Below are 115343 nucleotides of genomic sequence, written 5' to 3' on the forward strand. Positions count from 1 at the left end.
GCGTCTCATGGGTCAGAGCCTTTCGGTTGTCGTTTCGGCAATGTCGCTGCCGAGGTTTTCATTCAGAAGCGCCCGCGCCTCGACCAGACGCAAAAGCGCGGCTGTATCATCCGCTTCGCTCTCAGCCGCTTCGGCAAGTCTGTCGTCAGAGAGGGGGTCAGTAGGGCGTCCATCCACGAGGACTTCGTAGTGCAGGTTCGGGCCCGTCGCCGTGCCAGTCGCGCCGACGCGACCGATCACATCTCCCGCCGCAACGCGTTGGCCTTGTGCCAGGCCCTCGGGCACAGCGCTGAGATGCGCATAGCGTGTCATTGTGTCTGAGCCGTGGGCGATTTCGACCACGCGACCATAGCCGCCCCGCCAGCCGATGAAGCTGATCCGTCCCGGTGCTGTCGCTTGAACCGGCGTTCCGCTTGCCGTCGCGAAATCGACACCTGTGTGCATCCGGACATTGCCGTAGACCGGGTGCGTACGGCGGCCAAATACCGAGCTTAATCGCGCCCCTTCGACAGGCTGTGCAAAAACGCGGAGAACCGTGCCATTGACGTAAATCGTTGCCCGATCGCTACCGCTTACCGGCCAGACAACTTCATAAAGTGCGCCGCCGATCTCCAGCGATGCAAAGGTAAGTTCCGGCTGACCAATTCTGTCTTCGCCAACACGGGCCTCGCGCCACAGTAGCCGAAGCGTTTCTCCGCCGGTCACCTCACGACGGAAGTCGACGATTCCACCCAGCATCTGTGCCAAATCGACAGCGAAGCGGGCAGGCATCTCGGCTTCTTCCAGCGCGGCAAAAAGCGAGCTGTCGATCACCGCTTCGCCCGCCGATGTTATGAAGTCGGGAGCCGGGGTCACGACCTGCGTGGCCAACTCTTCGCCAAAGATCGCCTCGATCCGCACACCGTCCTCGACGGAGAGCGCGACGCTGCGCGGGCTGCCGTCCATCGTCGAGACAACGGTGACCGAATGCCCAGGCCTAAGTCGCCTCAGATCATATTCCGCGCCGAGGGCCAGAGCGACCTCGGCACGGTCAGTCGCTGAGAGACCTGCTTCTTCAAGAACGGTGTCGAGCGTCTCGCCGGTTGCGATATCGCGTGACCAGTTGGAGAGCGGAGGTTCTATCGTCGGTAAGAGAGTATCGGCGCTCGCAACCTCCAGACGTGGCATGGACTGGAGTGGTATTGCGGGCTCCACACGTGTTTGTGCGACCTGCGGTGTTTCCGTTTCAATAGAAGTGGGAAGCGGGAGTTGAGGTGGCGACCAAGTGGTTGCAGCTGCCAGACCGGGAGGGATCGGATCCTTCGACCAGATGCCCGATATTGCCAACCCGCCCACCGACAGCACCGATACGAATGCGAAACCTGCCGCGATTGTTCTAATTCTCATGTTGCCCCCCAGTTTCTCTATTGAGCGCACGCCGGATTTTCGGCACTGCGAATTCCCTCGGCTCGTGATAGTCGATCATGGTGCTGAACCGGCCTTTCGCGTCGAAAAGGAAAACGCTGGCAGTGTGGTTCATGGTGTAGTCGCCACCTTCGGTCGGCACCCGCCCATAGCGTGCGCGGAAGCCCTGTGCTGCGCGCGCAATTTCCTCTTCCGGGCCAGTCCACCCGCGGATCGACGGATGGAAATAGCCGACATACTCGGCCATTGCCTCGACAGTATCCCGCTCTGGATCGACGGTGATGAACACCACGTTCATTCCCTCCGCCTCTTCGCCCAGGTCATCAAGCCAGCCGGAAATATCCGACAGAGTCGTCGGACAAACGTCCGGGCAATAGGTGAAGCCGAAGAAGACCATTGACGGGCTGCCGATAAGGTTTTCGGGTCCAACCTCGTTACCTTCGTGATCTGTCAGGCGGAATTCCATTTCAGATAGGGCAACCGGGCGCAACCCCGCTTGTTCGGGCGCGCCGGGGCCATCGACCTGCCACCACCCAACAACAAGTGTCAGGATGATCGCCGCGATGCCAGCGAAGGCATACTTGAGGATCGACCGTCGGGTCATTAGCTCTCGGGACCGCGCGCTGCAATACCTAGAATTGGAACCTCGACCACGATCTCACCACCGTCCGAGAAGTCGAGCGTCAAGGAAAAGCTTTCGCCCTTGGCCATCGGTCGCTGCAAGCGCATCAGCATGGCGTGAAGGCCACCCGGTTCCAGAGACACAGATTCACCCGGCGCAATCTCGATCTCGCCTGCAGGTGCCATTGAGCTAACACCATCGGCATTTGTGGATGTCTGGTGAATATCAGGCATCATCGCCAAATCCGTGCGGAGGCCAGTAAGTATCACAGCCTCGTCGCCTGTATTGCGGATTGTCATATACGCGACACCCGGACGGTTTACGCCGATTGACGCGCGCGCCCAGGCATCTTCGACGACAACGTCTTCCGAACCAGCTTCTACCGGGGTCGCTGTGCTTGATGCGAACATGCTTGCGGCCATCAGGCCATAGAGTACTGTCTTCACTTTGCGGTTCCCTTTTTGACCACTAGCTGCCAACTGCAGCTACTTCGGCGTCAACCTGTTGTCTCAATTCGTCCATTCCAAACGGATCTAGCGGCTTGCCATTGATGTAGAACGTTGGGGTCTGGCGAACGCCCATTGTTTCTACGTCCGCTTTGTCCTGATTGACGATTGCCACGATATCGGGTGATTTCATCTGCTCTATCGCAAGTTCGAGATCGAGCCCGGCTCCGGCCGCGATCTTTCCCAGCTTTTGTTGATCAAACGCCCCATGCGCCGCCCACGCGTCTTGATAAGCCATTAGAGCATTTAGCACCTGTTCGAACTTGCCCTGCATCCGGGCCGCTTCTAGCAACTTGACGGCTATATCCGAAATCGGTCCGTGAAACGGGGTGTATCGTATGACAACACGCACGGCTTCGGGATTTTTGTCCAAAATATCTTTTACGACGGGGTGAAATGCGCGACAGGCCTCGCAGGCTGGATCGAGGAACTCAACGATGGTCACGGGGGCTTCAGCGGGCCCCAAAACAGGCGAATATGGTCGCATCAAAGCGTCCGCCAACTCTGGCGCGACAACCGCACGTTCAGATGACGGTTTTGGTTGGTTTACATACCACGCGGCCCCACCAAAACCGGCAGCACCCATTGCGAGAACGGAAATAATCAACCCGCGTCGGTTCATGATTTTTTCTCCTTGAGAGATAGGACTGAAAGCGCACCAATAAGCGCAAATGTAACAACGGCCATCAGCGGAATGGGGATGCCTAACACCAACTGGTTGTCGTCAGTGCAAGAGGGCCCCGTCGCAGTACAAGGTTGGACGCGTTCAGGTATGATCCCGACATATAACCCCATATGCCAAGCAGCCACTGCTGCGCCACCAAGTGCGAGTACGACACCGTACCGACCAACACGCGGATCTTGCCACCATAGTCCCAGCCCAAGAATTATCGCCAGTGGAAACATGAAGGCGCGCTGGAACCAGCAAAGAACACAAGGTGTCTGCCCCAGCACTTCGCCAATGAACAGAACAGCAAGCGAGGCGATGAGGGCGATCACCCAAGCCAGCCCGAGGGCAGTTTCTCCGTATAATCGGTTCATTTGGGTCAGAGCCTCTCTCTTAGATCGGTAAGTATCTCTTCGGCAGAGGTGCCATAAGCCCAAGAGTCGGTGAAGCGCGCCTTTGGATCGAAGAGGAATAGATGCGATGTGTGGCCCATTGTGTAGCCATTTGGTGCTGAGGCCTCCTCGATCCGCTCATAGAAGATCGGAAAGGTCTCGGACGTCTCAGCAATCTGCTCCGGCGTGCCGGTCAGCCCAATGATGCCTGCATTGAACAAGGGCACATACTCGGCCAGCGCAGCGGGTGTGTCGCGTTCAGGATCAATCGAGATGAAGATAGGCTGTATTTTCTCTGCATCTGTTCCTAGGTCTTCCATGACGGCGGCAACTTCGGCGAGCGTCGTTGGGCATACATCTGGGCAGTTGGCAAAGCCAAAAAAGACAAGCATCCACCGCCCGGCAAAGTACTCATCCGTCTGCACCAATCCACGATGATCGGTCAGTTCGAAATCGGCGTAAAACGCAGGGTTAGAGGCATTAGCGTCGGTATCGGTCGAAGGTTCGAAATACTGGAATGCCGCAAAGGCAAGAAGCGCTGTGCCTGCCAGACCCCACAATAGTCTCTGAATAACTGAAAGACGCACGTTATTTCGCCCGTTTGATTCTCGGTTTTGAGCCGGTTTACATCCTCTAGCTACTGTAGGTTCAAGTGGTTTTCTAAAGAGCGCGCCAGAGATCGCCAAAACGTGATTTCCGCGGTTGCGCCATGAGTGAGATAAATCTACATTCACTAGAGGATTAACGGGGTTTCGACATGCTCACAATTGGGACTCTTGCGAAGAGGACCGGCACCAAGGTTCAGACGATCCGCTACTATGAGCAGATTGGATTGATGCCGGAACCTGGTCGGACTGAAGGCGGGCAACGTCGCTATGGTGACGCTGAACTTGATCGCCTCGCATTCATCCGGCACAGCAGACAGTTGGGATTTCCGCTCGACGCGATCCGGGAGTTGCTTGATTTGTCCGACGCGCCGGACCGGCCCTGTCACGAAGCCGATGAGATCGCACGCCGACAATTGAAGCTCGTTGAGCAGAGAATGGAGCGCTTGAAAGCGTTGCGCGCGGAATTGAAACGCATGGTCAAGGAATGTAGTGGCGGCAACGCATCGCAATGCCGCGTCCTTGAAGTGCTAAGAGACCATTCGGAGTGTCTGACCGAGCACGATCAAATTGGGGTGTGAGTGAGCACAGAAAACTATTCGAAGTTTTTGCTTGAACCTACAGCGACTGTAGCAATTATCTCTGTACTCGAAAGATTCGAGGAGCCCCATCGTGGCACATAATGACCCTTTATTGACCGCAACCCCGATCCTGGATTTTGGGGCGGCGCCCATAGCGGAGCTCATCGCTGCAAGGGGTTGGCGTGATCTGTCCGACACCGACAAGATTGGCGCGATCTATGACTATATCCGCAACGAGATCGCCTTCGGCTACAACCGCGCCGACGACATTCCAGCGTCCGAGGTGCTGTCTGATGGCTATGGTCAGTGCAATACGAAGGGCACGCTCCTTATGGCGCTCCTTCGGGGTGTGGGCATAAAGTGCAGAATCCACGGGTTCACGATCCACAAGGGCCTTCAGCGCGGTGTTGTGCCGGAGCTGGTCTACCCGATTGCGCCGGAAGAGATCCTGCATTCGTGGATCGAGGTCGCACTGGACGGCAAGTGGATCAATCTCGAAGGCTTCATTCTCGACAGCGCGTTCCTGAAGGTTCTGCAATCGTCGTTTACCGACCGCGAGAGTCTGTGCGGTTACGGTGCTGGGACGGATTGCCTCAACGCGCCGCCTGTCGAGTGGACAGGGCAGGACACATATATCCAGGATACCGGGATCGTGCAGGATTTCGGAACGTTCGACACGCCCGACGCTTTCTATGCAGAGCATGAGCAGAAATTCGGGCGTTTGCGCGGATGGCTCTATCGGAACATCATCCGGCACTGGATGAATGCGCGTGTGCGGGCCTTCCGCGCAGGCCGTCTGAAACCCGACGCCTCAATTGCGCACCAGCATGAGGGAGAGACCCGTGCCGCATGATCACCATGGTCACAGCCATGCCCATCTGGACCCGTCCAGCGGGGATCGCCGGGTAGCAATTGCGATTTGGGCGAACGGTCTTCTGACGGTTGCGCAGATCGTCGGCGGCATCTTCGCAGGGTCTCTCGCCCTGATCGCGGATGCGCTGCATAACTTCTCGGACATGGCCGGATCGAGACCGTGGCGGCCTTGATCAACTACACGACGCTGATCGTGATCGGGCTCTATCTGATCTATGAAGGCGGCATGCGCCTTATCGAGCCTCCTGAGGTGAAAGGGTGGACAGTCGTCATCATCGCGGGACTGGCACTGGTGGTTGATGCCCTGACGGCGGGGTTGACCTATTCCATGCAGAAGGGCAGCCAGAACATCCGCGCCTTGTTCCTCCACAACCTCTCCGACGCTTTGGCTTCAGTCGCTGTGATTGTCGGTGGCACGCTGATCATCCTCTATGACATGCGTTGGGTTGATCCTGCGATCACGATTGGTATCGCGCTCTATATTCTGTACCTGGCCTTCGCTGAGATTGGTGGCCCGATCCGGACGCTGATGCTTGGCAGCCCGCCGGACATTGATGGAGGTGACGTGGTGGCCGTTTTGCGCCAAACAGAGGGCGTTAGCGACGTCCACCATGTGCACTTGTGGCAGATGGAAGAGAATGCTCCAGCGCTCGATGCGCATGTCGTCGTCGAAGATGTTGCATGGGGCCAGTTGGAGCAGATCAAGGCAGAGCTAAAGACGCAAATTGGCGCTGAGTTTGGGATTGATCATTCCACGCTGGAATTTGAGCGTAATGAAGCTTGTGACGTCGAGGCGCCGCTGTTTGGACATGACAAGCACCAGATCGAATAGCTTAGGTGATATGCATGATTGATATCTTTGGGGCGGCACCTAGGACGACGTGGAAGCAGACCTTGTTGCTGCTGCAGCGAAAGGGCACTTTGTCCGCGTTGGCGACCTTCGCGGCAGCTTTGTTGAACGGCAGTTTTCTGTACGTGAGGACGGGTATCATTTCCTCATGTCGTCCAGGAATTCCAGAACGCGCGCATAGTCTCCACTGACCACGCGCGCTTGTTCGAAGACCTCTCGCCTCTGCTGATCTAGGCAACGGAAGTACCGCTCGACATCAGTAAAATAGGTCTCCGCATCGCGCCTCAACAGGTCAGCATATGCCCGCACGTCGTCGGAATTGGTCGGCATCCACGGCGGCGCAGGCGGCAAACAACTGCCCGCGATCGCGGCAGATCCCCAGCTCAGAACGACCATAGCTACGCATGTTTGTTTCAAAAGCCCCATATTATCTTGGCTCAGCCACTCCGTTGCAGTAAATTTGTTTCAACGCATGAATGGCGCAACAACTCAAACTGCACCTATTGATTGCAAGATTATAATATTGTATCGGTTCGGTAGTCCATGAGGGACTGCCGGGCCAATGCACAATTCTGCAAGGCTCGATCCTATGAATTTGATGCAAGACGCCCCTAATGTTGTCAGTGAAGACGGGCTGCGCACACTACTTGCCGAGGGTCATTCGGCGGATGTTGTGTGCCGGGTTACGCCCAAACGTACAGGTGCTCAGTGGTCCGGAGTTTGGACCGTGCATTGCGTCTCGCCAGATGGCGAGACGCGTCGCCTGCTCGTCACCGCGCGTAACAACATGGCGGCCCGAGAGTTTAAGACAATCAACGGCTTATCCAGCTTCCTCGCCGGGCTTGGTGTTTCGATCGTCTCGATCCCCATGTTCGAAGGCAAGATCGCCTCTCACAAGTTGGACGACGCGGGCTAAGCCACTTGCCGTCTTCGCAGCATTCCTAGCTGCCCCGGCCTATTCCGAAGGCTTCGTGCTTTCCATGCGAGCCGATGGCCAGCTGGAGACCAAATCCCCCCAATCAGGTTTTGCGCAAAGCTATGTCGACGGGATTGGTGAAAACCCGCCAGAGCTGATCGTTTTTGCAGCGCCTGAGCCTGAAGCTCCGCCTCCTGCACCCGCCCGCGCCGTTCCCCGCCCCGAAGTCCTGTCAGCCATTGAAAGCACGGCGCATCGTTATGGCGGGCACCCCGCGCTGCGCCGTGCTGGCCTCTCCGTTTCCGAATGGCAGGCGCTGTTCCAAGCCAATATCGAGATCGAAAGCGCCTATCGCCCAAATGCGCGCAGTTCCGCAGGCGCGATTGGCCTTGGACAGCTGATGCCCGCGACGGCCGCGCAGCTCGGCGTGGATCCGCATGACTGGCAGGCCAACCTCGACGGGTCCGCCCGCTACCTTCTGATGATGCTGGCGCAGTTCGGCGCGCCCGAACTCGCGCTCGCTGCCTATAACGCGGGACCAGACGCGGTCACGCGCTATGGCGGCATCCCTCCCTACCAAGAAACCCAAAATCACGTGCGCCGGGTCATGGCCGTGCGTGACCGACTGACTGGAGCCTCCTGATGCACACACAACTCCGCACGATCCTGTCGCTGGCTCTGGCCAGCTTGATGATTGCCAATCCCGCCCTTGCGCAAAGCATCGACCTCTCGCCAGTCCAGAACCTGCTGCAGGGCATCGTCGACACGATCACCGGCCCCTTGGGCATTGTCATCGGCACCCTGGCCCTGATTGGCGTGTTCCTCTCCTGGCTCTTTGGCATTCTGGATTTCCGCCAGGCTCTTTGGGTGCTGGTCGCTATCGCAGGCATCGCAGCTGCGCCGACCATCGTGACCGCCATCTGGGGCGCATAAATCCGGCATGGCAACGCAAACCCGCCTCTTCCTGGGCCTGATCCGGCCGCCAAAGCTCATCGGCTTACCAATCATGTATGCAATGGTTTGGCTCTTCGGGTTTGTGTTGCTGTTTCTTTGGGTCCAGAGCTGGCCGGTGATCATCATCGCCGCTCTGGCCTATCCCACACTTTGGAAAGCGGCCGATTGGGATCCTGCCTTTCTTGAGGTGATGGTCACCGCCCTCCAGGAAACGCCGCCCACCCCGAACCGCAAGATCCATTCGGGGGACAGCTATGCTCCATAACCCCTCGGATGATCTTGCGACGCTACCGGACTGGGCGCGCAAAGAGCGCCCTATGGCCAGCATGCTGCCCTATGTCAGCCTCGTGAATGACGTGACGATCCGCACGCGCGGCAATGCCCTGTTCCAGTGCATCCGCCTTGATGGCGTCAACAGCATGACCAGCGATGACGCGCACTTGGAGAAGATCCGCGCGCTTTTTGCAGCGATCATTGCGCAGATCGGGCCGGAGTACAGTTTCTACGTGCACAAGGTTTCAAAAGCGATCGAGACTGCTTTGCCACCGGTTCGCGAGGAAGGGTTTGCGCAAGCGCTGGACACCCGCTGGCAGGTGGCCATGGCGCAGGCGGGTCTGCGGGACAAGACACTCACGCTCACGGTGCTGAAACGCCCTCCCATGGGCGCGCGGCTGCGCCTGAAACGCTCAGACTCGATCGCCCAGCTCAAAGACCAGACCGCCAAGCAATTGCGCAAGCTCAGCGAGGTCGTCGGGTTCCTACTATCGTCATTTACAGAGATGAACCCGCGCCTGCTCGGCGCTGAAAGCGGCGAGCTGCTCGGATTCCTCGGGGCGCTCAACATCGGCCAAGAGCGACCTCTCTTCGCAAAATCCCGCTTTGGCGTCATTGCCGAAGATGTAGCCAACACCCGCGTAACGTTTCAGGGGCGAGGCTTTACGCTCGACGATGGGACGGCGGGCAAGCGGTTTGGCACCAGCTTTGCGATCAAGACCTATCCGGCCAAAACCAACTGCACCATGTTCGATGAGCTGAACCTGCCCGTCGACATGGTGGTCACACACTCCTTCACGCCGATCAACAGCAACATCATGGCCAGCCGGATCATGCGCCAACAGCGCCTAATGAAGGCCAGCGATGACGGCGCGATTTCACTCGCCGAAGAACTGGTAGACGCGCTGGACGATCTGGAATCCAAGCGCCTCAGTTTTGGCGACCATCACATGACGGTGACGGTTTTCGCCGAGACCGAGGAAAAGCTGGAAGCCATCGCTTCCGAGGTACGCAACATCGCGGCCAGTGAAGGCGTCAATCTTGTCAATGAGAGCTTTGCAGCTCGGACGCATTATTTCGCGCAGCATCCGGGCAATGGGCAGATGCGCAGCCGCAAGGCCGCCATCACCAACACGAATTTTGCTGATCTCGCAGCGCTGCATCGCGGTCAACTGGGCAAACCCGGACACAAAGTGCCTTGGGGCAAGCCGATCACTCTCTTCCCGACGCCGGAGCGTTCGGGCTTCCTGTTCAACTACCATGAGACAGGTCAGCCGGACAAAGAGCCGACCGGTGGGCACACCTTGATCCTCGGTCGTCCTGGCTCCGGCAAGTCGGTGTTGTCAGCCTTCCTCATGACCCAAGCCCGGCGCTGCGACGCACGCGTGTTTGTCTTCGACTATCGCGCTGGCATGGAAATGGCCGTACGCGCCAATGGCGGGCGCTACAGCGCCATCAAGGCAGGTGAAACCACTGGCCTCAACCCACTGCGCACAGAAATCGACGGGCGCGGGCAAGCCTGGCTCTCCGATTGGTTGGCCACCCTTTTGCATCGCTCCGACAAGCCCCTGAGCCCAGTTCAAATTAATCGCATCCAAGAAGTGGTGCGCCAGAACGCCGGAGCCAGCGATGCCACGCTGCGCAACTGGCAGGATTTGGCCTCCCTCTTTGTGGCCGGGGCGGATGAAGGGGATCTGTTCGAGCGGATCCAGGAATGGACCGCAGACGGCCGCTACGGTTGGATTTTCGGGCAAAGCTCTGAGGATACTTTTTCGCTCGATGGTGATGTCGTCGGGTTCGACCTTACCGGCATTCTCGACAGTGAAAGCGAGAAAGAACGCATGGCGGTCCTGTCCTATCTGTTTCGGCGGGTGGAGCGTGTAATCGAGGACCGCAAGCCGACGTTGATCATCATCGATGAGGCCTGGAAAGCACTCGACAACCCGTATTTTGCGGACCGGCTGAGCAACTGGCTGGTCACGGCGCGCAAACAGAACGCGGTTGTCGTGATGATGACCCAATACGCAAGCCAGCTTGAAAAAACCCGCACCGGCAAGACGATTGTCGAGGCCGTGCCGACGCAGCTCCTACTGCCCAACATCCGCGCCTCGGCCGGTGATTACACCATGTTGGGCCTCGCTGAAAAAGAGCTCAGCGTATTGCTCGGCACCGGCAGCAACTCCCGTCTGGCGCTGGTGCGCGATGATCAAGGCTCGGTGGTGATTGACGCTGATCTCAGCGCCCTTGGCCCTTACCTCACGATCCTTGGCGGCATGGAAAAAGGCGAAGCGCTGGTCGGCGCGGATTACCGCCAGAACCTCGATTTTTGGAGAACGATTGATGCGTAGACTTTGCGTGCTTACCCTCACCCTTTTGACTCTGACAGCCTGCGCGGAATACCGGCCGTCGGAAGCAAAATGCTTCAATTCGTTTGCCGAAGTCAGCCGCAGTAACTGCAATTTCGAGCTGCTCGGACCGATTGGTGGTCTCGGTGAGTAAGCACTGCCTGCATATCTTTGCAGGCTTGGTGTCGCTCGCCGCGCCATTTGCCTATGCCCAAGGCGTGCCGACCTTTGATGCGGGCATGTTCTTGCAGCGCGACCGCGTGCTGCAGCAGGGCGAACAAGATCTGGCTCTGCAGCGAGATCGGCTGACCAAAGAAGAAGAGCTCGAAGAGCTCGAACATGAACAACTTCAAGCGCTAGAAGACATTCTCGATGCCTCGACGCTTGCCAGCGGGAACTCAGGCGCACTGGTCGCAAGCCTGGAAGCTGGTTCATCGCCTGAGAGCGCTGCAGACACGCTCTATGGTTCGGTCGACCCAAACCCAAGCGCAGCCCAGATGTTCGGCGATGCCTCGGGATCGATTGAAGAGCTGATCATTCGCGCGGCTCAGGAAACGCACCACATGTCTGGCGTGCGCGCGGCGGGTCTCTCGCCCAAGCAATGGCGTTGCCTGTTGCAGGCGCTGATCTGGCAAGAAAGCCGCTTCACAATCGGCGCGCGCTCCCCCGTCGGCGCATTTGGCCTGACCCAGATCATGCCCGGCACGGCACAGGATCTCGGGATCTACCCGGCCTATTATGAAAACCCCTACATCCAGGTCACCGGCGGCGCGCGCTATCTGGCGCAGATGCTGGCCATGTTTGATGGCAACATCATTCACGGGCTGGCCGCCTACAATGCCGGTCCCGGCAATGTGCAGCGCTACGGCGGCGTGCCGCCGTTTGCCGAAACCCAGCATTACGTTCAGGTGATCCCTGAGCGCTACAATCTCTACCTTGCCCGCGTGGGCGGCGTCGATGCGCTTGGCACGATTGATCCTGTCTTGCTTGCCAACTCCACGATGAGCCTGACCTCGTTCAGCGCAGGGGTCTATGGCGATTATTCCATGGTGTCGGTGCAAGCGGCCGCGCAGCGCGTGCAGGATATTATCAGCCGCATTGGCGAGACAGATGACATTCACGCGGCCATGTCGCTCAACACCTACGCGCGGGCTGAACTTGCTCGCCTGATCGCGATCCGCACGCGCCTCAAGGCCGCCCATACCCGCCCGCTTAGCGCGGCAGAGCTGGCCATGGCGGCCGCGCAGGCCCGCGAACAAGACTTCATGCAATTCGATCTGGAGGCACTCCGATGACCCGCTTTCTATCCACCGTTGCCACTTGCGCGCTGTTGGTTGCTTCACCTGTGTCTGCCCAAGGTGTTCCGACTGTCGACACACGCAACATCGCCCAGGAAATTCGTCAGCTGCAGCAGATGCTGGAGGATTTCGGGATCCAGACCGACCAGCTCGACACGCTTCTCGAACAACTCGACCTAGTGCAGCAGCAACTCGACACGCTCAATGAGACCTACGCCGCCCTGACCGGCGCGACGGATATCATCGAGATGGCCATGGGCGGTGATCTCGACGGGCTTCTCGATCAGGAATTCGGCGATCTCCTTGGCACCATCCGGCAAATCCAAAGCGGCGATTTCAGCGGTCTGATCGGCAATGCAGCCCCACAGATGGAGGGCCGCATGACGCAAGCCTTGGAGGACGCAGGCTTTGACCAAGACAGCCTGTCCGACATGGCCAGCAGCGGCAATCCGGGCGCGGAACGTATCGCTAGCCAGGCGGGCACTGGGGCCGTTATGTCAGCAGCGGCCGAGAACAGCTATGAAGAGGCCGCGCAATCCCTTGAACGGGTCGAGCAGCTGGTCTCACTGATCCCCGATATGGAAACGCTCAAAGAAGCCGTGGATCACAACACCCGCGTCACAGCCGAACTGGCGATTGCCATGACGCGCATGTGGGAACTCGAAGCCATTCAGACCGTCGGCGCGGGCCAATCCGGCGTGGTGGATGCCGCCACGCTGGCCGAAGAACGCCGCTACATGGACTTCACCCTGCCAGACTTGCGCGCGGACTGACCCCATGAACAGCGAGGCAGAAATCATCGAAGAAGAGCTCGTCTACGGCGCAAGACGACGCGAGCTCATGTGGCAGAAACTGGGGCTGACAGGCATGGCATTTGGCATGGCAGGTTGCCTCGCCGCTGCCCTCGTTGCCCTGCTCGACGTGGACCCGCCGCCCATCATCGTGCCCTTTGATAGCGAAACCGGCATGGCCCTCCCCAATGCCGTGGTTGAAGCGGTCTCACTCACGGAACGCCCCGCTATCATCGAGGCACAGGTCTACCGCTATGTCATTGATCGAGAGACATACAATCAGCTCGACAATGACGTGCGGGTGCGGCGGGTCCTGGACCAGTCGGACGGTGCGGCCGCTGCAGGGCTGCGCGCGCTTTGGACCAGCGGCCATGAGGCCTATCCTCCGGACAGCTACGGCACAGATGCGCGGCTTGATGTTGAGGTTCTGTCGATCACTCATATCAGCGCTAACCGTGCCCAGGTGCGTCTGCGTAAGCGGCTAAATTCACCGCGTGGCAGTCAAAACGGGCTCTTCACCGCAACCCTGATGTTTGAGTTTCGGCCCGAGAATAGCCGGTCGATCGATGATGTCTGGCAGAACCCCTTCGGCTTCACTGTCACCGAATATGCGATCCGCTCGGATCGTTTGGAGTAACCAATGCGCCGCCTGTTCCTGACCCTCGCCTTCCTAATTTCACTCGCTAGCACTGCCTATGCAGAAACCCAGCCGCGCCAAGGCCCCTATGATGCCCGCGTCCGGCTCGCCACCTATCAGGATGGGCAGGTCTATCGCATCCGCACCAGCCTGACCCATGTGACCAGCATTGAATTCGGCCAAGGCGAGACCATCCGCTCGATCATTGCGGGCGACACTGAAGGCTTCCTTTTGGACGGCGTGCCAGGCGGTCAGGCTTTTGCGATCAAGCCCGTCACGCGCGGCGCACATACCAACATCACCGTCTATACCAACCGGCGCAGTTACTATTTCAATGTGACCGAAGCGAGTTCGCCGACTTTTTACGTCATTCGCTTCACCTATCCCGAGGCCGCACCACGGCAATCCCGTGTTGCTTCAACCGCGCCAGCAAACCACGCCTATGGCGTCAGCGCGCAATCCGAGATCACCCCACGCGAGATTTGGGACGACGGCACTTTCACCTATTTCCGCTTTGCCGCAAACGCGCCGTTGCCCGCAATCTTTCGCTGGTCTGCTGGCAATGAGCGCAGTGTGAATGCTCTGGCCCGACCTGATGGTGTGATCCGTGTGTCAGGTGTCAGCGATCGATGGGTTCTCAGGCTCGGCGAGGATGAAATCTGCGTCCAAGAGATGAGCGAGGCAAACCACAATGAGTGAAACAGCTGAGCTTAAGAAACGCCTCGAAGCGCTTGAAGGCAAACCACAAAACCGAAAATCGCGACCGTCCGTTGTCACTATTGCCCTAGGCATTGGGGCAATCGCCGCTCTAGGCAGCCTCTTGCTATTGTTCTCTGGCGGTTCTGAACCCGACAGCCTGGAAACCGCCTCCCCGGATGAATTCCAAGCAGCGGGACCGGGCTTTGGTGCGCTCGAGCCCACGCCTGCACCGATTGACACAACTCCGCCGCCGGAGCCGGAACCAGATAGCGAAACGGAAGAGCTACGCGCGCAAATGGACGCTATGCGCACCGAGCTCGAAGCCCTGCGCAACGCATCCGCACCTGAAGTCCCAGCCGTCAACACTGAAGCATTGGAGACCTTGGGTGCAGAGATCGATGCCCTGCGCAGTGAGGCCGCTGCTACGCAAGCCGCCTTGCGCGAAGAGTTGGAAGAGCGCGCACGGCAAATCCAGCGACTTCAAAATGATTTGGAGCTTGCGCGCCTGGAAACCCCGGGCACGCCCGCACCAACCGGCCCCACGGCCGAGGAACTGCGTATGCAAGAGCTCGAGCGGCGGCGGCAAGCCGAGCTTGAGGAACTGCAAGCGCGTATTGCCAGCCCAATTATCGCTTTTGGCGGCACTGGAAGCGGCAACAATGATACCGCCGCCGAGCAGCGTCGACTTGATGGCGATACAGACTTTGTTCGCAACGGCGCTGAACCCGCTGAGGTGACGCAGGCCCAGCTGATCGTGAACCCGTCAAACACGGTTGTTCAGGGCACGATGATCCAGGCCGTGCTCGAGACAGCGATCGACAGCTCGCTCGCCGGTCAGGTCCGCGCGATGGTGTCTGAAGATGTCCACGCCTATGACGGCTCGCGGATCCTGATCCCGCGCGGCGCGCGTCTGATCGGGCGGTATCAATCTGGTCTCGATATCGCGCAGCAACGCGTGACGATCGCCTGGGACCGGATCATTCTGCCCAGCAATCAGACCGTCGAAATCAGCGCCTTCGGAGGCGATGAACTGGGCCGCTCCGGAACGACCGGTTTCGTCGACAGCCGCTTTGGCACGCGGTTCGGTTCTGCCGCCCTGATATCGCTGATCGGAGCCTTGCCCGCCGTCGCCGCGCAAAACACCGAAGATGAGATTACTTCGGATGTCCTCGAGGGCATTGGCGAAGATCTGCGAGACAGCGCGCAAAGCGTGATTGGCGAATATCTTTCCGTCTCACCCGTGATCTATGTCGATCAAGGTGCCCGCGTCACCGTGATGGTCGACCGCGATCTGGAGATTTTCTGATCATGGCGGCCAGCTATCTGCAAAGCTCGATGGACAAGATCCCCGAAGCGCGTGATCCAAAGCTGATCGAGCTTTGCATCAACCCCGACGGCACGCTGTGGGCGGAGTTTCAGGGGGATCACTTTATGCGGTCCGTCAATCGACCGCTCTCGCCCAACGAAATCAAAGACCTGGGCAATCAGATTGCTTCGGCCGCAAACACCACGCTCAGCCGGACCAAGCCCATCGTGTCGGTCAGCATCACCTACCGTGACCGCCCAATCCGCGCGCAAGTCATTCAGCCCCCCGCTGTCGATGGCGGCTATGCGATTTCTTTGCGGTTCTTTGCGGACCTACCATTGGACCAGATCAAACTGTCTTATCTCTTCGGCAAAGAACGCAACAATGAAGGTGCGCGGCGCAAGCGCAACGCCGAGCTGCGCGATGTCGTGGCCACCGGCGACATCGATGCGGCGATCAAGTTCTGCGTCACGCACAAGCTCAACATGATCGTCTCTGGTGGCACCTCGACCGGCAAGACCGTCACGGCACGTAAAATCCTCTCCTTCGTGCCCGCCGACGAGCGTATCGTCACGATCGAAGAGGCCGCTGAACTGCGTCCGACGCAGCCCAATGTCGTCACGCTGATGTCTGATCGCGACGAAGCCACACGCAGCGCTGATGTCCTGCTGACCTCCACCCTGCGAATGCGGCCGGACCGGATTGTTTTAGGCGAAGTGCGCGGCAAAGAGGCCATGACCTTCCTTGAGGCCATAAACACGGGCCATGGTGGCTCACTCACCACGCTGCATGCTGAAACCCCTCAGCTGGCCGTGCAGCGCCTCGCCATCGCCGCCCTGAAAACTGACGTGCCCATGACCTACCAGGACATGAACGACTACATCACCCGCTCGATCGATGTGATCATCCAGGCCGGTCGCCATGAAGGCGCGCGCGGCATCACCGAATTCTACCTGCCGGTTGATCCGGCCCATTCAAAGGAAACAGCCCATGTTTGAATACAAGATTGAACAGATCAACACCGCCAAAACCAAGCCACCGAAGATCGAAGCGCAGCTGACCGCTCTTGGTCAGGATGGTTGGGAGTTAGTCTCCGTCGTGCCGGATTTCGACGGCGAACACATCCTGAAGGCCTTCCTGAAACGCGACATCTGGCGTGTCAAACCGACCGAAAAAGCATAGGAGCAGCCAATGGGCGTCGTCACCTGGATGGTTGAGACAACCGACAACTTTCTGGACGACGCGGCCCAAACCACTTTTGGCAACGTCGCGGGTCAGCTCGGCGGCATCATCGCTGTAGCCTCGACGCTTGCGGTGATCGGCGTCTTCCTCAACATGGTGTTTCAGTACAAATCCATGGATGGACGGACCGCCTTCTGGTTCGCCCTCAAGCTCATGCTCATCTCCCTGTTTGCGATGAACTGGGTCCAATTCAACGCCGTGGCTAGCGCCCTCATCAACGGCCTCGACCAGCTCGCGGGAGGCATGGTGGCAGGACTTGGCGGCGGCGGTGCAGGCGCATCCTACTTTGCAGAGGCCTTCGACGATCTCATCGAGGAATTTGGCGACTACCTGAACGCCGCCGGTGACAATATGCATTGGATGGCCGGAGCCCTGATCGGCGCGATCGGCGCATTCCTCCTAGGCGTCATCGGCGCGCTCTGCGGCCTTGTCCTGATCTTCGCCAAGATCATGCTGGCGTTCATGATCGGAATCGCCCCCATCATGATCGCGCTTTCCCTGTTCGACGTCAGCAAGGACTACTTCCACCGCTGGCTGTCCAGCACCGTATCCTACGCGCTATACCCCCTCGTGATCGCTGGCGTGTTTTCGACCGTCGTCGGCATGTCCCGCTCGCTGATGACCGAACTCGGAGATCCCTCCGGCGCAAGCAACATCGGGGCGCTGGTGCCCTTTTTCATGATGATGTTCCTAGCAGGCGGCATGATCATCGCCACACCGCTAATCGTCAGGTCAATCTCGGGCAACTTCATGATGGCAGGGTCACCGAGCATTCCTGGCCCTGGCGGCTTTGCAAAGGGCTTGATCGGCACAAAAGGCTCGCGGGCGCGGGCAAGGTTTGGGAACAGGTCGAATGCCGAGACTGCGGGGGCCGGAATACGGCAGGCAAGCACTGCGACTGTTTCTATTGTTCAGAAGATGGCAGAGAGGTCGAAACGGTTGGAGTAGGGGTTTCTGCCCAGAGCCCAAATCCAGTGGTCGGTTCCTCCCGCTGCCCAATGTACAACTATCTCGTCAACTTCGCGCTTAATTGAGGAGATGCAATCTCAGCCTGACGCTGGTCACGAGGCGCTCGCCGAAATTGAAGCGTTGATCGTCCTCAGAGTCTCTCAACCGTGGTAAATCTCCTCTCTCTGTCCACTGCTTTATGCCATCCCAACGAAACGAGACATCAGGCTTTAACAACCACAAGTCCCTTTAGTCGTCCTGAACGAACGTCGCTACATGAATAAGACGGCGAAGAAAAATGATGACGTACCCCACTAAAACTGTCGTAGCCAAAAACATGAAGCCGGACTTCCACAAAGTGACTGAGTAACAGCAAGTCTTCCAGGTTTTCGCAGGATTCTACCTTGCCGCGCAGTGATGGTGGAGGTTCGTCGGGGCGGAGGGATCAAGAAACGTCGAATCCGTCGACCCCAGCACCAATCCACGAAAAAAACAGAGTACGCGGCATTGTAGCCCAGGCGTGAAACCTTCTTGCTCCAAGTGGGCGCGGCTTTGGAGGTCTAGGGCCGCACGTTTTCTTGAAAATTTAAGCAAAATTTAACAAATTGACAAATACTGTGGGATTTGGGGGCTTCGAAAACGGTTGACATATTTTTAATTCGGCCACCATGCTTCCTATAAAAAGATGTTTCAAAATTCGGCTAAGGAATTTCAGGTATGCTGTTTCGATCCAAGCTCACCGCTCTCGCAGCCCTTTTGGCATTTGGTTTTCCGCCTCTCGCCGTTACGGCTCAGGAGGCCGGCGGGGCACCTGCGCCAGCTGTTTTTGTCGAAATGACGGAGAAAACGACACTCAATAGATCGGTTTCCTACACAGGTAAGCTCAAAGCATTTGCTCGAATCGACATAATCTCACGCGTTTCAGGTTTTCTCGAAGTTCAAGACTTTCAGCCCGGTCAAGCGGTCAAGAAAAACGATAGACTCTATAAAATCGAGCAGGACAATTACGAAGCTTCGGTACGGCAGGCAAAGGGTGCTTTAGCAGCAGCCGTGGCCGTGCGTCAGGGAGCCAATATTGATAAAGTTCGGACCGAAACACTGGTTCAAAAGGGCGATACCGCGCAAGCAATACTTGATTCTGCGGTTGCACAACTGGGTCAGGCTGACGGTGATGTCGATCAATTGAAAGGCGTGCTGGAACAAGCTGAAATTGAGCTTGGTTATACGCAAGTGAGCGCCCCATTTGATGGCATAATTGGCTTGTCGAGTGTTGATGTTGGCGCATTTGTTAGCCCCGAGACCGGCGTACTTGTGACGTTAACCCAGCTAGATCCAATCTACGTGGAAATGCAAATCTCATCCGCCCGATTAATGGAATACACCAGCGGTTCAACGCAAATTGGGAAAAATACCGACCACAAGATAGTGCTTTCACTCACGCTACCAGACGGCAGCGTCTATGATAAAACGGGTTATATTGACTATGTTGCTACGGCAGTCACTGATGGCACAGATACTGTGACCGTTCGGGGGGTGTTTGAAAACCCCGAACATCGCCTGTTTGACGGTGCGTTTGTCAAAGTCTCCCTACAAGAAATCCAAGCGATTCAAGCGCTAACGGTCCCCTTGCAGGCCATTCAACGTGACATGGTTGGAGCTTATGTTCTGGCCGTTTCACAGGATGGCACAGTGTCGCGTGTGGACGTCAAAACAGGTGCGCAGCACGCAGGCCGAATTACAATCACCTCAGGCCTTGAAGAAGGAGTCAGCATCATCACCGAAGGATTGAATAAAGTTCAAATAGGGATGAAAGTCGACGCGGCTCTGAAAGGAGAAGATGAAACATGATCTCTGCGGTATTTGTTCACCGTCCGAGGCTTGCGTCGGTCATTGCGATTGTGTTGACCCTTGCTGGCTTGATTTCAATGACGCGTCTCCCCATTGCTCAGCTTCCAGATATCGTGCCTCCGATGGTGACAGTGACGGCATATTATCCTGGTGCGAGCGCGGATGTCATCGAAAGCACCGTCGCTCAGGTGATCGAAAATCAGGTCAATGGCGTCGAGAATATGCTTTACATGAGTTCGACATCGAGCGGCGCCGGTACTTACCAGCTAAATGTGACTTTTGATCTTGGCACCGATACCGACATTAATACTGTAAACGTGCAAAATAGAGTTTCGCTGGCGGAACCCAACTTACCCGATGCGGTGACTCAGTCCGGCATCAGTGTGGCCAAGGCCTCGTCTTCGTTCCTATTGGCTGTTTCAGTTTACGCCAAAGAGGGCGCCGATCTGGATCCTCTGTTCCTCTCTAATTATACCACAATTAACGTGATCGACCCGATCAAGCGGATCAACGGCGTCGGAAACGCAAGCTTGTTTTCCCCTTATGATTACTCAATGCGGGTGTATATGGACGTTGATCGCATGACCCAATTGGGGGTAACTCCCGCGGATGTTCAGGAGGCGCTCCAACAGCAAAGCCTTCAGGCCGCGATTGGTTCGATCGGAGCGCAGCCCATGCCCGATGATCCGGTTTTGCAAGTCAACCTTCAAACACAAGGGCGTCTGGAAGACGCGTCTGAGTTCGAAAACGTTGTCATAAGAGCGGCAGACGACGGAAGTTTCCTTCGTATTAAAGATATCGCGCGGGTCGAGCTTGGCTCGAAGTCCTACGACGCGAGCTCTCGGTTCGATGGGCAGCAAGCGATTTTGTTTGGCGTTTATCAGGCTTCGGGTGCGAATGCGCTGGCCACGACATCCGAAGTGAAAGTGACTTTAGACGCGTTATCTTCAAAGTTCCCCGAAGGCCTAGAATACGACATCGTTTATGACGCGTCGATTTTTGTTCAAGAGAGTGTCGATGAGGTGGTCCGAACTCTGATCGAGGCATTCATCCTTGTTGTGATCGTTGTGTTCCTATTCCTCGGAAGTTTGCGGGCAACTTTCATCCCATTGATTGTCATACCGGTGTCCTTAATTGGCACAATGGCCTTTATGCTGATATTTGGTTTCTCCCTGAACACGGTGACCCTGCTTGCCTTGGTCCTTGCTATCGGGATTGTTGTGGATGATGCGATTGTTGTCGTCGAAAACGTCGAGAGGGTACTGGAGGAAAACCCAGATATGTCCCCGGAAGACGCGACCATTCAAGCGATGGAGGAAATCACAAGTGCCATTGTCGCGGTCACTTTGGTTCTGCTGTCGGTCTTTGTCCCTATCGCCTTCATGCCTGGCCTAACGGGCGAGCTTTATAGGCAATTCGCACTTGTTGTATCTGTTTCCATGGTGATCTCGGCGATCTCAGCGTTGACACTCAGCCCGGCCCTTTGTGCTGTATTTCTACGTCACAATCCCAACAAAAATAAGGGGATTATGGGCTGGATATCACGCATGATTGACAAGGTGCGGGATGGCTATGGCCATGTGGCGGGTCTATTTGCGCGCCGCGCTTTTCTTGGTGTCGTGGCCTTAGGCCTCGCGATGTTCGCAACCACTGAAATATTTAAAAAAACCCCTGTGGGCTTTTTACCCGCGGAAGATCAGGGCGCCTTTTTTATGGATGTGCGCCTGCCCGATGGGGCGTCCCTTAACCGAACTCAAGACGTAGTGGAGCGGGTCGAAAAAATCGTCCGAGGGATTGATGGTGTCGCTAAGGTCGCCTCCGTCACCGGTTATAGCATCCTTGACGGCATCGAGAGTTCCAACTCTGCCTTCTTCATTGTGTTGCTTGATGATTTCGCAGAACGAACCGATCCCAAAGAAAGCGTATTTTCAGTTGTCGCAGAGGTCATGCGCGAAGGCGCCGCAATCCGAGAGGCACAAGTCATTGCGTTCAATCTGCCCCCGATTCAGGGACTAGGGACAACCGCGGGCTTTGCCTACCAACTTTTGGACCTTCAGGGCGGCAGCATTCAAGATTTGGCCGCAACAGCACGTGCTTTGATCTTAGAAGCCAACGGTGATACGCGATTGAAGAACGTTTTCACGACATTCTCGCCCGATTCTCCCCAACTTTATCTTGATCTGGACCGTGACCGGCTTCAAGCACTTGGCGTCAAAGTCAGTGATCTATTTTCGGCCCTCGGGGGCACACTTGGAACAATATATGTCAACGATTTCAACTTGTATGGCCGCACATGGGAGGTCAGGCTTCAGGCCGATGCCAAGGATCGAAACGACATTTCGGATATCGAGCGGATCAATGTCCGCAATGCAAAGGGCGACATGGTTCCTGTGGGTGCCGTCGCGACAGTCGATTACCGCACCGGTCCAAATACGATCAATCGCTACAACAACTACCGCACAATTTTTGTGACTGGTTTCCCACAAGAAGGTGTCTCAAGCGGCACGGCCTTGACCGCAATGGAAGATATCTCGGTACAAACATTGCCAAACACCTATGGCTTTGAATGGACACAGACATCGTTGCAGGAAAAACTGGCCTCGGGACAAACGGCCATCATTTTGGGCTTGGCAATTGTTTTTGCTTATCTTTTCCTAGTTGGGCTTTATGAAAGCTGGATGATCCCCGTTCCGGTTTTATTGTCGGTTGTATTTGGCGTAGCGGGTGCCTTGGGAGCAATACTCGTGGCCAAATTAAACTTCGGACTTTATGCACAGATCGGCATAATCGTGTTGATTGCCCTAGCCGCCAAGAACGCCATTCTGATTGTAGAGTTTGCAGAAGATAGACGAAACAAAGGTATGGATGTTGTCGAAGCTGCCGTCGAAGGGGCCAAGACGCGCTTTAGAGCCGTCATGATGACATCATTGGCATTTGTGGCAGGAATGATGCCATTGGTGTTCGCTACAGGTGTTGCAGAGATTACACGGCGCAGCATAGGCACCCCGGTTGCGGGAGGTATGTTTATTGCCGCAACTATTGGTATCACCTTTATTCCAGCACTTTACGTTGTATCGCATCGTTTAAGAATGCTGCCGAGTAACTTGCTAACGCGTTGGGGAAAAAGGAAGTCTATCAAGTAATCTGCTCCTAATCCCGGCTTTGTTGATGGCGTCGTCTAATCGGGAACGGTTTTGCAGGCTTTGTTGCACAAATCGTGTGAAGGGCGTTCTTCCCCTTACCGCAGACGGATTTAGCCTGCGGGCTCAGTGATAGGTATGCCAAGAGCTGTGTGGCGATTCAGCACAGCGATGCGGATTTGGATTTCCGCGACCTGCCTTTCAAAGTCCCTTGCCATCAATGAATGGCCAAGTAGTTTCATACAATGCATCTTGGTTTCGACGCGGCTTCCGCGATGGTATCCGCTCCAACGTCGCCATACGGTGCGGCCCAGATATCGTTGCGCATTGACCGCATCGTTACGGGCAATCGCTCCGTCGCTCGTCGGCTTCCAGGGCTTTGCATTCTTGCGTGGCGGGATCACCGCATGGGCATCTCGTGCCGCAATCGCCTCGTGGCATTTACGGGTGTCATACGCCCCGTCTGCGGTGACACTGCCGATGCCTTGATCGGGAGGGATTTGGTTCAGGAGTTCGGGTAGCATGGGAGCATCACCGATGTTGCTGGTAGTGACTTCGACGGCCCCAACCTCGAGCGTTTCCTCGTCGATACCTATGTGTATTTTGCACCAGATACGGCGTTTGGAACCGCCATACTTGCGCGCATTCCACTCGCCTTCACCTTCTGCTTTGATGCCTGTGCTATCGATGAGCAGGTTCAATGGTCCTTTGGAACCGCGGTACGGCAAGCTCACGTTCAGTGTTCGCTGGCGACGGCATAGGGTGCTGAAGTCCGGCACTGCCCAGTCCAATCCGACCAATCGCAGCAGGCTCTGGACGAACCCAGTTGTCTGGCGAAGCGGCATGCCAAACAAGACCTTCAGCATCAGACAGGTTTGAATGGCGGCGTCACTGAACTGCTGTTGCCGACCGCGCTTACCACTTGGCGGTGGTGTCCAAACCATCTCCGGATCAAACCAGATCGATAAGGATCCGCGCTGCTTCAAACTGTCATTGTAAGAAGACCAATTCTTGGTCTTGTACTTCGTAGGGGCCCAACTGCTCATGGCCTTCAGCTATCACGCTGGATTCATACAGTGAATCCCATCAGTATATTTGTGCAACAAAGCCTCAAAAAATGATTGAGCGGGGATTAAAACTGCGCCAACATGCAAGAATGGGCATTCCGCTTGGAGAATGTCGGTGAAATGGTGGCCTTCATTCTGGTGATGCCAGCCTCAAACCAATGTGACTCAATTACGGTAATATCAAATAATGAATGCAACCAAAGGAATGAAGAATGGCATTGTACTCTAAAAACGACATCAAAGAAAATATGAACGATGACGTGTATGGTTCAGCAGACGTGTCCATAGTTCTGCCGAAATACAAGATACCCGAAGGCGAGCATAATGCTGAGATTGCCTTTTCTGTTATCCGTGATGAGTTGATGCTTGACGGGAATTCACGTCAGAACCTTGCAACGTTCTGTCAGACGTGGCTAGATGACGAAGTTCACAAGCTCATGGACCTTTGCATTGACAAGAATGCCATCGACAAGGACGAGTATCCGCAGATGGCGGAGATCGAGTCCCGCTGTATTCACATACTTGCAGACCTTTGGAATTCCCCAGATGCGGTAAACACCTTGGGCACCTCGACTACTGGGTCTTCGGATGCTGCGATGCTAGCTGGTATGGCTGCCAAATGGCGCTGGCGTGAAAAGATGAAAGCCGCAGGCAAGCCAACCGACAAGCCCAACATGGTTTGTGGTCTGGTACAGGTCTGCTGGCACAAATTCGCCAAGTACTGGGATATTGAGTTGCGCGAGATCCCTCTGGAAAAAGACCGTCTGATCATGAACGCCGAAGAGGTGATCAAGCGCGTGGATGAGAACACAATCTGTGTCATGCCCACCTTTGGGGTTACATTCACGTGCGATTATGAGCCTGTCAAAGAGGTGAGCGACGCGCTGGATAAACTGCAAGAGGAGACTGGTCTTGATATTCCGATGCATGTGGACGCGGCATCTGGTGGCTTTCTTGCGCCATTCTGCGCGCCGGACATCGAATGGGATTTCCGCCTGCCACGAGTCAAATCGATCAACGCATCCGGGCACAAATTCGGCCTTGCCCCTCTGGGCACAGGATGGTGCATTTTCCGCGACAAAGAAGATCTGCCCGAAGATCTGATCTTTATGGTAAACTATCTGGGCGGCAACATGCCCACCTTTGCCCTCAGCTTTTCGCGCCCTGGCGGCCAGATCATCGCGCAGTACTATAACTTCTTGCGCCTGGGCAAAGAAGGGTACCGCAAAATCCACATGGCATGTTACGAAACAGCCCAGTACATCTCGGCAGAACTGGACAAAATGGGACCGTTCAGGGTGATCTATCCGGGCGACCCAAACACAGGCATTCCCGCCATTTCGTGGACGCTGAAGGATGACTTTGATACCCATGGTTATACCCTGTATGACCTCAGCGACAGGCTGCGCATGCGTGGCTGGCAAGTGGCAGCCTATTCGATGCCTGCTAATCGCAAAGATCTTGTCGTGCAGCGCGTTTTGGTGCGACATGGATTTAGCAAGGACCTCGGTGCGCTTTTTGTCGAGGACGTCAAGTCATGTCTTGAGTACTTCAAAGCACACCCGGTGACGACACCGATGGCCGAGGAAGAGGCTGGTGGTTACCACCACTAAGGCCGGTATATCCCTGCCCCCTTACTTGAGGGGCAGGGCGACTAATCTGAAAGATTTTAAAAATGGAAGGATACATTGATGAAAAGGAGTATTGATATCGGAATCTGGAGCGCTTTGAAAGCGATGGCGGTGATGTCTTGCATCGCAATTTTCCTTCCCACATTGCCCGCTCTGGCACAAACAGCCGTGACTGGCGATGCGGCCGCAGCGGGAGGCATGATGAATGAAGCCGAAGGTGTGATCGGCAATGTCTTTGAGTTCTTCGAACCAGTTGCTGAATCCGGCCTTCACGGAATTTTCAGTTTTCTGGGTACGCAACCATGGGTCTTCATCCTTGTGGCTCTCGCAATAGGATATCCCCTTGGTCGACTGACCCTCGGTCCGATATCACTTGGCGCCACCGCAAGCACTTTGCTTGTCGCTGTGGTCCTGTCGATGACTGCGCAGGTCGCCTTTGATATTACATATGTGATACCCGGCATTGTTTCGACCATTTTCCTTTCACTGTTCATGTATGCTCTTGGCTTAGGGGTCGGGCCTAAATTCTTTGCCGGTCTCAAGTCCTCAGGGTTCGCCGCAATCGCATGCGGTCTGATTATTTGGTCGTTGAACTGGGTGATTTGTGTCGGCGGCGCAAAGCTGGCCGGTCTCGAAAGTGGCTTTGCTGCAGGCTTGATCTCGGGAAGCTACACGATCACGGCTGTCCTCGGCGTCGCACAATCCGCTGTCCAAAGCGGGTCTGCGCCAATTCCTGACGGGATGACAGCTGAACAGATCGGGGCCAACATGGCTGCCGGTTACGCAATCAGCTACATCCTGTCGAGCGTCTTCATCATTCTGCTTTTGCGCTACTTGCCCAGAATGTTCGGACATAATCCCGTCGAGGACGCCAAGAAAGCCGAAGTGGATTTTGCAGGCGGTGCAACAAAGGGCCTGCCGGGCTCACCCCAAGCGTTCCTTTTGGGATATTCTCCGGTTGATTTGCGGGCTTACGTCGCCGAGCACGAGATGGTCATCGGCAAGTCCATTTCCCAACTGTTCGACGCGCATCCTCAGGCGCCTATCTTGCGGTTGGTTCGTGACGACGTCCTGGTTGACATCAAGACGAACCCGACGATCCAGAAAGGCGATATCATAGCAGTCCGTGCCGATGTCGGTCAGGAAATTCTTCACGGCGGCGAAATCGGACCCGAGGTAAACAACTCTCTGGCCCGTGGCGTCAAAATTTCTGCGGGCGACATCCATGTGGGGTCGAGTGCTGTTTCAGGCAAAACGCTCGAGGAGTTGGCTAAAAACTCAGTTGCATACGGCGTGCGGCTCGTTGCCATGTTCCGGGCGGGTGAAGAAATCCCGGTCGGACCAAAGACTGACGTCCGCGTCGGCGATGTTTTGCGTGTGACAGGCCCACAGGTGTGTCTCGATCGTGCTGCAGAAGCGCTTGGTGGCCATGCAGTTACACAAAACACGCTTGCGAAAACCGAAGTCATGTACATGGCAATAGCCATGGCCATCGGATACATCGCCGGGTCGCTGAGCGTTTCCATCGCGGGCATTCCGTTCGCCTTGGGCACATCAGCAGGCTGTCTGCTCGCAGGTATCATGGTAGCCTATTTCCGCAGTCGAAATCCAGAATTCGGCGGACCCGTCGCAGAAAGCACGCGCAGCTTCCTTCAAGACATCGGCTTGACCGTCTTCGTGGCGGTGCTTGGCGCAAATACCGGCCCCAAGATCATTTCTGCGCTTGGCGGGGACACAGTCATCTGGCTGGCGCTGATCGGAACAACAGCGGCCTTGCTACCGGTCGTCGTGGCGTTCTTTGTGGGAGACAAAATCCTGAAGATGAACTCGGTTATTTGCGCAGGCGCGTGCTCGGGTGGACGGAATTCCACTCCGGCTCTCAATGCTTGTCTCGACGAGTCCAAAAGCCAGGTTGCGGCTGTGCCATATCCGGTCTCTTACGCCGTAACGACAGTTCTCGCGCTGATCGGCGGTTATATCGCCCAGATCATATCCTGACATCGTATCCCGGGCGTTGTGCGCCCGGGATACCCACTCTGGACGACTGGAAACCCAAGGATAGAGTGCCATGAGAGCGAAAGAGTCTTCTGTTAGGATCGCCGTAAATACGATGCGCGCCCGACTTACGGCCCTCGGGTTCAACATTACAATCATCACTTTTCAGATCACGCAATTGTCTAGCGAACGCTCGGGTCCTGTTGTTCCCGGATTCGATGGAACGCTGCAGACTGCAACGATTGCACTTCATTTTGCCCTACTCTTGTCGGTTGCAGCGATGGTCGCACTGCTGGCTTCAAGTGCTATGTCTGGGGATGGTGCATGTGACAGCCCGGCCTTCGTAGCCGGGGATCTACTGATGTTTCTCGGTCTGTCCTACACACTTGTGGCGTTCTTCCAGCCACTCCTTACGGAGCTCAGTACGCGGCAACTTCCTACGCCACAGGACACCGAGAAATTCCAGCTTTTGTTCCGCACCATTTCGTACATGGCAGCCGTCACTTGGGCCCTGGCAGCGTATGTAGGACCAATCGTCTCCTTGCTACGCTCTCCCTTCGGAAAAGTTTGGAATGTGGCTTTGGGTGTAAGCTACCTTCTGCTAATGGTTATGCTTGCACATTTCATCGGTATAGCATTTGAGCTTCAGTTGAGACTAGAGCATGAATATGTGTCCCAATGGCCGGTGCTACAGCTCTTTTTCTTGCCCTTGGAATGGTTAATCCCCGTCACGACCCGTTGACTTAAGGATCAGACGCATGGAGTCCGGAAAATCGGGCTCACTTCGTCGGAAACAAATTTTGCGACATGTATGGACATCTCCCTTTGCGCAAAAGGAATCTTTGGGTTGGCAGTTCACGTAGTCGTAGTCGGGTGCTGGCATGTAACCTTAGCAGCCGGGTCACCGACATGCCGTTGAGAATCAGATGTCTATTCTCCTCTTTTGCGGACATAGGCGTGGCCGCAGCGAAATGTGCTGTACCGCGTGTCGGTCACTCGCCTGCGCATTCCGGCGTATCCGCCCACCCGTTCCGACAGCATCCGCCCACTCGTACCGGGCTATCCGCCCACCTGTGACGCGCCGCGTTGAAGCGTAGGGTTTGGGTATCAGTTATTTTGTGTTTCGTCACCTGTTTTGACTTTGGTTTTCCGCATGGACTGACCGTCGAGTCCGATGCGGTAAGCGTTGTGAACGAGCCTATCGAGGATGGAATCTGCGAATGTGGGCTCACCAATCACATTGTGCCAAGCGTCTATAGGCAATTGACTGGTGATCAAGGTTGACCCGGCTGCATAGCGATCCTCGACGATTTCCATGAGGTCTCTGCGCTGCGCTGCATTGAGCCGATCTGGTCCCCAATCATCCAGGATCAGAAGATCGGTCTTTGTCAGGCTTCGGAACAGGCGTGGGAAGCGACCAACGCCATGGGCCATTTCTAACTCGTCGAACAGTCTTGGCAGGCGTTTGTAGAGTACGGTGGCTCCCGACCGACAGGCGGATTGTGCCAGCGCACAAGCCAGCCATGTTTTGCCGACGCCGCAGGGGCCGGTGATCATCAGGTTCCGCCGGTCCTTGATCCACTTCCCGGTTAGCAACTGCTGGAACAGCGCTTTGTCGAGGTTGCGCCGTGAACGGTAGTCTATGTCTTCGGGAGATGCGCCCACATGGCGGAGTTTTGCTGTACGCATCCGGCTTTCAAAGCGCTTGGCCTCACGGCTGGCCGTTTCTCGGTCGACAAGCAGACCCAGCCATTCGGCGTGACTGAGCGCGGCGGTGCCGTCCTGTGTTTCCAGTTCAGCGAACTGCCTCGGCCATTCCATCGAACTTCAAGGCTTTGAGTTGATCCAGTGTTGGGTGATTGAGCATGTTTTGTCTTTCTCTGTTAATGAAAGTATCCCGCACCACGGATGTTGGAATGTGTGATCACAGGACCGTCCGTGGCGGGTGCGCGGCGTTGGCGATCAAGACCATTTTTCAATATGGAATTCAGGGATGTATATGAGTAGGCATTGATCTCAGCGGCACGTGTACAGGCGTGCTCGAGGCGATCCGCACCAAAGGTTTTTGCAAGCCGAAGGACACCCATGCAGGTTCGATATCCCTGCTCTGGGTGCTTACATTTCCGCATGATCACTTCGACGAAGGCCTCAGTGTTTGGACCAACCGGCGCGGCCTTCAGACGTAACTTCTCAGGCGTCCCCCCTTCACGGAACCTGTGATGGGCTGGCATGTGATCGCGAAGGGTGGAGTGTTGGTGGTTGCCCGACGTGCGGACGTGCGACGCCACGCGTTGCCCTTTAAAATATACTTCTACGGTGCGTGCGGTGATCCTGGCCCAGAGTGTTTGTTTCAACAGCTGATAGGGCACCGAGTAATAGTGACGGCCGATATCGACGTGATAATCCAGACCCGCGCGGCACTGCTTCCACTCGGCATAAACATAGGGAGGCCTATTTTGGCCGAACCCCTCTCCCAAATTTTGCACTTGCCCTGTATCGGGCAGAAATTTGCCGCCTATGCTCGAAATCGGTGTTTTTCAACACAATCCGCCCATAGCGTCGATGCGGCACATCCGCTTCGAGCTGGAACCACTCACTGGACTTGATCTAGTGAACTCCGACTTTGCCCGCACCGCCATCCATGACCTCGATCGCTGTGAACGACGGCTTTGACATTATTCAGCACCCGCCTTTTCCAAAAACTGATCTACACGGGCCGTGGCCTTTTGATAGCCTTGAACATCTGGGGGTGCGTCAGGCTGGTCATCGTTACCTGCAGTCACTAACCCTTCAATCTCAGGCCTTCTCGATCCACTCCTCTCGCCACCTGAAGTTACCTGCAAAGTACCGATCTTCTGCTCCAACGCCTTGATCTGCCCCTGTAGCCCACGCATTTGATCTGTGGCGGTTGGGTACGGTAAATCCCCAGATTGCTTATCGAAAATACCCATAAAGAACCGATCTTCATAATATTTGATCCGCTTGGCGCGAACCGGCATTTGCGCATCGACAACCAAAACAATGTCATCAAGATCCATGCGCCGCGCCTCGTCTTCGGGCAATAGCGCCGTTTCTTCAGTTCGTTCAGACATGCTGCGACCCGTGAAAGGGTTCCGGCCAACTGAACGCGACCGTGTCACCACGCGCTTGGTGGTTTTACCGACCGCTTTGCTCAGTTCCTCAATAGTCTTTTCATCAGACGGGGTCAGGTAAAGCTTGATCCCTGCATTCCCCTGCAACGCGCGGCGCGCATTTTCACCGTAGATCTCATCAAGCGCGGGAATGGTCTGCGTCACGATCGCGAGATTGGCGTGGTAGGATCGCAAGGTTTCGATACTGTCCGTGACAATCGGCATTTTGCCAAGTCGATTGAATTCATCCAGCATGATCATCACAGGCCATGGTTCATCCTTGTCCGGCTCGTGATCCTGCAGTGTCGCCAGAAGATCCGAGAAAAACAGGCGGATCAGTGGGGCCAGTGGCTTCACCATCAACGGCTCGACCACCAGATAAACTGACAGCGGCGTTTTGCGGATCTCTGCAAAATCAAAGTCAGATGTCGCAGTCACGCGGTCGATGGCTGGGTTCGACCATTGTTTCAGACCAGAGGTCATCAGCAGCGACAGATAGGACGTGAGCGTATCGTTGTTCGTGGACGCCATGCGCATGAATATCAGCTTAGCAGCTGGGTTTTGCACCTCATCCGCGCGTCGGCGGTATTCTTTCTGTTTATCACCACCAGAGGCCGTAATGCGGTAGATTTCTCCCAATGTGGGGCGTTTACGCTCAAACGCCAGCAAGCCCGCCGCGACAAACAGATCAATCCCGCCGTCCAGCAGCCCCTGCACCCGATCATCGGCCTGCAAGAACAGGCTGGCTAACAATTGCAGCTCCATCTGTTGCCGATCGACATTCTCCAACCCAGCAATGCGCAGAAGCGGATTGTATCGATGGGATCGACCATCTTTCCAATCTGTGGGCGCAAATCGAAACACCTTGTCGCCCTGGGCTGCACGATGGCGTGATGTGGCCTCGAAATTCTCGCCCTTCACATCCAAGACGACAGCGCTGCCCTGATAGGTCAGCAGGTTTGGGATCACAAAGCCGGTGGTTTTGCCGCGCCCGGTCGGAGCCACGATCAGCGCATGGGGAAACACCTTTGACATGACTAGGGGGTTCCTGCTTTTCGGTTTGCCCATTTTTCCAAGGATAAAACCATGGCCGGGCTTGCCAAAGAAATCGCTGCGCTTCATTTCAGAGATCGTTTGCCAGTGCGTTTCACCGAACTTGGTCAAAGCGTCATTCATCAGAACCGCGCTAAGCAAAACACCCGCGCCTGTGCAGATGCCAATGATCAGATGCACAATTTGCATGTCACTGGGATGTGTGAGCCGCAGATCATTGTAACCCCGTACCAGCATCAGGAAGTCGATATTCACACCAACACCGAACCAGCGGAACGTCAGAAACGCCGATGCCAGCACATATCCTAGAACCGCGCCAAGGATGGCAAAGCTGATGACCCCAAGGGCAATGCGCGACTTATCCATGGGTCACACCTTTTTCACCGTCAGTATCGACGTGGCGCTGGCGCTGCACCTCGATCTCTTCGTTGGCGATCTCATCAAGCACATGTTCCATTGCGACAGAATCCGCCAGCTCTGGTTCGCTTTGCAGATATGCCTTGGCCATATAGAGGCGGTTCAGCCGGTCCTCTATGTGATCTTCTAAAACGCGTTCATCACCGATGGCGAGGTCAGCTGCATGCTCGTTACCAATCAGTTCATGCAATTCCTGACGCAGGGCATCCCGATCCAGATCATCGCGGAATGGATCTGAGGTCGGATCCTGCCTCAGTCTCTGCAGAGCTTCAGAAGCGGCTGGAGGCAGGCCGTCGATCGGTGCGCGATCATTCTCGGCCACCTCTGCATTCCCGGCGTCTCTCAAAACTTCAACGTCATTCAGAACACGGCCCAATTCACCATGCAGCTCATCCAGCCGATCCACTGCTTTTTCCAGATCATCGCGTCTGGACAGATCAAGCCCTTCGGTTTCTGCGATGGCAGCAAGATCCCGACCCAACCATCGTCGCTCAAGCGCTGCATTCTGCGCGCCGATCTCAATACGTGACACCACTTCCTGCGTGGAAATGCCGGTGTCTTTGAGCGCCAGCTGCAGCCGATCGGCAACGGCATCGCTTTGCAGTTTGTCCTGCACCTGATCCGCGATATTCTCCGCCGAATAAATGCCGCTGTCTGACGGGGGTTCCAGCAAAGTATGGGATCGCACACCAATCGGGCTGAGGTGAGAGATTGAGTGATAGATCTCGTTCAGCTCCTGCTCCAACACCGCACGCCGGTCCGGCGGCGCATCTGCCACCACCTGTTCAGCCTGTTCAATCTTGCCGTGGAACGCATCCACGACCTCGTCAAAGGAATGCTGTTCCTCAGCCATGCCATACACCTTTCCGTCTGCTTCAATGGGTTTGCCCTGCGCCAACATGGTGGCCGCGCGTTCCAGCGCACGGGAAATGTCATTCTGATTGTCACGAGAGGCCTCTGCCGCCAGCCCGCGATAAAGCCTGGCGTGCCGGGCGACATCTGCCAGCGCCTGATCCAGTTCTGGGCCAACGCGTTCACGCTCGGAAAGATCCTGGCCCCGCTCTTTTGCCCGGCGATATTCAACATCGCTCAGGCTTTTGGTGGTGATCCCGCGCTCCAGTTTATGCGTGGCCTCAAGGCGGACGCCGTAGCGATCAGCAGCCTCAACCATCGCCTCGCGAAAACTGTCATAGTTAAAATGGTGATCTTGCTTGAGATAGAAGAATTCACCATCCTTGCTGCGCCGGTTCAGCACGATATGGGCATGGGGGTGATCACGATCTTCATGCACCGCCGCGATAAAATCAAACTGGCTGCCTTCCCCTAGAAAGAACCGCTCACAAATATCGCGGGTGATCTCGGCCACATCAGATCCAGAGGTGCCGATTGGGTAGGCCATCAGCAGATGAGACGTATGTCCAAGCTTCGGATGGAAGCCCTCGTTCCACTGCGCGGAAAACCGGCGCGTGACCTGTTCGATCTCTTTGGCTGACAGAACCTTCTGACCATCATAGGTGCCACGGCTGTCGATGATGAAGCTCGACTTGGTCGTCAGATATTCCAGCTGATTGCGCAGTTGCGCCTTGCTGTGGGTGCCGCCCTCGCGGATCGCTTTGAAGATCGCGGGGGAATGCCCCATGGCAGCGCGCACCATCTGCTTTTGACGCTGGCGCGGAACATGTCCCCGAATACGGCTCCAATCGCCATCGAAGAATTCTGACCGCATGGCGGTGACAGCATTATTCCGAGCCATCGGCGAAGTCTCCGAGAATGCGAGATACCTCACCCGACAGATGGCTGCGGCGGCGCTGCGCCATGTCCTGAACCTGATCGGCGATGTCGAAGATCAGCCCCGCCAACGCACGCACCTGCCCATGGGCGGAATTGCCATAAGGCGGTGTCTTGCCCTGGCGTTTGGCCTCATTCAGACGCTGCGCAATCTGGTTGATATTATTGCCCGCCCGGTTGAGCGATGCAGACAGCCCGCGCATCTGTTCAGACAGGTCATCGTCGGGGACAAAGACGTCATTGGCAGATTGGATCAATCGGCGCAGGCCATCGGCGCGCGAGGGAAGATCGCGCCGGGTCAGCACGGCATCAAAGCGGAATATCTCCTGCTTGGTCAGGCGCACATTGACCAGTTCGGAGCGCACATGACTGTCCAGTTTGCGGGCTTGATCGGCCTTCAGCGTGTAGAAGATGCTGCGCGTCGTGACACCAAATTCGCGGGCCAGTTCTTCGACGGCGACACCCTCAGCACGCTTGCGCACAATCGCAAAACGCTCGTTTTGCGTCAGTCGCTTGTGCCGTGATACGCGGGGCTGGCCCATGTGAAGTAATCATCCCTATTTCTTGCCAGCATCATACAGGCAGCCCTGTTATGGCATTTCGCCATAATTGATTCAATATTATAATATTGCATCAACTGTCTGTATTCCGTTTGGAGCAGCCATAGGCTGCGACCGCAGGGCAAAGCCCGGCCCCATGCGCAAGGCATGGCACCACTAATCGTGGTTCCACGCCTCAGCATCGCCAAGCAATTGCAGCGCTATTGCGCGGGCTGCGCCTTCGGCGCTGGCATAGGTTTTATGATCGAGCAGCTCGTGTAGATCAAAGGGCTGTTGCGGGTCGTCCGGGGTCTCGACCCGGACATAGATCGCCCAGCCATCAATCCGTGCTGGATCATCGCAATACTCCTGCCCGCCATCGGGCAGATTACAGAACCCATGAAGATGCACGCTGGCGCGGCCCTCTCGGGCCGCTTGTTTGATTTCAGAATACGTCATTGCAAAACCTCCGCGCTGTCTGTGATGAAAAACTCTTCTGGCAGCCCGTTCAGGCATGTGCCGTCACGATTGGTCAAACCGATTGCTGAGCCGTTACGTGTGAATGTGATGAGGTACTTCTCGAGGCAATCACGCGTTACGACATACCCGACGTTCATCCCGTGAACGCGGTTGCCCGCGTCCACTGCTGTTTTGATCTCGGCCAAGGTCATCGCAACGCCTCCTCGAGGATCGCGAGGGCTCCCAGACAGTCGTCAATGGACTGCTGATCTTCGCCTTCCAGATCGTTTCGCTCCAGCCGGTTCAATACCGTGTAGAGCGTCGCGCGCGCCTCACCGGCGGCGCTCCGAAGGCTCACGGGATCCTCCAGACGCGCGGTCGAGAAATCATCGCTGTGATAATCAGGGATCATGCTGCCACCTCCTTGCTTTGACCTGCTGCGTGCAAAACAAAGTCGGCCGCCTTCTGCGCCTCAGACGCCGCACGAAAAATCGCCCGCTTGTCTTCTTTGAGGGCCGTCAGCCAACCCTCGACATAGGCTGCGCTTTGGCCAAACTCCGGCGCAACGCCGATTTGTGCCCCCAGAAAACAGGCTCCGATCTCGGCCACTAATTCTTCGAAAGCATAGGCCTCACGGTTCGCAAATTTCTTGATCCGCTCCAGCCGCTTTTCGTTGCCAGTCCAATGGATCACCTCATGGGCCATAGTCCCATAATAGCCTGCCGCATTGTGAAACGTGGCAATCGGCGGCATGTGGATGTGATCTTTGGCGGGGCTGTAATAGGCGCGCGGGTCGTCGCTGGTGAGGATCTCCGCCCCTGTCCGGCTGAAAAACGCCTCAAGCTCTGGATCTTCCGCCGTCCCAAGGTCGCGCGGCGCTTCGGGCCGGATGTAGTAATCCTCCGGCAATCCCTCGATCTGATCCGCATTGAAAACGCGATAGGCGCGCGCATAGGGCAGCTCTTCCTCGATGCCCAACTCGTTCTCTCGGGTGAAGGTCCCGTATTTGACCACGGTCGACGACGTTTCACCCTTGCGGACCTGACCACCCAGCTCCTGCGCCTGTTTGTAGGTCATCCAGCGGCTGGACACATAGCCATGCTTGGCCGCCATGACCCAGAGCATCAGGATGTTGATCCCGCGATACTCCTCCCCGTTGTGCCGTGTCGGCAAGGCAATGCCGGACGCGCTCCCTGTCCACGGCTTGCGCCATGGCGGCGTGCCTGCCTCGATCTCTGCAATAATGGTTTCGGTGACATGGGCATAAACATCAAACTTCGGTGCCATTTGTGGCCTCCTTGATCAAAGTGACGCGGGTGAGGCTTCGCGCCCCCTTCCGCCGATGGGCTGCGCCTCGGCCACCTGATCTGACCGAATACGCATGTATTCGGCGGAACAGAGTGGGAGAGGGCAAAGCCCGACCCACGGCCCTGAACGGGGCTGTCAATCGGCCACATTTGCGAAGAAAATGTCTGCGCCAAAATCAGACGCCAATTTGCCCCGCGAGGAATGGCTCGCCCGCGAGACAGGGGAAATTGGTGGCTGCTTTTGGGGATGGACTAAGGTTGACCGCCACGGTCAGGGATGTTGGGCGGACCAAGTCAGAAGAAAGATGCCTGGATTGGGGTGATCGGGCCAAAGGCCCGTTGAGCCCCTGTTCAGTCGATTGGAATTTGTCGCCCGCGCACCAAAGCGCGGGCTCGTTTCCATATTCGGGAAGATATTTTTTCAGACCGTCGGAAAGAACGAAACTCGGTAGGTAGGAGCCTTTCATGCTGAACCACCTGAAGCCGACATTGAAACTTCTTCGAAAACGAATATTTCGTTGCGCTGCCGCATGTCCGCTTGGAGCCCAATGTGTTCGATGCTGCGGCTGGTACGGATGTCCGCTTTGACTTCACCAAGACGGTCGAGCAGACTGTTATCGAAAACCGACCCACACCCTATGAACGCAATACTTATGAGGGACGATGATACTTAGATTTAAGCATCTTCTGTTTTCAGTTTTTCTTTTGAACGCCGTTCAGGCGTTTGCCCACGCACCCTACTACACACAAGTGGAAAAACTTGAGTTGCAAGATGGTGAAATCGTATCATTGAAGCTCTTACACGGTGACGGCATCATCGCAGGTGATCCGGTAAGGGCAATCGTCGTAGATAGCGACTTGAGGGTTCGGGCTGTTTCCCCTTTGGCATTGAAGCTACATATTTTTTGCGAGCAACAAGATGGCATTCGGCGTTGCCGCGTCTATGACACTGTCACAGCCGCTGTATATCGACTTGATCCTTCAAGTTGGGCCTTGGGGCCAGTAATTGAAGAGCTGGGCAAACCTTTGCGTACCGCCTATCCTGAAGACATGGGGCAAAATTTTGGGTTTGCGCAGCGCCCCGCGACCCTTTTGGAGATCATCCGGTTTGAGGGTGATAAGGTCATCTCATTTCCTATCATGGCAGGCCTTTCTTTGATTTGGTGGACTTTGACAGCGTTGCTCTACACCCCTCTGGCTTGGCGACTTTATCTCAACAAGGGCCGCCTACAGCCGTCGAACCTGTCGTCAGTGCTGTTGATCCTACTGCGCTTGGGGGGAGTTGCTGGCTTTCTGTCCATTGCATTAGTCGGCTGGGCTTGGGAACCATATTCGATCTATTATGCAAGTTTCTTTGCCTTACTAGGTCTCATAGTCGCGCTTTTTCTCAGCCGACCTAAACGCAATTTGCCCAAAAGCGGTCATCTGGTTGGATGAAACCAACGACAGCAAAGTCCGCAGAGCACCAGTTCCCCCAACTGCCGATTTTGCACTTGCAGCGAAGGTCCGGTCTGAGGAGTTGCACCGATGCGATATCGGATACTTGTTGAAGTCCAATTGGCAGCGATCCACACTCAGTTTCGGGCTTATCCGGGGCGGAAAACCCGCCCCGGCGCACCGGTCACTCGGTAACCGGATCGTCATCGCGGCGTGGGAAGGCGACCATATCGACGTCGGGGAACATGCTGTGTTTGACATTGATCGAGGTGATGTTGCCGCTGTCGTCGGTGTTGACGAAGAGAACGCCGCAGCGGTCCCAAAAGTTCTTGCCATCTTTTTCGCCGGATTTGACGTTCAGTTTCAGAGTTTGAGTAGCCATTTTTTGATCCTCACTTTGAGTGTTTCGATGAACATGACCAAAGCGGGTACCGAGGGAATGTCAGCGGGAAAGTTGCCTCGCGAGGAATGCGCTGGCGCAGGGGAATTTTGTCGTTGAAGTGGGGCTTGCACCGCGTCCTTCACGGCCTGCCCGCTTATGTTCAGCAATCAGAAACACCGCGTTAAGGATCGGCCATGGCACAAGCAAACTGACTGATCGCGTCATACCGCACCAAGAAGACGATGGGTTTTGGCAAACCGATGAGGCGTCGACGGCCGCAACGCCGCGGCAACAGACTTTTCAAAAATGCCATCAAACTCTGAAGACATGCCCTTGCTGCACTTTTCGACCATGATCTCTACGTCTAACGCAGCCAAGAACGCGAAGACTGTGTCTAGTTTGGGGCCGCGCCTTCCAGCCTCGGCTTTTGAGATGGTTTCCCGCCAAACACCGCTGCGCGTTGCGAGTTAAGCCTGCGTCCAGTTCTTCTCTCGACGAGCCTGGCGGATTGCATGGCCAAGGTTTTTGGGAGTGCGAACAAGGTTCTGCAAATCCGTTCTCCTGCCGTGATTATGATACTCAGATCATAAACCTCAATTATGATCGTTAGATCATACGTCAAGTGGCCTAACTCCTAGCCGTTTACGCTATAGCGTAAATTCACGCAGTTTTCGCTGTAGCGTAAATTTGACACCGCCATACTACCTCACGCTTTCATCCCTGCCGCACGGACCTAATCTGTCGCTTTCAACAGCTCATTGACTTTCAGAAAAACATACCCTATTTTCTGACAAGGAGTTCAAGCATGATTACGTCGAATATCAAGCAACGCATCATCGGAAAGGGACGCGGGGCAATCTTTGCACCGGCTGACTTTCTTGATATCGGGTCCCGCGCAAGCGTGGACCAAGCTTTGTCGCGTCTGGCCGATCTGGGCGTGATCAGACGGCTGACACGGGGTCTATATGACTACCCAAAGAAGAGCCCGCGCTTCGGGTTTCTGTCGCCATCCGCAGATGACATCGCAAAGGCCGTCGCCCGTAAGGACGGTCAAATTCTGCAACCGTCGCCATCAATGGCCGCCAACCGGTTGGGCATCTCAACTCAGGTGCCTTCCAAGCCTACCTACATGACAGACGGCCCTACGCGGACCAAAAAAGTTGGACGGCAAGTCATCCAATTCCAGAACGCGTCCTCCAAGACGCTCGTCGGCGCAGGCCATAAGACTGGGATTGTCTTCCAGGCATTGCGTTACATTGGCAAGGATCGTGTAGACAGCCAAATAGTCGACCAGCTTGCTCGCACACTGGATGACAAGGACCGGATGCTGCTGGCAAAGCAAAGCAGGCATGTCCCTGCTTGGATGCACCCTATCGTGCAACAGATTGTTGCGCACGCATAAGTATGGAACAGTTCGCCAACGACGCACCCGAACTCAGAGACGAGGCCTTTCAAGAAACTGCAGCGCAGCTTGGAATGTCAAAGGCAATCATCGAAAAAGACTTCTGGGTTTGCTGGTCGCTCAAACAGCTTTTCGCATTGCCAGTCTTTGGCGAACAAATGATTTTCAAAGGCGGGACATCCCTCTCAAAAGCCTATGACGTCATCCACCGGTTCTCTGAAGATGTGGACCTCTCGCTCGATCGAGAACGGCTTGGTTTTGTCGGAGATCGTGACCCAGAAGGTCCTGATCTGTCAGGTAAGAAGCAAAAGAAATTGCTTCAAGAATTGCAGGAGGTGGCGGAAGATGCCGTCGGCGGCCAGCTGTTGGCTGAGATCCAAACAGCGTTTGACGCCAACTTAGAACAGGAGTTCACGCTATCGGTCGACCCAAATGATGCGCAGACCATTCTCTTCGAATATCCCTCGATGGCTGAGAGTACTGCCGGGTACGTCCAACCAATTGTGCGTTTTGAATTTGGTGCGCGCGGCGTACAACTTCCAGCCGAGCAAATCGACATTGCACCATACTTGCATCAGGCGTTCCCCGATCTTCTGACTGACGGTCAGGTCGGCGTGAAAGTATTGGGCGTCGAGCGCACGTTCTGGGAAAAAGCCACCATTTTGCACATGCTCTACCATCAGGATGCCGCCAAGCCTCTCGCGGATCGAATGTCGCGCCACTACTACGATATGGCGCAGCTGATTGGGCACGAGGCCAAGGATCGCGCGCTCCAAAGTCTCGATTTGCTGACACAAGTGGCACATCATAAATCGGTCTTTTTCAAATCTGCCAAAGCGAACTACGAAGGTGCCAAACCTGGCTCCCTTCGCCTGACACCGAACGACAGTCTCACCGCTGCGCTTCGAAAAGACTATGCGGGCATGCGGGAAATGATCATCGGTGACGTGCCCGCCTTCGATGAAATTCTGGCAAAAATCGAGACCTTCGAGGCTGAAATCAACAGCTGACCCCGTTGCCCGATTGCTCGTCGTGCTTCTCAAGGCCTGCAGAGCGAGAACCGCTCTTTTCAGAACAACCCTCGTCACGCCTGCAGCCCCGCCGCGCGGACCTGATCAGGCGTCACCAGCTTCGAGGTTATCAAGCCCTCGATTTGCCGGTTGGTAATATGGCGGCACAGGGGATGGCGCTCGTGGATCCACTCGGCGAGGCTGGCGCGGCCTTTGGCTTCGGCCTCTCGCGCCTTCACGCGGTCAGCCTGTATCTGAGCGAGCCCCTTCTCCCAACGCCGCATTTTGAACCAGTTGTCCGAAAAACAGACCTTGGTGCGCGTGTAGCCCTCGCTCTCCTTCGCGTAGGCTTTGACCGCCTGCAGCAGGTCGTCGGGCTTCACACCGGCCTTCACGGCCGCTGCAATCAGACGCAGACTGGTCCGCTGGTCTCGGATCCTGTCCTTGGGATACGCGGCTAGGATCTTCTCAGATTCAAGATCTTCAACCTCCTCCACCGCCTCGCGCCTGCGCGTAGGTGGTTTATGGATGGTTTTAGGATGGTTTGGGGTCCACCGTGAACCCCGTACCCCGTTCACCGTGGACCCGGTACCGGGTTCAGGCTGGACGGGGTTCACAGTGACCCCCGTCTCAATGTCGGGCTCGGCCGTGGGTTCGAGCGCGGCCACGCGCTCCAGAACGATGCGGTAAATGACAGTGTAACCGTTCTTGCAGTGCCGCCGCCCCGTCTCGATCAAAATGCCTTCGCGCAGGAAATCGATGATGGTGCGCTTCACCGTGCTCTCGCTAAGCTCTGTGTGGCGCTGGATCGTCCCTTTAGAGCACCAGATGCCTGAGCCGTCATCGCTTGCCTTATCCGCCAGGAACATAATGATCTGCTTGCGCGCGGCGCTGCCAAAGCGGCGCTCGGCGCATTCGTTTGCGATGCGCCAGCTCATGATCTCACCGCCAATTGGGTTGAGATCAGACCGGAAATGCCGTAGGTATTGGGACGGAAATATTCTTCTATGCCGTTGAGGTGGGTGGCCGCCCCCTCAGCGGTTTTTCTTTGCCTTTTTGCCAGAGGAAAAGCCGATGAAAAACCGTTTACTTGGGCCTCGTAACCTATTGAAAAGTGACCCTGAACGAAACAAGTCCGTTTACAATTTTTCCCTTTAAAATCAACAAAATTTTCCGGATTGCAAATCCGTGTACACCGGTTCGATTCCGGTACTCGCCTCCAAGCTTCATCTGAATGTGATCGCGCGGTTGTTTTGCCGCAAACGCTCAATCGTTTCGCAAGTTCTTTGTCCAAAATTTATTGCAAACTTTAAGCCTCACCTACATTCACGCGAAGTGCCCTGAACCACGCTGGTTGCGGCCTTTCAAAATGCACGCTCACAGAAACCTTCCCAGAATTTAGAGACAAACACGCCGCTTGACAGATACCCTCAAATTGCACGATGTTCACGTGAACAGAGGAGTGTTCCGATTCGGGAAACGATCAAAAGAGCCGTTCTGCGTGCAGTTCGGCAACGGGAGAGGTTTGCTTCAAAAGCAGTCATTCCACCTGAGATCGCGCCGAATCCGAAACAGTCCCGAGTTGTTTTATTGCGGCACCGCCGCACCAACGGAGGAGAAAAAATGAAACTTACAAATAAAGCAAAACTGCTTGGCGCGAGTGTTCTCGGTGCTATGACCGCCGCTTCGGTCGCCGGTGCGGAGCCTAAAACAAATATGATGCACCAATGGGCGCAGGGCTCAGAAGCTGCAGCGATCGCAAAGCTTGGCGAAATGTATGAGGCTGCGGGGGGCACATGGGAGCAAACCGCGATTTCCGGCCACACATCCAATACTCTGGCCAAATTGCGCTCTGATGTTGTTGCAGGCAACGCGCCTGCAGCTGTTCAGCTAAAGGGCCCTGAAATTGCAGAGTGGAATGCAATTGGTGCGACGGCAAATCTCGACGAGCTTGCAGCGGCTGAAGGTTGGGACAACGTAGTTGCTCCTGAGCTTGTTTCGGTTATGAAACCGACAGGAAGTTGGGTCGCGGCGCCAATGAACATCCACCGCGTGAACTGGCTTTATAGCTCACCTAAAATCCTGAACGAGCTTGGTCTTGAAGTCCCTAAAACTTGGGACGAGTTTAACGCCGCTTGCGATAAAATCACTGCCGCTGGTTACACATGTATTGCCCACGGTGCCGCCGATTGGTCCGACACAACAACCTTCGACAGCGTTGTTTACGGCATGGACATCGACCTCTATCGCAAGGCGTTCCAAGAAGCGGACGTCGAAGCCATGCGCAGCCAAGGTATGATCGACGCATTTGCACAACTCCGCAAAATGGTTGGCTACATGGATGATGGCATCAATGGCCGTTCATGGGAGCAATCCATGACGATGACCATGTCGGGCGAAGCGGCGTTCTTCCTGATGGGGGATTGGACAGTTGCCTCTGCCAACCTTGCCGGTTTTGTCGAAGGCGAAGATTACTACTGTAGCCAGACACCTGTAAACTGGGGTGGAAATGGCTTCATCCTGAACGCAGACTCCGTTGTGTTCTTCAATCAGAAGGACGAGGACTACATCGAAGGCCAGAAGCTTCTCGCGTCGATTATCATGTCCCCAGAGTTCCAAGTTACGTTCAACGTTGCCAAAGGTTCTATCCCGTCGCGTACGGATGTTGACCTTTCGGTTGGTGGCTTCACACAGTGCCAGCAACAAGGTCTTGAAGACCTCAAGGCATCTGTTGAGGAAGGAACACTGGTTCGCTCCATGGCGCACAATATGACTGTGCTGCAAAAGTATCGGGGCGCAATGATGGAAGTGATCACAGAATTCGTCGCTGACGACTCGATCACACCAGAAGAAGCCGCAAACCAACTCGCGGACGCGGTTGAACTGCAAAGCTAAGCAGTTTGCCACCAGCCGCGCCGCTTTCCCTTTGAGCGGCGCGGCTCCTGCATAAAGAATACCGCGGAGGACTAAATGCAACGTAAACCCGCCCTCGGCTCTCAAGGCTGGGCAAACCGGCTCGCCGCGCTCACACCTCAAATGGTTTTGCTGCCGACACTGATTGCCGCGCTTGTCTATGTGGTGATTTTCTCACTCTGGACCCTGTGGATCTCGGTTTCACAATCGACTTTGCTTCCCAATATGGCCTACGGGGGGTTCGGCGAATATGCTTCGCTTTGGAAAAGCAAGCGTTGGATCGTATCCTATCAAAACCTATTCCTCTTCGGCGCTCTCTATGTTTCCGGTTCCATTTTCTTCGGTACCCTACTCGCAATTCTGATCGACCAACGCGTTCGGTATGAATCGGTATGGCGTACAATTTTCCTGTATCCGCTTGCGGTGTCATTCATCGTGACCGGCACGGTTTGGCGCTGGATTTTCCACCCGCAAACCGGCGTTGAGCTTGCTCTGCAAGATTTAGGATGGATTGCCGCGAAATTTGACTGGATTACAGATCGCGACATGGCGATTTATGTGGTCGTCTTTACCGGCATCTGGCACGCGTCCGGCTTTGCCATGGCACTTATTCTTGCAGGTCTGCGCTCTGTTGACGGTGATCTCGTGAAAGCCGCGCAAATCGACGGTGCCTCAATGCCTCGTATTTACCGCAAAGTGGTGCTTCCAACGATCTGGCCTATCTTCGTAGCCGTCACGGTTGTGTTGCTTCAATTCGCAATCAAAACTTATGACCTCGTTGTCGCACTAACCCAAGGCGGGCCAGGCGTATCAACAACAGTTCCCGCGATTGTTGTGTATGACCTGATGTTCCAACGAGGTCAGATCGCACAAGGTGCTGCCGCCGCAGTAATGATCCTTGTGGCTCTCGCTCTTGTTCTTGTTCCCTATGCGCTCTGGTCCGGCTGGCGCGCCCGTAAGGAGGCTCGCTCCCATGGCTGACGCAACCACTCATCAGGAGTTTGACCCGCTTGCGACAGGCAGCAGGTCAAAACAGCGCCGCTCACGTGCTATTGTCTATACGTTGCTCGTTGTCTTTGCGCTCATCTATATCTCGCCCCTTCTCATCATCCTAACCAACGCCTTCCGCCCGTTGGAAGAGATCGTGCGTGAAGGGTTTATCTCTATGCCCAACAGCATGTCATTTGGGTATTGGGTCGAAGCATGGAGCACGTTCTGTATCGGCGGCACCTGTGAAGGCGTCTCGCGCTACTTCAGCAACACGCTGCTCATGACCGTTCCCGCAACAATCCTTTCGACGGCCTTTGGTGTGGTGAACGGCTACGCGCTTTCAAAATGGCGGTTCAAGGGTGATATGTGGGTATTCGGGCTAATTACACTTGGCGTGTTCCTTCCGGCCCAAATGACGCTGCTACCTTGGGCGTTCGTTCTGGGCAAGCTTGGTCTCTCGAACTCAATCGCGGGCCTTGTTCTTGTTCACACGGTTCAGGGCATCAGTTTTACCACGCTCTTCTGCCGAAACTATTTCGTAAGCGTCCCTGACGATCTCATCAAAGCGGCGCGGATAGATGGCGCGGGCTTTTGGCGCATTTTCCGTCGGATCATGCTTCCCCTGTCGCCTCCAATTCTGATCGTCTGCGTGATTTGGCAGTTCACAGGCATTTGGAACGAGTTCCTCTTTGGTACCGTTTTCACATCCGGTGCAAACCAGCCTATCACCTCTGCCATCGTGGCTTTCTCGGGCTCGGGAACTGGTGAGCGGCACTACAACGTTGAGGCCGCATCGGTGATCTTCGCCGCGCTTCCTCCGCTCTTCATCTACGTTATCGGCGGCAAATACTTTGTTCGGGGTCTGACCTCCGGCGCCGTGAAATAAGGAAATCACCTATGTCATCTTTGCAAATCAAAAATCTCCGCAAGAGCTATGGCGCGGTCGAAGTCCTCAAGGATATCAACCTCGAAGCCGAGTCAGGTGAGTTCGTTGCGCTTGTCGGCCCCTCGGGATGCGGAAAATCCACCCTGCTCTCAATTATTGCGGGGCTCGAAAGTGTCACATCGGGCGAGGTCTTAATTGAGGACCATGTTGTGAACGACGCCGCTCCAAAGGACCGCGACATCGCAATGGTGTTCCAATCCTATGCGCTTTATCCAACCATGACCGTGCGCCAGAATATGACGTTTGGCATGGAATGCCGCAACATCGACAAAGCAACACAGGATGAAACCGTCAAACGCGTCGCCACCCTGCTGCAGATCGAACCGCTACTAAACCGCAAGCCTGGCCAGCTTTCTGGCGGTCAACGCCAACGTGTTGCAATGGGCCGCGCGCTTGTTCGTGATCCCAAACTGTTCCTGTTTGACGAACCACTCTCGAACCTTGATGCAAAGCTTCGCGTAGAGATGCGCAGCGAGATCAAGAAGCTTCACCAAACCGTTGGCCGAACAACCGTTTACGTGACCCACGATCAAATCGAAGCCATGACTTTGGCCACACGGATTGCTGTGATGTATCAAGGTGTCTTGCAGCAATACGACACGCCTAAAACCATCTATGAGAAACCAGCAAATACATTTGTCGCTGGCTTTATGGGCTCGCCGAATATGAACTTCTTTAAGGCAAAGGCCGTCAAGAACGGCGATGGGTTTAGCGTTGTCATCGAGGGTGGCGAAGGCACACCGCTACCTTTGCCAGCAGATCGCTACGACACACTCACAGACGGGCAATCGATCATTTTCGGTGTTCGCCCAGAACACTTTAGCCCTGCATCCGACAACCGCGCAGAACGCAAAGGCATTGCTTCGGTTGCCGTTCCTGTTCGGGTGGATATGGACGAGCCAACCGGATCGGAGACCGTTTTGCTCACCACGATCGCAGGGCAGAACGCAACTATTGTTTGCGAGCCAGACGCAGCACCAGCCATTGGCGACACTGTCGATTTCGAGATCGACATGACCAAAATCAGCCTGTTTGATCGAAAGTCAGAACTGCGCCTTTAATACTGAAGATCTTATATCAGGCCGCAACAACGTTCCCGACTTTGCGGCCTGTATCGACATAGCGATGCGCCTCTGGCAGTGCGTTTAGCGGATAGGTTCGATCAATCACTGGCGCCAATGCGCGGGCCTCCACGATCTCGAGCACTTGGGACAGTTGCTCACGCAACTCTGCTGGCTTTAGCATCCCAGTCGCCGAAAACTGAGCGCGCTTCCGCCCGAATACTGAGGTGACAAGCGATGCCCCCAAAAGATCGCACCCGAGAACAGGGCAAATATAGCGACCATTGGGTGTCAAAACACGTTTAGCTTGCCCAAATGACGATACACCGAGCGTATCAAATATCACGTCGTAAGTGTCCGCGCCCATCGTGAAGTCTTCCTGGGAATAGTCGATCACGTGCCCTGCCCCGAGCGATGCAACAAGGCCCGCATTTCTCGCGCTGGTCGTCGCGCTTACTTCCGCTCCCATATGTGCCGCGATTTGTACAGCAGCACTTCCAAGGCTTCCAGATCCGCCCAAGATAAGAACGCGCGCGTTACGACGAACCGCGGCTATTCGGTGCAAGAAATTGTAAGAGGTAAGCGGACCATCACACATGACCGCTGCTTCTTCATGCGATAGCTCGCGCGGTTTTGGCATGATCACGCCGTTTTCATTCATCAAAATATGGCTGGCGTTTGCGCCGAACTGAAGGCCCGCTTCACCAAACACCTCATCCCCAACGGCAAAGCGCGAGACTTCTCTGCCAACTGCGATGACCTCTCCCGAGAAACCCGCCCCGACAAGATCGTTACGGGGCTTCCTAAGACCTAGAAACAGCCGCGCGAATTTCGGCGTTCCTTCGCGGAGCATTGTGTCCGCACGCGTCACCGCTGACGCCTTTGTCTGGATCACGATCTCTTCTGGGCCAGGTTGCGATAGGACGTCCTGAAATGGGGTCAAAACCGCTGGTCCGCCATACTTCTGAATGCGCCATGCATTGCGATTGATTTTCATTGTTCGCTCCAATTTTGTTGACGAAACCTGCTTAGAGGAGCAAAAAGGTTACGAATACTGACAAAAAGTGACCACATCGGTTAAAAAACGGACCACCTATGATCGATTGGAAGTCTCTTCCTGCTTTCCTCGCCGTTGCGCGAAATGGCTCACTCAGAGCCGCCGCCGACCAAAGTGACAGCACGCATGCCACTGTGCGGCGGCAAGTTGAGGCGCTTGAGGCGCAGCTTGGCGTGCAGCTTTTTCGACGTGCTGCCGATGGCCTTCACCTCACGGCTGCCGGCCGCACACTCCTACCCCGCGCCATTGATGCAGAGGCCGCTCTCCTCCAAGGAACAAACGCGGTTAAAGGCCTTGACCGCGAAGCCTCTGGCCGTATCCGTCTTTCAGCAGACCCGATGACCGCCCATTTCCTCTTAGCGCCAGTTTTGGCTGAATTTGCAAAGCTTTACCCCGAAATTGACCTCGACCTGCAGTTATCGTTTGGCGTAGATTCAATTTCCAAGCTCGAAACCGATGTCTCTGTAAGGCACGTGACCGAAGTCACCGAAGATGCGGTTGGTCGCAAACTGTTCCCGCTTTCAATAGGAGTATTTGCTTCCGCCTATTACATTACCAAAACACTGCCCGAAGCAGGCCCCAAAGGGCGCGGGTTAACTTGGATCGGCTATGGCGATGTTCCGGAGTTGAATGCTCTCATTCTCAACTCGCCATTCCCCGAAGCAAAAGTCCGCCACACAATCCCCGACCCCGCTATGCATCTTCACATGGCGCGTGCCGGTGCAGGCATGACTGTTCTTGCGTCGTGGGTTCAGTCTGTGTTTCCCGAACTTCAACGCGTTCCGGGCACGGTGCTCGACGAGCGCAGATCGACCTGGGTGTTACTTCACAGCGATCTAAGGCGCGTAAAGAGAGTGCGCTTGTTTGTCGATTATCTCTGTGCCGCACTACTTGAGCGCCGCGCAGATTTCATCGGAACGTAGGGTGTCTTAGAGCATCCACTCAACGGGCAACAAGCCTACAAACCACAGCAATCCACGCTGAAACGCCGTTGAGTTTGGCTCGTTCGCAAAAGTTCGGGTCGGGCCATTCTCGTCATATTGCACCCAAACCGTATCGCCATCGACGGTATGGGCGACCTGATAGGCATAGGTTGGTGCCTCAAGCTGTTTCGAGAGAAATTTCGTAATCGTTGGGCTGTCGACGAGAATTCCCATCTCTGTGTTGAGTTGGGCCGAACGGGGATCAAGATTGAATGAGCCTATAAACGCTTTTGTCCCATCGATTCCGAACACCTTCGCATGCAAACCTGAAGCAGACCCCGCAAGAATCTGGGACAATGTGCGCTCGGCGTGTTCTTCACGCATGGCCCGCAACTCGAGCACTTCAACACCGCTTGAGATCAAATCGTCTCGATATCGGATATAACCGGCATGTACCGGCATCACATCGGTCGAGTCATATGAATTCGTTAAAACCCGTGTCCGTACGCCACTTCGTGCGGCTGTGGTCAAGGTCTCCGTTCCGCGCTCGCCCGGGATGAAATATGCAGACACAAGATCGATTGATGATTGCGCCGCTTCGAGAAGCTCAAAAAGTTGAGTAACAACAAGCTGATCATCCGTTGCTTGCCCCAATCCTTTAGCTGGGTCATCGACAAGCAAGCGTGCTGTTCCCCACTCAAACTCAATTGTGCGATCAATAAGGTCTTGGACAAATTCGTGCTCTTCAATGGCTTCCATATACCCAGCACCAAGTGCCGTCGCTCTTGCTTTGTCAGCATCCGCTTTAATCGAGGGCTCCCATACCGACGCAAGGATTAAGTCTGCATCATAAGCGGAGCCGCTATTCCAATATGTGTCAAACGCAGCAGACACATCATCCACAATCGGCCCAATGGCGATCGTGTCCACGTCAAAATAATGCGCCCCTTCACCGAAAGCGAAATATATGTCGCCGATATTCCGACCGCCAACAATTGTTGTGACTCCATCAACTGTCATCGATTTATTGTGCATTCGGCGATTTAGACGTTTGAAGTCAAAAAGGTAGGAAACCAGTTTTGGTTGGCGCAATGTGAATGGATTAAAAATACGAACCTGTGCCGACGGGATTGCATCCAACTCCGCAAGCTTCTGGTCAAGACCACCTACGCCATTGTCATCAACCAACAGCCGTACGCGCACGCCTCGCTCTGCGGCTGCTCGAAGCTCATCAAGAAGCATCAGACCAGTGGTGTCGTGCTGCCAAATGTAATATTGCGCATCAATCGAGTTCTGAGCAGTTCTCGCCAACAATGCGCGGGCGGCGAATGCGTCCCGCCCATCGGTTAGTGGTCGTAGACCATTGAGATCTGAATGCGCTTCAACCGCTGACTTGATCGCCTGACCGAGATTTGTATCCCATTGCGGCTCTGATCTCGTTTCTGTGCTTGCAAAGTTTTCGTCTGGTAAGGGAAAGGCAATCCTCATTCCAACAACGAAGAGAGCAATGACCGCAGCAATAGCCAAAAGTACTCTGAGTAGACGCATTTTTCGTCCTTTCTCAACTGTAACTCATCTCTAGAAACGGCAAACCCAAAATCCAGAGTTGCGCGGCTACAGCTTAGGCAACATTCACCACTTGCGGCAAGCGGACAATTGATATCAGATTTTCTTATTTGATAACAGCAAATTAGGCCAAAAACTCTGTATCACAACCCAATCTATTTTTACGCGTCTTAGGCGATTTTCACCGCGCTTTCGCGCCAAGCCCGACAACTTCAACCGAAAATATACTCTCAGCGTATCCTTCATCTCGAAAGCAGACCGTCTTGCGTACCCGCCTTGACCTTCCCATTACTGGAAGGTCTATATCAAACTGCATGAGCAGAATCGCGAGTGATCTATGAAGCATACCAGCCCCCTTACAATAAATGTCTCTGGCATGAACTGCGCTTCTTGTGTTGGGCGGGTTGAAAAGGCGCTCCAAAACCTGCGCGGGGTACAGTCGGCATCCGCAAATCTCGCCACGCAACAAGTTTCGATCAGTGGTTCTGATGAGATTGACGTCATTGAGATTGAAAATGCTCTTAGAAAAGCTGGCTACCCCGCAGAAGTCACAACAGTAACACTCGCGATATCTTCGATGAGTTGTGCATCCTGCGTCTCGCGCGTCGAGAAGGCATTGTCATCGGTTCCCGGCGTTCGTTCAGCAACGGTAAATTTGGCGACGGAAACGGCTTATATAGAGTACGTGGTTGGCACAACAACACCACAGAGCATTGCATCCGCGGCCACCGCTGTGGGCTATCCTGCTCGGCCAGTCACAGAAGCTTCCAAGGCATCTTCCACAGCCGATGACGCCTACAACGGGCTCAAACGTCAAACGATCATTGCCGCGCTTCTCGCCACTCCTGTGTTTGTACTGGAAATGGGCGGTCACCTATTCCCGCCGTTTCACCATTTCATCATGGCCACATTGGGCATGCAAAACAGCTACTTGATTCAATTTGCGTTAACTACAGCAGTTCTACTTGGGCCTGGGCGACAGTTCTACACCAAAGGGATCCCAGCTCTACTTCGTGGTGCGCCGGATATGAACTCCTTGGTCGCGCTTGGAACACTTGCCGCCTATTGCTTTTCGATTGTCACAACATTTGCACCGCAAATTCTGCCGCAAGGCACAGCGAATGTGTATTTCGAAGCGGCCGCCGTTATCGTTGTATTAATACTTGTGGGCCGAACGCTGGAAGCCCGCGCAAAGGGCCGCACGGGCGCAGCAATCCAACGACTTCTCAATCTTCAGCCCAAACAAGCGCGTGTTGAACGAAAAGGTAAACTCACCAATGTAAATGTCGACGAGGTCGCTCCGGGAGATACGGTCCACCTCTATCCGGGCGAGCAAATTCCGGTTGACGGAGACGTCCTTTCCGGCAGCAGTTACGTTGACGAAAGCATGGTCACCGGGGAGCCAATTCCTGTCGAAAAATCCAAAGATGACACTGTCATCGGCGGAACAATCAATGGCGCAGGAAGTCTAGTTTTCAAGGCGACCACGACGGGCGAGGCCTCTGTCCTCGCACGGATTGTGGCGCTCGTTCAATCGGCGCAGGCTGCCAAACTGCCAATCCAGAGCGTCGTGGATAAGATCACAGCTTGGTTCGTACCGGCTGTTCTTCTCGCTGCGTTTGTCACCGTGGTCGCCTGGCTCATTTTCGGCCCGGCGCCTGCTCTTAGTTTCGCACTTGTGGCAGGAGTGTCGGTTCTTATCATTGCTTGCCCTTGTGCCATGGGTCTGGCCACACCAACGTCAATCATGGTTGGCACAGGACGCGCGGCAGAGCTTGGCGTCTTGTTCCGAAAAGGTGATGCGCTGCAATCGCTCGACGCGGTCAGCGCCATAGCCTTTGATAAAACAGGAACGCTAACCAAGGGCAAACCCGAACTCACGGACATAATCCTCGCTGAAGGCTTTGAGGAAGCTGAAGTACTGGCCAAAGTTGCCGCCGTCGAAGCTTTTTCGGAGCATCCGATTGCCAAGGCCATCGTCAACGAAGCGACCATGCGAGACTTGCCCACTCTACATGCAGATCAATTCAAATCTAAGACAGGTTTCGGCATTCAAGCGCGCGTTGAATGCGTTGAAGTCATGGTCGGTGCGGAGCGGCTGTTTCAAACTGAAAACATAGAACTTGGCGGGCTCAATGACAAAGCGGCTCAGCTCGCCAATCAAGGAAAAACGCCTATCTACGCCGCAATTGACGGGAAAATCGTTGCCATCCTCGCCGTTGCCGACCCAATTAAAGAAACGGCCAAATCTGCAATTTCTTCGCTTAAACAACGCGGCTTACATATCGCGATGATAACGGGCGACGCTAAAGAAACGGCCCAAGCCATTGGCGCAGAACTCGGAATTACCGATATTGTCGCCGAGGTTACGCCAGAAGGAAAAACCGAAGCGATCAAATCACTTAAATCCAAACACGAGGGTTTGGCCTTTGTGGGGGACGGCATAAATGATGCCCCTGCTCTCGCCGAAGCAGATGTCGGCATTGCAATCGGTACAGGCACCGACATAGCGATCGAAGCCGCTGACGTTGTGCTCATGAAAGGCGATGTAACCAATGTCGTTACAGCATTGGACCTTAGCGCAAAAACCCTTCAAAACATCCGGCAAAACCTGTTTTGGGCTTTCGCCTATAACACGCTACTCATCCCTGTTGCCGCTGGGGTGTTCTATCCAGCCTTCGGGGTTTTGCTCTCGCCAATATTTGCGGCCGGAGCCATGTCGCTATCGAGCGTTTTCGTTCTAAGTAACGCTTTACGGCTTAGAAACGCTGCAGCACCAAGCGTCACATCAGGAGGTTGAGATGAACATCAAAGACGCCGCAAAGCTGACGGACCTTACCTCAAAAACAATACGATACTACGAAGATATCGGCCTCGTCAGCCCCCAGCGCCATGCAAACGGGTACCGTGATTTTGACACCAAAGATGTGCACAAACTCGGTTTTGTCAGCCGCGCCAGAGCTCTAGGGTTTTCAATTGAGGACTGCCGAACTCTGCTGGCGCTTTGGGAGGATGAAAACCGTGCAAACGCGGACGTCCGAGCCGTTGCACAAGAGCATTTGGACCTGATCGAAGAGAAAATCGAGAAGCTTCAAGAGATGCGTTCAACGCTCACCAAACTCGTTTCCGAATGCGCTTCCGGCTCTCGTTCGGATTGCCCGATCCTCGCGTCTTTAAGCCCCTCCTGATGCGCCACATTCTCGACAGGTTTTGCGAGATTTGACACAAAGATATCCCAGTCAGACCGCTTTCCGGCTCCAATGTCTGTGCAAAACAGACAGACGCCGAAAAGGGACAAACATTAATGCCGTTCAAAGCCTCCGACTTACTGGCTGATCTCAACGATCAAAACAGACTTCCAGCTAACAGCGACCCAGATATCGCAGGCTTTATTGCCAATCGTTGCAAACGCTCATTTCACCCCGAGCTTCAACAAGGACTTGCTTCGCTCTCTGGACTTGCGGCAGGCACACGAATTCTTACGGATTTGGGACCATCACCAATTGAGAACATCCGGCCGGGCGACAGGGTGCGCACAAAAGCCGGCGGATATGCACAGGTCAAGGCAGTTGGCAAATACGACATCCAGCCAAAAGATATTGCATGCTGCCCGACCTTGCGGCCCATCGTTGTTCCCGCCGGAACATTCGGCAATGTTGCGCCTTTGAAAGTCATGCCATCTGTTGAGTTTCTTATCCAAAGCGAGCGTGCGTGTATTCTATTTGAGACTGGTAAGGTTTTGGTGAATGCTCATTCCTGCCTCGATTATCACGGTGTCGACTTCTATTCTGCGCAAAGGACTTCGGTTTTCCACGTTTTGTCGTTCGACAATGAAGAGGTGATCAACGCAGATGGCGCTTGGGTGTCATCCGGTCCGAGGCTTGCCCGTTCGTCAACACCACACCGCCGCGTTCACTGGATTGGGGAGCCAACACAAGGCTCTGCTTTCTCTGAGTACCGGCGCCTAAGCCGCTATGAAACGCGCCTACTTCTAGGGAGAGCGGCGCGCGGCATGCGGAATGTTAGTTTGAAAGCGGCCTAGCGCGCCTCTTAGTCAAGGCGTACCGACGGACTCGCATACTCTTCTGCGCTCGACTTACCGATTTTCCCGAGAGAGAAGCTGGCGACAACGGAAATCACTGCGATCAAAACTGCTGCGGATGCGATAACTTTCATTTTGCCTCTGCCGTTTCATCTTCATTGGGTTGCTTTTCTTCAATGCTTTCAACCCATAGAGAGTGGTGCTCACGCGCCCATTGCTTTTCAACTTCGCCCGAACCAACCGCCGCAAAGGCGCCTTCCATCCCGACTGAACCGATATAGATATGCGCAATCACGATGGCCATAAGAAAGAACGCCAAAACCGCGTGCCAAAGCTGCGCGAACTGCATGTCCTCTTGGGGTGAGAGCACAGTCGAAATCTCACCATATCCAACGATCTGCGGAAGGCCCGTAGCATTCAGCATCTGGAATAAGGATTCAAACAGCGGAATAGAATGCGGAAACAGGAGCGAGACACCTGTGACCGAGATCGCGCTACCGAACAACACTACCGACCAGAAAATGACCTTCTGACCCGCGTTAAACCGCTTGGCGGGGGGATGTACGCCCTTTTTGAAGATCCCTCCCCCTTGAGCGATCCATTGAAGGTCTGCGCGATTGGGAATGTTGTCTTTGGCCCAAACCACGACGATCATTATCAGCCCCAGTATAAACGCAAAGCTTACGTTGTTGTGGATCCATTTTGAGGCCAGAGCGAGCGTTGCGAAAGCGTCTTTCCCCAACCACGGTATTATCCACATCCGACCGAGAAGTGAGATCAAACCCGTCACTCCAAGCAGAATAAACGATATGCCAAGAATCCAATGTCCCATGCGCTCAATCGTATTGAAACGAAGGATCGTCTCGCCGGTTTTCTCGCCATCAATTCGAATTTTGCCGCGGATTAGATAGAATAGAACAAGCAGAAGGATAGTTCCGAGCAATAGGTAACTTCCAAATGGGGCCAACACGTCACGTCGGAACTCAAGCCACCACATGCCACCGCTTTGGATAACGCTTTTGGCGGCTTCCCCTCCGGTGGAGACCGTCACATTCGCGGAACCATACCGAAGCGCGCGCCATAGGTCCGGATCAGAGGCGCCACCGAGCGTTCCAAGTTGATCGGTGATCGCGGCACCTTCTGTATTTCCTGTGACATCTCGGCGGAAACTATCATCAATGACGATCTTCTGTTGCCGCGCCATGATGTCTTCGAGCGTTTGCGCGCCGCCGGTTGCACTTCTGTCTGTGCTTTGTGCAAAAACGCCCGCTGGCTGTACTATGATCAGCACGAACGAGAGAAGAATTCCAAGTAAAAATCGTAGCATATGCACCCCGAAAAACATCGAGCATGGGCGAACCACTGTCCGCCCTATTGCCATTTTGCGGGTTATCAACCGCCCTTCAATCCGTAGGCAGTTCCCCAGCCCCAAGCTCCGGCACCGAAGCCTCGCGCCACAACACGCTCGCGATAAATTTCGGAAACGGTGTCGCCATCCCCTGCAAGAAGCGCCTTTGTAGAACACATCTCTGCGCAAATTGGCAGCTTGCCTTCGGCTATACGGTTGCGGCCATATTTTTTGAACTCTTCGGTTGAACCATTTTCCTCAGGGCCACCAGCGCAGAAGGTACATTTGTCCATCTTGCCGCGGCTACCGAAGTTGCCTGCCTGCGGGTACTGCGGTGCGCCGAATGGGCAAGCATAGAAGCAATACCCACAACCAATGCACAGGTCTTTGGAATGAAGAACGATACCGTCTTCGTTCTGATAGAAGCAATCTACGGGGCATACCGCCATACACGGCGCGTCCGAACAATGCATACAGGCAACCGAAATAGACCGCTCTCCTGGTGAGCCATCATTGATGGTCACCACGCGACGTCGGTTGATGCCCCACGGCACGTCGTGTTCGTTTTTACAAGCCGTCACACATGCGTTGCATTCAATACAGCGCTCGGCGTCACAGAGAAATTTTGCTCTAGCCATCGTATCTCTCCTTTACGCTGCTGAAATCTTGCAAAGAGTACATTTCGTCTCTTGCATCTGGGTTACGGAGTCATAGCCATATGTCTGAGCGGTGTTTGTACTTTCACCCAACACATAAGGATCGGCGCCCTCAGGGTACTTGCTGCGCAAATCCTCTCCTTCGAAATGGCCGCCGAAGTGGAACGGCATAAAGGCAACGCCCGCGCCAACACGCTCTGTCACCATTGCCATCACTTTGACCTTGGCGCCCTCGGCACCTTCGACCCAAACCTGCTCGCCATCACGAATACCAAGATCATTGGCGTCGCGCCGGTTGATCTCGACAAACATGTCTTGCTGAAGTTCGGCGAGCCACGGATTTGAGCGGCTTTCGTCGCCACCGCCTTCATATTCAACCAGCCGCCCCGATGTCAGGATGATCGGATATTCATTACTGAAATCCTGTTCCTGAATAGAAGCATACATGGTTGGAAGGCGATAAAACTTGCGGTCTTCGTAGGTTGGATAATCCGCCACAAGGTCGCGACGGTTGGTATAAAGCGGCTCGCGATGGATCGGCACCGGATCAGGGAACGTCCAAACCACAGCCCGCGCCTTGGCGTTGCCGAACGGTGCGCACTCATGCTTGATCGCAACCCGTTGAATTCCACCGGAAAGATCGGTTTTCCAATTGGTCTTTGGCCCAGCCACAGCATCGATCGCTGCGCGTTCTTCTGCGGTCAGGTCAGAATCCCATCCAAGGTCCATCAACATCTGCATGGTAAACTCGGGATAGCCGTCTTCGATCTCCGAGCCTTTGGAGAACACCCCCTCTGCCAGAAGGTTGTCGCCATCTCGCTCCACACCGAACCGCGCGCGGAAGGTAAGACCACCCTCTGACACCTTTTTCGACATGTCATAGAGGTTCGGCGTACCCGGATGCTTCATCTCTGCGGTGCCCCAGCACGGCCATGGCAAACCATAATAATCACCATCTGCGGGGCCACCAACAGCCTTGAGCGTCGTGCGATCAAACGTGTGCTGGTTTTCCATGTGAAGTTTGATCCGCTCTGGGCTCTGGCCGGTATAGCCAATCGTCCACAAGCCGCGATTGAATTCGCGCGTAACGTCTTCAATATTTGGCGTTTCTGGATCTTCCATTTCGATATTGCGGAACAAACGATCAGCAAAACCAAACTTATTGGCAAACTTCGCAATGATCACATGGTCCGGCAGGCTTTCAAACAAGGGATCTACGACCTTATCGCGCCACTGAAGACTGCGGTTGGATGCGGTAACAGACCCACGCGTTTCAAATTGCGTACACGCTGGCAGCAAGTAGCATCCGTCAGTGCGATCATGCAGAACAGCAGAAACCGTTGGATACGGGTCGATCACGACCAACATATCCAGCTTTTCCATTGCCGTTTTCATTTCCTTACCGCGTGTTTGTGAGTTCGGCGCATGGCCCCACAACACCATCGCTCGAACGGGATTGGGGTTATCGGTGTTTTCTGAATCCTCCATAACCCCATCGATCCAGCGGCTAACGGGAATACCGATCAGATTCATCAAGTTCTGTTCATTACCGTCATCGCCGGGGGCAGTTGCAAACTGGCCTTTGAGCCAATCGAGGTCTTCATCCCAAACACGCGCCCAATGCGCCCACGCTCCTTCGGCAAGCCCGTAATACCCTGGCAATGTATGAGACAGCACGCCAAGATCGGTTGCGCCCTGAACGTTGTCATGGCCACGGAAAATATTGGTGCCTCCGCCTTCGGTCCCCATGTTGCCCAACGCAAGCTGAAGCACACAATAGGCGCGCGTGTTGTTGTTTCCGGTGGTGTGCTGAGTGCCGCCCATGCACCAAATTACGGTGCCGGGGCGGTTATTGACGAGCGTATGCGCAACGCGGCGAAGCTGTTCGCCCGGTGCGCCTGTCACGCGCTCAACCTCTTCAGGATTCCAGCGTTTCACCTCTTCGCGTATCTGATCCATGCCCCAAACACGCGTGCGGATGAATTCTTTGTCCTCCCAACCGTTCTCGAAGATGTGCCACAGAATACCCCAAACAAGGGCAACGTCCGTACCCGGCCGGAAGCGGACGTATTCATCGGCATGTGCCGCAGTCCGCGTAAAGCGAGGGTCGCACACGATCAGCGGCGCGTTGTTTTCTTCTTTGGCTTTCAAAAGGTGCAATAATGAAACCGGATGCGCCTCCGCGGGATTGCCACCAATGACAAAAATCGCTTGTGAGTTGTGGATGTCGTTATAGCTGTTTGTCATCGCTCCATAGCCCCAGGTGTTCGCAACACCTGCAACCGTGGTTGAGTGACAAATACGCGCCTGATGGTCCACGTTGTTTGTGCCCCAATAGGCAGCGAACTTACGGAACAGATAGGCTTGTTCGTTGTTGTGCTTCGCAGAACCAAGCCAATAAACCGAATCCGGACCGCTCTCTTCGCGGATATTCATCATGCCGTCGCCGATCTCGTTGATCGCCTGTTCCCAGCTGATGCGTTTCCACTCGCCGTTTTCTTTTTTCATCGGATACTTAAGGCGACGCTCGCCATGAGCATGCTCTCGAACAGCCGCGCCTTTGGCGCAATGTCCGCCAAGATTAAACGGGCTATCCCATCCAGGTTCCTGTCCAACCCAAACGCCGTTATAGACCTCGGCAACAACCGTGCACCCAACCGAACAATGCGTGCAAACCGATTTAACAGTTTCGACCGCCTGCGTTGCCGCTGATTGCGCGGTGGCCGGCGCTACAGTTCCGCCCGTTGCCCCAATCGCGGCCAATCCGCCAACAGCCAGACCTGACCCTCGCAAAAATGTGCGTCTGTCGACTGATTTTGAAGCAACCTCAGACAGGATACTTGTCCGAGGAGAACGTCGCGGCGCTCCGTTGGTCTTTTTCCTAAGCATCTTAATTCTCCCTGGCTTGCGCGGCTGATCACGCTTGCTTGGTTATTGTCGCTACCGGCCTGATGATCGCTTTATGGCCAGCTTGTTCCGCGCGGCTTATGTCGTGCGCGGACTTTAGAAGGCACCCTTACCTAGAAGCGGGCGCTGTCAAAATAGGCGCGGGTATGTGCGGTATCTTGCATCAATCCCTTTTCGGCTTTTTCAAGGTTTTCTGCCTCAGCTTCTTTCCCTGTAAGCGCCACTGCCGCAGCAGGAGCCGTTGCCGAAGCAAGCTTCAAAAAATCCCGACGGCTTGCGCCTTTCTTACTGTCTTTCGTCACGGGATAATCCTCCCTATTTGTGGTGCTAGCGCACCGTTATGTTGCGGATCACTCCGCTTTCCGTGGGCTTAAGAACTGCCCAAAAGTCGAAACGCTTCGCGTTCGATATCCATGAATTCGCGCCCAACTGACCCAACTGATGCATAAAGAACTGAGTTCTTTGCACCTTCCAGATCGCTGAAGAAATGCGGAGCCCAAGGGCCAATGTGCCGATTGAAAAATGTTTTCTGACCACCGAGCGAAACAACTGTACCGAATTTTCCGGTTATCATCCCCGCCATCATTTCCATGAGCGACGCAATATTGTCTTCTGGCTCAAATATATTTGGAGCACGCTGCATGCCGCGCGCGGCCATGTCCTGTCGCAGTTTTGCCAATGGCTTTTCGTTCAGGAACCCCGTCAGATAATAGGACGCATAAGGGAGCAACTCTCCGCGACCAAGGCCGATAAACAGATTATTAAACTCACTCTCGACCGCTTTGGGTTTACAAACCTTGGCAACACGCGCCAGTGACCCGATTGCGCTGCCGAGCGGACTCTCATCCCCTTCCAACTGGCTCAGCTGTTTGAGCATCGTTCCATCTGCCGGTCGTGCAAGAACAGCGGCGAGAAAGTTGTACATATCCGCGCGCAAACGGTCTTCTTCGGGAATTTCCAAACCATCATTTAGCGCCATGTTCATATCAGCCCCCTACCCGTTCTTGCGGCTGCTCAACACGAAACCGCATGCGCCGCTTTGGAAGTTCCGTTGGCGCTGCCTCCGAGTTGACTGGCTCTACTGCCTCATTGGATGAAAGAGCCAATTCGGGCTCGGTGCCATCCTCTTCGGCTGCATCGTAGGTATCTTCATCTTCAAGCAACGCGGCAATCTCTGCTTCCTCCGCTTGCTTAGCGACATGCGCGAGCATGCCTTTGCCAACCTGATATGCAGTTTGCATCCCTTCAATCACATTGGCGGAGTCAGTGAAGTCTTCGCCGTAATCGACCAGGCCATCCAAATTCGCGAGTGTCGCGTTGGTTCCCCAGAGTTTTCTTAGGGCTTTGCGCCGAATACGTTCTGGAACCGCCTTGCCCATAAAAGCCGAAAAATCGTCACCAGCCTTCAATGTCTCTGGGTCGGGCAAATCCAACTCTGCCAAGATCTCTGCATCAGATTTTTCCGCAGCCAGTTCTTGTTGACTCGCCCGCTCTTGTTCGATTGCAGCTTCCTGTTCGGCCTCTGCCTCTTTCTGAACAGACCTGATCCGCTCCGACCAGAAATCGCGCCCCGTTGTCATTGCTTGACCTCCACAGCGCCCTTCTGGGCAGTCGTCACGAGCCTTGACTTAACTGAACTCGGCGCACGATACACATCGGCAGTCTGTTCGATCCGCGCGTCGCCAATTCCGTCATCTTTCAAATCTACGCGTTCGTTCCTGCGGCGGCGTTTTACAAAGATTTCTTCTTCATAGTGGGCATCAACAAAATCCCGAACCCAAGCAACGAGCCCTTCAGGCATCGGCACTTTCTCAACCAGCTCTTCACCGCTGTCTGCATAATCCTGCGCTTCATACGGAGAGGCCGTCACAAGCACGATCTCGGGCGGTTCGGATGCTATCTCCTGACGCATAACCACATAGATCGACGGTACACGCGTCGAAAGCCCGTGCTTATAGGATTCCGCATCCGCTCTATGGAGTTCAAGCGGGCGGGTCGCGGCATGAAACTCAACGGTGTCTTCATAGGAGCGAAGCTCACGCCAATTCGCCTCTCCTGATCCGGGCAAAACAGCAACGGCTTTCCAAGCGAATGGAACCCACTTCGTCACACCAGGCACACGCCGAATGACAACGCCAAGGGGCATCACCTGTTTTCTGTGTCGCGCTTCGCTCACTTCTCCTCCGAAATTGAGTTAAAGTATGGATTCAGGCTGTCAAAAAACTCCGCCGGTCTCTTCAATCAAATCGAGTATAACACGGAAAATGAATTGCGATAGCTTTTCGAACCAGCATTGCATCGCGGCAATATTGGCAAGGCCACGAGCAGTTTCCGCGACGAATTCCACGCGCAAAATCAGGTGCAGAACAAACTTACTTTCGCTTTTTCTTGCTCGCTGATTCTGAAAAACTGTTTACGGGCAATGCGTTTCATGCCTACCCTTGCAGAACAAGCCAGCACCGGAACAACCGATCCGGTCGCGAGCAAGAGGAATTGCAATGTCCAAATCATTGTTGCTGTGTAATTGCCTTGGAAGCCAGTCTCTCGACCAAGAGGCACTTTCTGAGAACACCTCCTTTGCTTGCTCTAAAGTCCACAACGAGCTTTGCGGCCGAGAGGCGGAAACAGTAGCCGCGGCCTTGGAATCCGGTGATGTGGCTATTGCCTGCGGACAGGAAAGCGCATTTTTTGCCGAACTCGCTGAAGACCTGAACGTACCCGCTCCGCTTTGCATCGATATCCGAGATCGCGCGGGATGGACGAAGGATACCGCTGCGACCACACCCAAAATGGCGGCGCTATTAGCCGAGGCACTATTGGCCAGCGCTCCTGCAAAAACGATGGATGTTTCATCCGAAGGCCTGTGCCTAATACTCGGCGAGCCGGACGTAACCATTCCAGCAGCAGAGCAACTTTGCGAGGTGCTTGCTGTAACCGTCTTGCTCCCGCCTGATGCCGCGCCATTTCCCGATCAGCGGTTTGATACAGTTGCGGGAACGCTAAAATCTGCGCGGGGTGCGTTTACAGAATTTGAAGTGCAGATTGAGGACCTTCGCGAGCCGCAGAAAGGTGGTCGTGGTGAATTGGATTTTGGGCCCGTGCTTGGGCGCGGCACAACGACATGCGATATCATCCTTGATCTAACCGGAAACACACCGCTGTTTCCCGCGCATGAAAAGCGCGATGGGTATCTTCGCGCAGATCCGAAACACGCGCCCTCAATTGCCTCGGCTATTTTTGACGCCGCGCAGCTTATCGGCACATTTGAAAAGGAGCTCTTCCTTCGCCTGACCGAACCGTTGTGTGCGCATTCAAGAGCGCAGCAAACCGGCTGTAGCAATTGCATTGATATTTGCCCTACCGGAGCGATTACGCCCGCTGGAGATCATGTTGCAATTGATCCAATGGTCTGTGCGGGGTGCGGCTCTTGCGCATCGCTTTGCCCGTCTGGCGCGATTGAATATGAAAGCCCGACGAGCAGCGAGGTTTTTCGGCGGATAGAGACTTTGGCGCGCACATTCCTTGATGTGGGCCTAGAAGCGGGTGGAAAAGCGCCGCGTCTACTTGTTCATGATAATCAGTTTGGAACTGAATTGCTTCGAACTTTCGCGCGATATGGGGATGGCCTGCCAGCCGATGTGATCCCGCTTGAAGTTTCGGCGCTCTCAACATTCGGTCACGCCGAAACGCTTGCTGCTCTTGCAACAGGTTTTGTGGCCGTCGACATCTTGCTCGCGCCGAAAACTGAAACCGAAGCACTAGAACGAGAAGCCTCCACAGCAAATGCGATCGCTTCAAATTCTTCTGTTCGGTTGATTTCTGTGACAGACCCCGACGATTTGAGCGAACTGCTTTATGCCGACACCTCCGCGGTTCCTGAAGTTTCGCCCATTCTTCCACTCGGAAATCGCAGGCAAGTCACCCGCCTCGCGGCCAAATCCCTCAACCCAGAAGCGGACATTATAGAACTGCCAGACCATGCGCCCTATGGCGCAGTTACAGTTGATACAGATGCCTGTACGCTGTGCTTGTCTTGCGTTTCTCTCTGTCCGTCTGGCGCTCTTGGCGACAACCCTGACCTCCCTCAACTGCGCTTTCAGGAAGACGCCTGCCTTCAATGCGGACTTTGCACCAACGTATGCCCTGAAAGCGCCCTTACGCTTGAACCGCGCCTAAATCTCGATGAAAGTGCGCTTTCACAAACCGTGATCCACGAAGAAGAGCCATTTGCCTGCGTCAGTTGCGGGGAGCTGTTTGGCGTGAAATCCACAATTGAGAAAATCTCGGAAAAGCTAGCAGGCAAACACAGCATGTTCGCCAGTTCCGAAGCCGCCCGCATGATTCAGATGTGCGACGACTGTCGTGTCAAAACTCAAATGCATAGCGCAAACAATCCATTCGCAGGAAAAGAGCGCCCCCCCGTGCGCCGCAGCGAGGATTACTTCAGCAAACGCAAGGATCATTAATCAATTTTCAATACACATTCTAAGGAGCAACAATGAGCGACGATTTCAACATGTCGATCCGGAAATTTCTGAAGCAAGTTGGGGTAACGTCCCAGCAAGCAATCGAAGAGGCCTTAAGGAACAGTGACAAAGGCAAAGGCCCATTTAAGGCAAAAGTTGTTCTTACAATCGACGAGATCGAATTGGTCCACGAAGTTAATGGCACGATTGAAGGCTAATCCAAAGTGACCCTAACCCGAGAGACCGTTCTTGCGGCGCTGAAATCTATCGAAGACCCAATCTCAGGCAACGATATCATCGAAGCTGGCCTAGTTCGGGCGTTGACGGTTGAACCCGAACAAGTTCGTTTTGTGCTTGAGGTAAGCGGAAGCGCTGCAGCAGAATACGAAGACGTACTCAACCGCGCGAAAGAGGCCGTTGAAAACCTCGATAGCACGCAAAGCGTCTCTGCGGTCATGACCTCTCATAGCACCCCGAAAACCCCGCCAGACCTCAAACCAAACCACCGCGCAGAGCCAAAAGGCCCAGAACCGATTCCTGGCGTGAATAACATAATTGCCATCGCATCCGGCAAAGGCGGTGTTGGGAAATCAACCGTTGCGTCCAACTTGGCGTGTGCGCTCGCCGCAAAGGGGCGAAAGGTTGGCCTACTTGATGCGGATGTTTACGGCCCTTCGCAACCACGCATGCTCGGCGTGTCTGGGCGTCCGGCCTCTCCGGATGGCAAAACGATTTTGCCCATGCGGAATCACGGGGTTACGATGATGTCGCTCGGCCTCATGACCAATGAGGATCAGGCCGTGGTGTGGCGCGGCCCTATGCTGATGGGCGCGCTTCAACAAATGCTGGGGCAAGTTCAGTGGGGCGCGCTGGATGTTCTGATCGTCGATCTCCCCCCTGGCACAGGGGATGTTCAGATGACCCTTGCCCAGAAAGCCAAGCTAACCGGCGCGATCGTTGTTTCAACCCCACAGGACGTCGCGCTCCTAGACGCGCGGAAGGGCATCGACATGTTCAACCAGCTCGGCACACCGATCCTTGGTATGATCGAGAATATGTCCACGCATATCTGCTCCGCTTGCGGGCACGAAGAGCATGTTTTCGGGCACGGTGGCGTAAACGCAGAGGCGGCCAAGCTTGGTGTTCCTCTATTGGCCGAGATTCCGTTGCATATTGATATTCGCCTTGCCGCAGACGGCGGTGCGCCGATTGTTGTTTCCAAAGCAGGGAGCAGCCAAGCGAGCGCATTCCTAAGCCTTGCCGACCAGCTTATCGAGACAGGCGTGGCCTAAGAATGGTGCAGTTTCCTCCGCTCATGTCCGGTATCGAAGTGCCTCCTATGGGTGACGCATTCAAAGCGGCACAGGCTCACGCAGCACGCGGATGTGATGCAGGACTAATTGCTTATTCAATGACTCCAGATGAGCTTTCCGCTGCCATTGTGTTCGCCCCTGAAGTTCCGCTCGTAGAAGCAATGGTTATGCTTCCAACTTGTGGACTCGGTTTTCAAAACGCCCTCGGAGCGCTTGCCCCCCCGGAGGTTGCGCTTCATCTTGCTTGGGACGGGCGCTTCATACTCAACGGTGCCAAGTGCGGAGGGCTGCGCGCTGCTGCGTCAAACTCTGATCCTGCTCAAACACCTGACTGGCTCGTTGTTGGACTATCCGTTCCGATTTGGCCCTCTTCAGGCGAAGGCGGAGAAACACCGGACACGACCGCACTGTTTAACGAGGGGTGTGCCGAGATTGATATCGAACAACTCCTTGAAAGTTGGGCAAAGCACACTTTGGTCTGGGTCAATCGGTGGGAAGAAGAAGGCACCCAAGCCATTCATAGCGCTTGGAGCGGGCTGGCTTGGAAGATGGGAGACCAGATCGACATGAACGGGGAAAGCGGAATATTTCAGGGTGTAGACGAGGATTTTGGCATGCTTTTCAAAACGTCTGATACGATCAAACTCTTTCCACTAACTGCTGTATTGGAGAGCTAAAATGCGACTTGCACGCGTGATCCATCTTGATGAGAGCGACCAAAACGTATTCCACAATCCAGCACGTACAGGGGAATGGTGTGTCTCTGGCGGGTTCGAGTTTTCAAACTGGAGCGAGGGCGATCTTACAGGAAAGTCGCGTCAGGCCTTTGCCAACGGGTGGCTTGGATTGGAAACATTCGGTCGCGCAACCTTCGTTGCAGTTGCCGAACTGAGCGAGGCAGAGCGCGACGCTCTCGAGCGAAGTTTGGCGCAACATTTTGTCGAGATTTACGGCGCTCCATCTCCGGAAGCGGCAAGCAAGGTCGCCGCCGAAGAAATCGCGTTTATGCAAGATTTATGCGCCGACCACGCGCCGAACACGCTTCTAACGGTGTCTCGCGAATTGACTGAAGCTGGCGTCAAAGAACAATTCCGCAAAATCGAACCTCAAGACGCGGGATTAGAACAATTTGCCATCCATGGCTCTGTTGACGATTGATCGAATAGCTACCGCGTCGCGTTGAATGTAAAGAGTTGCTCTCCGTTTATCTGGTAGCCGTCAATCAATGCTTCAGCCTCTTCACTCACCAGCCATTCTTCAAGCTTTTGAGCACCCTCGGCGTTTACATGGCTGTGGCGCTCTGGATTAACCGGCAGATACGCATATTGGTTAAACAGGAGCGGATCACCAGAGAACAAAAGCGCCAGCCCTTCCTTGTTTCCGAAATTGAGCCAGCTTGCACGATCAGACATTGCATAGGCACCCATCCCAGCCGCCGCATTCAATGTCGCGCCCATTCCCGCCCCGACCGCTCGATACCAATCACCAAACTGCTCTAGATCAAACCCGGCAAGCTGCCAAAGCGCGCGCTCTTTTTTGTGCGTGCCGCTTTCATCTCCGCGACTGACAAACAACGCTTGGTTGGCCTTAATGCTTGATAAGCTTTCAGCCGCGCTTTCTGCGTTTCCGACACCCGCCGGATCCTCTACCGGGCCGATGAAAACAAAATCATTATACATTATTTCACGCCGATGCCTGCCAAAGCCCCCATCAACAAAGGCTTCTTCCGCCTTTTGGGAATGTACAAGAATGGCATCAACATCACCTGCCTCACCCAGATGAATTGCTTGCCCCGTGCCAACCACCAAAAGCTGTACGTTTAGTCCGGTATCCTTGGCGATTTCGGGCAGCAAAACATCGGCGAGTCCCGAGTTATGAAAAGAGGTTGTTACAGCAAGGCGCAAATCTTCTGCGAGTATCGGTACAGCCGAACAAATTGAAAAAACGGCGCTTAAAACCAGATGCTTCATTCTACAATATCTCCTCTCAAAAATTGCTCGGTTTCTGGAGTGGCCGGAGAATTAAAAAAATCTTGTACGGGTGCACATTCATGAATTTGGCCTCCAAGCATAAAAATCACATCATCCGCGAGTCTTCGGGCCTGCCCCATATCGTGGGTCGACATAACAAGCCGTGTGCCGTTTGATTTTGCGTCCTGAAGCACCCCCTCGATAACGCGCGTGGCTTTGCCATCGAGATTGGCGCAAGGCTCATCCAGAAATAACACTTCCGGCTCTCGGATTAGCGCCCGCGCAAGGGCCAGCTTTTGCTTCTCCCCTCCCGAAAGCCGCGAAGCACTTTGTTGAAGGCGAGACCCAAGCCCAACTTTCGCAGCCCAGCGCGCCGCAGCCTCGTTTGCTTCCTTTCGGGATTTTCCGGCTAGTGTAAGTGGATATGCCAAATTGTCTAAAACGCTGCGGCGCATAATGATCGGCGATTGGAACACAAACGATTGCCGCTGGCTCGCCTCTTTAAACGCTTGCGCCCAACTCAATCTCCCTTCGGAGGTGCGCTCTAATCCATGCATCATTCTAAGCAAAGTGGTTTTGCCAGAGCCGTTTGGACCGATCACGATAGTCGTCCCTGCTCCTGCAAGCGTATAGGTTACAGGCCCAACAATTCGCCGCCCGCGTTTTGAGACAACGACCTCCTGTAGTTCAAGTGGAAGGATCGAGTTTACCATCTCCCCTCCCTTTCTGTGCGTGTTAGCCAATGGATCGCCACATTTACCGAAATCGCCAAGCCGATCAGCACAAATCCAAGGCCAAGCGCCAACGAGAAATCTCCCTTGCTGGTTTCAAGCGCAATTGCTGTGGTTAAAACACGCGTTGCATGGTCGATATTGCCGCCCACAATCATAATAGCGCCGACTTCCCCGATCGCTCGGCCAAATCCAGCGAGTGAGGCCGTTAACAGCGCCCTGCGCCCATCCCAAACGAGGGTTTTAATCCGTTGGTGTCGTGTGGTGTTTAGTGAGATCAAAAGATCATGATACTCTGCCCAAAGTTCGCGCAAGCTTTGATGGGCAATAGAGGCAATCAGCGGTGTAATAATAATCACCTGCGCGATGATCATGGCGGACGGCGTATACAAAAGCCCCAAAACCCCGAATGGCCCAGATCGTGACAGCAGCAAGTAGACAAACAAGCCAACAACAACTGGCGGAATGCCCATAAGCGCGTTCAACACAGCAATCGCGAGCCGCCGGTGGCGGAAGCGGCGAATTGCAAGCCATGCGCCAAAGGGCAGCGCGATCAATGAAGAGATAACAAGAGCAGACAGCGTAACCTGAAGCGAGCGAAGCGTAATCTCGACCAGATCGCTATCAAGCGTGACCAGCAACAAAAACGCCGCTTTCAACCCTTCAAGAATCTCGCCCATTCATTCTCGCGTTCAAAAACCAAACAATCTATTCGGCAAGTGTTAGAGAATTTCCAAGCGATTGAAAGCACTTGTATTCATTTCGCCAAAGAAATGCGCCGTTCAGCTGTTTTCTCGAAGCGCCTGGACGAGCTCTCGCACCCGCTCCGCATTATCCAACGCGAGGCTTCCGTCGCGGTTCCAGAAAGAATTCTCAAATCCAATTCGCAGCTTGGCCCCATGTGAATGCGCCGCAACCAAACAATCGGTTTCAGCCCGACCAAACGCACAGACCATCCAATCGGGCATTTCCTCGAATTGCCGCATTTCCTTAAGAATTGGATCAAGCAATTCAGGTGAAGAGCTATTCTCATCGCCATATTTCCCAAGCACCCAAAGGAGTTGCAAATTGGGCGACAGGAGCAGCTCCAATGAAAGCGTCTGACGCAAAAGTGCCAGATCGTCTATGGAATACAAAATATGCTGCACCGTGATACCAGCGTCCGCACATTGATCGTAGAAGCGGCGTGATATCCGTTCGTCTTGACGGCCTGCGATTTCGCGAATGGACACCGAGACAAGCTCGCAGCCTGAACCAAGGGCAACATCCATTTGTAGCGGCGGTTCGTATTTTCCGGCAGCTTCAGTCGTGATCTGGACCGTCATCGCGGGGACACGAGCATGTAGTTCCGTGATCGCCTCTCTATATGCGCCCGCATCGAGTAAGTGCGCGCCCTCTTCATCCCGAAGGTGGAAATGCAGACCGTCAGCGCCTGCTTGAGCGCAGGCCTCTGCGCAATCAAGAACTTCCGATAGTGTAATTGGCACAGCGCTATGAGCATCTTTGCCGTGTCGCGCACCATTGGGGGCCACCATGATCTCTGGCAGCATGGTCATAGAACTTCCGCGAAGGTTGCTCCGAGCTTGTCAGTGATTTCGGTTATATGCTCATCTGTCAGGATAAACGGCGGCGCAAGAAGCACGTGATCTCCGATACGTCCATCGACCGTGCCGCCCATTGGATAACACCCCAAACCGTTGGCGAAGGCCGCTTTCTTGATTTTCGCATTGATTGCCAGTTCAGGTGCAAAAGGAGACTTGGTGTCTCTGTCTTCTACAATTTCCAGCCCTTGGAACAGCCCGCGGCCGCGAATGTCACCGATATTCGGGTGTTGCCCGAAAGAGGCTTTCAGAGCCGCATTTAGCTTTTGTCCCATGTCAGCGGAGCGTGCTGCAAGCCCAGTAGTGAGCTTATCGACAACGACGTTTGCGGCGGCGCAGGCGGTCGGGTGCCCAACGTAAGTATGGCCGTGCTGGAAAAAACCGGTGCCCGCTTCAATTGCCGCGTAAATTTCTGCTGAACACAGCATGGCACCTATAGGCTGATACCCAGCGCCAAGCCCTTTCGCAATTGTTACGATATCCGGCCGAATGCCTTCCTGCTTGTATGCAAACACGCTTCCTGTTCGCCCCATCCCGCACATGACCTCATCAAGGATGAGAAGAATCCCATATGTGTCACAAATTTCGCGGATGCGTTTGAAATAGCCCTCAACAGGTGGAACAGCGCCCAATGTTGCCCCAACAACCGGCTCCGCAACGAATGCGATAACGGTTTCCGGCCCAACGCGCAGAAGCTCTTCTTCAAGTTCATTGGCCACGCGCTGGCCGTATTCAAACGCGCTTTCCCCATCTTGCTGCCCCCTATATGCGTAACAAGGGGAGATAAGCGAGGTTTCAACCATCAGCGGGGCGAAGGGCTCTTTGCGCCATTGGTTGCCGCCGGTTGCAAGCGCTCCGAGGGTATTTCCGTGGTAACTCTGACGCCGCGCAATAAACCGGCGGCGGGTGCTCTCTCCTTTTTCAAGGAAATATTGGCGCGCGAGTTTCAGCGCCGCCTCAACAGCTTCAGAGCCGCCAGAAACGAAGTAAACGCGCTCAAAATCCCCATCCGATGCGGCCACGAGCTTGTCGGCCAACTGTTCGGCGGGCTCGGATGTAAAGAAACTTGTATGCGCATAGGCCAACGACTCAGCCTGCGCTTTAATCGCTTCAATCACATCGGGATCGCCATGACCGAGACAGGACACCGCCGCGCCACCTGACCCATCAAGGTATTTTTTCCCTTTATCATCAAATAGGTAAACTCCCTCTCCACGCATTGCAGTTGGATAGGAGTGCTTCGTGTGACGGTGGAAAACATGGGACATAGCGCGCCTCCGCAGCGAAATGAGATGCGCCAACTTGAAACAGATGAATCATTTGTTGACAAGAGATGAAACGAGTGAGAATGTCTCAAAACCTCGGGGGGAGGAATTTTGAGCGAAGCTTTCGATATAAAACTTGCGTCTGCTTACGATGGGTTAAGCGCGAAACTTAAAGTCGCCGCAGACTTTGTTGCGCAGCACCCCGTCGATGTGGCTACGCGCTCGCTGAGGGCGATTGCGCAGGAGAGTGAGCTTGCTCCGGCAACATACTCCCGACTCGCACGCGCTCTCGGGTATGAGAGTTTCGAGGCACTGCGCGATGTGATTCGGCTATCGATCAATCGACGCGTAAGCAGCTTTTCTCAACGTGCCGAAAAACTTCAATCTGAAATTGGCTCCCGCGGGCCGGACAACTATTTGGCCGCCTATCGGGACGCCTGCGTCGATAACATTCAGAGCTTCGCCGCCTCGGTCGACCCCGAGATTTTGGCCGAAACGGTAGAGCAGCTTCACAACGCCCGACGCGTCCTTGTTCTTGGTGCACTTGGCTCGACCGGGATTACAGAACACATGGCTTATGTAGCCAATTTTGTAAGCCCCTCTTGGACGCTGGGTGGCCGAATGGGCGCCTCACTCGGAAGCGGACTTGAAACACTTGATCAGGAAGACGCGGTAATTATCGTTACAAAACCGCCCTTTGCACCGCGCATCATCCGAGCCGCTGAACTGGCGCGCGAACGCGGAGCAAAGGTCATCGTTATTACCGACACTCACAAATGTCCGGCATTGCGATATGCGACAACTGCCTTTATCGTCCCCTCAGACGGACCACATTTTTTCACGTCCTACACGGCCACATTATTCTTCGTGGAGACTATTGTCGGAATGCTTGCCAGCCAAGGTGGAGAGGAAACACGCAATAGAATTGCTGCTGTTGAAAGTAACAACAGGCGCCTTCACGAAGTGCGCGATGCAGAGGCCTAACTTTTTCAACTCAATCATAAAAGGGAGAAAACTTATGAGAAAAATCACCACAACTTTGGCCAGCGCCGCAATTGCGGCCACGATGGCTCCGGCAGCTTTTGCCGAAGAGTTCATCACCATTGGTACCGGCGGCGTGACCGGCGTTTACTACCCAACGGGTGGCGCGATCTGTCGCCTTGTAAACAAAGGCCGCAAAGAGCACGGCATCCGCTGCTCTGTCGAGAGTACAGGTGGTTCGGTGTACAACATCAACACAATTCGCGAAGGCGAGCTTGAGTTCGGTGTTGCGCAGTCTGACTGGCAGTACCACGCGTATAATGGTTCGTCCCAGTTCGAAGAAGCCGGGCCATTCGAAGGCCTGCGCGCTGTATTCTCTGTTCACCCAGAGCCGTTTACAGTTGTTGCACGTGCTGACGCCGGCATCACAAACTTTGATGATCTCAAAGGCAAGCGCGTCAACATCGGCAACCCAGGTTCCGGTCAGCGCGGCACAATGGAAGTGCTGATGGGCCAAAAAGGTTGGGCTATGAGCGACCTTGGCCTCGCAACAGAGCTTAAGGCTGCCGAGCAGTCTGCTGCGCTCTGTGACAACCAGATCGACGCGATGGTTTACACCGTTGGTCACCCATCCGGTTCCATTCAGGAAGCAACAACAGCATGTGACTCCGTGCTCGTAACTGTTGACGGCGACGCAGTTGAAGAACTGATCGCGAACAACTCCTACTACCGCCACGCCACAATCCCTGGCGGAATGTATCGCGGCAACGATGAAGACGTGAACACATTCGGTGTGGGCGCGACCTTCGTGACATCAGATGCTGTTTCCGAAGAAGCGGTATATGCGGTTGTATCTTCTGTCTTTGACAACTTCGAAGACTTCAAGAACCTTCACCCTGCCTTTGCGCATCTGAAGCCTGAAGATATGGCAACTGCCGGTCTTTCCGCTCCTCTGCACCCTGGTGCTGAGAAGTACTACCGTGAAAAAGGCTGGATTAACTAATCCACGCATTTTCAGAAGGGCTGCCTATGGGCGGCCCTTCTTTGTTTTTAAGGTAATTTAAGATCAAGCCGCGCGCAAAAAGCTGGCAGATCAGGGAGAGTGACATGGCCGAAACCGACAAACAAAATCGACCGTTAAGCGAAGAAGAGCTACAGGATCTGGTTAGCTCCTCCGACGCGGGCGCCCGAAATCCGGCAGGAAGTGTTGGAACGTTCCTTGCAATCGTGGCGATCACTTGGTCGGTCTTTCAGGTCATTCTCGCATCCCCGCTGGCAAACCAGCTATTGCCAGGATCGGTCATCAATAACTCACGCCAAATTCACTTGGCGTTCGCTATCTTTCTCGCCTTTATGGCGTACCCCGCCTTCAGCAAAAGCCCACGAGATTACATTCCGATCCAAGACTGGATCATGGGTATCGCTGGCGCTGGTATCGCGATGTATGGCTATATTTTCTATACAAAAGTCGTCAATTCCGGCGGACTTGCCGACGACGTAGACAAATGGTTTGCGCTGGCAGGACTTCTTCTGTTGTTTGAGGGCGCACGGCGTGCGCTTGGGCCAGCAATGGCAATTATTGCGATTGTCTTCCTCGCCTATGTTTTTTTCGGTTCATCCAGTTGGGTTCCCGAAGTTATCCAATGGAAAGGCGCTTCGCTCAAGAAAGCCATGAGCCACATGTGGATTACATCCGAAGGGGTGTTCGGCATTGCGCTCGGTGTTTCGACGAAATTTGTGTTTCTCTTTGTGCTGTTCGGCGCGCTGCTCGATAAAGCAGGCGCGGGCAACTACTTCATCAAAATGGCGTTCGGTGCACTTGGCCACCTCCGTGGTGGCCCTGCAAAGGCCGCGGTTGTCGGGTCTGCTGCAACCGGTCTTATTTCCGGCTCTTCGATCGCCAACGTAGTAACAACCGGCACCTTCACAATCCCCCTGATGAAGCGCGTTGGTTTTACCAGCGAAAAAGCGGGCGCGGTTGAAGTTGCAAGCTCGGTGAATGGCCAAATTATGCCGCCAGTGATGGGCGCAGCCGCGTTCTTGATGGTGGAATATGTGGGCATCTCTTATGTCGAGGTGATTACCCATGCCTTCTTGCCAGCAACGATCTCATATATCGCGTTGGTTTATATCGTGCATCTGGAAGCAGTGAAAAATAACATGCCCACGATCGGAAACCGCGATGTCCATTTGGCGCGCACGTTGGTCGGCATGTTCGGGTTCTTCGCTGTTTTCGCAGGTCTGTGCTATGGTTCACAATTTCCCGTTGAAGCTGTGACCGCGTGGCAGCCAAGTTTCGCAGGGTTAATCATGTCGGCGATCGTTGTGGCTATTTACCTTGCTCTGATCAAACTCGCGGCTTCCGTGCCTGATCTAGAGCCTGACGATCCCAATGCCGAAGTTGTCGAATTGCCTGTTGTCGCGGAAATTTACAAAGCGGGCCTCTACTACCTCCTACCGATTATCGTTCTGGTTTATTTTTTGATGATCGAACAGAAGTCCCCTGGCCTCTCTGCGTTTTGGGCAACCTTCCTGCTCTTTTTCATTCTACTAACTCAGAAACCGCTCAAGTCGATCTTTCGCGGTGAGAACGATATGGCTAACGCGTTCAAGGATGGCGTAGTTGACCTGCTACAAGGCCTCATCGACGGCGCGCGCAACATGATCGGCATCGGCCTTGCTACGGCAACCGCTGGCGTGATCGTTGGAACGGTTACTCTGACTGGCGTCGGGCAGGTTATGGCCAATCTGGTGGAATTCCTGTCTGGCGGCAACCTACTAATCATGCTGGCGATGGTTGCTTTGCTCTCTTTGGTGCTGGGAATGGGCCTACCGACAACGGCGAACTATATCGTTGTCTCATCGCTTATGGCTGGCGTTGTCGTTCAACTTGGTGAACAGAGCGGCCTTTTTGTTCCTCTTATCGCAGTGCACCTCTTTGTATTCTACTTCGGGATCATGGCCGATGTGACCCCACCCGTGGGGCTTGCGAGTTTTGCAGCTGCGGCGGTTTCCGGAGGGGATGCTATCCGCACCGGCTTCATTGCCTTCTTCTATAGCCTCCGGACCGTGGCGCTGCCCTTCATGTTTATCTTCAATACAGATTTGCTGTTGATTGATGTCTCACTTGCTCAAGGGATACTGGTCTTTGTGATCGCCTCGATTGCGATTTTGGTCTTTACGGCAGGAACTATGGGGTTCTTCCTCACCAAGAGCCGAATCTACGAAAGTCTGCTCTTGGTCTTCGTTGCGTTTGCCTTGTTCCGTCCTGATTTCTTCATGGATCGGCTACAACCTCCACTCGTAACAACGGAGGCCAGTGCATTCTCAGAAACGCTAGGGGCCGCACAGGTCGGAGACCAGCTTCGCGTTCTTGTCGAAGGCCCGGACTACAACACCGGAGAGCCAAAGAGTTCGACACTTCAGGTCGACATCACGACCGATGGCGATGCCGATAGCCGCCTTGAAGAGTTCGGGTTTATGTTGATGGAGGATAACGGTCAAATCCTGATGGAAGAGCCGATGTTCGGCAAACCTATCTCCGATTCCATGGCCAACTTTGATTTCTACGCAGATATGCCAGTGACAATCACCGCCGTTCAGGTGCCACAGGAACAGATGCCTAAAGAGATCATCTTTATCCCTGCCCTCTTGCTGCTCGGTCTCATCGCCTTGCTGCAACGTGGTCGCATGACAAAACAAGGAGTACCAGCATGAGTACGACAATCCTTTGCGCTGTCGATATCAGCAACGAAAACCGCGACATCCACGTCCTACAGGAAGCGCTAAGACTGGCAGGGCTGCATGATGATGCACAGCTTGATGTCATTACTGTCTTGCCCGACTATGGAACGAGCTGGGTCGGCAGTTTCTTTGAGAAGAAGCATCATGACCAAGTGGTGAAAGAAGCAAAGAAACACCTCAACGCCCTTGTTGAAGCCGCGCTCGGGAGCGATGTGAACGCCAAAGTTCGGCACATCATCGCGACCGGAACGGCCTATGAGGAAATCCTCAAAACGGCCGAGCTCGACAAATCAGATTTGATTGTGATCGGCGCGCATAAGCCTGACTTCAAAGATTACCTGCTGGGCCCGAACGCCGCGCGCGTCGTGCGGCATTCGCGCTGTTCGGTTTTTGTTGTTCGGTAGTTGGAAGTTTGATCGGGTCGAAAACCCAGATCGCTGACGCTAAAACAACCCCGCGTCGCGTGCAATCATCGCGGCGTGGGTTCTGTTATTCGCCCCGATCTTACGGCACAGGTTTTTCATATGCAGCTTGATGGTGACTTCCTGTAACTCAAGATCGCGCGCGATCTCCTTGTTTGCCAACCCCTTACACAGCCCTTTCAGAACCTGATACTCTCGTTCGCTCAAGTTGCGAGCAAGCGGGTGCTCGCGCCGCTCATCTATCGGCGCATTCATAAAGTCATTCGGAACATAAACTTCGCCCGACGCCATGAATCGGACGGCGTTGATAAGCGATTTAGCTTGCATAGTTTTTGGAATGAAACCGACTGCACCAGCCTCAAGCGCAAGCTTGGCCACATCACGATTGGCAACACCAGACATTAGCGCAACGGGGCACCCTCGCGCCTGCTTCAATACCGTTGAAACGCCTTCTAGACCAACTAATCCAGGCATGCTGAAATCAAGCAGGATCAGATCAAAAGGATTGTTTGTTTCTATGGTCTTAAGCGCAGATTCGTACGTGGCCGCCGTAGATACATCGATATCTTTCTCGGACGCAAAAAGCGCAGACATAAGGTCCAGAACCATAGTGTGGTCATCGACAATCAAAAGCCGCAAAACAGATCGTTCCTAATGCTATTATTTACAATTCAAAGGTTGAAGCAGATTGATGGCATAATTTCGGCATTCAAAAAAATCTACAAATTCCTATACAAAAGTATAAGACACTATCCCAAATTGACGCAACGCCAGAATAAAATTTCGCTAAGGTCTTATTAATTGAAAATGGAACTGTAGTTAATGATTTTTCAGAAATTACTTCCTTCATTTTGCTTCGCCCTAGCGCTCACACTCACGGGATTACCCAGCGCATCGTCCGAAAGCAACGTGGAAGAAGAGAAAATCGTACTAACAGTTTCGGGGCGAGCACAAAGCACTGATCAAGGGGAGAATGCGTCGTTTTCAATCACTTCGCTCCGCGCACTCCCTTCAGAATCTTTCAAAACTTCAACAGTTTGGACAGAAGGCATACTGGAATTCAAAGGCGTTTCGCTTTCCGTTGTTCTTGATGAAACAGGCCTTTCTGGCGGCCGTCTATTTGCGACTGCCGCGAATGATTACAACGTAGAGATTTCAATTCCCGAGCCGGGCTCCAAGTACCCGATTATAGCATATGAGCTTAACGGAAATCCGATGAGCTTGAGGGAAAAAGGCCCGCTTTGGATTGTGTTCCCCTATGACCATTCCAAAGACTATCAACTCAAAACCATTTATGCCGAAAGCGTTTGGCAATTGGAATCACTTACATTTGAAGAGTAAGCTTCGGCAGTTACCGACTTAATCCATTGGAGTTCCGCAGGCCGTGAAGTTGCTCTCTCTCAATCACATTAAATGGCATCTTGCCGGATTGAGCGTGGCAATCACGGTTCTTCTCGGGATCTTGATCTATCTTAGCTTTTCCGTCCGCGATCAACTGGCCCTACTCCGATCAACGCCGATCGATAATGCCCAATGGACAGTGTCGCAGTTTGAGGTCGAGTTTTGGCGTTTGCACGAAGCAGCAATTCTAGCAAATTTGTCATCAGAGCCCGATCTGGAGGAGCTTCGAAAGCGCTTTGATCTATATTATTCACGCGCAGCTATCGTTGCCGCGCTCGAAGCACAGGGACGTATGTCCTATAACGCTGATGCGCCGCAAATCTGGGCTGACATTCTTGCGCAAGCTGATGAGCTCGCAAAAACGATCGATGCGTCAGATGAAACTCTCCGCAACGAGCTCGCGCGCCTTGCTCAAACTCTAATTAGCACTGCGCCGCATATTCGTGATGCCTCTGTCGATACTGTTGCGTTCTTTGCAAGCACTTCTGATCAACAACGTACAACACTTGCCTCACTGCTTTTTCAGGTAGCATTGGTAGCAGTCATTCTGATGGGTGCCTTTCTGCTTGTGGGCGCGCTTCTCATTCGGGCTCGTATGCGATCAGAACGCGTACAAGAGCAACTATCAGCGGCCAAAGAGCGGCTTCAGTCAACAGTCGGGGCAGCGCTCGACGCGGTTTTGGTCATTGATCACCGCGGCGATATTCTTGATTTCAACGGTGGCGCAGAAAAGATTTTTGGCTATTCACGAGATGAGGTGCTCGGCAAGGATATGGCTAGATTCTTTATCCCCCAAGAGCACCGCGCTGCCCACCGCGCTGGCATCAGACGGTACTTGAAAACAAAAAATTCCAGCATCATCGGGAAAGGCCTGGTCGAACTGGAAGCCCTGCGAAAAGGTGGCGAGCGTATCTCGGTTGAGGTCTCTGTTGCCTCCGTCACAGAAGAGGGAAAACCGGTTTTCATTTCGTTCATTCGTGACATTTCAGACCGGATTGCCGCGCAGAAAGAAATTCTAAATTCACGTGACGAGGCGATTGCAGCGAACAAGGCAAAATCCGATTTCATCGCCCTGATGAGCCACGAAATGCGCACGCCGCTGAATGGTTTGATTGCGGCGCACGAAATCCTCGGTGCCACTGATCTTTCAGAAAAGCAGGATAGGTTCCTAACCATCGCCAATACATCGGGCCGGCATTTGATGGCCCATGTGAACAACATCCTCGACATTACGGCTTTGGATTCAAAGACAACGTCTCAACAACTTAGCCCCGTGGATTTGGCAGCCACTATTGAGGATATGGTCGAGAATTTGCGCCCGCTTGCCTGTTCAAATGGAAACAGGATAACGGCCAGCGTAGATTGCTTTCCGTACAAGCATCTGATGGGGGATCAGACATGCCTGAACCGGATCTTGCTGAACCTGATCGGGAATGCCATCAAATTTACCCATAATGGCCACGTACAAATAGACCTCGCTGTATCAGAAGAGAAAGGCGACCAAGTCGAAATCGAAATTCATGTCAGCGACACAGGGCGCGGCATTCCTGCCGAGCAATTTTCGCGTGTGTTCGATGATTTTGTACGGCTCGACACATCTTTGGAGCGCGACACCGAAGGAACGGGGCTTGGCTTGAGTATCTCGCGGCGCATGGCGCAGGCCATGGGTGGGGAAATTGGCGGCGACAGCGTGTTCGGCGAAGGCAGTACCTTCTGGGTCCGGCTGCCTTTCACAAAGCCAACAAACTATGACCTTGAGCAACTGCTTGGTCAAAAGGTCGAGGAGGCCAGCCCTGCTGCACCGGCCGCCAATTTGCAACAAAACATTTCCGCGCTCATCGTCGAGGACAACAGGATCAACCGAGAGATTTTGATCGAATATTTAACAGAGCTGGGCGTTTCGACAGCTTCAGCGGAAAACGGTGAATTAGGCGTAAACCTCGCGCGTCACACGGCTTTTGACATCATTTTCATGGATATCAGCATGCCTGTCATGGATGGGCTGGATGCAACGCGTGCAATCCGTGAAGAAGGCGCATCCAAGAATAGCAGGATCATTGGGTTTACAGCCTACTCAAGCGAAGAGAACTTACAGCGATGCATCGACGCTGGCCTCGACGATTTCGTCATTAAACCCGTTTCACGCGCATCTGTGCACGAGGCTCTCCTTAAAAAGCGTTCCGCTCAAAATAGGCTCGCATCGCAAGACTATCACAAGCTGATCAACCTTCAGCAAGTCGCGGAGCTCCGTGATATTTTGGGGCCGGAGCAATACAAGAAGAACGCCGAAAAGTTCTATCAGGAAATTACAGAGAACCTTTCCGGACTGAAGAAGACAGTGCTGTCCAACCAAGGCAAAGCAATTGCCAATGAACTACATAATATGTCCGGATTGGCGGCCTCGATGGGTGCGAAAGCGCTGCATCAAGCGTTGCAGAATGCCGAAGAGACATCTGTTGATGGATGTATTCAGGATACCCTGCAAGCGATCATCAAAAGCCAACTCGTGCTGCAAGAAACATGGGCCACTGGCGAGCTTCAGAAATAGCGCGCTGTAACAATCATTTTGAATGATTAGCTCTTAAAAGCGGCGCTATGGAAGGCACTGCTCTCAAATGCCCTGCTATCTTACGCGCTGGCCAGCTTCGTTGAATAGAACAAGGCGCTTTAGATCGAAATGCAGTTGGACATTGTCACCGGCATTCGGGCGTTGATCGCGCATCTCCACGACCAAGCGACAAGTCGATTGCTCGGAAACCAAATCCCCATGAACAAAAGCCGTAGAACCGAGCTGTTCGACCGCTTCAATATTCATTGATACTGCCTGCCCTGCGTCGCTTTGAAGATGCTCGGGGCGAATACCAATTGTATACTCCGCGCCTTTCACCAACGATGAATTAAGCGCGGGCAGTTGAATAGGCACATTCCCGAATGCAACCTGATTGTCGCCAGTGGCAACGCATGGGACGAAGTTCATTTTCGGCGACCCAATAAATCCTGCTACGAACATATTGTCGGGGTCATCATAGAGGTCAGTCGGGCTTCCGACCTGCTCAACAATTCCATCACGCAGCACGACAATACGGTCCGCCATTGTCATGGCTTCGGTCTGGTCATGGGTCACATAAATCATGGTGGCGCCCAGCTTTTTATGAAGCCGCGCTATTTCCATGCGGGTTTGAACACGCAATTCCGCGTCGAGGTTCGAGAGAGGTTCGTCGAAAAGGAAGACTTTTGGATCACGAACAATAGCGCGTCCAATGGCAACGCGTTGACGCTGGCCGCCTGAAAGCTGCGCAGGTTTACGGTCTAGCAACTGGGTGATCTGCAGAATTTCCGCAGCACGTTCAACAGCGGCACGCCGCTCTTTCTTGGATTGCTTCTGGAGACGAAGCGCAAACCCCATATTCTCCGCAACGGTCATATGTGGATAGAGCGCATACGACTGAAACACCATCGCGATACCGCGGTCATAAGGCTCCTCGTCGGTTACATCCTCACCGTCAATAATGATGTCGCCACCAGTTGGGTTCTCAAGCCCAGCCACAAGCCGCAAGAGCGTGGACTTGCCGCAACCGGAAGGCCCAACAAACACGACGAACTCACCATGGGGAATTTCGAGATCGACACCTTTAATCACTTTGACTGTGCCGAAGGACTTTTCAATGGAGGAAAGTGCGAGATTGGCCATGTGATATTACCCTTTCACGGCACCGGTCGCGATGCCGGCAACGATCTTACGTTGGAACAGAACGTAGAGAATGACGATTGGTGCGGCGGCCAGAACAATTGCGGCCGAAAGCAATGGAACGTTTGTTGTGTATTCCCCGCGCAGAGCAGTGATGCCCACCATTAGTGTGCGTTCATCCTGAAGTACGAGGAGAGAAATCAGAACGTCGTTCCAACAGTATAGCGTATTCAGAATTGCCAGAGTGAGCAGCGCCGGACGGCCCATTGGCAGCATGATGAACCACCAGACATGGATAAACCTAGCCCCATCCACCCGCGCAGCTTCAACGAGCTCGCGCGGCAGAGCGCTGTAGAATGCGGTCATGAGATAGACGCTAAAGGGCAAGAAGAAAGCCGTGTAAGACAGGATCAGCCCCGTGCGTGTGTTCAACAGATCAAGCGCAAGGATGGTCTGGTAAAAGGGCACCAAGACAACTTGGACAGGGATCATGAGCGACGCGAGAATTACGACAAACACAAGCTTGCGATAAGGGAAACGCAAAACCGCTAGTGCAAAACCGGCAAGCGAAGAGATGAGCAACAGCGCCAGAACCGCTCCGACCGTAACCGTAAAGGAGTTCATGAAATATTCATCGAACCGCGCACGGCTCCACGCCGTAATAAAGTTTGCAAACGTTGGGTCGTTTACCAAACCAAACCGGTCGAGAATATATCCTCTGTTGTCCTTGAGCGCGTTGTTAAGCGCAAAATAGAACGGGTATAGACACGACAGCGCCAATAGAAACATAGGGACAGCAGCGATCCAGAGGGCTCGGCTGTCAGATTTACTCCTGCGGGACATTAATCTGCTCCTAAAGGCTCGCGTTGCGGGTCATGATGCGAATTTGCAGATATGCAATACCGCCCATCATCACGAACAAGATCATTGAAATAGCGGAGGCATAGCCTGGTCGATTCAATTGGCCTTGCTCCAGCCAGATCAAAAACTCCGGCAGCGTTGTGGACGTTCCTGGACCACCGCCTGTAAGGACATAGATCAAACCGAACATTGAAGTCAGCACACCGATTGTGGTGACCACCGCGACAAATTCGATGATCGGGCGCAACGAAGGCACAATAATCAGGAACAATCGCTGCCAGAACCGAGCGCCATCTATGCGTGCGGCTTCGATGATGTCATCCGGTACTGTGGACAAGCCGGACAGGAAGATCAGAACACCCATGCCAAAGGTTGACCAAAGCTGGACGGCAATAAGGCTACCAAGTGCGGTCGCGCTTCCACCCAACCAATCAACCGCGTCGATACCTACGGCAGCAAGTGCATTGTTAAGGCTCCCGTCGTACCGCAATACGATATTGAAGATAGAGCCGATGATCACACTCGAGAGAACGGCAGGGAAAAAGTATACGGCGCGGAATAGTTTTCCGCCCGGAACACCTTGGTGGATCAGGATAGCAAGGAGCATGGGCAGCATCACCCAAATCGGCAGCGTCGCCAAAAGGAGCAATGTGTTTACAATCGAGTCCTGAAATGTCGGATCATTCACAGCGCGCGTATAGTTCGCGAACCCGACCCAGTCTCCTTTGCCGATCCCGTCAGTGTTGGTCAAGGAAAGGACAAATCCCCACGCCAAAGGGAACACCCTAAAGACGAGAACCAATAACAAGGCAGGAAGCAAAAACAAAAACGCCATGCGTATTTCGGCTTTGCTTCCGTCACCGCCGCGCCTTTTGCGCGGCGGGGTTGTTTTCTCAGGACTACTCACGAATTTGCCCTTACATGTTTGCCTTGCGGGCCGCTTCCATGGCTTCCACAGCCGCATCGACCGTAGTGTCACCATTGAGCAGCGATTGAGACTGACGCTTCCACTCTTCTAGAACGGCAGGGTTCAGTAGAGCATGTGGGCTGGCACCTGGCGCGCTCGCCATAAGCTCGAGAGCGCGCGCCAAAGCTTCGCTTGAAAGCTTTGATGTATCAACTTCAGTATTCGCAGGAAGCGCACCCGTTTCAACCGCAAAAATCGCCTGACGTTCAGCATCTGCAAGAATTTCAACCAAGCTCATAGCAAGTTCTTGGTTCTCGCCGGCTTTGGGTACAGCCCAACCGATCCCACCGCCAAAAGGAAGGCGCGCAACTTCGGCATCTGGGTTCGGATATGCGAACACGCCAACATTTCCTTCGCCAAGGAACTCCTCAAACTGTTTCCAATGCGCGACATCGGACAAAAGCCCGACTGTGTGAGCAGCTTCGGAACGCATGAACATTTCGTATTCGTCCATAAATTTGGCGATGGAGTTTGCACCTTCATTAAACCAACCGCGCTCGTTGCCATCGACCCAAAGCTCGACAATCTGGCGCACTTTCGGATCTGTCCACGATAGCTCACCGGCGACCCATGCCGCATAGTCCTCATCAGAGAAGGTGCTTGTTGCAATCTGACTTACAAAGAACTCGCCGCCAAAGCCCTGCTTGTTGCCAAGCGCAAAGCAAGGCACATCACCTTTCGCGATAATGGCTTCACATGCTGCCGCCAATTCTTCATAGCTGGAAGGCGCTGCATCACGATCAAGGCCTGCGGCTTCATACAGATCTTTGTTATAGTAAACAGCGAAGCCTTGGATGGTGATCGGCAGTGCGAAAACATTACCTGCTTCATCCGAAAATGCCTCAACACCAGAGAAGTTCTCTGCTTTGTCAGTGAGGTTTACCAAAGCCTCGGCACGCGATTGCGTTTTTGCACCACCGTGCACAAGAACAACATCCGGCCCCTCGCCAGATGTCAGAGCTGTACCCAGTAGCGTGTAGTATTGGTCATGCGGCTGCACGACAAAATTAACGGTTGCGCCGGGATTTGCGGCTTCGAACGCTTCTTTTGCAGCGTCAAAATAGCCGAACGTTGCAGGATCGCCGGATTTCCAATCCCAAACCGTAAGCTCCTGTGCCGAAAGGCCAGTTGCAAACGTCAATAGTGCTGCACTTGAAAGCAGTGTTGTTTTTAAGTTTATCATGTCGGTTCCTCCCAAAATGTCTCAGTCGTTTCGTTGTTTTGCGTCGTCGGTTACTTGGAAATAAATCTGCACGGCGGCGCAGTCTTTAGCGCGTCAGCCGCAACAGGATCAGGCGCTGACCATATATTTCTCGCGGCATCAGTTAGCGCGAAGCCAATACCGGGCTTCTCGGGTAATAGTGCATAGCCGTCTTTAAATTCGATCGGCGTATCTACAAGGTGCTCGTTGCTCAAGAATGAATACTCAAGCCACTCCACTTCGGGCAAAGCACACGCGGCATGGACACCCGTCTCAAGGAATGTGTTCCCCAATGAAACAGGCAGTCCCATATCAGCTGCGAGCCAGCCAATACGCATCGTATCAGACACCCGACCATGAACGTTGATGATGTCTGTGCCGCCCGCTTGAAGCAGCATACGCTTGCCAGTAAGGTCGAGATATTCTCCAGAGTTGATCTGTGTGAACGGGGCCATTTCGCGCAAAGAGCGCAGGCCGGCAAAATCATTTCGAAGGATAGGATCTTCAATCCAGATCAGATCAATACCCGCATCGTGGAACATTGTCAGGCGCATCGCCGCCTCTTTACACGACCAAGCCTCGTTCGCATCAGCCATGATACCGCAATCAGGCCCAACAGTTTTCTTCAGAAGCTCGAGGCGGTGCAAGTCCCATTCTGGATCAGGACTTCCGATCTTTACCTTGAATGTATCAAAGCCATGGGATGCAGCATTTGAGAAGAACTCAACGAACTCTTCATCGCTCATATGGAAGTCGAGCCCACTTGCGTATGCTCTTACTTTTTCGCGGGTGCCGCCCAAAAACTTACCGAGCGGCATGCTTGCCTGCTGAGACGCCAAATCCCAGAGTGCGATTTGGAGCGCTTCATCAAAACCGTATTTTGCATCCCGCTGGTTGCCTCCGCGTGGCCGTTCAACCCGTTGCGTCAACTCAAACGCTGTTTGGCCCTCAATCTCAGGCCAAATGTACTTCGCAAAAGTGGCCTCCATCGTGGCTTGCGAAGGGTATGGCTCAAACAATTTGTGCCCGAAACCAAGCCCAATGTTCCCTGCGTCATCATGCAGTTCAAGCGCGACACTGTGGGAGTTCTCGAAGAACACCTGACTATCGCCGATACTGCGATCGAAACGATATTCAAAACGCGTTAGAGCGAACTTCTTGATTTTAGGCAGCACTGTCTGATGCTTTCATTCTGCAAACTGATTAATCAGATGATGCACAATGACATTGCAGTTTGTCAACATGGTGATTAAGCTGCCGGTATGAAAACTGGAACACCTAAGAAATTATTGAGCGAAACTGCCTATCAGAGCATTCTGGACGCCCTGTTTAGCAAGCAGTTGCCTTTTGGCTCGCGCATGTCTCAAAAAGATCTCGAGAGAATCACAGGAACCGCTGTCGGGCCAATTCGCGATGCACTGAAAGTTTTAGAAGCTGATGGGATCGTTAAGGTGCATCCGCGATCTGGTATCGAGGTCGTGACACCTTCCGCTGAGTTGGTTCGGAGTACGTTCCAGTTTCGCACAATCATCGAGCGTGCAGCGGTTAAACAATTTTCTCAACATGCCCGGTCGCAAGACATTTTGGACCTCAAGAACATCCACCTCGAAGAGATCAATCGCCTGAAAGGGTGTGACCCCAGTTCAGATCAGACTCTACTTGTTGATAAAATTGAGGACCAGTTTCACACGGGCATCGTTAACTCGCTTCAAAACGAGCTCATAGATATTTCTTTCCGAAGATTGCACCTCATGGTGCGGGTCATAAAGACCACCAGTTTCCTGTCTCCCTCTACGGTCATCACCTCGCTGGAAGAGCACCTCAAAGTTCTTGATGCATGCGAAATGCGAGACAGTGACCTCGCAGAGAACCTAATCGGTGAGCATTTGATGAACGCACTGAGCCGGAATCTCGGCCTGAAGTAGCGCGTCTGCTGAAAACAAAACAGGCGCCCGAAAAGGAGCGCCTGTTCTTCTGTTTCAATCGCTGACTAGGACGGTGCGCTCAGCTTGCCGATTGAAAAGAACATCGTCTCGCCGGAATGGTCGTCTACACCGTCATTGTCCGTCGAAATGAAAGCTTCGCCATCAGAAGTGATTGCAAGCCCCTCAACCTTATCCAAGACAAAACCAGCCGTCGATGTGAGATCAGGTAGGAGGTCGCGTACCAGTTCCTTCGATACAACCGGAAGCTTTCCGCCAAGCGGCGCTGGCACCAACTCTTCGAGGGCAACGCGATAAACCTTCTTGTTTTTGGCACGGTAGTCATGCTGGTTGTCACGTTCAACGATGTAGGCATGATCGCCATAAATGGCCATGTCGCTCAGGCCGACCCAGCCACCTTCGGTACCGTCCAACTGATAACGAACTGCGCCCCATTCATTCGTTTCGATATTGTAGGATACGAGCTTAACTTGCCCTTTCGGATCGTCGGCCCATTCGCGCTGCACCGGCATCCAAAGCGTGCTGCCACTACGTGCAATTCCCTCAAAGCCATAACGCATTTCAACGGACATGAGCTCTTGGGGCAGCCCAATCTCCTGAGTAATCTCACCTTCTGCATTCACATGGTATAGTGCATGCGGGGTGACGCGATCTGTTCGCCCCTCAGATGCGATCCAAAATCCACCTTCGCCATCAGTAGTGATCCCTTCCATGTCGAGCTTTTGGGCGGGGCGGGACATACGCGTTACTGGTGTCGCTTTGGTAATTCGCGCCGGTTTGGTGCTTGCGTCGATGGTAAAGATTGTCGGTTGATAGCCATAGAAACTATCGTTGACCGCATAAATGGTCCGGCCCTCGCCCGCGACCATGCCCGATAGCGCGCCCCAACCGATAAGCGTATCTGCGCCTTCGGAAGTGATATGCGGGTAAGCCGCCGGAGCATCTTCGTACTGATAAAGCATGACGTGCGCGCGTGCGCCGCCATCTTCGATCAAATCACTCTCGTTTGCGGACACGAGAAGGTTTCGGCTTGGAATTGTCACAAAACCTTCTGGACCGACACCAGAGGGCAGTAGCTGCTCAAGCACTGGCGCTTTCGGATCGGTAACATCATAAACGCCGACGACGCTCGCGCGCTCCGCACCAACAAAAACCATCGGCGTATCACCAAACACATCAAACGTTACCGACTCTGGTTCAACCCCTTTTGCGTCCGAGCGTTTGTCAGGATAATGGCCGATTTGAACGATAGCTTGCTCAAAAGATGCGCCGCTCTCATAGACCTCGCTGCCATCCTTGGAAAATATGGTCCAACCGCGGGAACCGCCTTGGTAATCGCCTTCGTTCGCAGTTGCGAAATGCGTCTCATCAATCCAAGCGACCGCATCAGGTTCACGCAGGCGGCCTTTCTGGCTTTCTGTGAAAATCAACGCGCCGCGCTCATCTGTGGCGTCAATGTTTTCAAGGTCAACCGAGCCCGCTGAGAAGTGAGAGATTACTTCCCCGTCGCGATCAACAACCACGAGATGGTTGTTTTCCTGTAGCGTCACCACAGTTTCGCCCAGCGCATTGATTGAGACATACTCTGGCTCTGGGTCGCTTGGCGCGATCTCTGCAAGGCCAGTCATCGAGACTGTTTTGAGACTGTCACAAGAAGGAATTCCTTCGGTGACATCAAGCATGGCCAGAAACCCGGCGTCGTTCTGAGGGAGAATGCCGTCATTCAGGTCCTCGTCGCGCTCATTTTCGATCGCGATGGAAATGAAGCTATTGTCCGGCGATTTCGCAACACTATCCGGCTGGCCACCCAGATCACAGCTGGCAAGCGTTTCTCCGGTTTTGATGCTTATCGCACGCAGCTCACCAGAGGGTTTCACATAGCTTTCCGATGTGTTGACACCAACGAGTGCGATATCTCCGATCACAACAACCGATGTGGGCTCGCCCTGCAGATCAATATTGCCAAGCGGTTTGGGCGACTTTGGGTCGGTGATGTCGATCCGACCAAGAACACCAAGCGGGCTGTCGGTGTAAACAAGCGTCATGCCGTCTTCGGTGGCGGCAATAATCTCTGGAGAAGTTTCGCGGCTTTGATCTTCTCCGGCTGCCATGTTTTGCACAACGGCAAAAGACGCGATGCGGTTGAAGTTCTTCTCCGCAATCGCAGCTCCGGCGGATAGCGCCAATACAGAAGTAAGGCCAAGCAGTTGGATTTTCATTGTGTTCCCTCATTTGAATGATTGCGCTGTGCCTGAGGGACAACGGAAACAACGAGGTAAACAATTTATGGTGTTTTTGTAAAAATCGCTCGGCCTTGGATCTCTACGCGAGCGCCTTCATGCAATCTTTCCAATTGTATTGCTCTTTAAAGCCAAGGACTTCTCTGATCTTTCGATTGGAGTATAGCGCCTCGTGCGGGCCCAATGCACGCGTGACTTCTACTCCGGAATAAAACCGCTCAACGATCTCGTCGTTTGTGATGGCAACCGAATTTGAATCGTTTCCTGCATTGAACATCTCAAACCCTAACCCGTCTTTCTTTAGGCATAGGTCTACAATCTGTCCGAGGTCGCGCGCATCAATATAGCAAAAGATGTTGCGCCGACGCAGTGACGGGTCTTTTTCGAAATCGGCAAATACACCGTACTCATGCGGCTCAATGACATTTCCAATCCGCAGACCATAGATATCAATGCCCGAACGCGCTTGGAATGACCGCGCCGTTTTTTCGTTAACAACCTTGGACAACCCATAGCTATCCATCGGATTTACATCGTGATCTTCTTCAACAGGGAGCGATTGCGGCTTTACTTCGCCATCCGCAAAGCAAACCCCATACGTGGTTTCGGAAGAGGCAAAGATGACCTTTTTTATTCCAAGCTTCACCGCTGCTTCGATGACGTTATAGGTTCCAACAGTGTTCACCCGAAAAGTTTCGTGGTCTGGATGAACAAGAATGCGCGGCACCGCCGCAAAGTGAACGACCGCGTCAAATGCGGGTGCGCCTGTTCCGGCGTCAAGCTCACCAAAGTTTGCATAGCTCGACAGAACGTTAAACATCGAACCAGAGTCGGTAATATCGGCGAGCAAGTCATCGATCCCCTCCTCATTCAACGGCTTAAGGTCTATGTTAACAACGTGGTGCCCCTGATCGCGTAGGTAGCGTGTTACGTGCCGACCTGCTTTTCCTGTTCCGCCTGTGAATGCAATTCTCATCTGTTCGTCTCCTCAACTGTCTTGTGCAACATGATGTCTGTCGAACGGAACCGCAAGCGCCCCATACAATGAGAAAACGCCGTTATTTTATCAACAAGCTCTTAGTTTAAGTTATACTATCCGCGACCAGACAAACGGTGCTTGACCATGACAGCTAAACAAAACCGACCGATCGTCTCTTCGCGGCACCTTGCAGAGGGCGAAGGGCGAGCATCTTCCGAATATGAATTCGGCCTTATTGTGGCCTACAACGCGTTTACCCGATGGATACAACGCTGCATGGCAGCTGCGGGTTTTCCGGAACTTAGCGCGACTGAAATTTTGGTTCTTCACAATACGAACCATCGGGACCGCAAGAAGCGTCTCACCGATATCGCATTTTTATTGAATATCGAAGACACGCACACCATCACATACGCATTGCGCAAACTTGTAAAACTCGAGCTTTTGACCACGGAGAAGCGCGGCAAAGAGGTCTTTTACGCAACATCCGAAGCCGGTCAACAAGCCTGCGCAGCCTACCGTGACATCAGAAATCAGTGCCTTGTTGACGGGCTCAACCACACTGGTTTGTCAGATGATGATCTTGCCGAGATGGCAAAAGCCTTGCGGTTGTTGTCTGGCCACTATGACCAAGCAAGCCGATCCGCGTCGTCGTTGTGAAGGCCTCATTGTCAAAACGTTGATAAATTGTCATTATGTGAAACCCAACGATAAAAGGCAGCGCGCAAATGCCCTCACCAAGTCAACCATTGCTGCGAGACGTCGGCCTGTCAGGGCTATTAGTGACGTTTTCAGACACGCTCACAGACGGGGCAAACAGCGCCGCCCTTGCTTTCAGAGCCGCAATTGACAGCGCCGATGTTGAAGGCATTCTGGAAACAACGACTTCACTCACATCGGTATTGATATCATTCGATATTTCGCTTTTGTCGCGAGATGATCTACGCGTGTGCGTTCTTGAGATGCTGGGCGAGCAAGATTGGGAAGCTGCCCCACTGCCAACGCCGCATAAGCTTTGGCACATTCCGGCGTGTTTCGCCGGTGAATATGCCCCACAACTCGGAGAAGCCGCAGAACTTGCAGGTATCTCGGAGGCACGCGCCATACAAGAGATTGAGGCAACGACCCTGCGTGTCATGACTTTGGGTTTTGCTCCTGGGCAACCATATCTCGGCAGTCTGCCTGACAATTGGAACATACCTCGCCAAACGGGGCTGACAAAAAGCGTACCACGAGGCGCAGTCACGGTCGCAATTCGCCAGATCACAACGTTCACAAACTCCGCTCCAACTGGATGGCGGCAGATTGGCCAAATGGCATTTGAAAACTTCAGCATAGATGGCAAAACGCCAATTGCGCTGACACCAGGCGACGAAGTCAGGTTTCACGCTATTTCCGAGCGCACGTTTGCAAAACTGCTTCAAAACCCAGGCGCTCCCTACTCCGACCTCCCCGGAACGCCATCAGGCAATGGCGGAGCAAGCTTTGAGGTCGTCGGCGTATGACCAGACTTTTTGTTCGAAACATTGGCCCTCTCGCAACCATTCAGGATTTGGGAAGAACTGGTGTCATTGCCAAAGGACTCTCGCGCGGAGGTGCCGCCGATCCCGTTGCGCATGTCGAAGGCTCCGCGCTGCTAAACCAAAGCACCGACAACGCCTCGCTAGAAATGGCAGGGTTCGGAGGGACGTTCGAGGCGCAGGGTACGGTTTACATTGCCCTAACCGGCGCACCGATGAGTGCCTCAATAGATGGCCGACCTATCAAATGGAACTCTAGCCACAAGCTGAACGATGGAGAAACCCTGTCCATCGGCTCTGCATTGTCTGGAACTTACGGATATCTGCATGTTGGCGGCGGGTTTCAAACGCCATGTTTTCTAGGAAGCCGGTCTGCGCATCTAACTGCTGGAATTGGTAAGCGTGTCGAAACAGGTGAAAACCTACCTGTTGGATCATACAACGCGGAGGGCTTCATTAGCTCCACCCTTGATAGCGACAGACGGTTTGGCGGTGGAAAGGTACGCATTTTACCCTCGGTGCACACCGCGCTGTTTTCAGAAGAAGAACGACAGAGGTTCACGCAGACCAGCTTCACGCGGTCCATCAATAGCAATCGCCAAGGGGCCGAACTTGTCTATGATGGCGAAGGGTTCACCACGAAATCAGCTCTCTCTATCCTGTCTGAGCCGATGTTTGCGGGAGACATTCAAATGACCGGCGCGGGAAAGCCTTTTGTGCTCTTGCCGGAGTGTCAGACGACGGGTGGATACCCAAGAATTGGGATGGTTCTACCAGATGATTTACCGACTATAGCGCAGGCACCAGTTGGTACAGAACTTCGCTTTCGCTTCATAGACTATGAAGAAGCAAAACAGGTGCATAGGCCGGTTGACGTTCTTTACAAATCGCTTCGATCGAAAGTGAGACCGCTGCTTCGGGATCCAAATGACATCAAAGACTTGCTAGGGTATCAACTCATTAGTGGAGCCATAACAGGCTGGGACACGGAAAACGGAGGCTAAAATGGCTCAACTGATCGATCTAAACGCGGATATGGGCGAGTCTTTTGGCGACTGGACCATGGGGAATGATGAAGCACTGCTAAATGTCGTTACCTCCGCCAATATAGCGTGCGGATTTCATGCTGGTGACCCAGATGTGATGGCAAAGACAATGGCCCGTGCGCATGAGAATGGTGTGGGCATCGGCGCGCACCCCGGCTTTCCAGACTTGCAAGGTTTTGGTCGTCGGCGCATGTCGATTACGCCAAATACGCTGGCCAATATGGTCCGGTATCAGCTAGGTGCCGCGCGCGCGATGGCGGCGGCCCAAGGGCTAAAGGTCCGGCACTTTAAACTCCATGGCGCGCTGTCAAATATGGCATCCGAAGATAAAGACATTGCGCGTACCTGCTATGAAGCTGCGCTGAGCGTTGATCCAGATATTATCCTTGTAGTTCTTGCCGCAACTCCGATGCAGGAGGTTGCTCAAGAGCTTCGAGCGCGGTGGGCCGCTGAAGTTTTCGCAGATCGAGCATACAACGACGACGCAACGCTTGTTGATCGGTCCATTGATGGGGCGGTTATACATGATCCTGAACTCGCGAGTTCACGGATACTTGCGATGCTTGAGGAAGGCGCAATAATTTCCGAAAGCGGAAAACGTATCCCGACTCCTATCGACACGATATGCACCCATGGTGACACAGAAAACGCTTTGGAAATTGCGCGACAACTTCGCAAGAAGCTCAAAAGTGCGGGATTTACGCTAGCACCGATGGAAGGCACAGGTAAGGCAGGCTAGAGCTGCTCCAAATACTCTTCTTCGGTAAAAATCGTAGCTTTGTCTTTCGGGTTGGTCAGGTCCACCTCAACAATCCGGCGCGTGCCGCTATTTTCAAGAACGCGGCGAAAGCGAAACTGTCCGTCGGTGAACTGCCCCGGCACCATAGTCCAACGGCTTATGCTAGCGGTTAACCCTTTGTAAGGTGCGACTATGTCGATGATCCAGCGACGATCACCAGAGTTCCAATCCTCGTCTTTCAAAATCTCGCCGGAGACATAACGGCGCTCCGCGTCGGCACTCATGTTGGCCCAAGTCAGTAGACCGCGCGGGATACCATCAAAACGGAAAACCTGAAATTGCTTCAGTGCAATCGGCTGCTCAAAAGCCGCTCGCATGTTCGCGACGCTCATGCGCGCATGCCACGGGCTCCGAAAAGCAAGAAACATGAAGTCGCCGTAAATACGAAGCGTTTCAGCAGAGGGGGCCTCGGAGGCAGGAATATCGCGGCCGGCAGAATCTTGTAGTTTGCTCATGATTGCGAGGCGGCCTTCTTAACATCGATTTGTTCAATTTCACGAAGCAGACTGCCCTCAAATCCTTTGAGGGGCAAACGCGCAGGTGGGCCAAAGCCCTCTGGGTTTTGCATCAGTTCTGGAAACAATGCCTCGAGTTCGGCAACGGTACCGGCATTCAACGTATCCAAAACATAATCGCCTGGGAAAAAGCTCTCGGTCGCCGCACCATTGGTTAACATGATCTCGTGGCGGTCAAACAAAACATGGAAATACTCGACATCGTCAATGTCACTTGCGACACGGATATCGGTATCATTCACAAGGCTTTTAGCTGAAACAAGTATTTCGCTTTCGCCGAAAAAAAGCTCTGCTTTGCTGCTCGATAAAAGGACACGGTGCTGTGGAGAAACAAGGAGATCGCTGGTCGGGGTATTATTGCCAAGCGCGCCAGCGGAAATCCTGATGGGGCGAAGTTCGGGAAGGTGCTCAAGGTCTGTTCCATTCAGAGTTCTTGAACCAATCCATTTGACTGGTTTCAGACCTGAATCCACGGTCTGGACCAAGTCACCGACTTCGAGGTCTTCAACAAGCGTCAAACCGTTCTGGGTTTGAATTTCGGTTCCACGTTGAACGCAGATAGCGATATTGATCGTGACAAGATCGGCGTCAAATTCGTCATCGTCTGGGTCGTTGGGATCATTGTAACTATAGCCTGTAACGGTAAATGTTATTACCGCTCCACCATTGGCGACGATCGCAGCTGTGTGTGCAGAGAAATCAAACGTCAGTATTCCATTTGCATCAATCGTAGGAGTTCCATAAGCCGTCGTGCTTAAGTCAGAGACAAAGTACTCATCGGATTCTGCACCACCTGATCCCAGTCCATCAGCATCTAGATCAAAGTCACCAGTTACCAGAAGGTCGGATTTCTGAACATCGAACGTCCATTCAGCAACACTTCCGAGGCCGCTTCCAACCGCATTACCGGAGACCTCTGTAATATTATAACCCATATTCTCGCTACTCTTACGCTATCTGGAACACCATATTATGCCATCACCACGCACATATACCAAATTCCTGTCCAAAATGCGGCATTACAATCACTCCGATGGTGCACCGCGTATTTGATGCAACACTTAAAGCAACTAAGACCCCGTGAGGAACACAAGAACCACCGAGCCGATTGCCAAAACCGCATATGGCAGCATGCTCGCGTGGAACCAAGAACTTGGGTCGCGATACCCTACGTTAACCGCAATATTTGACGCTAAGTTCAGCGTCAGATGCAACAGGATAGCAGGAAGTATTGAGCCCCCGGAAAGGGTATAGGCCGCACCGATAATCACAGAATACAACATCACGTGAACCAGAAACGCGGGGAGCGATATTTTTGCGTGAGGTGAATCAATTCCCCAAAGCGGAAGGTGCCAAACCGCCCAGACCACACCAACCGCAAGCGAGGCAACAAGCCATCCGAATTGCGGCGCTAACTGCTCCTGCATAAAGCCGCGCCAGCCCAATTCTTCACCCAGCGGACCGAGCAGAAGATTAAACACGACCATGCCCACAAGAGCGCCCACTCCGATCTTGCTCGCCTTTTCCGGCGCGCGTTTTCGCATAAGGAACAAAACCACAAGCGGAGATAAAACGAGGAGCCAAGCAGACATAGGTACGCCCGAAACTTTGACGGCGCGCCCAAGCAGCTCAATAAGATTGCCGTTCGCATAGCTCAAAATCATCGCCGCAAGTGACGGGCCCCACACCATAACGAGCCAGAACGGTAACCCTTTCAGATTGTCGGGGCTTCGCGCGAAAGGGAGCACGAAAATACAAGCAAACCCTAATAGCGAAATAGCAAAAGTGAGGGCAAGAAATTGAAATACGATCATAAAATGGTCCAGTTAAATCAACGTCGCATAGTGTTGTTCAAATTCCGAAGGATTGCAGCCATTTAATTTCGGAAGCGTTGTTTTACTGCTCGGTATGGCGATTTTGTCGATCCACGGCCGATGGGGTTAATTCGTCGAAGTAATCGCGATGTTGATTGTGCAGCGCATCAAGAGCCTTGAAAATGGACTGACAGTGTTCTCTGACAAGCTGGGATGCTCGATCACTTTCACCAGCAACAACAGCTTTAAAAATAGCCTGATGCTCGGAAAACAGAACCGTGGGATGCCCATCAACTCGAAGCGAAATACCCCGCAATCGGTCGAGATGGGCCTTCTCTCGATCTAAAGCCGCTTCGACGCGCATCAGGTCGGTCGCTTTTGCCAACAAACCGTGAAACTCGTCATCCAAAGCATGAAAGCCCTGAAAGTCTTCATTTTCTGCGGCAATTTTCTGCTGCTGCAGGTTACCTTCTAAGGCTGCAATGACTTGGCTGCTTATCCCTTTTGTGGCGAGTTTTTGCACCACTGCGACTTCAATTGCTTCTCGCAAGAATTGCGCTTCGTGAATCCTTTCGCGGCTCAACTTTGCAACAAAACTCCCACGGCTTGGTAAGGTCTTTATGAGCCCCTCTTCGCGCAGTTTTTGAAAGGCTTCGCGAACGGGGGTTCGACTTGCCCCCAACATCGAGGCAACTTCGCTTTCGGAGATCGAAGCGCCTGGGGCAAGCTGCATGCTCTGAATATGCCGTCGGAGTAGCCCGTAAATCTGACCGCCCGCGCGGTGCAATGTATCTATTCGCGGGAGTTCCAAGTCCCGCACAGACATTGAGGGGACAAAAGGAAGCTGTGAGTGATTTTGTCTGTTTTCAGCCAAACGGGTAAGCGCCTTTCACATGAAAGATTGCGGTCCGGCATATTCTCCTTTGAGGCCGGTATACTGGTATGCTACTCTGTTTGAGACGCTGTGAATAGGGAGAAAACTAATGGAAATTGCGCTTGTTGGCCTCGGAATGGTTGCAGGAACACATGCTAAAGCGATCCAATCCATTGGGGATGATGTTCGGCTCGCTGGCGTTCTATCGCGCCACAAGGACCGCGCCGAAAAATTCGTTGAGGAACACTGTTCCGAAACCGCCGACCCTATCACCATATATGAGAATATTTCCGAAATCGCTGCTGATCCGCGAATTGAAATTGTTGCGCTCTGCACCCCGCCCAATGCGCGCACAGAAATCGTGAAGGAGCTTGCGGAGGCAGGAAAACACATTCTCATAGAAAAGCCACTTGAGCGAACGCTCACTGCCGCCACAGAAATCGTCGAGATTTGCGAAAACAACAACGTGATGCTTGGCGTCTTCTTTCAGCATCGATTGCGACAGTCTGCGCTCGCGGCTCGTGAAGCCTTGGCGCAAGGAAAACTCGGAGAGATCGCGGCGGTCGAAATCAACGTACCGTGGTGGCGGGAGCAAGCCTATTACGATGAACCAGGAAGAGGTACTTATGCGCGCGATGGCGGCGGGGTTCTCATTTCCCAATCCATCCACACGATTGACGTCGCTATCAGCCTTGTTGGCCAAGTTTCCCGAGTTCAAGCGATGGCACGCACGACATCGCTGCACGAGATGGAATCCGAGGACTTCGTGTCTGCGGGGCTAGAATTCGCTAATGGCGCGGTTGGCTCGCTCCTCGCAAGTACAGCGAGCTATCCGGGAAGCGCGGAGAGCATCACTATCCACGGCACCAAGGGGTCTGCGAGCTTGGTATCCGGCAAATTCACACTGAGCTATCAGGATGGAACATCGGAAGTCGTTGGGGAGGAAGTCGCCTCAGGCGGAGGAGCGGACCCGATGGCATTTACGCACGCGTGGCATCAAGCGGTGGTTGAGGATTTTGTCGACGCGGTTCGCAATGACCGTGCCCCAGCAATAACTGGACGCGACGCTCTAAAAGTACAGTCGCTGATTGAAGCCATCACCAAATCATCGCGCGAGGGTCGCATTCTTGATGTGCCCGCAACGGAGTAATTCACCAATGACACTTAAATTTGCCGCTCTGGGCATTGAACATCGTCACATCTATGGCATGGCCCAAAACATGATTGACGCCGGCGCAGATTTTGTCGGCTGGTGGAATGATGGGCCAACTGGCGTTGAAGCGGGCTTGCGCAAAAGATTTCCAGATGTTCCCCAAATCACAAACCGGCAAGACATCATTGACGACCCCGAGATCGACCTAATCTTGATCGCAGACGTGCCAAACAATCGCGCGCAGTTGGCAATTGAGGCAATGGAAGCGGGCAAGGATATTATGGCAGACAAGCCTGGCTGTACAACGTTAGAGCAACTCCAAAAAATTCAATCGTGCGTCGCAAAAACAGGCCGAATTTGGACCGTCGATTTTTCAGAGCGCTTTGAAGTTGCCTCAGTCACGCGAGCCGCAGAACTGGTTGCCGATGGCGCAATCGGGCGTGTGATTCAGACCGTGGGCTTGGGCCCGCACAGGCTCAATAAAGAGACACGACCAGAGTGGTTTTTCGACAAGGACGCTTATGGTGGCATCCTTACCGATATCGCGTCCCACCAGATCGACCAGTTTCTATTCTTCACTGGCTCGACGGACGCTGAAATCACTATGGCCAACGCCGCAAATTATGCCAATCCTGAGACGCCAGGCTTGCAAGATTTTGGCGAATTATCAATCAAGAGCGACAAAGGCCACGGCTATGTGCGCGTCGACTGGTATACGCCAGACGCCCTTCCCAATTGGGGTGACGGCCGCCTGACGATCCTAGGGACAGAAGGGTATATCGAGCTCCGCAAATACGTTGATCTCGGCGGCAAAGATGGGATTGACCATCTGTTCCTCGTCAACGGAACGCGCTGCGAACGGATTGATTGCTCTGATGCCGGGCTGCCATATTTCAAACGCCTTGTGCACGACATCCAAAACAGGACTGAAACCGCTGTTCCGCAAGCTCATACATTCAAGGTCATGGAACTAGGCATCAAAGCGCAGAATTTGGCAGACGGACAAAGCACCTAGGTTTGCGACATGCCATTGATATCAGGCCCGACCAATCTTTTTGGGCGGACCTGACAAGCGTTTTGCCTTGTCGTTAATCGCGAACAGTCAGTGCAACCTTAACCGTTCCAAAACGTGGGCTTTTCACTGTGACGTTCACTTCGCCAACTTCCCCGGTTGGACGCACCCAAAATGCGCTCGTCCCGCCACGTAATGTGGTAACTTCCGGCCCGACACGCGTGGCCGCACCCTCAACCGAAATCGTTACTGGCTCGCTTATGAACTTCAGCAGGTTGCCGACCTGATCTAAGGCACGAATTGCCACTCGAACTTCTCCATGCGATGCGACCAGTTCGCTCTGATCCGGCGCAACTTCGAGCGTTGTTGCGACTGGAGCCGCAAGCATTGTTTTTCGCTCAACCGGTTTGCCATCTAAGTACCCGACAATCTCTACATCAAGCCACGCGCTCCCCCATCTTCCAAGCTCCGGGTTCGGCAGATCACCGGGTTCAAGCTTCATAGGAGGATGAGGCAAATGCGCATATCTCTCCCGATACGGGATCATCGGCACTTCAATTCCGCTTGGGAACTTCACGCGCACTTCATCACAGTTTGTGAGAACCATCAGAGGGAAAACACCACCAATGTTTCGCTCTCCGCGCGCCCAAATCGTAACAGGCTGCATTACAACGCGCTCTTGCGGTGACACTTGGCTTGCATAGGCATATGCCGCAAATTTCGGCTCGCGGAACATCGACATTACGCCGTGGTGACATACCCGATCGCCAGATCCGAAATCTGAATGCGTGTTGTAATCAAACATGCACCACCCGATGCAGCCTGCGATACTGTCATCCGCAAATGCCGCATCAAGCACATCAAGGTGCCGCGTGACATGCTCAATCTGGCGCTGCTCCTGATCGTATACTTTGGTCGGATACATATGGCCGTTGTATTCCGTGACCAAGTAAGGAACGTCCTTGCCTAGGCCAGTAACTTCCTGCTGACTTCGCAACGACGTCCGTTCACGGTTCGCACCGGGAAGTTCAAACTCACCGAGGATGAAGTCATTAAACGTGTACACGTCCTCTAGAAACTCACTCTCGAGATCCTTGCGAATACCCCCAGTTGGGCGCGTTGGGTCCAACTCGCGGGTAAGTGCATTGGTGCGTTGATAAAAATCGCTGTCGTCCGGGGACTCGTTGATCCGCACGCCCCACATGATAATCGACGGATGGTTCCAATCACGTTCGATCATCGCACGAACATTCTCAACCGACCGATTTTTCCATTCTTCACCGCCGATATGCTGCCAACCGGGGATTTCTTCCAGAACCATGAGCCCAATGCGATCGCAGTGGTCAAGGAACCAAGGCGATTGAGGATAATGCGAGGTTCGAACGATGTTACAACCAAGCTCATTCTTTAGAATTTCAGCATCGCGCTCCTGCGAGGCCCGCCCCTGCGCATAGCCGGTGTAAGGGAACGATTGATGTCGGTTCAGACCGATAAGCTTCACGCGCTCGCCGTTCAGGAAAAATCCCTTTGGCGTAAACTTGGCATCTCTAAACCCGAAGGTGGTCTCGCGCGTGTCGGAACCCGCCTCCGTCTCAAACGACAACTGAAGCGTATAAAGCGCTGGGTTCTGAGGGCTCCAAAGAGAAATATTCGATAGGCCGCTAAACTCGACGCTCTGAACACCTTCAGTTAGAGCCAATTCGGTTCGCGCAACGCTGTTGCCATCGAAATCTAACACCTCAGCAGAGACTGCGGCTCCCTCGGGAATCCCAACAGAGGCCAACACTTCAAACTCTGCCCGAACCTTGCTCTGCTCGGACAAAACATCAAACGTTTCAACACGCACTTTGCCAAATGCTATTGGATCAGAAACCTTGATCCAAACATCACGATAGATACCTGCGTAGGTCAGGTAGTCTATCTGCCCGCCAAAAGGAGGAATTTCCGGATTTTCGGCGCCGCTCAATTGAACCTCGACCTCTACGCCTTCGGAGCCAAGCGCCTCAGTAAGATCAACTTCGAATGGTGTGTAGCCGTCAGTATAAGCCACGGAAGCCTGCCCATTCACAAACACTTTTGCATCGGCCATCACACCGTCAAAAACGAGGCTAACCTGCTTGCCAGCGAATGCTTCGGACCAATCAATTCTCTTACGATAGGAAAAGGCCTTCTGATACGATTTCTCGTCAAAATAATCGTACGGAAGCTCAACCGACGAATGCGGAAGCGAAACTTCGGTTGCGTTCGACCCCTCACCTTCCAGAGGCGCAAACAGCCAACCTTCGTTACAAAATTCCGTGTACGACATAATGCCCTCCTCCCGACAGATTCTAAGTCTTTTCCTTTAGGTCGAATCTGTTGGTAAATTTTTTAGTAAATTCAGTCAAGAAATTACCTAGTACTCGCTCGCCAAACGATCTTCGGCTGCAGTACCACACTTTTGCAAACGTCACGTCCGCCCAACTGTTCGACCAACATTTCCACTGCTGAGGTTCCCGCAACTTCGGGAGCCAAGCGAATGCTTGAGAGCGGCGGATTAAGGAACTCAGACGCCGGATTATCATTGAACCCGACCACTGAGATGTCTTTTGGTATTTCGAGACCCTTGCTTTGCGCTGCACGATAGGCGCCTATGGCCATCGAGTCGGTACAGGCGATTATGACATCCGGCGGCATCGCGGATTCCAAGAGCTTCATTGCACTCTCAAAGCCCAGATCAATGGTGGAGCCTTTGACACAAACCAACGCCGGATCAAAAATACCTTTACGTTCCATCCATTCAGAATAAGCCACATGTCGGGTCTCGTTGGGTAGGCTCGCCTTGTACTTGCTTTCGCCGCCGATAAAGCCTGGTCTGCGGTATCCCTTCTCCCACAGATCATCAAGAAGCCTTGCCGTAGCACCATATAAATCATGGAAAACATTATCTAAAGTATGCGAATTTCTCGGTGCATCAATCATGACAGCCCGCCCCTTAGCAGTTTCAATCTTGCGTTGGAACTCACCCTGAACTGGGCCAATCACGATGGCACCGGAGGCCTTCTTTTTCAGAAAATCAAGGATCGCCGATTCATCGGACGTGATTGAAACTTGGATATTCTGGCTAAAACAGCACCGCTCAATCCCCAACCGCAGACCAGCATAATACGGGTCTTCCAGTTCACCTCCAAGCCAACGCCCGACATGGACCATAATGCTGCGATCTGCTTGCACTTCCGTCCGCGCGCGGCGCGGTGTATACTTCAGTTCGCTCGCCTTTGCGATAATCGCGCGTCGCGTATCCGCCGACACCGAGAGCGAAGGATCATTACTCATGACTCGCGAAACCGTTGCGTTGGAGACCCCAACTGCCGCTGCGATATCTTTCAATTTCACCATAATGCTCCCCCTCACTCAGCTAGCAATAGATGCTTAAAGAAAATTTACTAAATACGCCCCAATTTACTTAGATTCTTGCGTTCTGTCTATTCATTGGGGAGTACAATTTTGGGAGACCACAATGACTGGAAATTTATTTAGACTGAAGACGGTAAATAACAGGTGCCGAACTTAGCAAGTCAATCTTCATAGCTCAGCAATACGGCTAAATCTCTCGAGAAATTCAGCCACTGACACAAGCTGCAACTTGCAGTTTGCTAAACCTCTACGACTAGGAGGTAAGAGATGTCTAAACGGAAGCACGCTACTACTAAGACTAAAGTGAAAGCCTCGCAGCCAGCCACAAAGGCAAGTTAAATCGCGAATCCTCCGAAAATAAACCACTAATCGAAACACGCACCGCTACTGTATGGGACTTGTGTATGAATCTCGACGGCCTCAAGAAGGCTGAGATCAAGGAGCTTTAATATTGGCCCATACACACAATCCTGAAGCTAACGGCTACCAATTTTTTCCTTACAAATTTATGGAACAGAAAGTGTGGCGCGAATTGCTCAAGCCCAATAACACCACTTCGTCCATGAACAGACGATGGCGACCGCGATAGCTCTCTAGTTCGTTTAACTATCACTGCCGAGACAAGAAGTCGGGGTCGGACGCTATCTGTTACGGCAGATTGGCAGAGATCTTTCGAAGGGATACACTTTAGCCCAATTTCCTGTTTTCTTGGGACCACTTCACTTAATTTAAATTCAGTGCCCGTTGATAGTCTGCATATGTGCCTTTAGCCTCTCTCTTAAATTGACCTTCACGCTAGGAGTTCTCCAAATAAGGTTTTGGGTGCATTGTGAGGGCGCAAAATGAATTGGCAATAAGGAAACACGCTTTCAAAATTTGCGGCGGTCGCAACGTGTAGCTTGGGATTAGGCTTGCTGAGTCTCTCTGTTGACGTAGTGGCGGCTGAAAATTACTCGCCAATTTCTCATGCGATCAAGCGTTCTTATGAGAACAGCCGTTTCGATACGGTTAATGTAAGGTTGGAAAACTGTGTCATCGAGGTTGAACTTGTTGACAGTGATGCATGTGACGGATCCACTCAAATAAAATCTATAAAAAAGAAATTTAACTTTAGAAAAAATGAGGCGACGGCATCCCTCAATAGGGCAAAAGACTATGGCGGTGAAAAGCGTTTTAAAATAAACTTTCTTCCAACTGATGATTGGACGCATCAAGTTGCGGTTCTTAAAAAAGAAAGCCGAGCAGCTTCTTTCCGAAGCGCGCTCCGAAATTGGCTGGGGCCAAGATGCCGCAATTTTAACTTCTCAGAGATTCATCGCCAGCCATCTCACGCTAGCTTGGGCTCCTATAGAATCTCCAAGTATTGTCCTATTGGAAATAGCATCAATTTTAATTCTGACTGGCTGAGTGTTCAAACTCAAGACCCGAACAAATTGCTGCAATCCTTTGAAGCGCTTGCAGACCAGTGTAAATAGGTTCGCCTTGTCTAACGTCAGCACCGACCGGACAGATTTAGGGGGTTGCGCTACGGAGGATTTCTGGTTCATCGAAGCCATTAAGGAGCGAAGATGAACAAGAAGTCCGGAACATCGAAGGATTCCGCTGACAAGCTGGTCAGAGGCATCAAACGCAAGACACACAAGCATTACTCAGCCGAAGAGAAGATCAGGATTGTCCTGGCTGGCCTGCGAGGTGAGGAGAGTATCGCCGCGCTGTACCGCCGCGAGGGGATCGCCGAGAGCCTGTATTATTCCTGGTCAAAGGAATTCCTCGAGGCTGGGAAGAACCGCTTGGCGGGTGACGCGGCGCGATAGGCGACATCCCCCGAAGTCAAAGAGCTGCGGTCAGAATCGGCCGCGCTGAAAGAGGTCGTTGCCGAGCTGACGCTTGAGAACCGGCTGCTCAAAAAAGCAAGATCGGGGATGGGGAGTTCGAAGAATGAGATACCCAGCCTCTGAGAAGCTTGAGATCATTCGCACGGCAAACACTGAAGATGCTGGGTATTCCTAGCAGCACTTATTATGACTGTTATGCCCGGTGGAGCGATGGTGGTATCGATGCGCTTGCCGATCGCTCTCCCCGGCCAAAGTCGGTCTGGAACCGCATTCCGGACCAGGTCCGCAAGGATGTTGTCGACTTTGCGTTGGAGCACGAGGATCTGACGCCCCGGGAACTGGCGATCAAATACACCGATGAGAAGCGCTACTTCGTCTCGGATTCCTCAGTTTATCGCATTCTCAGCGCCGAGGATCTGATCACGGCCCCAGCCCATGTGGTGATCTGTGCGGCTGACGAGTTCAGGGACAAGACAACCAGACCGAACGAGCTGCTCCTCTCGGGCATGTAAACATGCCCTGCCGGGCAAGGGGCAGACCGACTTCACTTATCTCAAGTTCATCGGTTGGGGCTGGTTCTATCTGTCCACGATCCTCGACGATTACAGCCGTTACATTATCGCTAGGAAGCTTTGCACCACGATGAAGGCCAAGGATGTCACCGACACGCTGGACCTGGCATTGGACGCCTCAAGTTGCAATCAGGCCATGGTCGTGCACAAGTCAAGGCTGCTCAGTGATAATGGCGCATCTTATGTTGCCGCCGACTTGGCCGACTATCTTGAGAGCAAAGGCATGGATCACGTTCGTGGTGCGCCACATCATCCCCAAACCCAGAGGAAGATCGAAAGGTGGCATCAGACCATGAAGAACCGGGTTCTCCTAGAAAACTACTTCCTGCCCGGCGAACTGGAACGCCAGATCGGCGCATTTGTCGATCACTATAACAACCGTCGTTATCACGAGGGCTTGAATAACCTAACACCCGCCGACGTCTATAACGGTCGAGGCGCAAAGATCTTGAAGATGAGAGAGGAGATCAAGAACCAGACAATCCGAAAACGCCGGTTGCAGCACCAAGCCGCGGTCGCCTAAACTCAAGCAGAAACCGAACCAGAGCCTCCGTTATGATACAGCCTTAGCTCTCCGAAAAACTCTGACGACGGACATGTTCGTTTACATGTAGGTGTTTTGTAACCCAGAACGCAAGTACCCGAGGAACGGAACGCGGGGCACGTCGAGTTCGACTACCGCTATCAATGAGACACATTGATGCCTAGGAAGACGTGGCTACTCAGTTAGGTATCTTTTTTCACCTCTTTTCTGCTGAAATTGACCCGCCAAAATGATTTGTAAGCTGGGGCCGACGTTGGCGCAGAGTTCTCCAGAGCCAAAACAGCATGACAAGCACGATTGTCAATTCAGGCAGAGACAGAATTCCAGATTTTTGCACTGCGTTTGGAAAGACGGAAGCTCCTGGACCGGTAAATGCTGATCCAGCAGCGATGAAAAAGCCGATACACATCCGTACAAGATGCTGGGCAATTCGATGGCTGTTTGAGATCCGATTTCCAAAAATCATCCGTACATCGCCAGCGCAGCCGATTGCGGCCATTCCAAACAGGAAAAAGTAATCCGCAGCTGCGAAGTCAAACAAGCGAGCGTTTGGCAATGTCGTCGCATGCCAGCCAGCCAGGAAAAGAGCCGCCGCATTAAGGGCATTCACCGCAGCGACCGCGATAAACAGTCTTGTTGCGCTTCGACTACGAATGCGCACGGCCAAGACACCGCTTGCGACCAAGGTTGCTCCGAGGATTCCCGCATGAAAGGTGATCCAATACGTCTCGAATTTCAGTGCGCCGAGCAACGCGCCAAGCACGGACGTCCCTCCCATGCTCACGACAAACATGCGGCCTGCGCTTACATGAACTTTGCGCCCTTTACGCGATCCAAGCGCGATGGCGCCCACAACGACGGCCAATGCGCCGAGCGATATATGTGCAATTAGTGCGATTACATCTGGATTGGTCATTTGCCACCCTATCTGTTGCTTTGGTTTCGCCCTGCTATGCGCACTCCTCTGATACCCTGTCGTCCGTTCGTGACGGCGAGGACATTTTTTCTTTCTAACCATCGGTTGTGTTGAAGAACTCGCTAAAGCCAGCGTATCAATGCTTATGGAAAACGCAGCTGTTCTAACCCTCGCTGGGCTCTGTCTTGGCATTGCCGTGAATGGGCTGCTTGCCGTTGCGTTGCGGCGCGGGCACTTGCGAGAACGGTTCAGCCTCGGGATGGTCTACGTTGCATTCATTGGAATGATCGCGCTTCCACTCCTCAAAACCTTCGCCGAAGGTGCGTTAATTTATTACATGCCGCTGTTGCTTGTTATGTTGTTGGTGCTGCCGCCGGCATTCTATCACTACGTCGCAGCCAAAACGGCTAAGGAAACACCTTCAGACATCCCGCGGCGTGATCTGGCGTTGCCTTTGTTGGGCGGGGTCGTGTGCGTGGGGTACTGGAGCCTATCGTCCTCTGCCAAGGAAATAATGTTCAAATCTGGCGAATTGCCTCCGGGAGCTTGGCCAGCCGCGCTCGCTCTATCGACATTTATTCTGATATTGATCTGGTTGATCGCATCCTTCGCTTACCTTGTTGCGATTTTGCGCCGCCTTACGAGTTATCGCGCCCATATCCGGCAACTGTATTCCGATGCCGAAGATCGGGATTTACGCTGGATTGATGTGACGATGGTCCTGCTTGTATTGATTTGGGCCGCGGGGGCGTTTTTCTTGGCGGAGGATAATTTGGCGAGCGGCACCTTGTTCGTCGAAGAGCTTTTTCTCGTGTTGATCGCCAGCGGTTTGTTGGTCCTGAACTTTTTTGCCCCCATCATGCCACCGGCCACAAACGTAGACGAGGGAGAGGGCGAACCAAGTCTCAAATATGCGCGTAGACTAGATTATGTCACTAGCTTATTCCACTTGACAGTATCACAATTACTAGCCCTATATCATAGCCTTAATAGGCCCCAAGATTTGCAACACATCTTGCAACATATTCTGCACCACACACAACGGACGTAGATAATTTATTTGTTTTTTATAAACGGTTTAAAAGAAACTTCAAAATTCAGTGTCTGACTATCTCTCCGCCATAATTCTGATAAGATAGTGTATTCAAACTTAAATGCAACTTCACCATCAATCGCCCCCCCCAAGTTTACACCTCTTTCAATATTGGCTTTCGATTGATTAAGCGGAAACGATACTTGAATCACAAACGGCACCAACTTGTCAGTTGCGAGTTAGATTTCTGATTGAACATAAATCATCGTTTTCAGGCCTACCTGCCGTTTATTCAGCGTTGGTATACAATAACGCCTCTCAAATCGGATATTCGCCGCGTCTGTAAAAGCAGCCGGTTTTGAGAAACATTTAACAACCGTCATTTTGCACGAAAGTTAATGGCGGGTACGAAGCAAGAAGCATTAATCGCGTCAACTACCTCTCAGGGAGACGCTGACGCAGGAGGGAAAGCAGGCGATCAGAATCGCAGCCGTAAGTGTATATTCGGCATCCGTTTTTCCATTGCACTATGGCGCCAGGAACAAGGCGCGTCGTGTTGGTTCTTGTGACCATTACAATGCTGCCGATGATGTTGCGCGGGGCATCGCTTCGATCAGCCCATCCCGGAACCTCGATCTGCTTGATCTCTGAGAATAACAATTCGGTGCCGACAGGAAGAAAACGAACTCTCTGGTCATCAACTCTGATCTCGCTAACGTTCCCGACCGTGCGTATCAAATACACGCCAATCATAACGGCAATCAGCGACTTCAAGACCTCCCAATGCGACAAATTCTGAATCCATAAACCAAATACAAGAAGGCTGATCGCGCCTGAACATGCCATGAACCAGCCCAAGGCTGACACCAGCCGTCTCCGAACCGGAAATATGTGTTCCGTCTTGTCTGCCAATGCTCTATTCCCCTCATTTCTTTTGTAAGAGGAAACCCGCTCCTCGGGTCTGTTCCAAAACCTCTCGTGTATAGCGACAAAGCAGACCGTATAGCTAAATGCTGCCACAAGTGCGGCTATAAATTCAAACAATTGTTGCGGGTTGTTGGCTATTTGATGATGAAAGACATACGTGCTTGAAACTGCTTTGGTCTGCGCGCTCAAGTTAAGGCCCGAGCTCGCCAAATGTCAGCATATTTGGTCGACAGATAGAGCAACGAAACTTACGGTGTTCTCAGCGTCGAATTAATCGAGGAAACAAGATGTCAGAACCTGCATCCCGCCTGCGTCGAACAATTGTAAATCTACTTTTGGCAATGTTGAATGCCACACTTATTCTAGTCGCTCTTTGCTTATACTTGGAATTGCGCGTTCTACAGAAGGTGGACAATTTAACCGCCACATTCGCGAAAAATCTTGTGCATGTAGAGCCGCTCCAAGACTCGGTTCAAGTTCTCTCTTCCGAAGTTGCTGAATTGAAGACCGAACTCGTGGCATTGCGTGAGACACCCGGGAAACTGACAAGTGCTGCGCAGGAGGAGCTAGCGCTTCGTCTTGACTCCCTGAATGAGAAGGTGACGGCCGTGAAAACCAGTTTTGATGGTGTATTGCAGAACCCTGAAACCCTTGTTGCCGAAGTGGTAAATGCGGGCGCAGATGCTGCAGTCTCGGCTATCGCTGATTTACGCGGCTGTACGTTGCCGGAAAATCAAATGTAATGAACGGCCGGCACTGAGTTACGGGCCGCCGTCTTTCCATATTGCCTTAGAATGGCTCTCTCTCTTCAGTTTGTTGTACTGGGACCAATAGCGAACACGTGAGTTTTTCACATCGCTCGCATATTGGCCCAGTAGATCGCAACACTCTGGCTGTGCGTTTTCTTACACTGAAAATGAGGAAAGGTTTCAGTCGTCTTCGGACAACAGTGCCTTCCAAATCACCGCACCGATCGCCGCACCAATTAGTGGAGCAACCCAGAACAACCAGAGTTGACCCATAGCCCCTGTTTCGGCGAAAAATACTGTCGCTGTCGAACGTGCGGGATTAACCGAAGTATTGGAGACTGGGATCGATATCAGGTGAATGAGCGTAAGGCCGAGACCAATGGCAATAGGAGCAAAGCCTGCTGGTGCGCGCGCCGATGTTGAGCCAAGGATAATAATCAGAAATGCTGCGGTAAGGACAACTTCAATGATGAGTACCGCGATCATGCTGTACCCTCCTGGCGATAGTTCGCCATAGCCGTTGGAAGCAAAACTTCCCGCCGCCCACTCAGGGCCGCCAGACGCAATAATATAAAGTATTGCAGCGGCAAATATGCCGCCGATGACTTGCACAATCCAATAGGGCAAAACTTCGCCCCAGGAGAAGCGCCCACCGACTGCCAGCCCAAGCGTAACAGCAGGGTTAAAATGGCCTCCGGAAATATGACCGACAGCAAAGGCCATCGTCAAAACCGTAAGGCCAAATGCCATGGAGACCCCGACAAAGCCGATGCCGAGCTCTGGGAACCCAGCGGCAAGCACAGCGCTACCGCACCCCCCAAACACCAGCCAAAATGTACCAAAGAATTCTGCAGAAAGTTTTTTAAGCATATCACAACCCAAAATTGAAACTGACATTATCAAATTCGTATTTCTTCTTATTCATCTTGGTACCACCTCGCTTAATAAGCAAGTCCTATGAATTAACAGGGCCCCTAGGCCCTATCTACGAAGGAGGAAAATTCGGGTGATTTGGACGGAAAATCTGACTTTCCATCGAAAGAACATGTGTGTTCAATTCGTGCAGCGCAGCAGCTCCGAAGACAAACCATCGTTCTTGTTCTGTTGATATTGTCGCTAACAAAAGCAGCAACTGTTCTGGTCAGAGCGCAACCATTCAAGCGGATTGAGGAGTGTAATGCAGCGAAGGATGCAAGGAGGCGCAGCACCAATTCCGTAGCCAAGTCGCATGTCTGAATTTGGCTTACGCTACGGGCTAATATCCAGCGGAGAAATAGCTTTAACAGCTAGGATGGTGAGTGCTGGCTGGCGGCAACTGAAGACAGTCTCGCTTCAAGTGCCGCCAGCAGTAGTCGTCGGCTAAAGATCGAGAACGACGTTCACCTTCTCAAGCGTTCCAGGAAAATCGAAAGGCACGTGATAGTCTTCACTCACGGGCTCGCCTGCGTCGGAGCCTATGTCGAACGTCTCGTCCAGCGAAATGCGATAGCCCATTGTGCGCTCAACTCGACCTTCTCCTACGAGCTCGTCATTAACAAACAACTTGCCAGTGCCACCCAACCCGATTCCGCCGCCATCGTATTCAAACTCATAGCGGATCACGTGTTTGCCAGCGGGCAATGCCTCACCTTCGATGTTGTACCGCTCCAAGTTCGCAACGTTGTAGGTATAGATAGGCTTACCATCGAGAATATAGAGCGCCCAACCGCCGAAGCGTCCTCCTTGTGTTACGAGCATACCATCCGTTTCGCCTTCTCCAATTTCGACGTGCGCGGTGATCGTGTGCGACTTATTCTTGAAATCAGGCGCTGTGCCTTCTGGTATGCGGGTCATGTTGTCGTAGTAGGTAAACTCTGAACGACCCTCGGTGAGACTTGGGCGCAGAGACACATCCAACCGATCAACTTTGTCATTATCGATCGGGAAGACGTTGTACTTCGCAGCCTCGCCATAAAACAGGATCTGCATTTCCTTCAGCTTATCGGGGTTTGCAGCGGCGAGATCATTCGCCTGTGAGAAATCCTCATCGATGTTATAGAGCTCCCAAGTCCAGTCATTGATGACATCGCTTTTCTGCGTGACGCTGACCCAAGGCGCTTCGGGTGGGGTGGTTGTCGCGACCCAACCATCACTGTAAATCGCACGGTTACCCAACATCTCGAAATACTGCGTGCGTCTGGTCGAAGGCGCATTCTGATCATTGAATGCATAGACCATACTCGTCCCCTCAACCTCGGACTGCGCAACACCGTTGATAGAGGTCGGTGCCGGAAGGTTTGCCGCCTCGAGGATCGTTGGCATGATGTCGATCACATGATGGAACTGGTCTCGCACCTCGCCCTTGGCTTCGATCCCCTCTGGCCAACGAATGATCATCCCGTTTCGGGTTCCGCCAAAATGGCTCGCGATCTGCTTGGTCCATTGGAAAGGTGTGTTCATAGCGTGCGCCCAAGCAGACGGGAAGTGCCCAAACGTATTTGGCCCTCCTAACTCATCCATGCGCGCATATGTGTCCTCGAACGGCACCGCAATATTGTTAAAAAAGGTCATCTCGTTCAGTAGACCGTCTGGGCTGCCCTCTGCAGACGCACCATTATCTCCCATCAAATAAATGATCAGGGTGTTATCCAATTCGCCGGTTTCGTCGACTGCATCAATGATCCTGTTGATTTGATGGTCCATGTGCGCCAATGCGCCAGCATAGACTTCCATCATCCGCGCATAGAGCTCTTTCTGTTGGTCGTTAAGTGAATCCCATGCTCGGAGTTGTTCGGGCCGCTCGGTGAGCACAGCAGTCTCAGGGATAATCCCCATGGCTTTCTGGCGCTCAAAGGTTTCTTGCCGCACCTGATCCCATCCCTGATCGAACTGACCTTTAAACTTGTCGATCCATTCCTGTGGCGCATGATGCGGCGCGTGGCTTGTACCCGGTGCATAATAGACGAAGAACGGTTTATCTGGCGCAAGCGCGTGCTGCTCTCGGATGTAATTGATCGCACGATCCGCCATGTCGACATCAAGATGATACTCTTCGGTGCTCGGGGGTTCGACAGGCTTGGTGCCGTCGAAAATGGCAGGCGTAAACTGGCTTGTGTCGCCACCTATGAAACCAAAGAATTGCTCAAACCCGAGGCCAGTCGGCCAGAGATCGAAAGGTCCGGCTTGACTGGATTGCCAATCAGGAACGTTATGGTTCTTGCCATACCAAGCCGTATTGTAACCGTTGCCTTTAAGAATCTCGGCAATGGTTCCATTTTCCTTTGGCATTAAAGTGTTGTAACCGGGGAAACCGGTGCCGATCTCCATGATCACACCGGTTGCATTTGAGTGATGATTGCGGCCGGAAATCAACGCTGCACGCGTTGGAGAACAAAGCGCTGTGGTGTGCATTCGGGTAAAGAGCAAACCGTCTTCGGCCAATCTGTCATATGCTTCGGTAGGAACAGGCCCCCCAAATGCTGTCGGCGCTCCAAAACCAACATCATCCGGCATAATCAATAAGACGTTGGGTGCACCTTCCGGTGCTGAAACCTGCTGTGGAAAGTCGAGTTCGGATTCCGCTGTTCGCAACCCGACGTGACCATTGAATGCAGTGTTCGGAATGGGCAAAACTGACCTGTTCCAAAGGTCATTGTTTTCCTCTTGTGCGGATGCTGAAACAGGGCAAAATGCCACCGTTGCGGAAATCGCTAGAACCATTACACGTCTCATGGCTTCCTCCCAAATAACTTCAACTGAAAATATGATCGACTTTTTTTCACTATAACTAAAACGTTCTCAAAAGCTACTCCCAAACAGTTTGCTGCGCCTCATATCGGTAGCAACTAGGCTCCAATTGATCCGCTTGATTATTTCCTGATTAGCCTCATTGACGATGCATTGACCCATTCAATGACCGCAATGTGTCGATTTATCTATGGATTAGAAGCAATGACCAATGCATGGCAAAACCGCATAAGAAAAACCGAAAAGCTCTTGCCTCGAGATTTGAAAGGAAATCGTTGAGGCCTAATCCTTAAGCCGTTCCATCACAGTACAAGAGAAGACTTTAGCGAATTCGCAGATTGCTCAACAGCGATTGACTGATCGTCAATACATCAATACATCATGAATTATGGATAAGTTACGTGCTCTCGACGCCTTTGCGGCCCTTAGCCAGCCAACCCGACTCGACGCGTTCTGTCTCCTCATAAAAGCTGGGGATGTGGGTATTTCAGCCGGCGACATCAGTGACTCTCTAGGCGTTCGCCAGAATACGATGTCATCCAACCTGACCGTCCTGACTCGCTCTGGTCTAATCCGAAATAAAAGGGAAGGCCGAAGTATTCGATACTTCGCCGACATGGATGGCTTACGCGGCCTATTGGTTTTCCTTATGGAAGATTGCTGCGGAGGACGTTCTGACCGGTGCCAACCTATTATCAATGAACTTGCCTGTGACCGCTAAGGAGGCTGACATGACTGATACTTCTCTTTCCTCTACGAACGGCTTGGGAACCTTTGAACGCTGGCTTTCTTTATGGGTGGCGCTTGCCATTGGAGCGGGGGTACTTTTGGGCAATCTCTTTCCCGACCTTTTTGCGGCCCTTGCGGCGTTGGAGGTCGCTTCGGTTAACTTTCCCGTGGCGGTGCTGATCTGGGCAATGATTTATCCAATGATGGTCGGCGTGGATTTCGGCGCGCTGCGGCAAGTGGGTGACAAGCCAAAAGGGCTGGTTGTGACACTTGTGGTAAATTGGCTTATTAAGCCCTTTACCATGGCGGCTCTCGGCGTGCTGTTCTTTGAATATGTCTTCGCTGGGCTGATCCCCCCCGACGACGCGCAGGCCTATCTCGCTGGGGTCATTCTGCTGGGGGCTGCACCTTGCACGGCAATGGTTTTTGTATGGTCGAACCTCACACGCGGCGATGCAACCTACACCCTGGTACAGGTCAGCGTGAACGATGTGATCATGGTCTTTGCCTTCGCGCCAATCGTAGCATTCCTGCTGGGGGTAACGGACATCGTAGTGCCATGGGACACGTTGTTGTTGTCAGTTGGCCTCTACGTCCTGCTGCCATTGATCGCTGGTTACCTGACACGCCGAAATCTTGTCGCGAAGGGCGGCGAAGCCTCAGTCGATGCGTTTAAATCACGCGTGCAGCCGTTTTCGATCATCGGGTTGCTTGTGATGGTGGTGCTGCTGTTTGGCTTTCAAGGAGAGGTAATCCTCGAGCGTCCTCTTATAATCGCGATGATCGCAGTGCCATTGCTGATCCAGTCCTATGGAATTTTTTTCATGGCCTACGGAGCCGCGCGGGCCTGGGGCATTCCCTTCAACGTTGCAGCGCCATGCGCGATGATCGGCACGTCTAACTTCTTCGAATTGGCCGTCGCCGTCGCTATCAGTTTGTTCGGCTTGGGGTCGGGCGCTGCCCTCGCCACGGTCGTCGGCGTCCTCGTTGAGGTGCCTGTTATGCTCTCGCTCGTTGCCTTCGCCAACAAGACGCAACATTGGTTTCCAAAGGAAGGTGGCGCGCCGTAATATCATCAACTATCGCACACCTTTATAACTGAATCTCCTGACCCCAAAATTTCACTAGGCCTTGCGGGCATTGCCGATCCTTTCGGCGTGCTGGAGCACTATAGGTTTGCGTTGAATCTCGCGTTCTTCGTTCGAATAACTTCCTCCCTCCAGGGTCAGGGTGTCTACTGGAAGTGCCCTAAGAGACCGCACAAATTTACAGACACTCGTAACTACACCTACCGAGACAGCTTGAGGCCACCCAAGCGCCTTGAGACTAAGGATTAGAGTCTACCGACCGTAACCCGAGTAGAGGGCATTCGCATCAGAGAAGCATTTGGAGTTGCTGACCATACATTTGTGGGGCTTTGTCGTGATTGTTCTTTTCTATGGCTTTACCTAGACAAAGCAGAACAATTACCTTCACCCATAACTACGCAACCTCACCTGCGGGAACACTGTGTCTCTTTAAAATCAAAACACACTGTGCTGCTGGCTTAAGATACAAACTTTATAAGAGAACCAGTTCGAAGATTTCCAGCCCGTCTCTATGCGCGCGCGAAGATGAGATGTTCTTTCTTCTAAGGTTTTGACTAAGATGTAGAGCGTTTCGAAATTACGACAGCACAATTCTTAAAATCGTTTACAGTGTCCGCGCGCGCAGAAGCGTCAATTGCGAGAATACTAATCGTTGACCATGAACAAATGAATGCTAGTGAGCTCAATCGAAGATTTTCTTAGGTATTCGCTACTCGGCGCACTGCTATAAAGCATCGCCTGTCGAGGTGTGCACAACAATTGACTATAATGCAACAGTGCCTCAAAAAACCCTTTCAACCATCCTAGCAAATTAGCAAAGAAACGTTCATTCTCGCCGCACAATAGCAATTGGGAATTAGGCGGGTTGGATATGCACTTAGCAATGTCTCGGGTTCACACTAAGGGCCGTCGTTACACGGTAATTGCGGCGTTAGGGGCCGTTGCTTTGATATCGGGTTGCAGTTCGCCTGGTGAAGAAAGCTTCAACCGGTCCTCGGAATTCAGAGATATTGCAGCGGAAACTGACCTGACAGCGCCGAGTGACATCAGCAACCTTCAGGGGAAAGCAACATATACTGGCGTTGCAGAGGCTGATTTCGGAGGGTTTAGTGGGACTGCTGATGCAAAGCTCGTTGCTGATTTTGATTCTCAAGAAATCGAGGGCAGTCTGACTTCATGGAAGGATCTCGACCCGATCAACCACACTCTTCGCGGTCAGATTGATTTGTCAAATGGTCAAATCGCCGATGACGGTAGTTTCACATCACAGATGGCGGGTAATATTGAACGCAATGCCGCTGGTTCTACCGACACGCCTGATCTGAGAGTCTTTCAAGGTAGTGCATCTGGTCAGATTTACGACTCAGTCACTGGAGCGACTGCCAGTCATTTGAATGGTTCATTTAATGGCGTTGGTGTTAACGGAAGTTTTAATGTTGATGGAGAATTTGTAGCTCGCCAATAAGTATAACAATAGCAGGGTGTGAACCCTGCTATTGCGGCTAAACAGAAAGTTGGCCTTTCATATCGTTAGTAATTTCGACACCGCAAAAAATAAAATCCGGCAGCCGACGAGAAGGCCAACGGGATACTTCAGCCAGCTGGCTTCAAAAGCGCCAAGATTTTAGATTAATCGCAAACAAGATTTGGTTGTCTTGGTAGAGATCGATGTTCGAGTTGGTAACTTGGTAGCCAAAACTTGCAATAATGCGTTCATTTACTGGTCGCCTTAACATTATCGTATATGTATCATCTGTCCTTGGCTGCCCGAAATGCGAACTACCGCCTGCTCGGCTGTAATTCAGCAAAACTGAAGTCGTCTTTCCATATATTGGCCGCGTAAAAGCGAAGGTAGCTGCGTTTAGAGTTGTGTGGCGCTGGTGTATGTGTTCCCCCCAGCGAATGCCGGTTCGAATAACGCCGACTCCGCGAACGGCGCTCAACAGGCTGAAAGCGACTTTCGACTTAGAATAATCCTCACGAAAACCTCTCTCGAGAGCGATACTTGCTTCGTGATGCCCTATGGCAGATGAAAACATCTGGCTTCCACGGGTTGAAAGGAATTTTTCTCCGGTTTCATATTTTTTCCTTAGGTGGCGATAACCACCGCAACTATTAATCCAAGTCCATCTCGCGATATGAGCTTGCCAACAAGTGTTGGCGTTGATGGTGATTTTATCCAGATTGTGCTCTGGTGCATATTCATAACTCGCAGCGACTTTAAATGTAGCAATTTGCTTGGGTGCGATACTAAATCTACTGTAAGCAGACGCAGCCACTCCCAAAGTTATGCCCTTCTTCGCGACACTATCTTGATCAACAACGAAGAGTAAGTCACCAACAGAGAACTTAGATTTGGGTATTCCGTTGTTCAGATTGTTATCATAACCAACAAGAG

At 53.5% G+C, this 115343-nt stretch carries 107 protein-coding genes and 4 pseudogenes (2 of these 111 running past the window's edge); 57 read left to right on the forward strand and 54 right to left on the reverse strand.

All coding sequences use genetic code 11. The annotated features are described in order from the left end of the window. The 7 genes from N9C89_RS10740 to N9C89_RS10770 all read right to left on the reverse strand — a co-directional run. A protein-coding gene (locus N9C89_RS10740; protein WP_035253402.1) for a DUF411 domain-containing protein crosses the window boundary here: on the reverse strand, positions 1 to 9 show its 5' end (the start). 447 nt of this gene lie to the left of the window's left edge; only the first 9 of its 456 coding nucleotides appear in the window; its start codon is at positions 7 to 9; the stop codon falls past the left edge of the window. A 3-nt stretch (positions 10 to 12) separates the two neighbouring features. Further along, complete coding sequence (locus N9C89_RS10745) at positions 13 to 1167, reverse strand: M23 family metallopeptidase (RefSeq protein ID WP_370001670.1); 1155 nt, start codon at positions 1165 to 1167, stop codon at positions 13 to 15. 208 nt (positions 1168 to 1375) lie between these two features. Further along, on the reverse strand, positions 1376 to 2008 hold the full coding sequence (locus N9C89_RS10750; protein WP_035253406.1) for an SCO family protein: 633 nt from the start codon (positions 2006 to 2008) through the stop codon (positions 1376 to 1378). Continuing rightward, positions 2008 to 2448 carry a copper chaperone PCu(A)C gene (locus N9C89_RS10755; RefSeq protein ID WP_035253414.1) on the reverse strand — a complete coding sequence of 147 codons (441 nt, stop codon included), beginning with the start codon at positions 2446 to 2448 and terminating at the stop codon, positions 2008 to 2010. Before N9C89_RS10755 ends, N9C89_RS10750 begins: the two co-directional genes overlap by 1 nt. 46 nt (positions 2449 to 2494) lie before the next feature. Beyond that, positions 2495 to 3154 carry a DsbA family protein gene (locus N9C89_RS10760; protein WP_035253415.1) on the reverse strand — a complete coding sequence of 220 codons (660 nt, stop codon included), beginning with the start codon at positions 3152 to 3154 and terminating at the stop codon, positions 2495 to 2497. Then, on the reverse strand, positions 3151 to 3573 hold the full coding sequence (locus N9C89_RS10765; RefSeq protein ID WP_035253416.1) for a disulfide bond formation protein B: 423 nt from the start codon (positions 3571 to 3573) through the stop codon (positions 3151 to 3153). Before N9C89_RS10765 ends, N9C89_RS10760 begins: the two co-directional genes overlap by 4 nt. Positions 3574 to 3578: 5 nt before the next feature. Continuing rightward, a complete protein-coding gene (locus N9C89_RS10770) occupies positions 3579 to 4142 on the reverse strand; it encodes an SCO family protein (protein WP_046212147.1) in 564 nt (187 codons plus the stop codon). Between the two features lie 206 nt (positions 4143 to 4348). On the opposite strand from N9C89_RS10770, the gene N9C89_RS10775 reads away from it, so the two are divergent. The 18 genes and pseudogenes from N9C89_RS10775 (at position 4349) to N9C89_RS10860 (ending at position 22900) form a co-directional block, all read left to right on the forward strand. Then, positions 4349 to 4777: a MerR family transcriptional regulator gene (locus N9C89_RS10775; protein ID WP_035253418.1), complete on the forward strand. Its 429-nt coding sequence runs from the start codon at positions 4349 to 4351 to the stop codon at positions 4775 to 4777. A gap of 91 nt (positions 4778 to 4868) precedes the next feature. After that, a complete protein-coding gene (locus N9C89_RS10780) occupies positions 4869 to 5630 on the forward strand; it encodes a transglutaminase-like domain-containing protein (RefSeq protein WP_035253419.1) in 762 nt (253 codons plus the stop codon). Further along, positions 5620 to 6482 (forward strand): annotated as a pseudogene (locus N9C89_RS10785) (cation diffusion facilitator family transporter). The gene N9C89_RS10780 and the pseudogene N9C89_RS10785 overlap by 11 nt, the downstream one beginning before the upstream one ends. Before the next feature lie 607 nt (positions 6483 to 7089). After that, positions 7090 to 7416 carry a hypothetical protein gene (locus N9C89_RS10790; protein WP_058243064.1) on the forward strand — a complete coding sequence of 109 codons (327 nt, stop codon included), beginning with the start codon at positions 7090 to 7092 and terminating at the stop codon, positions 7414 to 7416. 64 nt (positions 7417 to 7480) lie between these two features. Next, positions 7481 to 8059, forward strand: a complete 579-nt coding sequence (locus tag N9C89_RS10795) for a lytic transglycosylase domain-containing protein (protein ID WP_263954438.1) — start codon at positions 7481 to 7483, stop codon at positions 8057 to 8059. Continuing rightward, entirely contained in the window at positions 8059 to 8349 is a 291-nt protein-coding gene (locus N9C89_RS10800; RefSeq protein ID WP_058260734.1) for a TrbC/VirB2 family protein, read from the forward strand. The genes N9C89_RS10795 and N9C89_RS10800 overlap by 1 nt, the downstream gene beginning before the upstream one ends. A 7-nt stretch (positions 8350 to 8356) precedes the next feature. Continuing rightward, positions 8357 to 8635: a type IV secretion system protein VirB3 gene (locus N9C89_RS10805; protein ID WP_263953866.1), complete on the forward strand. Its 279-nt coding sequence runs from the start codon at positions 8357 to 8359 to the stop codon at positions 8633 to 8635. Then, positions 8625 to 10991: a type IV secretion system protein B4 gene (locus N9C89_RS10810; protein ID WP_263953867.1), complete on the forward strand. Its 2367-nt coding sequence runs from the start codon at positions 8625 to 8627 to the stop codon at positions 10989 to 10991. The genes N9C89_RS10805 and N9C89_RS10810 overlap by 11 nt, the downstream gene beginning before the upstream one ends. Before the next feature lie 143 nt (positions 10992 to 11134). Then, positions 11135 to 12283: a lytic transglycosylase domain-containing protein gene (locus N9C89_RS10815; protein WP_394358500.1), complete on the forward strand. Its 1149-nt coding sequence runs from the start codon at positions 11135 to 11137 to the stop codon at positions 12281 to 12283. Further along, a complete protein-coding gene (locus tag N9C89_RS10820) occupies positions 12280 to 13059 on the forward strand; it encodes a type IV secretion system protein (protein ID WP_263953868.1) in 780 nt (259 codons plus the stop codon). The genes N9C89_RS10815 and N9C89_RS10820 overlap by 4 nt, the downstream gene beginning before the upstream one ends. Before the next feature lie 4 nt (positions 13060 to 13063). After that, a complete protein-coding gene (locus N9C89_RS10825) occupies positions 13064 to 13714 on the forward strand; it encodes a virB8 family protein (RefSeq protein WP_263953870.1) in 651 nt (216 codons plus the stop codon). A gap of 3 nt (positions 13715 to 13717) precedes the next feature. Continuing rightward, a complete protein-coding gene (locus N9C89_RS10830) occupies positions 13718 to 14413 on the forward strand; it encodes a TrbG/VirB9 family P-type conjugative transfer protein (RefSeq protein ID WP_263953871.1) in 696 nt (231 codons plus the stop codon). After that, the gene (locus tag N9C89_RS10835) at positions 14406 to 15719 is read left to right on the forward strand and encodes a TrbI/VirB10 family protein (protein WP_263953872.1); all 1314 of its coding nucleotides are present in this window, start codon (positions 14406 to 14408) and stop codon (positions 15717 to 15719) included. The genes N9C89_RS10830 and N9C89_RS10835 overlap by 8 nt, the downstream gene beginning before the upstream one ends. A gap of 2 nt (positions 15720 to 15721) precedes the next feature. Then, positions 15722 to 16717 carry an ATPase, T2SS/T4P/T4SS family gene (locus N9C89_RS10840; RefSeq protein WP_263953873.1) on the forward strand — a complete coding sequence of 332 codons (996 nt, stop codon included), beginning with the start codon at positions 15722 to 15724 and terminating at the stop codon, positions 16715 to 16717. Then, positions 16710 to 16901: a DUF4177 domain-containing protein gene (locus N9C89_RS10845; RefSeq protein WP_102938029.1), complete on the forward strand. Its 192-nt coding sequence runs from the start codon at positions 16710 to 16712 to the stop codon at positions 16899 to 16901. Before N9C89_RS10840 ends, N9C89_RS10845 begins: the two co-directional genes overlap by 8 nt. Before the next feature lie 9 nt (positions 16902 to 16910). Continuing rightward, positions 16911 to 17909, forward strand: a complete 999-nt coding sequence (locus tag N9C89_RS10850; protein ID WP_263953874.1) for a type IV secretion system protein — start codon at positions 16911 to 16913, stop codon at positions 17907 to 17909. Between the two features lie 717 nt (positions 17910 to 18626). Beyond that, positions 18627 to 19757, forward strand: a complete 1131-nt coding sequence (locus N9C89_RS10855; protein ID WP_263953875.1) for an efflux RND transporter periplasmic adaptor subunit — start codon at positions 18627 to 18629, stop codon at positions 19755 to 19757. Continuing rightward, positions 19754 to 22900, forward strand: coding sequence for an efflux RND transporter permease subunit (locus N9C89_RS10860; RefSeq protein WP_263953876.1), 3147 nt, complete (start codon positions 19754 to 19756; stop codon positions 22898 to 22900). Before N9C89_RS10855 ends, N9C89_RS10860 begins: the two co-directional genes overlap by 4 nt. Before the next feature lie 110 nt (positions 22901 to 23010). Here N9C89_RS10860 and N9C89_RS10865 read toward each other — a convergent pair whose 3' ends face one another. Then, positions 23011 to 23943: an IS5 family transposase gene (locus tag N9C89_RS10865; protein WP_263953877.1), complete on the reverse strand. Its 933-nt coding sequence runs from the start codon at positions 23941 to 23943 to the stop codon at positions 23011 to 23013. A gap of 233 nt (positions 23944 to 24176) precedes the next feature. Here N9C89_RS10865 and N9C89_RS10870 point away from each other — a divergent pair, with 233 nt between their 5' ends. From N9C89_RS10870 to N9C89_RS10880, 3 genes are all read left to right on the forward strand, one after another. Continuing rightward, complete coding sequence (locus N9C89_RS10870; RefSeq protein ID WP_263953878.1) at positions 24177 to 25577, forward strand: glutamate decarboxylase; 1401 nt, start codon at positions 24177 to 24179, stop codon at positions 25575 to 25577. A 78-nt stretch (positions 25578 to 25655) separates the two neighbouring features. After that, complete coding sequence (locus tag N9C89_RS10875) at positions 25656 to 27593, forward strand: aspartate:alanine exchanger family transporter (RefSeq protein WP_263953880.1); 1938 nt, start codon at positions 25656 to 25658, stop codon at positions 27591 to 27593. Positions 27594 to 27663: 70 nt separating this feature from the next. Further along, positions 27664 to 28332 carry a hypothetical protein gene (locus N9C89_RS10880; protein ID WP_263953881.1) on the forward strand — a complete coding sequence of 223 codons (669 nt, stop codon included), beginning with the start codon at positions 27664 to 27666 and terminating at the stop codon, positions 28330 to 28332. A gap of 365 nt (positions 28333 to 28697) precedes the next feature. Here the strand turns inward: N9C89_RS10880 and istB are convergent. From istB to N9C89_RS10925, 9 genes and pseudogenes are all read right to left on the reverse strand, one after another. Further along, a pseudogene (istB, locus tag N9C89_RS10885) lies at positions 28698 to 29457 on the reverse strand (IS21-like element helper ATPase IstB). A gap of 16 nt (positions 29458 to 29473) precedes the next feature. Next, positions 29474 to 30076 (reverse strand): Mu transposase domain-containing protein, encoded by a 603-nt coding sequence (locus tag N9C89_RS10890; protein WP_394358501.1) that lies wholly within the window; start codon positions 30074 to 30076, stop codon positions 29474 to 29476. A gap of 189 nt (positions 30077 to 30265) precedes the next feature. After that, on the reverse strand, positions 30266 to 32140 hold the full coding sequence (locus N9C89_RS10895) for a type IV secretory system conjugative DNA transfer family protein (RefSeq protein ID WP_263953883.1): 1875 nt from the start codon (positions 32138 to 32140) through the stop codon (positions 30266 to 30268). Beyond that, positions 32133 to 33944: a relaxase/mobilization nuclease domain-containing protein gene (locus N9C89_RS10900; RefSeq protein ID WP_263953884.1), complete on the reverse strand. Its 1812-nt coding sequence runs from the start codon at positions 33942 to 33944 to the stop codon at positions 32133 to 32135. The genes N9C89_RS10895 and N9C89_RS10900 overlap by 8 nt, the downstream gene beginning before the upstream one ends. After that, positions 33931 to 34521, reverse strand: coding sequence for a hypothetical protein (locus N9C89_RS10905; protein WP_263953886.1), 591 nt, complete (start codon positions 34519 to 34521; stop codon positions 33931 to 33933). Before N9C89_RS10905 ends, N9C89_RS10900 begins: the two co-directional genes overlap by 14 nt. Before the next feature lie 174 nt (positions 34522 to 34695). Further along, positions 34696 to 34977 carry a hypothetical protein gene (locus N9C89_RS10910; RefSeq protein WP_263953888.1) on the reverse strand — a complete coding sequence of 94 codons (282 nt, stop codon included), beginning with the start codon at positions 34975 to 34977 and terminating at the stop codon, positions 34696 to 34698. Further along, positions 34974 to 35189, reverse strand: a complete 216-nt coding sequence (locus tag N9C89_RS10915; protein WP_263953889.1) for a hypothetical protein — start codon at positions 35187 to 35189, stop codon at positions 34974 to 34976. Before N9C89_RS10915 ends, N9C89_RS10910 begins: the two co-directional genes overlap by 4 nt. Further along, positions 35186 to 35389 carry a hypothetical protein gene (locus tag N9C89_RS10920; protein WP_263953890.1) on the reverse strand — a complete coding sequence of 68 codons (204 nt, stop codon included), beginning with the start codon at positions 35387 to 35389 and terminating at the stop codon, positions 35186 to 35188. Before N9C89_RS10920 ends, N9C89_RS10915 begins: the two co-directional genes overlap by 4 nt. Beyond that, positions 35386 to 36264: an ArdC family protein gene (locus N9C89_RS10925; RefSeq protein ID WP_263953891.1), complete on the reverse strand. Its 879-nt coding sequence runs from the start codon at positions 36262 to 36264 to the stop codon at positions 35386 to 35388. The genes N9C89_RS10920 and N9C89_RS10925 overlap by 4 nt, the downstream gene beginning before the upstream one ends. Positions 36265 to 36989: 725 nt before the next feature. On the opposite strand from N9C89_RS10925, the gene N9C89_RS10930 reads away from it, so the two are divergent. Beyond that, a complete protein-coding gene (locus N9C89_RS10930; RefSeq protein WP_263953892.1) occupies positions 36990 to 37721 on the forward strand; it encodes a hypothetical protein in 732 nt (243 codons plus the stop codon). Between the two features lie 184 nt (positions 37722 to 37905). Here N9C89_RS10930 and N9C89_RS10935 read toward each other — a convergent pair whose 3' ends face one another. Together N9C89_RS10935 and N9C89_RS16190 are read right to left on the reverse strand one after the other, a co-directional pair. Then, a complete protein-coding gene (locus tag N9C89_RS10935; protein WP_263953893.1) occupies positions 37906 to 38103 on the reverse strand; it encodes a hypothetical protein in 198 nt (65 codons plus the stop codon). Between the two features lie 221 nt (positions 38104 to 38324). Then, positions 38325 to 38558: pseudogene (locus N9C89_RS16190) on the reverse strand (hypothetical protein); the annotation flags it as partial. Between the two features lie 350 nt (positions 38559 to 38908). On the opposite strand from N9C89_RS16190, the gene N9C89_RS10940 reads away from it, so the two are divergent. Both N9C89_RS10940 and N9C89_RS10945 read left to right on the forward strand, forming a co-directional pair. Then, entirely contained in the window at positions 38909 to 39505 is a 597-nt protein-coding gene (locus N9C89_RS10940; protein ID WP_263953894.1) for a DUF6088 family protein, read from the forward strand. Positions 39506 to 39579: 74 nt separating this feature from the next. Continuing rightward, a complete protein-coding gene (locus tag N9C89_RS10945; protein ID WP_263954442.1) occupies positions 39580 to 40515 on the forward strand; it encodes a nucleotidyl transferase AbiEii/AbiGii toxin family protein in 936 nt (311 codons plus the stop codon). A gap of 74 nt (positions 40516 to 40589) precedes the next feature. Here the strand turns inward: N9C89_RS10945 and N9C89_RS10950 are convergent, their stop codons facing one another. Continuing rightward, the gene (locus N9C89_RS10950; protein ID WP_263953895.1) at positions 40590 to 41453 is read right to left on the reverse strand and encodes a hypothetical protein; all 864 of its coding nucleotides are present in this window, start codon (positions 41451 to 41453) and stop codon (positions 40590 to 40592) included. A gap of 685 nt (positions 41454 to 42138) precedes the next feature. Between N9C89_RS10950 and N9C89_RS10955 the strand changes: the two genes are divergently transcribed. The 4 genes from N9C89_RS10955 to N9C89_RS10970 all read left to right on the forward strand — a co-directional run bounded on the left by N9C89_RS10955 (position 42139) and on the right by N9C89_RS10970 (position 46425). After that, positions 42139 to 43410: an ABC transporter substrate-binding protein gene (locus N9C89_RS10955; protein ID WP_263953896.1), complete on the forward strand. Its 1272-nt coding sequence runs from the start codon at positions 42139 to 42141 to the stop codon at positions 43408 to 43410. A gap of 75 nt (positions 43411 to 43485) precedes the next feature. Further along, positions 43486 to 44409, forward strand: a complete 924-nt coding sequence (locus N9C89_RS10960) for a carbohydrate ABC transporter permease (protein ID WP_263953897.1) — start codon at positions 43486 to 43488, stop codon at positions 44407 to 44409. After that, positions 44402 to 45304 carry a carbohydrate ABC transporter permease gene (locus tag N9C89_RS10965; protein ID WP_263953898.1) on the forward strand — a complete coding sequence of 301 codons (903 nt, stop codon included), beginning with the start codon at positions 44402 to 44404 and terminating at the stop codon, positions 45302 to 45304. The genes N9C89_RS10960 and N9C89_RS10965 overlap by 8 nt, the downstream gene beginning before the upstream one ends. Positions 45305 to 45315: 11 nt before the next feature. Next, entirely contained in the window at positions 45316 to 46425 is a 1110-nt protein-coding gene (locus N9C89_RS10970) for an ABC transporter ATP-binding protein (protein ID WP_263953899.1), read from the forward strand. A gap of 16 nt (positions 46426 to 46441) precedes the next feature. Here the strand turns inward: N9C89_RS10970 and N9C89_RS10975 are convergent, their stop codons facing one another. Next, a complete protein-coding gene (locus N9C89_RS10975; RefSeq protein ID WP_263953900.1) occupies positions 46442 to 47422 on the reverse strand; it encodes an NAD(P)-dependent alcohol dehydrogenase in 981 nt (326 codons plus the stop codon). A 98-nt stretch (positions 47423 to 47520) separates the two neighbouring features. On the opposite strand from N9C89_RS10975, the gene N9C89_RS10980 reads away from it, so the two are divergent. Then, positions 47521 to 48405: a LysR family transcriptional regulator gene (locus N9C89_RS10980; RefSeq protein WP_263953901.1), complete on the forward strand. Its 885-nt coding sequence runs from the start codon at positions 47521 to 47523 to the stop codon at positions 48403 to 48405. 6 nt (positions 48406 to 48411) lie between these two features. On the opposite strand, the gene N9C89_RS10985 is transcribed toward N9C89_RS10980, so the two are convergent. After that, on the reverse strand, positions 48412 to 49953 hold the full coding sequence (locus N9C89_RS10985) for a phospholipase D family protein (protein WP_263953902.1): 1542 nt from the start codon (positions 49951 to 49953) through the stop codon (positions 48412 to 48414). A gap of 355 nt (positions 49954 to 50308) precedes the next feature. On the opposite strand from N9C89_RS10985, the gene N9C89_RS10990 reads away from it, so the two are divergent. From N9C89_RS10990 to N9C89_RS11000, 3 genes are all read left to right on the forward strand, one after another. Next, positions 50309 to 52771: a heavy metal translocating P-type ATPase gene (locus tag N9C89_RS10990; RefSeq protein WP_263953904.1), complete on the forward strand. Its 2463-nt coding sequence runs from the start codon at positions 50309 to 50311 to the stop codon at positions 52769 to 52771. Between the two features lies 1 nt (position 52772). Continuing rightward, positions 52773 to 53159: a Cu(I)-responsive transcriptional regulator gene (gene cueR / locus N9C89_RS10995; RefSeq protein WP_263953905.1), complete on the forward strand. Its 387-nt coding sequence runs from the start codon at positions 52773 to 52775 to the stop codon at positions 53157 to 53159. A 116-nt stretch (positions 53160 to 53275) separates the two neighbouring features. Then, the gene (locus N9C89_RS11000; protein ID WP_263953906.1) at positions 53276 to 54013 is read left to right on the forward strand and encodes a Hint domain-containing protein; all 738 of its coding nucleotides are present in this window, start codon (positions 53276 to 53278) and stop codon (positions 54011 to 54013) included. 8 nt (positions 54014 to 54021) lie between these two features. Here N9C89_RS11000 and N9C89_RS11005 read toward each other — a convergent pair whose 3' ends face one another. From N9C89_RS11005 to N9C89_RS11040, 8 genes are all read right to left on the reverse strand, one after another. Further along, positions 54022 to 54147, reverse strand: a complete 126-nt coding sequence (locus tag N9C89_RS11005) for a hypothetical protein (protein ID WP_263953907.1) — start codon at positions 54145 to 54147, stop codon at positions 54022 to 54024. Continuing rightward, positions 54144 to 55340, reverse strand: coding sequence for a formate dehydrogenase subunit gamma (locus N9C89_RS11010; protein ID WP_263953908.1), 1197 nt, complete (start codon positions 55338 to 55340; stop codon positions 54144 to 54146). Before N9C89_RS11010 ends, N9C89_RS11005 begins: the two co-directional genes overlap by 4 nt. A 65-nt stretch (positions 55341 to 55405) precedes the next feature. Continuing rightward, positions 55406 to 55999: a formate dehydrogenase FDH3 subunit beta gene (fdh3B, locus tag N9C89_RS11015; RefSeq protein WP_263953909.1), complete on the reverse strand. Its 594-nt coding sequence runs from the start codon at positions 55997 to 55999 to the stop codon at positions 55406 to 55408. A 12-nt stretch (positions 56000 to 56011) separates the two neighbouring features. Beyond that, entirely contained in the window at positions 56012 to 58906 is a 2895-nt protein-coding gene (locus N9C89_RS11020) for a formate dehydrogenase subunit alpha (protein ID WP_263953910.1), read from the reverse strand. Between the two features lie 131 nt (positions 58907 to 59037). Further along, positions 59038 to 59226: a twin-arginine translocation signal domain-containing protein gene (locus N9C89_RS11025; RefSeq protein WP_263953911.1), complete on the reverse strand. Its 189-nt coding sequence runs from the start codon at positions 59224 to 59226 to the stop codon at positions 59038 to 59040. A gap of 68 nt (positions 59227 to 59294) precedes the next feature. Next, a complete protein-coding gene (locus N9C89_RS11030; RefSeq protein ID WP_263953912.1) occupies positions 59295 to 59909 on the reverse strand; it encodes a molecular chaperone in 615 nt (204 codons plus the stop codon). 1 nt (position 59910) lies between these two features. Then, positions 59911 to 60504: a DUF3306 domain-containing protein gene (locus N9C89_RS11035; protein WP_263953913.1), complete on the reverse strand. Its 594-nt coding sequence runs from the start codon at positions 60502 to 60504 to the stop codon at positions 59911 to 59913. Then, on the reverse strand, positions 60501 to 61070 hold the full coding sequence (locus N9C89_RS11040) for a DUF3305 domain-containing protein (protein ID WP_263954443.1): 570 nt from the start codon (positions 61068 to 61070) through the stop codon (positions 60501 to 60503). Before N9C89_RS11040 ends, N9C89_RS11035 begins: the two co-directional genes overlap by 4 nt. Positions 61071 to 61422: 352 nt before the next feature. On the opposite strand from N9C89_RS11040, the gene N9C89_RS11045 reads away from it, so the two are divergent. The 5 genes from N9C89_RS11045 to N9C89_RS11065 are packed head-to-tail and all read left to right on the forward strand — an operon-like array spanning position 61423 to position 65861. Then, a complete protein-coding gene (locus N9C89_RS11045) occupies positions 61423 to 63390 on the forward strand; it encodes a 4Fe-4S binding protein (RefSeq protein ID WP_263953914.1) in 1968 nt (655 codons plus the stop codon). A 32-nt stretch (positions 63391 to 63422) separates the two neighbouring features. Further along, a complete protein-coding gene (locus tag N9C89_RS11050; protein WP_263953916.1) occupies positions 63423 to 63608 on the forward strand; it encodes a DUF6494 family protein in 186 nt (61 codons plus the stop codon). 6 nt (positions 63609 to 63614) lie between these two features. Continuing rightward, positions 63615 to 64682 (forward strand): Mrp/NBP35 family ATP-binding protein, encoded by a 1068-nt coding sequence (locus tag N9C89_RS11055; RefSeq protein WP_263953918.1) that lies wholly within the window; start codon positions 63615 to 63617, stop codon positions 64680 to 64682. 2 nt (positions 64683 to 64684) lie between these two features. Continuing rightward, positions 64685 to 65380 carry a biotin/lipoate--protein ligase family protein gene (locus N9C89_RS11060; protein ID WP_263953919.1) on the forward strand — a complete coding sequence of 232 codons (696 nt, stop codon included), beginning with the start codon at positions 64685 to 64687 and terminating at the stop codon, positions 65378 to 65380. Position 65381: 1 nt separating this feature from the next. Next, positions 65382 to 65861, forward strand: a complete 480-nt coding sequence (locus tag N9C89_RS11065; protein ID WP_263953920.1) for a DUF6505 family protein — start codon at positions 65382 to 65384, stop codon at positions 65859 to 65861. Positions 65862 to 65869: 8 nt separating this feature from the next. On the opposite strand, the gene N9C89_RS11070 is transcribed toward N9C89_RS11065, so the two are convergent. From N9C89_RS11070 to N9C89_RS11090, 5 genes are all read right to left on the reverse strand, one after another. Next, positions 65870 to 66673, reverse strand: a complete 804-nt coding sequence (locus tag N9C89_RS11070) for a substrate-binding domain-containing protein (protein ID WP_263953921.1) — start codon at positions 66671 to 66673, stop codon at positions 65870 to 65872. Continuing rightward, positions 66670 to 67386 carry an ATP-binding cassette domain-containing protein gene (locus N9C89_RS11075; protein WP_263953922.1) on the reverse strand — a complete coding sequence of 239 codons (717 nt, stop codon included), beginning with the start codon at positions 67384 to 67386 and terminating at the stop codon, positions 66670 to 66672. The genes N9C89_RS11070 and N9C89_RS11075 overlap by 4 nt, the downstream gene beginning before the upstream one ends. After that, positions 67380 to 68084 carry an ABC transporter permease gene (locus tag N9C89_RS11080; protein WP_263953923.1) on the reverse strand — a complete coding sequence of 235 codons (705 nt, stop codon included), beginning with the start codon at positions 68082 to 68084 and terminating at the stop codon, positions 67380 to 67382. Before N9C89_RS11080 ends, N9C89_RS11075 begins: the two co-directional genes overlap by 7 nt. 102 nt (positions 68085 to 68186) lie before the next feature. Beyond that, complete coding sequence (locus tag N9C89_RS11085; protein ID WP_263953925.1) at positions 68187 to 68960, reverse strand: 3-keto-5-aminohexanoate cleavage protein; 774 nt, start codon at positions 68958 to 68960, stop codon at positions 68187 to 68189. After that, the gene (locus tag N9C89_RS11090; RefSeq protein WP_263953926.1) at positions 68957 to 70273 is read right to left on the reverse strand and encodes an aspartate aminotransferase family protein; all 1317 of its coding nucleotides are present in this window, start codon (positions 70271 to 70273) and stop codon (positions 68957 to 68959) included. The genes N9C89_RS11085 and N9C89_RS11090 overlap by 4 nt, the downstream gene beginning before the upstream one ends. 108 nt (positions 70274 to 70381) lie before the next feature. Between N9C89_RS11090 and N9C89_RS11095 the strand changes: the two genes are divergently transcribed. The 4 genes from N9C89_RS11095 to N9C89_RS11110 all read left to right on the forward strand — a co-directional run bounded on the left by N9C89_RS11095 (position 70382) and on the right by N9C89_RS11110 (position 75399). Then, positions 70382 to 71254 (forward strand): MurR/RpiR family transcriptional regulator, encoded by an 873-nt coding sequence (locus N9C89_RS11095; RefSeq protein ID WP_263953927.1) that lies wholly within the window; start codon positions 70382 to 70384, stop codon positions 71252 to 71254. 34 nt (positions 71255 to 71288) lie between these two features. Continuing rightward, positions 71289 to 72254: a TAXI family TRAP transporter solute-binding subunit gene (locus N9C89_RS11100; protein ID WP_263953928.1), complete on the forward strand. Its 966-nt coding sequence runs from the start codon at positions 71289 to 71291 to the stop codon at positions 72252 to 72254. Positions 72255 to 72358: 104 nt separating this feature from the next. Beyond that, the gene (locus tag N9C89_RS11105) at positions 72359 to 74968 is read left to right on the forward strand and encodes a TRAP transporter permease (RefSeq protein WP_263953929.1); all 2610 of its coding nucleotides are present in this window, start codon (positions 72359 to 72361) and stop codon (positions 74966 to 74968) included. After that, entirely contained in the window at positions 74965 to 75399 is a 435-nt protein-coding gene (locus N9C89_RS11110; protein WP_263953930.1) for a universal stress protein, read from the forward strand. The genes N9C89_RS11105 and N9C89_RS11110 overlap by 4 nt, the downstream gene beginning before the upstream one ends. A gap of 39 nt (positions 75400 to 75438) precedes the next feature. On the opposite strand, the gene N9C89_RS11115 is transcribed toward N9C89_RS11110, so the two are convergent. Beyond that, complete coding sequence (locus N9C89_RS11115) at positions 75439 to 76056, reverse strand: response regulator (RefSeq protein ID WP_263953931.1); 618 nt, start codon at positions 76054 to 76056, stop codon at positions 75439 to 75441. Positions 76057 to 76326: 270 nt separating this feature from the next. Here N9C89_RS11115 and N9C89_RS11120 point away from each other — a divergent pair, with 270 nt between their 5' ends. Together N9C89_RS11120 and N9C89_RS11125 are read left to right on the forward strand one after the other, a co-directional pair. Then, positions 76327 to 76758, forward strand: a complete 432-nt coding sequence (locus tag N9C89_RS11120; protein WP_263953932.1) for an oxidoreductase — start codon at positions 76327 to 76329, stop codon at positions 76756 to 76758. A gap of 43 nt (positions 76759 to 76801) precedes the next feature. Beyond that, the gene (locus N9C89_RS11125) at positions 76802 to 79366 is read left to right on the forward strand and encodes a PAS domain-containing hybrid sensor histidine kinase/response regulator (RefSeq protein ID WP_263953933.1); all 2565 of its coding nucleotides are present in this window, start codon (positions 76802 to 76804) and stop codon (positions 79364 to 79366) included. A 75-nt stretch (positions 79367 to 79441) separates the two neighbouring features. On the opposite strand, the gene N9C89_RS11130 is transcribed toward N9C89_RS11125, so the two are convergent. The 5 genes from N9C89_RS11130 to N9C89_RS11150 are packed head-to-tail and all read right to left on the reverse strand — an operon-like array spanning position 79442 to position 84710. Further along, a complete protein-coding gene (locus N9C89_RS11130; RefSeq protein WP_263953935.1) occupies positions 79442 to 80509 on the reverse strand; it encodes an ABC transporter ATP-binding protein in 1068 nt (355 codons plus the stop codon). Between the two features lie 6 nt (positions 80510 to 80515). Further along, positions 80516 to 81349, reverse strand: a complete 834-nt coding sequence (locus tag N9C89_RS11135; protein WP_263953936.1) for a carbohydrate ABC transporter permease — start codon at positions 81347 to 81349, stop codon at positions 80516 to 80518. Positions 81350 to 81359: 10 nt separating this feature from the next. Continuing rightward, the gene (locus tag N9C89_RS11140; protein ID WP_263953937.1) at positions 81360 to 82274 is read right to left on the reverse strand and encodes a carbohydrate ABC transporter permease; all 915 of its coding nucleotides are present in this window, start codon (positions 82272 to 82274) and stop codon (positions 81360 to 81362) included. Positions 82275 to 82284: 10 nt separating this feature from the next. Then, positions 82285 to 83517, reverse strand: coding sequence for an ABC transporter substrate-binding protein (locus tag N9C89_RS11145; RefSeq protein ID WP_263953938.1), 1233 nt, complete (start codon positions 83515 to 83517; stop codon positions 82285 to 82287). Positions 83518 to 83567: 50 nt separating this feature from the next. After that, on the reverse strand, positions 83568 to 84710 hold the full coding sequence (locus tag N9C89_RS11150) for a mandelate racemase/muconate lactonizing enzyme family protein (protein ID WP_263953939.1): 1143 nt from the start codon (positions 84708 to 84710) through the stop codon (positions 83568 to 83570). Between the two features lie 87 nt (positions 84711 to 84797). Between N9C89_RS11150 and N9C89_RS11155 the strand changes: the two genes are divergently transcribed. Beyond that, positions 84798 to 85460 (forward strand): GntR family transcriptional regulator, encoded by a 663-nt coding sequence (locus tag N9C89_RS11155; protein WP_263953940.1) that lies wholly within the window; start codon positions 84798 to 84800, stop codon positions 85458 to 85460. A 65-nt stretch (positions 85461 to 85525) separates the two neighbouring features. On the opposite strand, the gene N9C89_RS11160 is transcribed toward N9C89_RS11155, so the two are convergent. Then, positions 85526 to 87697 carry an esterase-like activity of phytase family protein gene (locus tag N9C89_RS11160; RefSeq protein ID WP_263953941.1) on the reverse strand — a complete coding sequence of 724 codons (2172 nt, stop codon included), beginning with the start codon at positions 87695 to 87697 and terminating at the stop codon, positions 85526 to 85528. 103 nt (positions 87698 to 87800) lie between these two features. Further along, positions 87801 to 88694, reverse strand: coding sequence for an NAD-dependent epimerase/dehydratase family protein (locus N9C89_RS11165; RefSeq protein ID WP_263953942.1), 894 nt, complete (start codon positions 88692 to 88694; stop codon positions 87801 to 87803). Between the two features lie 147 nt (positions 88695 to 88841). Between N9C89_RS11165 and N9C89_RS11170 the strand changes: the two genes are divergently transcribed. The 4 genes from N9C89_RS11170 (at position 88842) to N9C89_RS11185 (ending at position 92002) form a co-directional block, all read left to right on the forward strand. Further along, on the forward strand, positions 88842 to 89357 hold the full coding sequence (locus tag N9C89_RS11170; protein WP_263953943.1) for a winged helix DNA-binding protein: 516 nt from the start codon (positions 88842 to 88844) through the stop codon (positions 89355 to 89357). Positions 89358 to 89425: 68 nt separating this feature from the next. Then, positions 89426 to 90202: a 5-oxoprolinase subunit B family protein gene (locus tag N9C89_RS11175; RefSeq protein ID WP_263953944.1), complete on the forward strand. Its 777-nt coding sequence runs from the start codon at positions 89426 to 89428 to the stop codon at positions 90200 to 90202. Next, on the forward strand, positions 90199 to 91221 hold the full coding sequence (locus tag N9C89_RS11180; protein ID WP_263953945.1) for a biotin-dependent carboxyltransferase family protein: 1023 nt from the start codon (positions 90199 to 90201) through the stop codon (positions 91219 to 91221). The genes N9C89_RS11175 and N9C89_RS11180 overlap by 4 nt, the downstream gene beginning before the upstream one ends. A 1-nt stretch (position 91222) precedes the next feature. Continuing rightward, the gene (locus N9C89_RS11185; protein ID WP_263953946.1) at positions 91223 to 92002 is read left to right on the forward strand and encodes a LamB/YcsF family protein; all 780 of its coding nucleotides are present in this window, start codon (positions 91223 to 91225) and stop codon (positions 92000 to 92002) included. Here N9C89_RS11185 and N9C89_RS11190 read toward each other — a convergent pair. The 4 genes from N9C89_RS11190 to N9C89_RS11205 form a co-directional block, all read right to left on the reverse strand. Beyond that, a complete protein-coding gene (locus tag N9C89_RS11190; RefSeq protein ID WP_263953947.1) occupies positions 91999 to 92517 on the reverse strand; it encodes a toxin-activating lysine-acyltransferase in 519 nt (172 codons plus the stop codon). The two genes, N9C89_RS11185 and N9C89_RS11190, sit on opposite strands and share 4 nt — an antisense overlap. Then, the gene (locus N9C89_RS11195; protein WP_263953948.1) at positions 92514 to 93512 is read right to left on the reverse strand and encodes a Hint domain-containing protein; all 999 of its coding nucleotides are present in this window, start codon (positions 93510 to 93512) and stop codon (positions 92514 to 92516) included. The genes N9C89_RS11190 and N9C89_RS11195 overlap by 4 nt, the downstream gene beginning before the upstream one ends. A gap of 135 nt (positions 93513 to 93647) precedes the next feature. Next, complete coding sequence (locus N9C89_RS11200) at positions 93648 to 94391, reverse strand: CPBP family intramembrane glutamic endopeptidase (protein ID WP_263953949.1); 744 nt, start codon at positions 94389 to 94391, stop codon at positions 93648 to 93650. Between the two features lie 82 nt (positions 94392 to 94473). Then, positions 94474 to 95217 (reverse strand): GntR family transcriptional regulator, encoded by a 744-nt coding sequence (locus tag N9C89_RS11205; RefSeq protein WP_263953950.1) that lies wholly within the window; start codon positions 95215 to 95217, stop codon positions 94474 to 94476. A 157-nt stretch (positions 95218 to 95374) separates the two neighbouring features. Here N9C89_RS11205 and N9C89_RS11210 point away from each other — a divergent pair, with 157 nt between their 5' ends. Together N9C89_RS11210 and N9C89_RS11215 are read left to right on the forward strand one after the other, a co-directional pair. Continuing rightward, positions 95375 to 96415 (forward strand): Gfo/Idh/MocA family protein, encoded by a 1041-nt coding sequence (locus tag N9C89_RS11210; RefSeq protein WP_263953951.1) that lies wholly within the window; start codon positions 95375 to 95377, stop codon positions 96413 to 96415. A 7-nt stretch (positions 96416 to 96422) separates the two neighbouring features. Beyond that, a complete protein-coding gene (locus N9C89_RS11215; protein WP_263953952.1) occupies positions 96423 to 97433 on the forward strand; it encodes a Gfo/Idh/MocA family protein in 1011 nt (336 codons plus the stop codon). Between the two features lie 73 nt (positions 97434 to 97506). Here the strand turns inward: N9C89_RS11215 and N9C89_RS11220 are convergent, their stop codons facing one another. Next, positions 97507 to 99738 (reverse strand): glycoside hydrolase family 2 protein, encoded by a 2232-nt coding sequence (locus N9C89_RS11220; protein ID WP_263953953.1) that lies wholly within the window; start codon positions 99736 to 99738, stop codon positions 97507 to 97509. Positions 99739 to 99821: 83 nt separating this feature from the next. Next, positions 99822 to 100808: a LacI family DNA-binding transcriptional regulator gene (locus N9C89_RS11225; protein WP_263953954.1), complete on the reverse strand. Its 987-nt coding sequence runs from the start codon at positions 100806 to 100808 to the stop codon at positions 99822 to 99824. A 929-nt stretch (positions 100809 to 101737) separates the two neighbouring features. Here N9C89_RS11225 and N9C89_RS11230 point away from each other — a divergent pair. Continuing rightward, on the forward strand, positions 101738 to 102301 hold the full coding sequence (locus tag N9C89_RS11230; RefSeq protein WP_263953955.1) for a hypothetical protein: 564 nt from the start codon (positions 101738 to 101740) through the stop codon (positions 102299 to 102301). Between the two features lie 93 nt (positions 102302 to 102394). Beyond that, positions 102395 to 103756: pseudogene (locus N9C89_RS11235) on the forward strand (IS3 family transposase). Positions 103757 to 103973: 217 nt separating this feature from the next. Here the strand turns inward: N9C89_RS11235 and N9C89_RS11240 are convergent. Beyond that, entirely contained in the window at positions 103974 to 104693 is a 720-nt protein-coding gene (locus N9C89_RS11240; RefSeq protein ID WP_263953956.1) for a hypothetical protein, read from the reverse strand. Between the two features lie 139 nt (positions 104694 to 104832). On the opposite strand from N9C89_RS11240, the gene N9C89_RS11245 reads away from it, so the two are divergent. Then, on the forward strand, positions 104833 to 105744 hold the full coding sequence (locus tag N9C89_RS11245; RefSeq protein ID WP_263953957.1) for a hypothetical protein: 912 nt from the start codon (positions 104833 to 104835) through the stop codon (positions 105742 to 105744). 417 nt (positions 105745 to 106161) lie between these two features. Here N9C89_RS11245 and N9C89_RS11250 read toward each other — a convergent pair whose 3' ends face one another. Then, a complete protein-coding gene (locus N9C89_RS11250) occupies positions 106162 to 106842 on the reverse strand; it encodes a hypothetical protein (protein ID WP_263953958.1) in 681 nt (226 codons plus the stop codon). Positions 106843 to 106940: 98 nt separating this feature from the next. Here N9C89_RS11250 and N9C89_RS11255 point away from each other — a divergent pair, with 98 nt between their 5' ends. Then, positions 106941 to 107396, forward strand: a complete 456-nt coding sequence (locus N9C89_RS11255; RefSeq protein ID WP_263953959.1) for a hypothetical protein — start codon at positions 106941 to 106943, stop codon at positions 107394 to 107396. Between the two features lie 186 nt (positions 107397 to 107582). Here the strand turns inward: N9C89_RS11255 and aqpZ are convergent, their stop codons facing one another. Together aqpZ and N9C89_RS11265 are read right to left on the reverse strand one after the other, a co-directional pair. Then, positions 107583 to 108272 carry an aquaporin Z gene (aqpZ, locus tag N9C89_RS11260; protein WP_263953960.1) on the reverse strand — a complete coding sequence of 230 codons (690 nt, stop codon included), beginning with the start codon at positions 108270 to 108272 and terminating at the stop codon, positions 107583 to 107585. 489 nt (positions 108273 to 108761) lie between these two features. Further along, positions 108762 to 111113: an arylsulfatase gene (locus tag N9C89_RS11265; RefSeq protein ID WP_263953961.1), complete on the reverse strand. Its 2352-nt coding sequence runs from the start codon at positions 111111 to 111113 to the stop codon at positions 108762 to 108764. Between the two features lie 403 nt (positions 111114 to 111516). Between N9C89_RS11265 and N9C89_RS11270 the strand changes: the two genes are divergently transcribed. The 3 genes from N9C89_RS11270 (at position 111517) to N9C89_RS11280 (ending at position 114410) form a co-directional block, all read left to right on the forward strand. After that, complete coding sequence (locus N9C89_RS11270) at positions 111517 to 111849, forward strand: ArsR/SmtB family transcription factor (protein ID WP_263953962.1); 333 nt, start codon at positions 111517 to 111519, stop codon at positions 111847 to 111849. Between the two features lie 10 nt (positions 111850 to 111859). Continuing rightward, entirely contained in the window at positions 111860 to 112927 is a 1068-nt protein-coding gene (arsB, locus tag N9C89_RS11275) for an ACR3 family arsenite efflux transporter (RefSeq protein ID WP_263953963.1), read from the forward strand. Positions 112928 to 113816: 889 nt separating this feature from the next. Further along, the gene (locus N9C89_RS11280; protein ID WP_263953964.1) at positions 113817 to 114410 is read left to right on the forward strand and encodes a hypothetical protein; all 594 of its coding nucleotides are present in this window, start codon (positions 113817 to 113819) and stop codon (positions 114408 to 114410) included. Positions 114411 to 114552: 142 nt separating this feature from the next. On the opposite strand, the gene N9C89_RS11285 is transcribed toward N9C89_RS11280, so the two are convergent. After that, a protein-coding gene (locus tag N9C89_RS11285) for a hypothetical protein (protein ID WP_263953965.1) crosses the window boundary here: on the reverse strand, positions 114553 to 115343 show its 3' portion. The gene runs 274 nt beyond the window's last position; 791 of the gene's 1065 nt are visible here — the last part of the coding sequence; its start codon lies off the right edge, out of view — the gene reads right to left on this strand; its stop codon occupies positions 114553 to 114555.

Origin of the sequence: Halocynthiibacter sp. SDUM655004, from assembly GCF_026015885.1 — a bacterium.
In the GTDB taxonomy this organism is placed as follows: Bacteria; Pseudomonadota; Alphaproteobacteria; order Rhodobacterales; family Rhodobacteraceae; genus Falsihalocynthiibacter; species Falsihalocynthiibacter halioticoli.

Coding starts and splice junctions, on each gene's coding strand:
- N9C89_RS10960 (WP_263953897.1), top strand. CDS start 43,486: ATGCAACGTAAACCCGCCCTCGGCTCTCAAGGCTGGGCAAACCGGCTC.
- N9C89_RS10820 (WP_263953868.1), top strand. CDS start 12,280: ATGACCCGCTTTCTATCCACCGTTGCCACTTGCGCGCTGTTGGTTGCT.
- N9C89_RS10855 (WP_263953875.1), top strand. CDS start 18,627: ATGCTGTTTCGATCCAAGCTCACCGCTCTCGCAGCCCTTTTGGCATTT.
- N9C89_RS10950 (WP_263953895.1), bottom strand. CDS start 41,453: ATGAGCTGGCGCATCGCAAACGAATGCGCCGAGCGCCGCTTTGGCAGC.
- N9C89_RS11110 (WP_263953930.1), top strand. CDS start 74,965: ATGAGTACGACAATCCTTTGCGCTGTCGATATCAGCAACGAAAACCGC.
- N9C89_RS11220 (WP_263953953.1), bottom strand. CDS start 99,738: ATGTCGTACACGGAATTTTGTAACGAAGGTTGGCTGTTTGCGCCTCTG.
- N9C89_RS10840 (WP_263953873.1), top strand. CDS start 15,722: ATGGCGGCCAGCTATCTGCAAAGCTCGATGGACAAGATCCCCGAAGCG.
- fdh3B (WP_263953909.1), bottom strand. CDS start 55,999: ATGGCTAGAGCAAAATTTCTCTGTGACGCCGAGCGCTGTATTGAATGC.
- N9C89_RS11070 (WP_263953921.1), bottom strand. CDS start 66,673: ATGAAGCATCTGGTTTTAAGCGCCGTTTTTTCAATTTGTTCGGCTGTA.
- N9C89_RS10830 (WP_263953871.1), top strand. CDS start 13,718: ATGCGCCGCCTGTTCCTGACCCTCGCCTTCCTAATTTCACTCGCTAGC.
- N9C89_RS10845 (WP_102938029.1), top strand. CDS start 16,710: ATGTTTGAATACAAGATTGAACAGATCAACACCGCCAAAACCAAGCCA.
- N9C89_RS11155 (WP_263953940.1), top strand. CDS start 84,798: ATGAAAACTGGAACACCTAAGAAATTATTGAGCGAAACTGCCTATCAG.
- N9C89_RS11060 (WP_263953919.1), top strand. CDS start 64,685: ATGGTGCAGTTTCCTCCGCTCATGTCCGGTATCGAAGTGCCTCCTATG.
- N9C89_RS11130 (WP_263953935.1), bottom strand. CDS start 80,509: ATGGCCAATCTCGCACTTTCCTCCATTGAAAAGTCCTTCGGCACAGTC.
- N9C89_RS11100 (WP_263953928.1), top strand. CDS start 71,289: ATGAGAAAAATCACCACAACTTTGGCCAGCGCCGCAATTGCGGCCACG.
- N9C89_RS10870 (WP_263953878.1), top strand. CDS start 24,177: ATGGCATTGTACTCTAAAAACGACATCAAAGAAAATATGAACGATGAC.
- N9C89_RS11090 (WP_263953926.1), bottom strand. CDS start 70,273: ATGTCCCATGTTTTCCACCGTCACACGAAGCACTCCTATCCAACTGCA.
- N9C89_RS11195 (WP_263953948.1), bottom strand. CDS start 93,512: ATGGGTTATAATATTACAGAGGTCTCCGGTAATGCGGTTGGAAGCGGC.
- N9C89_RS11190 (WP_263953947.1), bottom strand. CDS start 92,517: ATGAGCAAACTACAAGATTCTGCCGGCCGCGATATTCCTGCCTCCGAG.
- N9C89_RS10795 (WP_263954438.1), top strand. CDS start 7,481: ATGCGAGCCGATGGCCAGCTGGAGACCAAATCCCCCCAATCAGGTTTT.
- N9C89_RS11145 (WP_263953938.1), bottom strand. CDS start 83,517: ATGATAAACTTAAAAACAACACTGCTTTCAAGTGCAGCACTATTGACG.
- N9C89_RS11225 (WP_263953954.1), bottom strand. CDS start 100,808: ATGGTGAAATTGAAAGATATCGCAGCGGCAGTTGGGGTCTCCAACGCA.
- N9C89_RS10860 (WP_263953876.1), top strand. CDS start 19,754: ATGATCTCTGCGGTATTTGTTCACCGTCCGAGGCTTGCGTCGGTCATT.
- N9C89_RS11085 (WP_263953925.1), bottom strand. CDS start 68,960: ATGACCATGCTGCCAGAGATCATGGTGGCCCCCAATGGTGCGCGACAC.
- N9C89_RS11010 (WP_263953908.1), bottom strand. CDS start 55,340: ATGCTACGATTTTTACTTGGAATTCTTCTCTCGTTCGTGCTGATCATA.
- N9C89_RS11065 (WP_263953920.1), top strand. CDS start 65,382: ATGCGACTTGCACGCGTGATCCATCTTGATGAGAGCGACCAAAACGTA.
- N9C89_RS10905 (WP_263953886.1), bottom strand. CDS start 34,521: ATGGGCCAGCCCCGCGTATCACGGCACAAGCGACTGACGCAAAACGAG.
- N9C89_RS10755 (WP_035253414.1), bottom strand. CDS start 2,448: ATGGCCGCAAGCATGTTCGCATCAAGCACAGCGACCCCGGTAGAAGCT.
- N9C89_RS10790 (WP_058243064.1), top strand. CDS start 7,090: ATGAATTTGATGCAAGACGCCCCTAATGTTGTCAGTGAAGACGGGCTG.
- N9C89_RS10925 (WP_263953891.1), bottom strand. CDS start 36,264: ATGGCACCGAAGTTTGATGTTTATGCCCATGTCACCGAAACCATTATT.
- N9C89_RS10825 (WP_263953870.1), top strand. CDS start 13,064: ATGAACAGCGAGGCAGAAATCATCGAAGAAGAGCTCGTCTACGGCGCA.
- N9C89_RS10915 (WP_263953889.1), bottom strand. CDS start 35,189: ATGACCTTGGCCGAGATCAAAACAGCAGTGGACGCGGGCAACCGCGTT.
- N9C89_RS11005 (WP_263953907.1), bottom strand. CDS start 54,147: ATGAAAGTTATCGCATCCGCAGCAGTTTTGATCGCAGTGATTTCCGTT.
- N9C89_RS10920 (WP_263953890.1), bottom strand. CDS start 35,389: ATGATCCCTGATTATCACAGCGATGATTTCTCGACCGCGCGTCTGGAG.
- aqpZ (WP_263953960.1), bottom strand. CDS start 108,272: ATGCTTAAAAAACTTTCTGCAGAATTCTTTGGTACATTTTGGCTGGTG.
- N9C89_RS10980 (WP_263953901.1), top strand. CDS start 47,521: ATGATCGATTGGAAGTCTCTTCCTGCTTTCCTCGCCGTTGCGCGAAAT.
- N9C89_RS11045 (WP_263953914.1), top strand. CDS start 61,423: ATGTCCAAATCATTGTTGCTGTGTAATTGCCTTGGAAGCCAGTCTCTC.
- N9C89_RS10765 (WP_035253416.1), bottom strand. CDS start 3,573: ATGAACCGATTATACGGAGAAACTGCCCTCGGGCTGGCTTGGGTGATC.
- N9C89_RS11255 (WP_263953959.1), top strand. CDS start 106,941: ATGTCAGAACCTGCATCCCGCCTGCGTCGAACAATTGTAAATCTACTT.
- N9C89_RS10895 (WP_263953883.1), bottom strand. CDS start 32,140: ATGGATAAGTCGCGCATTGCCCTTGGGGTCATCAGCTTTGCCATCCTT.
- N9C89_RS11170 (WP_263953943.1), top strand. CDS start 88,842: ATGACAGCTAAACAAAACCGACCGATCGTCTCTTCGCGGCACCTTGCA.
- N9C89_RS11180 (WP_263953945.1), top strand. CDS start 90,199: ATGACCAGACTTTTTGTTCGAAACATTGGCCCTCTCGCAACCATTCAG.
- N9C89_RS11175 (WP_263953944.1), top strand. CDS start 89,426: ATGCCCTCACCAAGTCAACCATTGCTGCGAGACGTCGGCCTGTCAGGG.
- N9C89_RS11030 (WP_263953912.1), bottom strand. CDS start 59,909: ATGAACATGGCGCTAAATGATGGTTTGGAAATTCCCGAAGAAGACCGT.
- N9C89_RS10850 (WP_263953874.1), top strand. CDS start 16,911: ATGGGCGTCGTCACCTGGATGGTTGAGACAACCGACAACTTTCTGGAC.
- N9C89_RS11000 (WP_263953906.1), top strand. CDS start 53,276: ATGCCGTTCAAAGCCTCCGACTTACTGGCTGATCTCAACGATCAAAAC.
- N9C89_RS11040 (WP_263954443.1), bottom strand. CDS start 61,070: ATGCCCCTTGGCGTTGTCATTCGGCGTGTGCCTGGTGTGACGAAGTGG.
- arsB (WP_263953963.1), top strand. CDS start 111,860: ATGACTGATACTTCTCTTTCCTCTACGAACGGCTTGGGAACCTTTGAA.
- N9C89_RS11215 (WP_263953952.1), top strand. CDS start 96,423: ATGACACTTAAATTTGCCGCTCTGGGCATTGAACATCGTCACATCTAT.
- N9C89_RS10990 (WP_263953904.1), top strand. CDS start 50,309: ATGAAGCATACCAGCCCCCTTACAATAAATGTCTCTGGCATGAACTGC.
- N9C89_RS11105 (WP_263953929.1), top strand. CDS start 72,359: ATGGCCGAAACCGACAAACAAAATCGACCGTTAAGCGAAGAAGAGCTA.
- N9C89_RS11205 (WP_263953950.1), bottom strand. CDS start 95,217: ATGTCTGTGCGGGACTTGGAACTCCCGCGAATAGATACATTGCACCGC.
- N9C89_RS10805 (WP_263953866.1), top strand. CDS start 8,357: ATGGCAACGCAAACCCGCCTCTTCCTGGGCCTGATCCGGCCGCCAAAG.
- N9C89_RS10985 (WP_263953902.1), bottom strand. CDS start 49,953: ATGCGTCTACTCAGAGTACTTTTGGCTATTGCTGCGGTCATTGCTCTC.
- N9C89_RS11240 (WP_263953956.1), bottom strand. CDS start 104,693: ATGACCAATCCAGATGTAATCGCACTAATTGCACATATATCGCTCGGC.
- N9C89_RS10935 (WP_263953893.1), bottom strand. CDS start 38,103: ATGGCTACTCAAACTCTGAAACTGAACGTCAAATCCGGCGAAAAAGAT.
- N9C89_RS10760 (WP_035253415.1), bottom strand. CDS start 3,154: ATGAACCGACGCGGGTTGATTATTTCCGTTCTCGCAATGGGTGCTGCC.
- N9C89_RS10970 (WP_263953899.1), top strand. CDS start 45,316: ATGTCATCTTTGCAAATCAAAAATCTCCGCAAGAGCTATGGCGCGGTC.
- N9C89_RS11160 (WP_263953941.1), bottom strand. CDS start 87,697: ATGAAAATCCAACTGCTTGGCCTTACTTCTGTATTGGCGCTATCCGCC.
- N9C89_RS11280 (WP_263953964.1), top strand. CDS start 113,817: ATGCACTTAGCAATGTCTCGGGTTCACACTAAGGGCCGTCGTTACACG.
- N9C89_RS11075 (WP_263953922.1), bottom strand. CDS start 67,386: ATGGTAAACTCGATCCTTCCACTTGAACTACAGGAGGTCGTTGTCTCA.
- N9C89_RS11165 (WP_263953942.1), bottom strand. CDS start 88,694: ATGAGAATTGCATTCACAGGCGGAACAGGAAAAGCAGGTCGGCACGTA.
- N9C89_RS10800 (WP_058260734.1), top strand. CDS start 8,059: ATGCACACACAACTCCGCACGATCCTGTCGCTGGCTCTGGCCAGCTTG.
- N9C89_RS10875 (WP_263953880.1), top strand. CDS start 25,656: ATGAAAAGGAGTATTGATATCGGAATCTGGAGCGCTTTGAAAGCGATG.
- N9C89_RS10775 (WP_035253418.1), top strand. CDS start 4,349: ATGCTCACAATTGGGACTCTTGCGAAGAGGACCGGCACCAAGGTTCAG.
- N9C89_RS10880 (WP_263953881.1), top strand. CDS start 27,664: ATGAGAGCGAAAGAGTCTTCTGTTAGGATCGCCGTAAATACGATGCGC.
- N9C89_RS10940 (WP_263953894.1), top strand. CDS start 38,909: ATGATTACGTCGAATATCAAGCAACGCATCATCGGAAAGGGACGCGGG.
- N9C89_RS11270 (WP_263953962.1), top strand. CDS start 111,517: ATGGATAAGTTACGTGCTCTCGACGCCTTTGCGGCCCTTAGCCAGCCA.
- N9C89_RS11245 (WP_263953957.1), top strand. CDS start 104,833: ATGCTTATGGAAAACGCAGCTGTTCTAACCCTCGCTGGGCTCTGTCTT.
- N9C89_RS11135 (WP_263953936.1), bottom strand. CDS start 81,349: ATGTCCCGCAGGAGTAAATCTGACAGCCGAGCCCTCTGGATCGCTGCT.
- N9C89_RS10945 (WP_263954442.1), top strand. CDS start 39,580: ATGTCAAAGGCAATCATCGAAAAAGACTTCTGGGTTTGCTGGTCGCTC.
- N9C89_RS10750 (WP_035253406.1), bottom strand. CDS start 2,008: ATGACCCGACGGTCGATCCTCAAGTATGCCTTCGCTGGCATCGCGGCG.
- N9C89_RS11080 (WP_263953923.1), bottom strand. CDS start 68,084: ATGGGCGAGATTCTTGAAGGGTTGAAAGCGGCGTTTTTGTTGCTGGTC.
- cueR (WP_263953905.1), top strand. CDS start 52,773: ATGAACATCAAAGACGCCGCAAAGCTGACGGACCTTACCTCAAAAACA.
- N9C89_RS10965 (WP_263953898.1), top strand. CDS start 44,402: ATGGCTGACGCAACCACTCATCAGGAGTTTGACCCGCTTGCGACAGGC.
- N9C89_RS11185 (WP_263953946.1), top strand. CDS start 91,223: ATGGCTCAACTGATCGATCTAAACGCGGATATGGGCGAGTCTTTTGGC.
- N9C89_RS11200 (WP_263953949.1), bottom strand. CDS start 94,391: ATGATCGTATTTCAATTTCTTGCCCTCACTTTTGCTATTTCGCTATTA.
- N9C89_RS10865 (WP_263953877.1), bottom strand. CDS start 23,943: ATGAGCAGTTGGGCCCCTACGAAGTACAAGACCAAGAATTGGTCTTCT.
- N9C89_RS10810 (WP_263953867.1), top strand. CDS start 8,625: ATGCTCCATAACCCCTCGGATGATCTTGCGACGCTACCGGACTGGGCG.
- N9C89_RS11020 (WP_263953910.1), bottom strand. CDS start 58,906: ATGCTTAGGAAAAAGACCAACGGAGCGCCGCGACGTTCTCCTCGGACA.
- N9C89_RS11210 (WP_263953951.1), top strand. CDS start 95,375: ATGGAAATTGCGCTTGTTGGCCTCGGAATGGTTGCAGGAACACATGCT.
- N9C89_RS10835 (WP_263953872.1), top strand. CDS start 14,406: ATGAGTGAAACAGCTGAGCTTAAGAAACGCCTCGAAGCGCTTGAAGGC.
- N9C89_RS11050 (WP_263953916.1), top strand. CDS start 63,423: ATGAGCGACGATTTCAACATGTCGATCCGGAAATTTCTGAAGCAAGTT.
- N9C89_RS10745 (WP_370001670.1), bottom strand. CDS start 1,167: ATGCCACGTCTGGAGGTTGCGAGCGCCGATACTCTCTTACCGACGATA.
- N9C89_RS11035 (WP_263953913.1), bottom strand. CDS start 60,504: ATGACAACGGGGCGCGATTTCTGGTCGGAGCGGATCAGGTCTGTTCAG.
- N9C89_RS11265 (WP_263953961.1), bottom strand. CDS start 111,113: ATGAGACGTGTAATGGTTCTAGCGATTTCCGCAACGGTGGCATTTTGC.
- N9C89_RS10955 (WP_263953896.1), top strand. CDS start 42,139: ATGAAACTTACAAATAAAGCAAAACTGCTTGGCGCGAGTGTTCTCGGT.
- N9C89_RS10910 (WP_263953888.1), bottom strand. CDS start 34,977: ATGACGTATTCTGAAATCAAACAAGCGGCCCGAGAGGGCCGCGCCAGC.
- N9C89_RS10900 (WP_263953884.1), bottom strand. CDS start 33,944: ATGGCTCGGAATAATGCTGTCACCGCCATGCGGTCAGAATTCTTCGAT.
- N9C89_RS10975 (WP_263953900.1), bottom strand. CDS start 47,422: ATGAAAATCAATCGCAATGCATGGCGCATTCAGAAGTATGGCGGACCA.